Raw genomic sequence first — 101215 nt, forward strand, 5'->3', positions numbered from 1 at the left:
AACCGCTCCCAGCAAGGGTTTGGAATTATGAAATTGTCTCTGAAATACAGGCAATTCTGGTATATGTCCTTCTGCGCCGTATTTCATTTTGAACAATGCCGGAGGTAAACCATAACGCTTTTTAAAATTGCGGCTGAAGGTATGCGCATCCGGATAACCTGTCCGCTCTGCAACCTCCTGCAGCGTAAGTCCGCTTTGCAGCAGGTAGTCCGCAGCCTTCTCCATACGGATATGTGTTAGGACACGGATCGGGCTTGCCTTCATTCGGCTTTTGAACAGCTTGCTTAAATAACTTACGCTGCAATCAAACAGCTCCGCCAGCAGATCCAGTGTTACCGGCTCCCTATAATGCTCCTGCATATAACGCAGCACTTGAGCCAGCGGATCCGGCTGAACGGGTTCAAGTCCCTGCTGCTGCATCTGCAATAAGAGTTCATGCACAAATTGAAGAAACAGCGACCTCGCATGCAATTGACGGAGCGGATCTGAGGTCAGCCATTCCTGATGCATGTGTCCGAGCTTGGCCAGCAGCGGCACAGGATAGGACGGGCCGAAGGTGTATTGCTGCCTGAAAGGATTCTCCTGTTCGATCTGCGCCCTAAACCGGCTGGATGAGGGCAGCATCAGAACCGCCTTATATAGAACAAGGAAGTATTCAAAAGCCTCCTCTGCTGTAACCTGAAGAATGGCACCCCGTCCGCCGTGTATGATCTGATTTCGTCCCAAGCTAGTCTGCCTATGATCCAGCTGAACTTGTGCATGTCCCAGCGAAGCAAATATAAAGGCACTGGAAGGCAGCTGGTAGAATGGAATCTCTGAGCCTGCATTCAGCCTGCCGCTGCGGATATCCATTATTTTAATCGATGCATGGTTCCACCCTTTAATCTGATCGTCCAGATTCATCTCAACTCTCCATTTATATGAATTCTGCTTAGTCCTTTACCAGTTACAGTAATTATAATTGATATCCATTCTCATTCACAAGAGCAGGAATCCAGCAGCTGAATTGGTAAGTGAAAGGCTGAAAAGGTCTCCTCTAAGAGATATTACCGGACATAAGAGGACTTGTCCTTTCCCCGTTCTTCACTTACAATGAGTCCAATTGATAATCATTCTTAATGGATGGGGTGAAAAATGAAGATGCCAGCTGTGATCTCTCATACGTATGGAGACAGCCATTACATACAAACACCGGACGGGCGTCAGCTCCATTACATGGAGAACGGAGCCGGTCCGGTAACTGTGGTATTCGAATCGGGCATGGGCATGTCCCGCTCTGCTTGGGGGCTGGTGCAGCCGGTAGTCGCCAGGTACGCGCGGGCCGTCGTCTACGACCGGGCGGGCAGCGGGAAAAGCGACGCGGACCGGGCGCCCAGGACCCTGAGCAGAATGGCTGATGATCTCATGTGCTTATTGAGCCACTTGGGAGCAGGCCCCTTCATTCTCGTCGGACACAGCTGGGGCGGACCTGTCGTCCGCACAGTAGCTTCCCGGAACCCTGACATCATCCGGGGACTTGTCCTGGTCGATCCGACAGACGAGCATTGCGGGCTCTATTTCGAAGAAGCTTCCGTGAAGCATTTTGCGAAGATGAATCATCTTCTTCCGCTGCTTGCCGGAACCGGCTTATACAAGCTGATGGGAAGCAAGCCGGGCAAGGTGCTGCCAGCGGATGTCTACAAGGAACAGCGGCAGGAGGATTTCACTATGCGGGCAGCTCATACCATGGTTGCTGAGGGAGCAACCTTCCTGGAGGATTTAAAGGCACTTCTGGCGCGTCCGCTGAGGCTGGAGGGCATTGAGGTGTCCGTCCTCTCCGGAACGCTAATCACCAAGATGGAACGGAATTTCCGGCCGGCGCTTCATGCAGCGCACAAGCAGACAGCCGCAGGATTGGCACACGGCCGCCTGGTCGAAGCCCGGCAATCCGGTCATATGATCATGTACAGCGAGCCCGGACTGGTTGCAGATGAGATCAGACGGATGATCGATTAGTCCGGGTTTACCGCTCCCTGTTCACCACATAATTCATTAAATGCTTCAGGAAGGTAATATTACGCGGGATTCCGCGCAGTGCCTCATTGGCCTTGCAATAGTGATCCCACATCTCTTTACTGGCCCCTTCTTGACCAAGAATCGAGACGAAATTCGAATTATTGTTAACAACATCGTTGCCGACAGGCTTGCCAAGTACATGCATATCCCCTTCCACATCAAGCAAATCATCCTTAATCTGAAAAGCAATGCCCATATGGTAAGCGATTTTTTTGAGTGCAGCAATCTCCGCTTCGCTAACCTCATCCAGCATGGCCGGCATGACCAGACACGCCTCAAAGGCCACTCCTGTTTTGTAAAAGCACACATTATTCAGCTGCTCCAGCGTCAATGTTTTGCCTTTTGCATCCAAATCCATCGCCTGGCCCATACACATATCCTCTGCCTTCCGGGCCGAATAACGGATCAAGGCAAGCACAGTCTCCGCCTTAAAGCGGTCAAGCGAGGCCTGCTCTCCAATGGCCTTCTGGATCAGATACAGACCGGTTAACTCCGCAACTGCACTGCTGTGAATCTCATGCAGGGTCATGCGCCCTCTGCGGGTAGAGGCATTATCCTGGGAAGGCAGATCATCGAAGATCAGGGAGGCGGTATGCATGTATTCAAGCGAGCGGAGAAGCGGAACTATTGCTGCTGGCTCCAAGCCGTATTCCTTCACACCCATCACCCAGGTTAGAATCGGGCGCACACGCTTGCCGTCACCCTCCAGACTGTAATTGGCCGCATCGATCAGCCGCTCCTTCATGGCCGGAAGCTCCTGCGGCTTGGTAAAGAGCAGTTCGTCATTGATCAGACTGCGGACACGTTTAAACGTAGCAAAGAACTCCTTCTGCTCCCTGGCATCCTTCTTCAAGTGCTCAATCATCCGGTCCCGCAGCAGCTTATCAAAAAAGTCCACATCATCCGCTTTGTCTACCATGATCTGAATGAGCCTGTTAAACTCCGGGTTGCCTGCTGCAAAAATCCTCATCGTCTCATTATACTTATCTGATCCCACACGTTCTTTATAACGTTTGAGCCCGTTAATCGCCCGGTCCAGTATTACCTCACGGGCTTTGGCATCGGAGTGGTATACATTGTGGATCAGATTGGAGATCACCGCCCAGTATAATTCAAAGGGATTCATCAGATCCGGCCTTTGCTCATGATATTTCAAATAATAGGTGTACGGCGTTACGGCTCCATCACTCATATCCTCGGTCATATCCGCGAAATCATCGGCAAGCTGATTGTAGAGGCCAAAAAAGAAGGTCCGCTCTTCAAATCCCTCATCCGCAGGCGCACTAATCACTGAACGCGCAATGAGCCGGGACGACGATGACTTCAAGATAACGGGGATGTACAAATCTTCGTTAGTGTAATCCCCCCTGGTGAGCACCTTGACACGGTCCATATCCTGAGCCTGAAAAAAAACATAGGACTGGCCGAAAAAGATATGCTGCGTCTCCGGAAGCTGCTGCTGCTTAATATACTCGAATGCCTCAGAAAGCTCCGAATGAATGTATCCGATCAGCTTCATATTCTCACCGGACCAGCCGCCCAGCCCAGGCACAACTCCGGTAAGCAGTGCCGCACGGATCAGCTCGGAGTACTGTTCTTTCTCACGAGCCGTCAGTATCTGTGAATCCAGCAGATCGTCAACGAAAGGATACGTCAATCCATAGGAATAGCCAAGCCTGATCGCTTCATCCAATCTCCGGGACCGTTCCACAGGCGCAGTATCGTCGTCCATCTCTTCGATAACATGCAGAATAACGCCAACGATAATCTTGATCAGCTTGCGCTGGGCATGCTCCGCATTCATTCCCTCCGGAATGTGGGCAGCTACAGATCTTAATTTGGCAAACACCCAGATCACTGCAGCTTCTATCCCTTCCTTCTGGGCCCAGCGGTATACCCCGGCCAGATTCATGAAATCCGGCGCTTCTCCGTTGCCTGAGCGGGCAGACTTCAGCAGATGCTGGTTCAGATCAGCAATGGTCTTCCTGATCCGTTTCTGTGTATCTGGAGAATCCGGTGCCTTACCCAGATCCCTCATATAAATGTACGAGACGCTCCGGTCCAGATAATCATCCAGCTTCCCCGTGTAATTCAGCCATTGGATGTAGCGGTAATAATCTTGGGTATCCGGCTTTTTCTTCCCGGGTGACCACAAGGACAACACGGAGAAGCGCCGGATATGCTTCTTTTTCCACTCATGGATATCCGCCGTCAACGCCGTCACATAAGATTGGCTCTTCATCTGATCATGGAGTGAGCTTAAGTAGCGGGCGGCCTTCTGCTCAGCCAGTTGATAACCTGTATGGGGATGATCTCTGACAATTTCATTCATAGGATGCACAACCTTAGCTTCATATTGGTTTATCTTGCTGTATTTTTTCGGCCTTTGAACAAATGGGAATCCTGCTTTTTATTCTAATACGAACAACTGGCACCATGGTTACGAAATCAAGTTAAGGATTGACAAACGGCCTATAAACATTTAAAGTTTTAACAGTCATATCATTGATAATGATTATCAATTTCATAAAACATTATGGAAAGGGAGATTACCAGAAATGAAGAAATTATTGTTACCTTTACTCATCCTTACCCTCCTGCTTCTAAGTGCCTGCGGCAATAATGCAAGCAACAGTACAAGCAACAGCACGGCTGCTGCCACAACTACACCGGCACCCGAAGCCAGCGCAACTGCTAGTGCTGACAACAGCAGCGCGGATACCATTACTTATGAGTCCGAAACCGGACCTATCGAAGTTCCCGCTGATCCCCAGCGTGTTGTAGTTCTTGCCGGATACGCAGGCAACCTGCTCGCTCTGGATATCCCCCTCGCCGGAGTGGATTCCTACATCAAAGCAAATCCGAATTTCCAGGATCAGTTGAAGGACGTCGCCGAAGTCTCCGAGGAGAATGTGGAGAGTATTCTGAATCTCAAACCAGACTTAATCATTGCTTCGTCAGATACCAAAAACCTGGACAAAATGAAACAAATCGCACCGGTGGTTACCTATACATACAACAAAGTGGATTATCTGACCCAGATCCTGGAGATCGGCAAAGCGGTTAACCAGGAGCAGAAAGCCGCTGACTGGATTGCTGATTTCAAGGCACGTGCCTTGGCGGCCGGTGAAGAAATCAAAGCCAAAATCGGTGCTGATAGCACGATCTCCGTTATTGAAGGAGATTCCAAAAATCTGTACACCTTCGGCAGCGCCTGGGGACGCGGTACAGAAATAATCTATCAGGCTATGGGTCTGAAAATGCCGGATAAAGTGAAGGAAATGACAGCCAAAGAAGGATACTTCAATTTATCACTGGAAATCCTGCCGGATTATATGGGAGATTACGTGATCTACAGCAAAGATCCTGCAGGTGATGCTTCCTTCCAGGAGACTTCCACTTACAAGGATATCCCGGCCGTCAAAAATAATCATGTCTACGAAATAGATGCTACATCTTTCTATTTCAATGATGCTCTGTCACTTGACTATCAGCTTGATTTTATTTCCAAGTCATTGCTGGGAAATTAATTATTATTTAAGCATCCAGCCAGGTTGAAACCGAAAAAAGGAGCGCAAATCGCGTTCTTTTTTTTCGCAAATTGATAAGGAACGGATGGTCGAAATGGAGAAACAGTCTCCGCAAAAGCCGATAAACTCTACTTTTGTGCTTAAGCTGCTCGTCAGCATGATTTTATTTGTGGCCGTATTTGCCCTGGCGGTCAGGCTCGGTGCCAAAAATGTTTCACTGGCGGATATTTGGAGCGCCATCAGCAACCCGAAGGCTACGGGTGGTGATATCTCTATCATCCGTGAACTGCGGCTCCCCCGCGAAGTCGGCGGGATTCTGGTAGGCGCCGCCCTTGCTGTTGCCGGGGCAATCATGCAGGGACTAACCCGAAATCCGCTTGCCGACCCGGGGCTGCTTGGTTTGACGGCAGGTGCCAATGCTGCACTTGCGGTATCCTTTGCCTTCATCCCCTCCATCGGATACTACGGAATCATGATCGCCTGTTTCATCGGCGCAGCCTGTGGCGTGATGCTGGTGTTCGGCATCGCTGCACTCCGGAGGCAGAATATGTCGCCTCTGCGGATGGTGCTGGCCGGTTCTGCCGTATCCGCTCTGCTGACCGCTGTAGCCGAAGGAATCAGCCTTCAATTCAAGATCTCTAAAAATGTATCGATGTGGACATCCGGCGGGCTGATCGGCACCACCTGGGGCCAGATTACAGCAATTGCCCCTATTATTATCATTTGCCTCATCGTTTCCATTCTGTTGTCCCGTCAGCTGACAATCCTTAGTCTGAACGAAGGAACGGCTGTAAGTCTTGGGCTCAAGACGACTCAGGTTAAGATTGCATTGTACATATTAATCACACTGCTCGCAGGCGCTGCTGTTGCGCTTGTCGGCAACATCGCTTTCGTCGGCCTGATGATCCCCCATCTCGTGCGGGTGTTTGCCGGGACAGATTACCGCGCCATTCTGCCGCTGTCCGCCATTGCCGGCGCCACCTTTATGGTGTTCGCCGACACACTCGGCCGGATGATTGACGTCCCGTTCGAAACGCCTGTCGCCGCGATCGTGGCTGTGCTGGGCCTGCCGTTCTTCCTGTTCATTGTCCGTAAAGGAGTGCGATCCTTCTCATGAAACCAGCCCGGCTGTATCGTAATCAACCGCTTGTCGTATCGCTGCTCATGCTTCTCATCCTGGCCACCATCGTTATCGGAATAGGGATCGGATCTTCCCCGGTGTCATACGGGAGACTGATTCCGACAATCCTCGGGCACGGTTCTTTCGAGGATAATTTTGTACTGTTCTCCATCCGTCTCCCCCGGATACTGATTACGCTGCTCGCAGGTATGGCGCTTGCTTTATCCGGTGCTATTCTGCAGGGCATTACCCGCAATGAGCTGGCTGATCCGGGAATTATAGGCATTAATGCCGGGGCCGGGGTCGGGGTTACCGTCTTTTTCATCTTTGCATCCATTGACGCCGGGTCCTTCGTATACATGATTCCGCTTGCGGCATTCGCCGGAGCCCTGGTAACCGCTGTACTCATCTATGCCTTTTCCTACACCCGCACCGATGGCGTTCAGCCGATCAGGCTGGTCATCACCGGAGTCGGGTTCTCCATGGCGCTCTCCGGCGTGATGATCGTACTCATCTCTTCGGTGGACCGGACCAAGGTGGACTTCATCTCCAAATGGCTGGCCGGCAATGTGTGGGGTACAGACTGGCCTTTCGTTCTCGCCCTGTTGCCTTGGCTGATCATTCTGGTCCCTTATGTGCTGTACAAATCCAGAACACTGAATTTGCTTGCTTTGAACGAGCCTACTGCTATCGGGGCAGGTGTGGCGGTCTCCAGAGACCGGGCTCTCCTTATGCTGGCGGCGGTTGCACTGGCGGCGTCGGCTGTTTCGATGACCGGCGGCATCGCCTTTGTCGGCCTGATGGCTCCGCATATTGCCAGAGCCCTGGTAGGAGCGCGGCACCAGCAATTCGTGCCGGTATCCATATTAATCGGCGGCTGGCTGCTGCTGCTCGCGGATACGATTGGCCGTAACCTGACCCAGCCTGACGGTATCGCCGCCGGAATCATGGTTGCATTTATCGGTGCTCCTTATTTCCTGTATCTTCTATTGAAGAAAGAAGGGTAGTACTGACGCAAACTCTCCGCGTAAGCCCACTCCATAGACTAACGCCCTACATACTATATTGGGACCTGACTGCATACATGCAGTTAAATTGTTAGCTCAAAAGGAGCTGGAATCATTGAAATCAGGAACGAGACTTACCGGGCGGGTTATCTATAAAGGTGATCCGGGCTATGAAACGGCACGCAAAAATTGGGATCCGCATACTGACAGATTCCCGAAGGTATTTGTCTTTGCACAGAAAACGCAGGATGTAGCCAACGCCATCCGCTGGGCCAACGAGAATAACATCCCTATCCGGCCAAGAAGCGGCCGGCACTCGCTGGAGGTCAATCTGTCCCAGGTCAACGGAGGCATTGTCATCGATGTAAGTGAACTGAGAAGCATCAAGCTCAATAAAAAATCGGGAACTGCAGTAGTGGGGACCGGAAATACGGTGGGAAGAATTGCCCATACGCTTGCGCGGCAGGGATACATGGCCCCTTTTGGGGATAGCCCCACTGTCGGAATCGGGGGCATTACACTAGGCGGGGGAATTGGGCCGCTTCAGCGGACCGTAGGTCTGGTCAGTGATAATCTGATTGAACTCGAAATGGTGGATGCCAAAGGCAGAATTATTGTCGCCAATAAGAACAGCAACGCCGATCTTCTCTGGGCTTCCCGCGGGGGTGGCGGAGGTAATTTTGGAGTCTGCACCCGTTATAAGTTCAAAGTGCGTCCCGCGCCGGCCACGGCGACCGTATTTCGCATCACCTGGCCCTGGAACCAGTTCGAGAAGGTACTCAAAGCCTGGCAGCGCTGGGCTCCTTCCGTTAACAGCAGACTGGGCAGCGAGCTATCCATTGGTCCCAAAAAGGGCGGTAATGTCAGCATGCTGGGCTTGTTCCTCGGATCAAAAGCGGAAGCGGTCCGCCTCTTAAAGCCCATTACGGACGTAGGGACGCCCACGAATCAATTGATCCGCTCATTACCTTATCCCAAAGTAGTGAGTTTCCTGCTGGCTCCCGATCCGGTGCAGACCCAAAGATTCAGCAACCAGTTCTCCAGCGGTTTCGGAAGAAAACCTTTCCCGGACAGAGCGTTTAAGTCTATGCGTGAGTTCCTTGAGAACGTGGAGGGCGAGTTCGCAGGGTTCTATTTCCTCAACTGGGGCGGGGCTGTAAGCCGTAAATCACCTAGATCTACCGCCTTCTACTGGCGCAAAGCGAAATTCTATGTAGAGTGGAACAGTTCATGGGTCAAGAAATCGGATGCTGCCAAAAATATTGCCGTAGTGCGGAATACACGCCGGAAGCTGCAGCCATTCATCGTTGGAAGCTATATTAATGTTCCGGACCAGGGGATCAAACATTCCGGCCCGGTCTATTATGGAGCGAACTATCCCCGGTTACGGAGAGTCAAAGCCAAATATGACCCCGGAAATATATTCAACAATCCGCAGAGCATTCCCCCGGCCCGCAAGGTATAAGAATAAGATTACCCTGAACATAAGGAGGCCCGCATGTATCCACGCGGGCCTCCTTCTTATGGTTCCAGCCTTTTACTGCCCGGAATTAGCCAGGAATTCATCAATTTGCCGCTGAACCTCTGCGATGATGGTATCAATTCCAGCTTCCTTCACCTGTGCCTGAAGCTTGGCCAGCCCGCCGTCCACATCCTTCACTGAACCGTATTCCAGCGGAATGCCATATTGCAGCATCACATTACCGACATTAGCTACCTCCGTCTTCACTTTGCTGTTATCGAAGACAAAGGTCTCCAGTGGATAGTGGTAAACCTCACCTTCCCATTTGTCGGTCAGCGCATTGCCTTCGTCAGGGAAGGAGGCGTTGTCCCGGTTCAATGGGGAGTTAAAGCCCCAGTTGGAGAATCCGGTATAGTTAGCATTTTTCTCAGCATTCGTATATTTATCGTCGCCAACCGGATTATAATGCACAGCCGTAATGCCGTTCATCATCAGATCATGCAGTTCCTTGTCATTCTGCAGCAGATCAATCACCATCAGTGAACGTTCCGGGTTCTTGGTCGTAGCGTGAATGGAGACCCCGTTCTGGGTGGAGACAGCAACAGACTTCTTCTTGTCCGGTGTAATATCAGCCAGAGCCAGCTCATACGGTGAATTTTTCTCGCGCATATCCGTCATTAAAGCACCTAGTGTGCCAAGATTGTGTGTGATCGATGCTGTCTTTCCTGCACGGAACTCCTGCTGGTGATCCAGCTTGCTGTTGAGTGCGCTCTTCGACCAGGCGTTGTGATCCGCAAGATCTTTATAATAGTAGACAAGCTCTTTGAATTCCGGAGTTTCGTATACATTGAATACCTTACCGGCCGGATCTGTCAGCTTGAAGCCAATCGGCAGATCAAAGTCGAACATGTTCCATTCATTCTGCTGCTTCAGCAGGACCCGGTCCAGATTGTGCAGCTTCCAGTCCCCTGTCTCCGGTACGAACGGAGTGACACCCTGCTCCTTCTCGGAGACCGTCTTGAGATAATTAGCATAAGCCTCCGGGCTGTTGATCTCCGGCAGATTATATTTCTTGCGCAGGTCCTCCCGGTACAGGATCAGCTTCTCAATCGTTTCCCCGCGGTTCTGAGGCACCATATAGAGCTTGCCGTTCACCTTCGCCTGACCCCAGCCCACCTCCGGCATCGCTTCCCAGGTCATCGGCGCGTACTTCTGCAGCAAGTCGTCGGTCAGCTCAAGAAACCCGCCTTTGAGGGCCTGATCATTATAGCCTGCCCAGTTGGCAGAGTAGATGAGGTCAAAATTCTCATTCGCCGCCAGCTTGAGCGGATATTTCTGCGCCCAATCCGACCAGTCCAGGAACTCGGCTTCCAGCGTAGCGTTAACTTTCTCCTTCAGCTTCTTGTTGATCTCGCCAAATACCAGATCGTAATCGACTGGTTTAGGCCCTACAAAAATCATCTTAAGTGTTACGGGCTGAGACGTACCCACTGTGCCGGAATCTCCGGCTGGGCTGGCATTCGTCCCTGCAGCTTCTGTCGCGGCTGCCGAAGCCTGCGGCTCCGACGTGCTTCCTCCGGCATTACCGTTGTTATTGCCGCATGCAGCAAGCAGAGAGATCATCAGTATACCGGACAGCAGTGTTAATCTTTTTTTCTTGTTCAATTGAATTTCCCCCCAGCGTATGTGTAATCGCTTTCAATTACAGTATAATAAAAAATCCACGCCTGTCTAATGTAGGCAGTCAACGATTATACATACTTTTGCAACGACTTTTTGGGCGGAAGTACAATAAATGATGAATTTTGCCGCTCTGTTTATTTAAACAACCCAAAGAGACGGCATTATCTTTAACAGCCCTTGTAAGGCTGTTATGACAATGCCGTCTCAAACCATATGGTGCTATATCAGGTTCAGCTGCTTATTTCTCAAGAAATCCTGTAGAGGGATTCGTAATGAAGAAGCCTTCTTGGGGAACATAGAAATACTGAATCCAGACACCGTCGAGCAGCGGTTGACGTGTATCCAGCACAATCTCGATACCTTTATCCGTGGCAACCACTTCATCATGCTCAGTCGGTGTATCAAGAACAACATCATAGTGCCCGTGATTGCCGTGATCCTGAGTAATAATGACGCGGATCTTCTTGCCTTCCGCTTCAGGAGTGTTCAGCATATCCTTCAGAACCTTTGCAGCATTGCGGTTAACTTTAACTTTCATCCTCTAGCGACCTCTATTCTTTGTAATTTACAATAAGAAATCCATTATAACATAATATAAGGTGCTATATATAATTCAGCAATAAATTGCACCCGCTTTTGGTGCAGCAAAAAGAGAGCCGGCCTGGGCTCTCTCCTGTTTTCTTCCATTTGCTTATACTAGCTGGAATTAATCTTACTTCCCTGTGTACAGTTTGGTCTTCATCAGGGCTTCAAGGAAGGAGAACTTGCTGAATGCAGTTCCGCCTTGTGCCAGCGGATCAACCAGATTGACAAATACATTGCCGCCCTTCACAGCTTTCAGGCTCTTCCAGATGGCGTTCTTCTGCAGCTCTTCCAGTGCCTTAGGATTGTCTTTGTTCTCATCCGCCGAGAACTGTACAAAGATGTAATCCGGATTGATTGCCGCAAAGGATTCAAGGGAAATATTCTGCTGGGCTTTGACCTGCTGCACTTCCTTCGGCACGGTTGCACCCAGGTCGGCATACAGGGAGCGGTTAAAGAATACGTCCTGCGGATAGAGGAACAGGCTGCCTGAACGGATGCGCAGAGCAATGACCTTCTTGTCCTTGAGCTTCGGCGCAAGCTTCACTTTGGCTTCCTTCAGTTCCTTCTGGTATTTCAGAATCGCAGTGGTCGCTTCCTTCTGTTTGCCCGTAAGTGCTGCGAGCAGCTTGAGGTTGTCCATCCAATCGGTCGCGATATGCGATACTGGAATCGTAGTCGCGATCTTCGCCAGCTTCTCATTGGTCTCCGCCGGGAACTTCGTGCTGCTGAGGATAATATCCGGTTTGAGCTTCAGGATCGCTTCCAGGTCAGGTTCTGCCTTTTCCCCGATCGCTGTTACGCCGCTTGTTATTTTGGAAAAGATTGAAGGGAACTCACCGCCGACAGTCAATGCTCCCTTGGGTTTGAAATTGAGTACCAGTGCGTCTTCCAGCGCCTCTACTGCACCGGTAATGACAATATTATTGGTTTTGGCCGGAACGGTGTATACCTTGCCTTTATAGGTAATCTTTTGCGTTGCCTGTGCGGCTTCCGCAACGCCCACAGGTGCGACATTTACACCTGCGGCAGAAACGATACCCAGCGCCATAACACCAGCAAGTACCAAACCTGTTATTCTCTTAATCATAGCCTGCTACCACTCTCCATCATTTATTAATAATGATAATCATTATCACCATTACTAATATAATAGATTCATCTCCCCTTTTTGAACATGGATTATTGTCGTTAAAACCATGGACGATCTGCGTAAAGTTAATATTCCCATAACTATTCTTTACGAATGAGTCCGCCCCTTCAGATTAAACGATAAACCTAATCCGGCTATGGCTACTACGGTCAGGCTCCAAAAAGCGGCATGGAATCCCTGCATCATATTCACCGGGAATGTGAAAGAACTGTAATTCATCGTAATCGTCATTATGGCTATCAGCAGAACCCCTCCCATAGAGCTGGCTAACGAGCGGATCGATATCGTCATTGGAGAGGCATGTGCAATCATCCTGGGAGATACACTTGCCATCGCATAGGCGGTAACAGGGGTCATAATAAACCCGATTCCCACCATTAGAAATACATAGAGCACAGCGAGTATAAGTATGGACGAATCCTGGGATAACATAAGCGAGATTAGCAAAGATACCCCGGCAATGAGGGTAAACCCGCCGCGAAGCACTATCTTCACTCCATAGCGGTCATATATTTTTCCGGAGATTACACTGGTACACCCCAGCAGCAGCGCACCCGGCAGCAGCATCAGACCTGACTCCCTTGGCGTCAGCCCCCGGACATTCTGCACATATAACGGAATCAGCAGCTCAGCACCCACCATTACAATGAACATCAGCACTCCAATGATTGAGGCAAGGCTAAAGCTCCTGCTCTTGAACAGCCTGAAATCCAGCAATGGAACGGTAAGCTTCAGCTGACGCCTGATAAATAGAATTATGAACAATATCCCGCTTAGGATAACGGCCCCTGCCCATACCCGCGGGGCACTTTGATCCCCTGCCAGATTAACACCATATAACAGACCGGCAAATCCGGTTGTTGATAATAGAATAGATATGTAGTCCAGCTTCTCCCGGTGTCTCTCCCCCACATTCTGCAGACTGAACGCAGCGAGCAGCAGATTGGCTATCACAACAGGCAGCAATGCATAGAAGAGAATGCGCCAGGAGTGTTCCTGAACGACTAATCCTGACAGGGTCGGACCCAGCGCCGGAGCCAGGCCCATTACCAGTCCGATTAATCCCATAGCCGAGCCTATCTTCCCCTTCGGGAACACCCTAAGAATCGTTGTCTGGAACAGAGGCATCAGCAGTCCTGCGCCCAAGCCCTGAATAATACGCCCGCTCAGTATAAAGATAAAGTCCGGGGATATTCCCGCGATTAGTGTACCTGCCGCAAAGGCACTTGCCGAAGTGAAGAATAAACCTCTTGTCGTGAATCTTCCGATTAAAAATCCGGCAACAGGCACCGTTATGCCTGCAGTCAGATAGTATACAGTAATCAGCCATTGGGCCCTGCCCTCATCAATCCCCAAATCCAGCATCATTCTGGGCAATGCCGTATTCAGCATCGTCTGCATCAGCTGCCCGAGGAAATTCGCGATGACCAGCGAAGATACGATTAATCCGGGTCTGCTTTTCATTCCGTCTCCACCTGTCTCTCTTGTTATAAAATATATTAAAGATATATTAAGTCCTTAATAAAAACAAAAAACGCCCTCCCTTTAACTTCTGACAGACTATTCCGGTTAATTGGACAGGGCGTAAACCGCCGCAATCAAAGACTTAATGTATCTACAATATATTCAAAAGTACAGGTTGTCAATCTGTACTTACAGGAGTCAGCATGCTTTTACCACTGATTCTTTTACCACTGATTCTTTACCGCTGCATCTCATAATCTGCCTTCAGCAATTCAAACTGATTCCGTGTAAACCGGATCAGTCCATCCTGTGCCATCCGCTGCAATTCTCTCGATAAGGCACTCCGGTCCACAGTCAGGTAATCCGCCAGATCATTCCGGCTGAATGGAATTTCAAAGACGGGCGAATTATTTTTTTGGGCCTGCAGGCTCAAGTAGTGGATAATCCGTTCCCGCAGTGACTTGTGTGAGACCAGATCGAGCTTCTGATACATCGACCGGTTATTCTCCAGCAGCAAGGTCAGCATATTCTCAATAATCCGGCTTCTCAAATGGCAGGTCGCCTGGCCCGGACGTACAATTTTGTTAATCTTGATGAACAGCACGCGGCACGCCGAGCCTGCAACCGCTTCGTAGCCGCTGGGCTCCTGCTCCAGACGAAGTGCGGTCTCCCCGATAATCTCCCCGCTCTCAAGCTCCGAGAATATGAACCGCATGCCCGCACTATTCTCTTTGCACAGCAATACATTTCCCTGGAGAATAATGCCCGCCGAATCCAGATATTCCTCCTGCTTGAAGATGACATCCTTCTTGGCGAAATCCTTGATTGTACCCTGAAGACAGCCCAGTGCCTGCTGCACTTCGCCGATCATAAATCCTTTAAATAAGACCGTACTTTGGATTTTGTTCATATATTGCTGCACATTTATCCGCCTCCTGTTGCCATGGCAACAGAGTCATTGTACAAACTCTGCTACAATTCAATAAATGAGAACGATTCTCACCTTATCTCATTATAGCAAATGTTAAGAATCATTCAACATATACAGGAGGACGGCATGAGCGGAATGACTGCAGGCACAGTATTTTATTTCAATGACATGATTAGCATCCGGCCCTATCAGATATCAAGCAGAACACTGAATTTCGCAGAAGGTTCCGCAAAAGCCGCTGAAGCACCTGAATGGGTACTGTATGGCATGGATAAGGATGAAACCATCAGCTCGGAGACCTCGCCCAGATCCAAGCTCATTCACGTACTGGAGGGAGAGCTCGACATGCTCATAGCAGAGCAGCCCTGTCAATTAACCGCCGGGGCAGCGGTAATCGTCCAAGCCGGTACCTGGCATGAATTCGCTGCGCAGAGCAGCTGCAAATTTCTGCAAATCAGTATATAACCTGGAGGTAGATCGTATGGAGCAAGAACACTATATTAAAAGATTGCCGCAAGCTGAAGTTATGGATTTACGGAAGATCATTACAGTGGAGGAGCAGCAGGTATCCAGCCTGACTCTGGTCCAGCGCTCCAGTCTCGCCATGACACTGATCTCCCTGGATAAAGGCTCGTCGATTGGCGGCCATTCCTCCCCGGGCGATGCCATGGTGAATATTCTGTCGGGCGAGGCTCAAATCACCATTGCAGACAAGCCATACACTGTGCTGGCAGGGGAAACGATCATTTTGCCGGCTAATATTCCCCATGCGCTGTATGCTACCGAAGCCTTCCAAATGCTGCTGATTGTGGTCAAACCGGAGAAGAAGGAGCTGAGACACGTTGAAAAAGGAAGTCGGGCATAATTTCCTGGCCAAACTGGGCAAAAAGCGGCTGCGTCCCGGCGGTGTCGCTGCTACGAACTGGTTGATCCGGCATGCGAAGCTGAGCAAAGACAGCCGGGTGCTGGAAGTGGCCTGCAACATGTGTACCACCTCTATCCAGCTTGCGCGGGAGTATAAGTGCCAGATTACCGGGATTGATATGGACCCTAGAGCACTTGAGAAGGCTGAGAAGAATATTAGAGACGCCAATCTGGAGGGGTACATTCAGGTCAGACAGGCCAATGCGATGAAGCTGCCTTTTGAGGATAACAGCTTCGACGTCGTGATTAACGAAGCGATGCTGACCATGCTGAATCAGGCGGCGAAGCAGAAGGCTGTTGCTGAATATTTCCGTGTGCTGAAGCCCGGCGGGGTTCTGCTTACGCATGACATCACTTTTGCGAAGAATAACATGGCCGGGGAGCTGGCGGAGCTGCGCCGGACAATTCATATTAATGTAGAGCCGCTGCCTGTGGCAGAGTGGGAAGGACTCTTCAACTCCACCGGATTCAAGAGTGTCGAACACGCTACAGGCACCATGTCGCTGATGAGCGTTAAAGGCATGCTCCGTGATGAAGGTGTCCCCGGTACACTGCGTATTTTCAAGAATGCTCTCAAAAAAGAAAACCGCGCCCAGTTCAAGAAGATGTATACCTTCTTCAATACAACCGGCAAGGACCTGAATTATATCGCCGTATGCAGCAGCAAGGACTGATGAAATATATTCCCTCTGCCGCCCGGTCAGAAGAGCTCATACACAACAAAAAGGAGCTGTCCCAAAAGCCATGAACTGGCTGCTTGGGAGTCCGAACTGAATCACCGGAATAGCTGAAGGCAGCCCGATCAGGGCGATAATAATCGTATTGATGAAGAATGGGCCGAGTCCGATCCTTTATTTTGTGCAAGCATGCTCGTTACAAAAGCAAAGAGCAGCCAAGCAGTGCAGAAACACTGTTTGGCTGCTATGCTTATGAACTTATTGCTGATAGCCTGATTAATCCAGCTGTGTTCCGCTGCTGGCGATTACATTCTTGTACCAGTAAAAGCTGTCTTTGCGGGATCTGGCCAGTGTGCCGTTCCCTTCATTGTCCTTGTCGACGTAGATGAATCCGTAGCGCTTCTTCATTTCGCCTGTTCCTGCACTGACCAGATCAATGCAGCCCCACGGAGTGTAGCCGATCAACTCTACCCCGTCCTCCAGCGCTTCACCCATGGTCTTGACATGTTCCCGCAAATAATCGATCCGGTAACCGTCTTGGATTGAACCGTCCGCTTCAACGGTATCTACAGCGCCAAGTCCATTCTCCACTACCATCATAGGAATGCCATAACGGTTGTAAATATGGTTCAAGGACCATCTGAGCCCTTGCGGGTCTATCTGCCATTCCCATGCGCTTGCCTGCAGATATGGATTCTTCAGCCCCATCGACAGGTTGCCGCCGATAGCCTCCTGATCCGGCGCTGCGCTCACGCAGGTGGATGAATAATAGCTGAAGGTGTAGAAATCTACACAGCCTTCCCGCAGCGTCTGCTCGTCATCCTCCTCCTGCTGGAGCTTAATATTTTTCTCCTTGAAATATCTTGTGGCGAAGCCCGGATATGCGCCTCTGACCTGTACATCCGAGCAGAGGAAATTGCTCAGATTATCCTTTTGCTGCGCCAGCAGAACGTCTTCCGGATTACAGGTCAGCGGGTAAGAACACATGTAGGCAATCATGCAGCCGATCTGGAACTTCTCATTGATCTCATGCCCCAGCTTCACGGCTTTGGCACTTGCGAGGAACTGGTGATGCAACGCCTGATAACGCATTTGCTCATTGTCGCCGATTGCGGAAGTACCGAGCTCTGCATTGCCCTGCGGCATAATCGCTCCTGCCATGAATGTTCCGAACGGCATCGTCAGAATATTAATCTCATTGAAGGTCAGCCAGTATTTCACACTGTCCTTGTATCTGTTGAAGAGCACTTCACAGTAACGGACATAGAAGTCAACCGTTCTGCGGTCGGCCCACCCGTTATAGGCTTCAGCCAGATGAAACGGGGTTTCATAATGAGAGATCGTCACCAGCGGTTCGATCTGATGCTTTTTGAGTTCGGCAAAGACCTGATCGTAGAATTGAAGGCCCTCCTCATTCGGCTGCGCATCATCCCCATTCGGGAAAATCCGTGACCAGGCGATGGATAAGCGGAATACTTTGAAGCCCATTTCGGCAAACAAAGCGATATCCTCCTTGTAGCGGTGATAGAAATCCACTGCCTCATGGCTAGGATAGTTAGAACCGGCTTCAAGAACAGGTGTTATTCTTCTGGATACCGTATGCGTTCCCGCAGTAATCACATCGGCAGTGCTTAGTCCCTTGCCTCCAGCATCGAATCCGCCCTCCAGCTGATTGGCAGCGGTTGCGCCGCCCCACAGGAAATCCTCCGGAAAACTTTTGTACATTGTGCTCATTATAATTCCTCCTCGTTTGGGGTTTCATTGAACAGATCAGATCATGACAGTCAGCAGATTATCCCTGTAATCAATGCTCTTCAGGTCCGTCTCAATCACATCGAGATACTCCGCGGAATTCGAAATAATGACCGGGGTGGTCAGGGTATAGCCAGCCTCTTTGATCGCCGCTACATCAAACTCCATCAGCAGCTGGCCTTTTTTGACCAGATCACCTTGCTTGGCCTTAGGAGTGAAGTATTTGCCCTTCAATTTGACGGTATCCTTGCCCACATGAATCAGAATATCGACCCCGTTATCACTGGTGATCCCTATGGCATGCCCGGATGCGAACAATGTGGTCAGTACCCCGTCTACCGGTGAGTATACCTTGCCTTCCAGCGGCTCAATCGCAATTCCTTTGCCCATGGCTCCTGTAGAGAAGGCTTCGTCTGTCAGCTCGGACAGTGCTCTGACCTGGCCCTTCAGCGGACTTCCCACAGTCTCCTGCTTCACCAGCGTATTGCGCGGGGTGCCTGTGCTCTTGCTCTCTGCAGCCTCTTCATCCTTAAATCCGGAGAAGAATACCAGAATAAAACCTAGAATGAAGCTGATTACAATCGCCGCAATTGCACCGTAGAAGCCTTTATCCATACCGTCCGGACTGATATAACTTGGAATCCCGAAGATGCCCAGTCCTCCCAGAATGTAGCCCTTGGTCCCCATCAGACCGACAATACCGCCACCGACTGCTGCAGCGATACAGCTTAAGACAAACGGCTTCTTGCGCGGCAGCGTAATCCCGTAAATAGCGGGTTCGGTAACACCGAAGATCCCTGAAATGACGGCCGGTATAGACAATGACTTAAGCTTGACGTTCTTGGTCCGCAGCAGAATAGCCAGCACCGCACCGGTCTGAGCAAAGGAAGCCCCGAAGGAAGCCGCCAGAATCGGATCATATTTCAGCACAGCCATGTTGTTAAGCGCAATCGGCACCAGCCCCCAATGCAGGCCGAAGATGACGAATACCTGCCAGAACGCACCAACCAGCAAGCCTTCAATAACTGGACTGAGATTGTAGAGGAACAAGGTTCCCTCTCCCAGCAGTTGTCCTGCCCACGTGGAGATTGGACCAATCGCAATCAGTGCCAGCGGAACGATGATCAGCAGAGTGAAGAACGGAACCAGGAAGGTGCGCACCACACTTGGAATCACTTTCTTGAAGAAGCTTTCCAGCTTGGAGCCTACAAAGGTTGAGATGATGATCGGAATAACGCTGGAGGTATACGACATCAGGATGACCGGGATACCCATGAACGTAATGTACACCGGTGATTCAAACAGCGTTCCGCTAAAAAGGGTATACAGCGGCTCGCCGGCAGCTGTTATATTGCCGAAGGCCGGATACACCAGCGTTGCGCCAATTGCCATCCCGATAAAGATATTGGCGCCAAACTTCTTCGCCGACGTATACCCGAGGAAAATCGGGAAGAAATAGAACAGGCAATCCCCGAGCGCATTAAGAATCTGGTAGGTACCCGAAGTATTCGTAATCAGTCCCAGCGTCACAAACAGGGCAGTGAACCCCTTAATCATTCCTGTTGCGCACAGCACACCAAGCGTCGGAGAGAATACCCCCGAGATCATATCGATAAACCTGTTGAACAAGCTTGTTTTACCGGCCGTGGCTGCCTCTGACCCGCCTTCCTGGAATCCGCCAGCAGCCATAACCTGGGCATAGACCTCAGATACATGATTGCCGATGACAACCTGATATTGGCCGCCGCTCTGAATGACTGTAACGATTCCATCCATATTTTTCAGCACATCTGTGTTCGCCAGTGTTTCGTTCTTAAGTTTGAAGCGCAGACGGGTCACACAGTGGGTTAATCCGTTAACATTTTCTTTGCCGCCGACATTCCTGATAATTTCATTAGCGAGTGCATCATATTTCACACTAAACCCTCCCATTCCCTATTAAAAAACAAAAAACGAAACCACACGGCAATGTTCTGCCGATTTGGTTTCGCCTGCATGACCAGTAACAATCCAAAGGTTTTATTCAGTTTGTCTTTGTGTTACCCGCTGAATGTGAATCGTCAAGTACAGCCTTTCCTCATCCAGAAGCCGGGTGTCCAGATACTGCTCAATTTTGAGTACACAGCTATGCGCCTTTTTGTATTTGGTCCGTACCTGCTTGAGCAGAAAATCATCAACCGACTCCACCGCTTCCTTCTTACGTGACCGCTGGAAAAAATACCGCAGATGGGTAATGAACCGTTCATAGCTGACCGAACTCTCATCAATCTCGTTGTTATATGAATACTTGACAATATTGAGAATGTCATCGATCTGTTGCGTCTGTCTGGTGACATCAGCAATTCTATGACCGGAGCTGTTCATTTGCGCATTGATCAGATGCAGGGCAATATTGCCGGCTTCATCATCCGGCAGGCGGATGCGGGTATAATCCTCAATGATCTGTAAGGCTTGAAGTGCGATACCATATTCCTTGGGATAACAGCGCTGTATCTCCCAGATAAGCGGATTGGTATTACGGATCCCCTGGTCCCAGAGCCTTAGTGCATGGGTCAAATGATCCGTTAATGTAACATAGATATAATCGCTTAAGCGCACCTTCAGGGATTGCTTGGCATATTCGATAATATCGTGGCTTAAGGCTACATATTCGGCGGGCGCATCTGCCATTAATGCTTTGAATTTCTCCGAAGCATCATTCTGCTTCAGTACAAACGTCTTCTCAATCAGAGATACATCCACCGGATCGCCGGCGTTCTTCTTGAATCCGATACCGCGTCCCATGACCACCAATTCATCTTTGCCTGAATCCTTGGCAATAATGGCATTGTTATTGAAAATTTTTTCGATAATCAACCCTCTGCCCTCCTTTATCCCGAATTTCATTCATCAATACAGGATGTAGACGGATTAATCAAGGATTCCCGCGGCGTCCCGCAGGCCTTAACATAAAGAAAGGCAAAACCCAAAACACGTGACCATGTTTTGGGTTTTATGTAGACGGATTAATCAAGGATTCCCGCGGCGTCCCGCAGGCCTTAACATAAAGAAAGGCAAAACCCAAAACACGTGACCATGTTTTGGGTTTTGCCTTTTCAGTAACAATCCCAAATTCAGAATAGCACTCTATTTCACTTTTGGCAACAAAAATGTTTACGCTTTCAAAAAACGTTATTCCGCCCTGATGACCGGAACATTCTGCGTATGCAAATAAGCAGAGGATTGATTTCCGGGTACTACGGAAATTAATCCTCTGCTTCATGTTACTGTTGAGTAAGAACTTAAACGGATGATGAAGTGACCGACCGGGAATTTCTCCAACGCAGCTTATACAGCTCCGGAAGTACGACTCCGATCAGCACCAGAATCACTCCGGTCCACTGCAGGCCGCTCACATGCTCATGCAGTACGAACGAGGACAGTAGCACGGCAACCGGCAGTTCAGCGGCGCCTAGAATACCAGCCATACCTCCCCCGATATGCGGGACACCGATGGCGAACAGGACTGGCGGGATAAAGGCGCCGAACAATCCCAGCAGGAAGCCGAACAATAGCAGCTGACTCCACAGCAAACCGTTAAACAGGAAGTATGGCGGGAACAGGATGAACAGCAGCAGCAGGCCGCCGGTAACCATCCAGGCGCTCCGGTAGGCAGGATGCGCAGCCGGAACGGCTTTGCCGCTGAAGATAATAAACATGGAGTAGCTTACCGCAGATAACAGCCCGAGCATAAGCCCGAGTGCATTAAATTCGGCAGCTCCCTGATTCAGAATCCCGGCTGCCAGCAGCGTTCCCCCGAAGAGCAGGATCAAGGTCAGCACAGTGATTTTATCCGGGCGCTGACGTTTGCTTACGGCCTGGATCAGCACGCTGATCCAGGTGAACTGGAACAGGAGAATAATGGCGAGCGACGCCGGAATATACCGGAGGGACTCGTAGTACAGCAGACCGGTAACCACTGTGGGCGCGCCGGCGAGCATTAGCAGCATTCTGTGCTTCCAGGCCAGCTTCATGGCCGGTGCCTGGCTGACAGCAGCCGCGGCTGCAGTATTGGTACGGCTGCGCTGTTTGCGGTTCTCTCTAACCTTGGTATATAAGGCCAGCAGCCAGGCGAGAATGCAGCCGGTCAGCAGCTGCGTACCAACGACTTCACCCAGCTTATAGCCTTCTCCGTATGCTAATACGACGATTGTGGATAAAATGCCGTAGCTCATAGCGCCTATGAGCACGGAGATTAAGTATTTCATATCTTTCATTTCAATTATGCCTCCTGAATCTCTGTTGTGTCGGCCGCAACACGCAAATAATCCTAACTCCGGGATAGGGACCTGTGTAACAAAGTCCTTATCATCGTAGTTAGGAAGAGTAGGCTTCCTGTAGAAACCCTCGCCCTGATGTACCTGATGGCTGCGAGGTTATACGAGAACAATATGTAATTATCGGGTTGACGACTGTTCATATGTTACACGTCAAGTGAGCTGGCGTCAACCCTTAATTCTTAAAATTTGTGGAGTTACGGAACATAAACCTCTGTGACGGCATTAACCGTGTTATTGCTTACCGTAATCATACAAGGAGGGGCGAAGCCGGTAAACTGCTCATAATACGCAATAAACTCCGCTTTGCTGACGCTTTGAAGCGAGCCGGGATTCTCACGGTCTATCAGCTTATACTCCGTTTCCGCCGTGACTGCGTAGAGATCGTTAATCTTATATTTGTTGAGGATATAGAATCCTCCCGGCAGATCCTCCTCCGAGATACCCAGGGCGGCAAACCGGTCAGAGTCTTCAAGGGTAAGCCACTCCACCTGATCCAAATTCAATGTGTCGCTGTCCATGGCAAGACCTGTAACGTAACCAAGGAAGCTGCTCACAGGTGCAATTGCAAAATCTGCGGCAGTTGCCTCATAATCTACTACAAGATTGTCTCTGGATACCGGCTGTCCCAGTTCAGTTCTGATATATTGAACCGCCACCTGAAGCGGGTCAAGCCATGCCTGTTCCGTCCCCGCATCAGCTCCCGCCTGCAGGCCGGCATAGTATGCAGCCAGAGTCTCTTCCGTCTCCGGTGTTTCGTAATACTCATTGCCGCGCGTATCCATCCAGCGTTCGACGGTCCAGATTCCTTGCTCTCCCTGCTTCACCGGCTGGGATAATAACAGCTGGCTGGTCTCACCAGTGGTCAAAATAAATTTGACCAGGATATGATTGCCGCTGAACGTCTCATGCGGAAGCATGCCTTTCCCTTCGAAGAACTTGCGGAGAGCTATCTCCTGACCGGCTGGCCGGGACATGTCGTTCTCCCCGCTCCTGATCTCCCCCAGATACTCCGGTATAGAATCCTGATAGGAGAATACAAGTATCGGCTTGCCCATACTCCCGTCTTCGGTAAGCATGCCGTCTTCTATATTTATATTTCCCAGCTGCATTAATTTGTCTGCATTATCCGGCTTAAGCCTGTATTCCAAAGCCCAAAGCTGCACAGGCGTATCCAGCAGGTGGTCGAATTCACCGAGTTTCGCAAATTTAGTGAGGGTACTACCCACAAACCGAAGATCCGGCACCGCTCTTTGATAGGAGGCAATATTCGCTTCAATGTATTGTTGTGCGTAATCCCTTTCTGTCATTTCTGCCTGCTGTCTGGGGTTGCCAAGCAGCCCCACGCTGACAGCGGTGATTCCTACAATACAGAGCAGGGCCACCCAGAATGCAGGTTTGCGGTAATGTAAAATATTGCGGATACGCCCTTTCGTACCGCTCTCTCCAAAAGCAAGCGGCGATCCGTAGGTAAAACGTCTCCCGGTTGACAAAGCTAACAGCGAGAACGAATAATCCTGCTTGATTCCGCTGCCCAGCTGCCGGATTACACTCTCATCACAGGATTTCTCCATATCCTCGCTCATCAGGAAGAAGGCCAGCCAGACCAGCGGATTGAACCAGTGGATGCAGAGTACAGCATAAGCTACCGGCTTGATGATAGGGTCAAACCTGCGGATATGCACCTGCTCATGCTTGATGATGTAAGCCCGCTCCTGATCATGCAGACCGGGGGGGGAGATAAATCCGCGGCTAATCCTCCTTATGCTCCTTAATAAGCTTCACAAAAGCATCCACTTCACTCTCGCTGAGCTTACGGCTCCGGGTAAACGCAGCCAGAAATCTGGGTAAGGAGCCCTCGAAGGTCTCCTCCACAAACTGCTTGCTCTGTTCGGCGTAGAAATCATCTTTATTCACAATGGCCATGACTATGCCATTCCGGTTCGCAAATATGCCCTTGCTCTCCAGACGCTTAAGCATCGTGTACGTTGTTGATTTCTTCCAGTTCAGTTCAGTCTCGCACAGCTTCACCAGATCTCCTGAAGGAACCGGCTCATGGCTCCAGATCAGTTCTGCAAATTCGGACTCCATTTCGGTTAATGCAGTTTTCCTCAAGTTATTCAGCCCTTTCGGTCTACAAGTTGTAGACTCAATTGAGTTCAGTTTATAACTTGTAGACCGGAATGTCTAGAAGTTAAGCTTCCTTGTTCATGACTGATAGTTCATAAATGCATATCGTCCCCCATTATTAACAGACCCTGCACAGTATTTCTCTCCATTTACGAATCAAAAGGAGCAGTAGCTAAATATACTCTTGGAGGGGGTGTTAATCCTGAATAGTTCCGGACCTGTTAAGCTGCTGGGCGTAATTGCCGGAGTCGTCGCTCTGAACATTGCCGTATTATCGCCAGGACTGCTGGGAGTAGCCATAGGCGGGTCCAGCGCTCTTGAAACTGCAACAGGGGTAACCTTGCTGGTTGTCAGCCTGCTGATTGTGCTCTACGGGAGTTATACCCTGCTCTTCAAACGGGCAATTGTTCCCGCTGTCCCCTCTCTCGATACACGGGAAGACTATACAGCTGAACTTAACCGCTACCGTAATGTGAGGGTACTGAAAGAGGATGTCGCCTTGGCCCTGGATCAGCTAGAGCGGATGGATAAAAAGAAGATGACGCTGCTGAATATTCTTGCCGGGCGTTTCGAGCGGACAGAGCTCAGTTTCCGGAAGTTCCACACGGTGATTCAAGACGTTGAAAAGCTCCTATACCTGAATATCCGCAGTATCTTGAACAAGCTAAGCGTATTCGATGCCGCCGAGTTCTCGCAATTCACGGGCAAAATCAACTCCGGCAGATTCACAAGTACATTCATCCAGAAGAAGAACGCCTTGTTCAACGAATATTTCACCCATGTCAAGGGCTGTCTAGCAGCAAATGAAGAGATTCTGCTGAAGCTGGACCTGCTACTGCTGGAGATCTCCCAGCTCGGAAGTGCTGATTATGACGCCGCTCTGGAAATGCCCTGCATGCAGGAGCTGACCGCCCTGATCGGGCAGACGAAACTCTATCAATAGTGAATCAGTATTGAAAGGAAGATGATTATGGCCAGGAAAAGCAAAACATTCATCGTTCTGGGCCTCATTGCCCTGTCCGTCTTTGCGCTTGTCTACTTCGGAATCAGCCTGACCGCGAACTTGGGTAAATCCAAGACAGAGATCTCTGCAGAAGATGCTGATAAGAGGCTGAACAGGATCTATAAAGATATTAACGTGAGCAGTACCGCACCTGTAAAAGGGCAAATTGATCTTGATCCGGCAGCAGTCGGCGATTCATTGCCCGATATCTCCAAATTCCCGCTTTCTGTAAACAGCACAACGGACAGCTATGCCGAAATTTTCTCCTCGACCGAGAAATCCGGCACCGGCAATGACGGTTGGCTGAATGAAGTGGCCAATGACTTCAACGCTGCGGGTATCCTCGTGGACGGCAAGCCCGTCTCGGTCAGCATCCGTAATATTGCGTCAGGCACAGCCGCAGATTATATCCGCTCCGGCAAATATGTGCCTGACGCCTACACTCCGTCCAATGAGCTATGGGGTGAAATGGTCAAGGCAAGCGGCGTCTCTGCGGAACTTGTATCTGAGCGGCTGGCCGGCAATGTGGCCGGGGTGGTCATGAGCAAGCAGAAATATGATCAGCTGGTCGGCAAATACGGCTCGATTAATGTGAAGACGATCACCGATGCCATTGCAGCCAATGAGCTGGCGATGGGCTATACAGATCCTTTTGCCAGCTCAACGGGATTGAATTTTCTCGTGACTGCACTAGGCACGTTCGACAGTATGGATCTGCTGGGGGACAAGGCGGTTCAAGGGTTTGAGAAGTTCCAGGCGAATGTGCCTTTCATTGCCTCCACTACCCTGCAGATGCGGGACGCGGCGAAGTCGGGCATGCTGGATGCCTTTGTGCTGGAATATCAGACGTATGTCAATGCGGCGGATCTGACAAGCGGGTATGTGTTTACCCCCTTCGGGGTAAGGCATGACAGTCCGCTCTATGCACTGGGTGATTTGCCAAAAGAGAAGCTGGGGATCATCCGCAAGTTCGCCGAATTTGCCGTGCAGGACAAAAACCAGACAGCAGCCTCGGACAGAGGCTTTAACGGTCTGAATGATTACAAGTCCGAGCTGGCTCCGGTGGACGGCTCCCTCCTCTCCTCAGCCCAGAAGCTATGGAAGGAGAAAAAAGACGGCAGCAAACCGATTGCCGCAGTATTCGTAGCTGATGTATCGGGCAGCATGGCCGGCGAACCGCTGAACCGGCTCAAGGAATCGCTGCTGAAGGGCCAGAAGTTTCTGGGCAAGGACAACAGCATCGGGTTTGTCTCCTACTCCAGTGATGTAACGATTAATCTGCCGATCGGCAAATACGACACCAATCAGCAGTCCATGTTCGTTGGGGCGATCAATAGCCTGCAGGCTGCCGGGGGGACGGCTACTTTTGACGGAATGGTCGTGGCCATGAAGATGCTGAAGGAGGAGCTCGCGCTGCATCCGGAGATGAAACCGCTGATCTTCGTGCTTAGCGACGGGGAAACGAATGAAGGACATTCATTGGATGAGATCAGAGGATTGATTGAGAGCTACAAAATCCCCGTATATACAATTGGATATAACGCCAACATCAAGGCGCTGGAGAGCATTTCAAGCATCAACGAGGCGGCTAATATCAATGCAGATACTGAAGATGTGGTCTACAAAATCGGCAATCTACTCAATGTGCAAATGTAAGTCCCATATTCCCGAAGGAGGGTTCCCATGTCATTCTCAATGGAAATTCCCAGCCCTGAGAAGCTGAAAGAGGCCGTCGAAGAGCAGGTTCAGCCGGAGCCGGAGGAAGTTACGCAGCTGAAGGAACAGGCGGTCAATAATGTAACCAATATTCTTGCACTGGATTTCGATTCACTGGAGAAACGCAAATCAGTGCTGCATTCGATTGACAGCTTCGGGATGGGCACCATGCGCTCCTCTTCAGAGAAGAATTCGCTCCTGCAGGTATCTGTAGGTAATCTCTCCAAGACCGGTGATGAAGGCGGCCAGATCGCCAAGGGATTAACAGAGCTGCAGCTGCAGCTGAAGGATCTGGACCCAAGTGCAGTTGATTTCGCCAAAAACGGCTTCCTGGGCAAGTTCTTCCATCCCCTGCGTAATTACTTCGCCAAATACCAGAAGGCGGATAGTGTCATCTCCGATATCATTCTGTCTCTGGATAAAGGCAAAAGCGTGCTGAAAAATGACAATACCACCTTAGAGATTGAGCAGCAGACTCTGCGGGAGCTGACTAAACGGCTGAAAAAGGAAATTCAGCTCGGTATCCTGATGGATCAGGAGATCGAGACACAGATTGAGGCGGCTAAGCAGCGCAGTGAAGATGAGGGTAAAATCCGGTTCATCACCGAAGAAGTCCTGTTCCCACTCCGTCAGCGGGTAATGGATCTGCAGCAGATGCTGGTGGTCAATCAGCAGGGGATCATGGCCATTGAAGTCGTAATACGCAACAACAAAGAGCTGATCCGCGGTGTGGACAGAGCACGGAATGTTACGGTATCTGCGCTCAAAATCTCGGTTACGGTCGCAAGTGCCTTATACAATCAGAAGATCGTGCTCAAAAAGATCGAGCTGCTGAACCAGACCACCAACAACCTGATCAGCGGCACCTCCAAAATGTTGAAGGACCAAGGCGCGGCCATTCACAAGCAATCGCTCGAAACCAGTATTTCCGCTGACACCTTGAAGCAGGCGTTCACGGATGTCCTGTCTGCGCTTGATTCTATCAGCACCTACAAGCAGGAAGCCCTCCCCAAGATGCGGGAGACAATCAACCAGTTCCGGGAACTGGCGGATAACGGGGAACAGCAGATCCGGCGGCTGGAAAAAGGCAGTACGCTGGGGTTATAGCACTACTGTTGTCAGCTTAAAATAAAGGATTGGACTGAGCTACGAAATCAAAATAGCGACAGCTAAGGACAGAAAATAGCGTCCTTGACTGTCGCTGTTTCCATAGATAACGTTTAGCGAACTATATATAAATTCTAATCCTGTAAGCATTTGTCCCCCAAGATAGGACATGTCTATACCCCAAAACTGCATACTGTTGCACCCACAGCAAGAAATGGAAACCGCGCTTGAAATACCAGGAACCTGAGTAACTAAACGGTACCGGCGCTCTTCAGCGCTAGACTATAATCACTTCCTGCCCGAAACAGCTGGAGTAATAGGCAGGTGTTACCGCCACAACGGAATACCGTCAGTACGTGATACCTCAGAAGCCGGCTTCATTTAGTTTAACAGGGATGCCAAATTCCATTTCCCACTGTCCTGCCGTATGGTCAAGCGAGTTGGGGAAGAAAATTTCCAGGGCTGGTCTCGAGACATCCCATACATACGGGCTTAGAGGAAGCCACTCGGTGGAGACTAAGTGGAGCAGATCTCTCACCGTATCCGGTCTGTCTTTCAACTGCACAAGGGCGTACTTGCCTCCGGGAATCGTCCGGACGCCCAGATCGCCAGTCGGTGTCATCCGGTGCTCCGTTGTAATACAAGCATCGTACCTGTGTCTGCCGTCCGGCGTGATGTAAGGGTCGTCTAAGATGAGTCCGACAGTTAAGCTGTCTTTATTCAACGCTTCTCTCGCGACCAACCACGAGGCTACATGCTCAAAGAGCCCTGTAATATCCGAATTAATCCTTCCTTCATTGATAGTCCCCCTATATCGGGCATAGATCGTATTCATCGGAGCAAGGCTCCGAATCTCGATCGGGAGCTCTGCCAGCTTGCAGGACAGTTCGGTGGACTTTTCCAAGGTGACTTTAGCCCTAAACCGTTCTGCGATCGTCCGCAGACGAAATCTGTCCCGGTATTCAGAAGCGCTCAGCCCGGTATGCTTGCGGAATACTCTGCAAAAGTGGGCCTGAGTTTGCAGACCACAATCCAAGGCGATATCAGTTATGCTTCTACCTGGATGAAACAATAACAGCTTAATTGCCTTCTCAATGCGGATCCGCTGGATAAATCCGTGCACGTTCTCATCCATCACCGTTTTAAACACCCGATGAAAGTGATAGGGTGAGTAGGCACTCACGTCCGATACTTCTTCAAGGGTTAATGGCTCCGTAAGATGCTCTTCCATGTAGTTGACGACATGGTTGATCCGGTACCGGTATTCCAATTCCAAGGCTTTTTCTGCCACTATCCGTTTCCGTCCTTTCCTTTTTCCTATTCATAGATTCAGTCTTATTTTTTATTATAGCAAGAATTGTTAATTCGTTAGCAAGAAATTGGAAGACGATACGCGCCCATTACACTACCATAAGGGAGTTCGACTTATAAATTTAAGGGGTGTGTTACTCTATGAACAAATTATTCAGCTTTGCTAAGCTGGCCTTGGTGGCTGGGGCAGTTTGTCTGATCCTTGCCACTTCCGCTTGCTCTTCCGAAAAGTCCTCAACCTCTGTGCCATCCCTCAACAGCTCCAAGGTGATTAGCTTGCCTAATGGGGAGTGGCCGATCGGCACTCCAGAGCAGGTTGAGATGGATTCCAAGGAAATCGAGGCAGTGATGCAACTTGCTAAGGAATCGGCGGTTCTTTCCATGCTTGTTGTTAGAGACGGCACAATCGTCTCCGAGTATTACAAGGATGGCATGCCGGATTCTATGCTGGCTGTAAACTCCATCACTAAGAGCGTGACTTCGCTCTTAATCGGAATAGCTATCGATAAAGGCTATCTGAAAGGAATTAATGAGCCGATCGAGGCATTTTTTCCCGAATATAATGATTCGTTCGATTCATCAGCTAAGAAATCCATTACCATGGAGCATCTGCTCAGTATGACAAGTGGCTTGCATTTCCCGGAATGGACTGAGTGGAACTATATGCTCAAACCTATGACGGAGACCAAGGACTGGAACCAATTTATACTTAGTCAATCAATGAATGATGCTCCAGGTATTATTTGGAATTATAATACGGGCGGTTCCCAATTGCTGGCGGCGATTATCAGAAAAACGACTGGAAAATCCGAACTCGATTTTGCGAAGGAGCATCTGTTGGGGCCTCTCGACATTAATAGCGTAGAGTGGCCTAGTTCACCGGACGATTCGAATTCAGGTGGTTTCGGACTGAGGATGAAGCCAAGGGATCTGGCGAAGATTGGCCAATTGGTGCTTAACCATGGCATATGGAATGGTAAACGCATTGTATCGGAGGCATGGATCCAGGAATCGACCTCTCCGCATTCGGAGGGAAATGCGAATTTTGGTAATTATGGCTACCATTGGTGGATGAATCAGTACAGCGGACACAAGGCCATTTTCGGTATGGGTTATGCCGGCCAATATTTGACCCTCGTACCCGACCTTGATCTAGTAATTGTCGTAAACTCGGCTTTCTCCAAGAATCCCCGGGATACCCTCCTCCCCATTCAGTTTATCGAGCGCTTGGTCAAAGCCGTGAGAACAGATTGAGGAAATACTAAGAATCGCTCTACAACTTTCATTCGTTTGAAAATCATTAAGTCCTGCAATTAATGGAAAATCCCCAAGAAGTTTCATAATGAATGTGTTTTGTTGAAACTCGTCTCAAGCGTATCCAACAACTGTTTGGGGAGTTATTCACTTTTAAACAAACCTCTTCGCCGTCATACACCAAAACTGCTGGATTCTTGTGATTATTAACTTATGGAGCACCGGGATGGAACAGCCAACCAAGAGGCAAATAATCAAGAATGTTATCCAAGGTCATTTTTTCAAGTGATAGTCAATACTGTCATGAGTTATTTGTACAGACTGCTCTTCGATACATAATTATTCTATAAAACATTCCATTATCCTGCCGATTCCCCTCAGCGCTCCAGAGGTAATAAGAAGACAAAGGGGGCTGAGCTATGCGTTGCCATAACATGAAACCGCGGACTTCTGTACAACCTGCCATCTGGTTATTGTCTCTCTTCTTCCTGCTCTTAAGCTGCGTCACCTGGTCTCCCCGGTCCTCTGCAGCCGGCTTCTCAGCATCCTGGCCTTACAAAGCGGAATTTATGCATAGCCGTCAGATAGTTGTCGTCGAAGCCAGGTCTATTCATTCCCAGACCGGCCAGCTGTCGCTTCAGCAGAACATTGGCGGGCAATGGCAACCGGTCCTCTCTGGAATTCCCGTCACCTTGGGCAGCAAGGGCATCGGCAAAACCAAGGAAGGCGACGGGCGGACCCCCTCCGGCATCTACCGCCTTGGCTCTGGCTTCGGCTCAGCAGCGGATCCCGGCGGTCTGCAAATCTCCTATACAAGAACGACTGCCGGGGATTACTGGGTCGATGATCCGTTCTCCAGCCAGTACAATCAATGGGTCAATTATGCCGGCAATCCGGATCAGCGCTGGCGGTCTTACGAGCGGCTCCAGCAGCCCCTATATAAATACGCTATCATTCTGAAATACAACGATGATCCGGTTGTGTCCGGCAAAGGCAGCGCTATCTTCCTGCATATCTGGAGAGCCGCTGGCAAGCCTACTGCCGGCTGCATTGCCATGTCGGAGTCTAATCTGCTTCAGCTGATGAGGCTGCTTGACCCTGACCTATCTCCGGCCATTGCTATTGGCATATCCGGCTGATACAAAACCAGTAACTTTTTTAGCAAATATTGGTTTGTATATCCTTCCGCGCTATTGTATATTTATACAGTTACATACCTGTGCCAAGGAGGGATACCACAATGCATTTTCTGGATATAAGCCAGCTCACCGCTGAGCAGATCCTTGAAATATTTGAATTAACCGATCAGCTTCGTTACAGAAGTCCGGAGCCTTTACTTGCAGGCAAAACGATGATTCTGTTCTTCCCCGATACCAGTCTGCGGACCCGGATCAGCTTCGAGAAAGGCATCAGGGACCTCGGCGGAGCCTATATCACCTTTCCTCCGGAGGCACTGGACAAGAAGGAATCCCCCGGCGATATGATCCGCTATCTGGAGAACTGGGGTGACGGAATTATCGCCAGATATCCCGAGTTGTCCAAGCTCGAAGAGCTGTCGGCGCACGCCTCGATTCCAGTAATTAATGCCATGACAGCGCACAATCACCCTGTGAGATTCTGGCTGACCTGTACGCCCTGCGCTCTATCAGAGATAACTACCGGGAACTGACCTACACCTTTGTAGGTCCGGCAGGAAATATATCCAGAAGCTGGATGGAAGCCGCCAAGGCCCTGAACCTCTCTTTCAATCATGTATGCACGGCTGGAAAAGAGATGGGAACAGATACCCCTAACTATAAGTATCACACCAGTCTGGACAGCATTCTGCCGGAGAGCGACGTTATTCTTACCGATTCTTTGCCAGTGACATGCCTGACCCAGGAGTATCTTGGCGCCTATCAAATTACCCTTGAGCGGATGAGATGTGCCAAACCGGAGGCTCTCTTAAATCCTTGCCCTCCCTTCTTCCGCAATGAGGAAGTAAGTGAAGATGCGATTGCTTCACCTTATTTTGCCGGATTCGGATTCAAGAAAAGCCTGATCTATCTGCAGCAGGCCATTCTTATCTATTGTTTATCCCACTAACTGCAGGATCGGATTGAACCTGTTCATTTAATAAATTCCTTCAGGGCAGTCTTCAGATAGCTTTCAATTTGAGGTGTGAAGCGGTCATCCGAGGCATCAAGCATAGGCAGCAGCTTCTGGATTATTTGTAGAACACGGCTATCCCCTGGCTCCTCCAGCAGCACCTTCTCATAGGCTTTTTTAAGTGCAGGGTCAATAGCTTCGTCCTCATAATCATAAGCCGGAGTGTTGTCCGTCCCATAGAACGTTCTCGACACTGCGTATCCCAGCTCAGTTTGGACAACGCTGACTCGGTTGGACTTCGGATAGCTCTGGACAAAATCCTCCATAATTACCGCTCTGGCTATAATCTCATCCCACGTAATGACGATTCCGGCATCGTAGGTTGCCGGGCGGTTGCTCTCTGTAGCCATGAGATCAATATAGGCTGCAATATCTTTTGCAATATACGGTTTAAACGCTTTGAAGCCCTCATAATGCATAATAGGATAATACATTCCCTCACTGCTCTCGATTTTATAACCTGTGTCTCTAGATTCTATTAATAGTTTCCGGATGCTGCTGTCTTGAACCGCACCTGACAATCCGCTGTAGGTTAGCCCGCCCTTGACCGCAGCTGTATCAATCGCCTGCTGAACACGCTCCGGGTAGAGCTTCTCCGCGAAAGTGTCAAGCCGGGCAATCTGGGCATTCTCCAGCTGGAGCGTCATTACAGTAGCATACCAGGAGCCTGCTTCATCCATGTGATTGAGCAGATAGTTACGCGCCTGTATCAGACCCGAGGGATTCTTAATGATCTGCTGAAACTGGTTGTACACAGCCTGCTTCTCCGAAACTGCCGCTGCAGTGGCCTGAGGCGTTGAATTTCCTGTGAAAATGCTGCCAAAGATCAGAACTAGGCCTAGTAAAGCTCCTTTTGTACATAACGGTAGTGTAAATAGGTTTCGTTTCATCAGTTAACCTCCCCGAAAGAATGGATGTCTCTGTAATAGATGAACATTAGTACATCCATATTCTATTACCCAATCAGCCCCCTGGATGACCGGATACGAAATATTTGCACAAAAAGTGAGAAAGATCAGACCATCCGCGCGTCTTATAAGTAAATACGTCCATTTGGAGGCAATAGATGAAGGAACATGACAATGCCGAAATCATAATTGCCGAGGTACTGGCCGGAAATCGTGAGGCCTTTGCTATACTGGTAGACCAGTATAAATCCGGTTTATACCGTCTGCTGCTGGGCCTCGGAGCGAGCCATCAGGATGCGCAGGATCTGGCGCAGGAGACTTTCATTCAGGCCTATCAGAAGCTGCGCAGCCATAATGAACAGTCCAGCTTCGCCGCCTGGCTCTACGCCATTGCCATCAACCGGTTCAGATCACAGAAGCGGCGCAAGGCATTCTCTTTCTCGGGAGGCTCCATTCTGGAGGAGAGGGATCAGGCCCCGACACCTGAAGAGCGGTATATGATCAAGGAAAACAAGCTGGAGCTGCAAAAAAAGCTGGCCCGGCTTCCGGAACGCTACCGGATCGTGCTGCTGCTGCGTTATACCAATGAATTGACTTATGAGGAGATTTCCGCCATCACGGGAATGACCTTGCATCAGGTGAAGAACCGTCTGCACCGCGCCCGCTTGAAGCTCAAAAAACAATGGCAGAAACCGAAGGAGGATTCCAATGAAAAAATCGGATTACCGCACACACGATAATGTGGCAGATGAAGAAATGCTGATGTCTCTGTCCGGTTATGATGATCATCAGATGGATGAGGATTTCACGGGGCGTGTTATGGAGCAAATCCGCCAGACGGAGATTTTGCCTGCATCAAGCGGGTCCATGGCTGGCTTTACCGGAAATCCCAGCCGCAGAAGGTTCCGGCATACTGTACTATGGGCAGGCTTGGGTACAGCTGCCATTGCGCTGGCGGTCCTGCTGTTCCTGCTCCCGGACTTATCTGCTCTACAGCAGATACAATCCGCCAAATCCCAGCGGCTGCTCATACTGCCTTCCGAGTGGAGTGACCATCACCTGCTGGAAGCCAAGAAAGCCGGGGTAGTGAAGCTGCCTGATATTGAGGTCACGGATCAGGGCTATACGCTGACGCTTCAAGAGGTTGTTGCCGACCCGAACCGGATGATTCTAAATCTGAGAATCACCGATGCCAAAGGGCAGCCTGATGAAGAAATGATGAATATGTTTGATATCACCCAGCTGCAGATCCGTAACGAGGAAGGGCTAGAAATTGGAGACCTGCAGGGCATCAATCATATGAGTACTAAGCTCGGCCCCGATAAGTTCAGGATTGAATATCTGTTATTAACCTATTATTTCAAAGGAGAACAGCCCGGGGATACCGTATTCATTGAAGGGAAGATTCATGAGCTGATGCTGGACTACAAGACCAATGATAGGATTTCGGGGAATTGGAGCTTCAGTTATGTTGCAGACATGACAACCGCCAATGCTCTGACCGTGAACACTGATTTGAGTAAATACAGCTACACCACACCTGAAGGGCTGGAAATTCTGATGAAAGGCATCACGCATTCTCCTGCCGGTGCCAAAATTGAATTCAGTACCCTGCTGAAGGATGAGCTGGCCTCCCAAGTTCCGGAGAACCGCAGGGTTAATCTGGGTGTCAGGTATCATTTCGAGAATGCCAAAGGTCAAATTGTAGGATCGCTCATTAATACTAAATATGGCGGAATGTCTGAGATGTACAGCGTCGGTCATGATCTCCAATTGAACTGGAGTTATTACTTAACGGAACTTCCATATCTCAGCGAGCCTATTTATTTCGTACTCGACGGCTTCTCCATCCCTGTTGAATCGGATGATTCATTAACGTTCAATCCGGCGCTGTTGAAGACAAAGCCTGCTGTCTTTGCAGCAGAGGGCGATATCTTGAATGTGAATAATATAAAGATCACTGAGACTCAGACCTTGCCGGGTCTGTCGGCCTGGATGGCTGTCAGCGGCAAATTCAGCAATGAATTCGATATGGACAAATGGATGGCCCGGGACGGCACTGGCACCGAGTATGATGTAATCCGCTGGGGTTCCTACCGGGAGGGGGATCTCGTTACCTTTGGCCAGAGTAGTGGAAACTCCGATCTTGTGTATCTGATTGTTGACGGTATGAAATCCATTCCGAAGGAGCTGACGCTAATCCGTACAGTCACAGACAAACTCTTCAATGACGTCGACTGGAGCTTCGAGTTGCCTCGCTCGGCTGCAACTTCACAATGATTTCCGCGTCTATTCCTAATAATAGGGATTCATTATCCCAATAATAGGAAATGGATGTGAATCTATGAACCGCAGTATTAGGCTATTCTTGCTATTGCTTGTATCCATTGCCGCACTCGGCGGCTGCAGTTCAGAGCAGGCTGGTTCACCTAAGCCTTCTTCCTCATCCGCTGCTCCCGGATTCACGGGAACGGTGCCCACAAGCACACCTGAACCTGCCGTTTCCCCGTCTGCTCATGGAGTTACCGTAGCCCCTGCTGCGTCGGCTGTGCCGGATCCGGCAGATTCCTTCCGGGGTGTCCGGCTTGTCAGCAAACAGGGAGAGGTTATAAGAGAATGGGCTTCAGCAGCCATTAACTTGTTTCAACCGGTAAAGACCGGCCTGAACGAACAGCAGCAGCTGCTTATCTACCACATCGGCAGTGAGCAGCCTGAGCTTCTGGCGGAGGACGGAAGCATAACATCCTGGCCGGCGCCGCAATGGTCCGGCGAGGAACCCCCCTACGGCAATGACTACGGCAATGATGTGCTCTATGCTGACCGGCTGCTGAATGATGAGATTTTCGCCGTCAAAGGAAACCGCACTTTATACCTGGTGAATATTACAACCGGAGAAACCAAAAAGCTGTACTCTGCCAAGCGGCCGGTCTATGGACTCACCGCATCCCCTGATAACAGCCAAGCTGCCCTGCTTGTTGCCTCTGAGCCATATATAGGTCCTGACGCCGATTTGATTGTGCTGAACCGTAAGGGCGAAGAAGTATTCAGCAAACCGAAGGCCAGCGTCCAAAGCCACAGTGACGGATTTCTGTTTATTTATCCGATGGCCTGGAAAGATCCCGGTGTCCTCACAGTTCCGGTCAGCGGATATGAGCAATATGGCAACGGTGGAGTGAATCTGGTTCATACGGATACTGGGGTAACCGAGTTCTTGGAGAAGCCTTCCCTTCCCGCTGACCTGCTGCTGCTATTTGAGGAATCCGCCGGAAAGGTGAAATTCCCGGAGGAGCTGCACTTCCTCCCCGAGCCTGGAGACCAGCCCGTGTATTATGCGGTTCAAGGCATGAATTCGGATATCTGGCTGCTTAATCAGAAGACCCGGCAAGCCGTGAAGCTGGAGAGGGGACGTCTGCTGAAATGGACCAGTGACGGCAACCTGCTGATAGGCAAAACCTCAAGGGAACTGCTGGAGGCATATATAGGAACAGATCCTTTATAACATACAGTCTCTAGTATAATCTTCGATACCGTACCTACCACACGCAATAAAAGCGGGGATCAGCCTATGCGCCGGTCCCCGCTTTTCTGTATTAATTACCCATATATATGGCAGTCTTATATCTTTTCATCCCAGATTTTCTAAATCAAGCCTGAACCAAGGCCGTCAGGATATAGAGTAGTCTGAGAGATGTGTGCTGAATTAGCCCGGTTTAGGAGCGTTTCCCGTAAGCCTTGCCCTCTTTTACCGTCTGCACATGATACATATTTACTGTAGTGCTAATGATATAAGCAGGCTTCTCCTGCCCTCTGCTGTTCTTGTGGCCTTGAAGATGTGCATCACTCTTCTCCCAGTTCTTCCAGGCTTCCTCCGATTCCCAGCGGATCAGCAGGAGAACCTCTTCATGCTCCTTACTCTTCTTATTGACCATCACGCTGACATCGATCAGCCCGTCCATTTCCTCCAGTGCCCCCGGTTTGCTGAAGCGTTCTACTACGGCGCTACTGTTGCCTTTTTCTACAACGATGGATCTGGTTTGCACGTACATATTGATCTATTCCTCCTGAGAAAGCTGCTGCCCCGGGCTTAAATATTGATGCAGTCAGCTCAAAAATTTAATAATCTTATTCTAATTGATAATCGTTATCATTTCCAGCCAAGCTCCGCCACAATAGATAAAGTTTATTTTATAACAGAGATCTCACTAGAAAGAATAGAACTTCCGGTATAAAGTTTTAATAGTTGTTGTTACCCAATACGCTTAGAAAGCAGGCAGGATATGAACATTGAAGTAAAGCTTACCGGAGCGAATGAAGCCTATATCATCAAAAATATGTACCCGCTCTATCTGCATGATTTGTCGGGACATTACGGACTTGTGGAAGGACATACCCCTAACCGCCACGGTATATTTGAGGATGATGACGAATGCCGCACACTGGCAGACCAGTATGAAGTGCAGAATATCTGGTGGGAGAAACCCGGGATTCTCTACCCTTTTCTGATACGAGTGGATTCACTGCCGGCCGGGTTCGCACTGATTGCCACTCCGCCACACTGCGCGCAGGGGGTTAATTATTTCGTGAATGACTTTTTTCTGCTGCAGCCCTTCAGGGGGAATGGTATCGCGGAGCAAGCGGCTGTGGAGGTGTTTGAGCGGTTCCGGGGCGAATGGGAGCTGTTCACCAATCCGGCGGCGAGGAATATAACCGGACAGAAATTCTGGCGGAAGACGGTCTCCCGCTATACGCAGGGTCAATATACAGAGAGCACCGGAGAGACCTTCGACGGAAATATGCTTGCCTTCCGGTTTAATAACCGGATTGAATGAGTGTTAACTTAGACACTTCACAGTTCACACAGCACAAAGGCTGACGCGCTGAAAATACCGGCGGTCAGCCTTTTCTCATCATATTTTACGGCAGAATGGGCAGGTTTATTTCCTTGGCATTCTTACCTAAAAATCCCGGCGGTCAGCCTTTTCTCATCATATTTTACGGCAGAATGGGCAGGTTTATTTCCTTGGCATTCTTACCTGTGCCCGTCTTCAGAATCAAATTCAGGGACTCGGGCTGATCCAGCAGATTGCTGCCGTATCTCCGTTCAAACCCCTCATAAGTTCCGGACCCCACAGTCATTCCCAGATGGACAGTTCCATATTTAGTAACAGACTGAATTTCATTCCCGTATACAACTTCAAATATATTTTGCCTGTTCTGCCAGGTAATATCTGACTCATTCTTAATTCTAATCATCGTCCGGATCAGAAGTGGTGAGATTTCAACCTTCTCCAGTGTCACTTCGATCCCGTCCAGGAAGAAGTCTTCGTCCGGCTGAACAATGACAGTTTGCTGCTCTTTAAATTTCGGGTCCAGTTTGAAGTTGACCTTGAGTCTGGGAGAATAATGCATGTCGGCTACAATTGTCCCTGTCTTCGGCTGACCAAGCTTGCCGGTGTCCACAGAGGCGATCTGGAAATCCGCTTCCAGCTGTTCCGGGAACGGCTTGTTCCGGTCCAGATTAATAATGCTTCGGCCGTAGTAAATACGGTTATTGAGCAGGCCAGAAGCCGTCGCATTGCCCCCGATTCCGCCACCGTTCTCCAAATATTGTCCTGTTGATATATCCTTCATTCGTGCACTGCTGGTACCATAGACCTCCTGCCCTTCAGCCACTTCTGCGGTATACAAAAAGATAATCCGGTTCTCATCCGCTGTAACGGCATTCAATGTAATCTTATAATCTCCGCTAGCGGCACTTTGATTAATCATCTGGATATAATCATGCCGGATAGCTGAATCCAGAGTCGCCGCCTCCATATCAAAAGAATTGAGCCGTTTAAACTTTTCCAGCTCTCCCCAATTCACTACTCCAGGAGGTGCGGCAGTATGCGATGTAGAATCGTGGATTACTGGAATGAAAAATAGGATCATTGCGGCAACCGCAGCGGCAGCCAGGCCGAAAAAGGAACCTTTGGTGAATCTGCCCTGCCAGCTTCTCCTGCGTCCGCTCTCCATTCCCGCCTGAACTGCCATTCTGATCGCATTGCCTCCGGCGTCCGCTTCAGCTGCCTCGTGTATACGGACCGCATCAGACAACATCGCCTGTTCTTCCCTGCTACTGTTCATTCCATTCACCCCGGTTCTTCATAATCATCCTAAGCTGCTTCAGACCTTTGTGCTGCCAGGTTTTGACTGTTCCTTCCGGCTTCTTAAGCAGGACGGCGATTTCAGCCAAGGTCATATCATTGTAATATTTGAGCAGCAGCACATGACGGTATTTCAGCTTCACCTGCAAGAGCGCCCACTGCATCTCCATAGTATGAGTGCTGTTATGAATGACCGGCTCCATCATATTCTCCGCTGCGGTTGGGACTGCCCTCTTCCTTCTCCGCTGTTCGTCAATGCAGACATAGATTAATATCCGTATCAGCCAGGATTTGAAGGCCTGGGGATCTTTTAGGGTTCTTCGTTTCATCCAGGCCCGGCAGGTTGTTTCCTGCAAGGCTTCCAGTGCATCGTTGCGGTTGCCCAGATAACTGTATGCAATATGATACAGCTGATCGCTGTGCTCCATAACCGCCTTAACAAAATCCGTCTCTTCATGCGGCACAGCGGCAGCAACCCGTTTCATCTCTGCCCCGGACATCGTCATCTCTCCCTCTCCTCTCCATCACTTTTACATGAATTAGACGGAGAGGTATCACAAACAGTTTTATCCTGCGGCAATTATTATCACAAAAAAAGCCGCATTCCCCGCTGAGCGGGAAAAGTTGCGGCCTTTCTTGTGATGTGCAGCAGACGTGCTGCCGGTTATTCTACAGCTACAGTACCCAATTGCCTTGGCGGAACACAGGCTCGATGGTCCCATCGGCCAGTTCCCCGTCAATATCAAGCTCCGCCGAGCCAATCATGAAATCGACATGTGTAAGGCTGACATTGGCTCCCCTGGCAATCAGTTCTTCGCTTGTCATGGAAGTCCCGCCTTCAATGTTAACCGGATACGCACTGCCTAGGGCGAAATGACAAGATGCATTCTCATCGATCCCGGTATTATAGAACACTCTGTTCAGCCGGGAGATCGGAGAATCATGCGGCACCAGTGCCACCTCCCCAAGATAAGAGGCCCCTTCATCCGTGTCCAGCAGCGAGGTCAGATGCTCACGCCCAGATTCAGCATCATAGGCCGTAACCTTGCCGTCCGTAAAGGTAACCGTAATTCCATCCACCAGCCGTCCGTTCAGATTAAGCGGAAGGGTGCTTTTAACAGTACCATTTACTCCGGTGCGATGCGGCATCGTGTAGATCTCTTCCGTAGGCATATTCGCTACAAAATATACACCGCCGGCATTCTCGCCTCCGCCGCCGCGCCACAGATGGCCTTCAGGCAGTTCAACGCGCAGATCCGTGCCCGGTGCACGGTAATGCAGGCTTTTATACCGTTTGGCATTCATCCGCTCCTGGCTCTGCTTCAGGTCACCGATATGACTGCGCCAAGCAGCAACCGGGTCCTCGCTGCCCACACGGTTCATCTGGAACACCGCTTCCCACATTGCCTCAATCCGGCCCTCTTCCGGCAGATCAGCGAATACCTTGTCCGCCCAGGCACGTGTAGGTGCCTTGACCAGCGACCAGCTGATTCTGTTGTTGCGGGTATAGTTCTGATATTTCTTGCGGGCTACTGCAGCAGCCTTAACCGCTGTGGAGACTTTGGCGGAATCAATTCCGCGGAACAGCTCAGGGTCCGGTACCTTTATATGTAATATAGCCCCGCCTTCTTCAGCGAATCCCTCCAGCATGTCCGCATGCCACTGCGGGTAATATCCGAAGGAATCCTCAGACGCCTTCTCATAACGGATGCGCGTTACCGCTTCATCATCCCAGTCCACAAGCACATATTTAGCCCCTGCCTCATAAGCTTTGCCCACGATCAGCCGGGTAAGCTCCACGGTCTCCAGCGGTGCATGCACCATCAGCACTTGCCCTGGCTGCACGTTCACGCCAACCTTTACCACAAGCTCTGCATATTTCTCCAGCATCAGATCAAAATCCTTCATGTCTTCTCTTCCTCCGTATCTATTCCGTCTATGAATGATTCTTGCCTTACTTTGAACAAACCCACTTGTTATTTTAACGCAAAAAAGGGCATGTGGCGATCAGTTAATCCCCCACTGCCCATTTTCCTGTATAGACGCCGCTCTCATCACTCCGGATAATAAACCGGGCTTCGCTGAACACCGAGTTATGCCGGTAAGCAGACATTGTCAGCTCACTCTCTATAATCCTCTCCGGTGATTCTCCTGTTAGCGGAGTCCAATAGATCGTCTCACCCGGCGCTATAGTAATCTCCTTACCAACCTGATTCACCTTATAGTCTGGCGCATTCCAGCGTATGAAGCTGCCCGTACTTGCACTCAGCCTGATCTCATCCGCATCTTCAGCATTAACAATCAGCGTATATCCGGGTGCCTTGCTGTCGGTGACACGGTAGCTTCCATAAGAAGCCTCACGATCCGGCTGCGCCAGCTCCGGAGTTCCGTCTGCAGCATGAACCGTTAGACTAAATACCTTTTGCCATGCCTGAAGCTTCTCCCGTCCGGAAGAAATCTCCCTGTAAAAAAGGCAAGCAATCCTAGAGCGATAATGAGCAGCACTCCCGCAACGAGGCGAAACCGGGCCTTCTTCACTCCGGGCCTTGTCCTGTTCATTTCCATCCCCCTCCAATCATATTAATCTCCCGGCTGCAGCAGCTCAATATTATGTACTTTTAACTCCTGATCTCCCGGACCTGCTGCACCGGAAACGGAAAGTGCATTCCCCCTCCGTCTCCGGTAATGCAGAATCTACTGTTTATCCACCTGCAGCAGCGTAATTGTCTTCACATCATACGTATGTGAAATCTTCTCTTCGTCAATCACTTTCAATTTCGTGAGACTCGCTACTTTGGCCGGGTCTGCCTTAGAGAGCAGCCTCCACAGTTCCGGATCTGACAATGTCTGGTAAAGCTTATCATCATCATATTCCTTCCGGTTCTGCGTGACAAGCTTCACTTTGTAGCTGCCGATAACCGACTCCGCCTTGCCTTGTTCAGCAAAATAGGCCAGAATATCCTGCCTCAGCCCGGCCAGCTCCTTTTCCAGCTCCTTCTGCCTGGTCTTCAATTTATAATACTGCTGTACCTTCTTCTCCATCTTGTCTCACGCTCCTCTCCTCATATGTATGCAGGAAAGAACGGATAGAATGATTAATTCCATGGATTAAGCCCAGGTTTAATTCTATACTGAAGTCGGTTCAAGCAAGTTATAATAGGGGAAATAGTCTGCAACGTTAAGAACCGGGGTCTCATACATAATGTTTAGCATCCTATCGAGAAATCGTTCAGACAAAAACTAGGGCAGCAGGTGAACCATGTTTCAATCCTATCTTTTTCCGATCTCTTATGCATTTATGGCTTTTCCGTTAGCGGCGCTGCTCTTCACTTTGCCGTTCCTGATCGTTCAATACCGCCGGCACGGTTATATCAACAAGATTCGGGCGCTAATCCTCTATTTGCTGCTCCTATACTTGCTGAACGCCTTTTTCCTGGTGCTGCTGCCCATGCCGGACTCACGCCATAACGCTGCGCCTACCGGGCATATGCTCCAGCCTGTGCCGCTGCAGTTCATTCAGGACATCTTGCGCAATACACATCTCTCGCGTAATGACCCGTCAAGCTATCTAAACGTACTGCGTGAAACGGATTTCCTGCTGGCTGCCTTCAATGTTGTGCTGACCCTACCTTTCGGGCTGTTTCTGGGCTACTATTTCCGGACCCGCTGGGTCGTGTGCATCATGCTTTCCTTCGGGCTATCGCTATTGTTTGAGATTACACAGATTACCGGGATTTACGGTTTCTTCGACCATCCTTACCGGATCTTTGATGTCGATGACCTGATCACCAATACGTTCGGCGGAATTGCCGGATTCCGGATTGCCTTATGGATCTCCGGACTGCTGCCGCGGATTGAACAGCTGGACAGCCAGGAGGATTTATCCGCCAAAAAGGTTACCTACACACGCCGAGGCCTCGCTTGCCTGCTGGATGCTGGACTATGGATCTCGGCGGCACTTCTGCTCAATCAGCTATCTCTGAATATTTCATTCTGGGCAGTCAGTGTTGTGTATTTCCTGATCGTTCCTCCCTTAACCGGAGGGCGGACGCTCGGCAAATGGGTGGTGCGTATCCGGCTGGGCAGTGCGGATGGCGGTCCGCTCAAATTATGGATGGTGTGGGTGAGGTATGGACTACTCTATGGATTGCTTGGGGGGATAAACTTCCTGATCCTTGATTCTGCATTAATGCTTGATCTCGGCACAGCAGGGTCTACCGTTATACAAATTACAGCCGCGCTTGCCGATCTGATCTTCTTCATTCATCTGCTGCTGCGGATGTTTAAGCGTGACCGCCCGCTATTCTATGAAGAGTGGAGCCGGACACGCAATGTGATTACCTGGCCGGGCCCGCAGCCGGCAGCTGCCGCTGAGACGCTGGCCAACTAAAATTCTATGTATAGAGGGAAGAAAACAGCCATGAAAAATAATGATGCAGAGCTTAGCAGCAGCCCCCTCAGCAACATTCACCCCCCCGCCCGGGAGTGGCAGGAATGGATGATTGAAGCGGATATAACAGCCATGCAGCAGGAAATGGAGCAGGGCAATTTAACCTCCGAGCAGCTAACCCGGCTATACTTAGAGCGGATCAACCGGTATGATGGTCTGCTTCATGCTGTTCTGGAGATTAATCCGGATGCACAGGAGATTGCCCGGAGGCTCGATCAGGAACGCCGGGATAAGGGAATACGCAGTCCGCTGCACGGAATCCCCGTACTTGTTAAGGATAATATCGCTACTTCGGACAAGCTGCACACCAGTGCGGGAGCGCTGGCATTAGCAGATTACAGGGCTGCTGAAGATGCCGTAGTCATTAATAAGCTGCGGGCTGCAGGCGCAGTGATTCTGGGAAAAGCAAATATGACGGAGTGGGCCAACTTCATGTCGCCCACCATGTGGGCGGGATACAGCTCACGCGGCGGACTGGTGCTGAATCCTTATGGGCCAGGTGAGCTGTTCGTTGGCGGTTCCAGCTCGGGAAGTGCTGCGGCCGTTGCCGCTAACCTGGCAGCTGTCGCTCTCGGCACGGAAACTTCGGGGTCCATCATTTGTCCGGCTGCCCAGAACTCGCTTGCCGGCATCAAACCTACGTGGGGGCTGGTAAGCAATGCAGGGATTATACCGGGGATCGGCAGTCAGGATACCGCCGGTCCGATGGCCAGAACCGTATCGGATGCCGCACTCCTCCTCAGTATCATTGCCGGTACCGGAGAGCATCCCCACAGGGCTTCATCGGATGGGACAGCAGGCAGACAGGATTATACTGCCTCTCTGGATATTGAATACGTGAAATCCAAACGGATTGGTATCCCGAGATTCTATTATAAGGATTTGGATGAGGAGGCTCTGCTCCTGATGGAATCTGCCATAGCTGTTCTTAAAGAACTTGGAGCTGAAGTCATTGATCCCATTGAGCTTCCTTGCCAGAATGCCGAGTGGAATGCAGTTATTCTGCAATATGAATTCAAAAAAGGCTTAAACCGTTATTTAAGCGGCCTGCCTGCTTCTATCCCGGTGCATTCCCTGCAGGAGTTAATCGAATTCAACAACCTGCACAGCGCACAGGCGCTGAAATATGGTCAGGGAACGCTTGAATGGCTGGATACTTCCGGAGACGAGATTACGGAGCAGGAATATCTGGAGCAGCTGCAGTTCTCCCGGTCCATGGCTGGCAGACAAGGCATCGATTATGCACTGGAGCATTACGGTCTGGATGCCATCATGTTTGCCGGATTTCACGGCACTGACCTGGCAGCCAGAGCCGGCTATCCGCTCATTACAGTCCCGGCCGGATATACCACTACCGGGATAACTGCACCGGGAGGCTATATCACCAACGGTCCGCAGGGGGTCACCTTCTCCGCCTCAGCCTTCAGCGAAGCCGTGCTGATCGGCATTGCTTACAGCTTCGAGCAGGCCACGAAACACCGGCGTCCGCCGCTTCTTGACACGGCCGGAGAAGCTGATTGATGTTACAAATAGAGGCGGTACCCCGCAACCGGGGATACCGCCTCTGTTCTTTTATGTTCTTTTGTACAACGAATAAATCTACACTTCCGCCGCATCGGCAAGATGAAGGACTACGGGACAATGATCACTGCCGAGAATATTGCACTCTATCCCTGCATCCAGAAGGCGCGGGGCCAGCCGCGAGGAAGCGAGGAAATAGTCGATCCGCCAGCCTACATTCTTCTCTCTTACCTTCGGCATATAGGACCACCAGCTGTAGGCACCTTCAAGCTCAGGATAGAAATACCGGAAAGTATCAACGAACCCGGCCTCCAGCAGCTCTGTCATCTTTCCGCGTTCTTCATCGGTGAAGCCTGAATTCCCGCGGTTGGATTTGGCATTCTTGAGATCAATATCCTGATGGGCCACATTCAAATCCCCGCAGACGAGAACCGGCTTATGCGCATCCAGCTTCAGCAGATAATTGCGGAACTCATCCTCCCATTCCATCCGGTAATCCAGTCTCGACAGATCCCGTTTGGCATTCGGAGTGTATACATTCACCAGATAGAAGTCTGCAAATTCCAGGGTAATAATTCTCCCCTCGTCTTCGGTCTCCTTGTCCAGACCGTATCTGACAGACAGCGGTTTAATCCGGGTGAAGACGGCTGTACCTGAATATCCTTTTTTGAGGGCATAATTCCAGTACTGCGAATACTCCTCACCGTGGTCCAGAACAATCTGACCCTCCTGAAGCTTCGTTTCCTGCACACAGAAGATGTCTGCGGCGCTTTCCCGGAAATATTCGTTAAACCCTTTATTCACACAAGCTCTCAGACCATTTACATTCCAGGACACCAGCTTCATCGTTGTCATTCTCCTTACCATTCACTAGAATTACTTCCAGTGTACCATATTATCCGTCCCCGGAAAGACTTGACCATGATACAATAATTAGGCTTGCCTAAACATAATCTATGAAAAACGAGGTTTCACTAATGCTATGAACACCCCTAATTTACTGCGCAGCTTCAACTTTCTGTACTTCGCCCTGCTGGCGATGTTCATCCCCTTCCTTCCAGTCTATCTGGACAGCCAGGGCTTAAGTCCGGCGCAGATTGGCTTCGTCATCGGGACCGGCGGGTTCATCACCATCATTGCCCAGCCTCTGTGGGGCATGATCAGCGACAAAACACGGACGATCCGCAGAGTGCTGCTGCTCCTGCTGCTATGCTCAGCGGTCACAGGTTATCTGCTATATCATTCGGGCAGCTATATTCAGCTGATTCTGATCGCCATGCTGCTCTATTTCTTCCTGATGCCGATTGACCCGCTGACCGAGAGCCTGAATTTCCGGATTGCTGAATCCGCGGGAATCAGCTACGGTTCCATCCGCACCTATGGTGCGCTTGGCTATGGCGTGATGTCCCTGCTGACAGGCTATTGTCTGCTGTATTTCGGCGCTGGCGGTCTCGGGATCTTGTTCGCAGGAACAAGCCTGCTTGGCCTCATTCTCTGCTGGAGGATGCCGGATGCACCTGTAACAGGCAAACCGGTTACCCTAGGCAGCCTCAAACAGTTCCTGAATAACAAAGAAACCCTGTTGTTCCTGGTTCTCATCTTTATAAGCTCCGTTCCGGCACGGATGAACGACACCTTTATCGGGGTCTACATTCTGGAGCTGGGCGGCAAATCTGCACTGGTAGGCCAGTCCTTTTTCATAGCTGCTATCAGCGAGATTGTAGTCTTCGCGTTAAGCTTCTGGTGGCTGCGCAAGGGCAAGGAGCTGATTATCATCTCCTTCTCAAGCGCATTCTATTTCATTCGCTTCTTCCTCTCAGCCTGGATCAGTGACCCGCAGCTGCTGGCTTACCTGCAGGTTCTGCAATTGCTGACGTTCCCCGTCTTCTATTCGGCAGCCATCCAGTACCTGTACAGCATTGTGCCGGAGGAGTGGCGGGCTACTGGCCAGACTGTGCTGGCCTTGCTGTTCTTCGGAGTGTCCGGTATTCTGGCCTCCTATGCCGGAGGTGCAATCTATCAGGCTTACGGCGGCAGAGTGCTCTACTTGAGCATAGCAGCCATGTCTTTTGCCGGAATGCTCTTCGGGCTTATCCTATACCGCTTCTACGGCAAACGGTCCAAAGATAAGGCGTATATTACACCAGCTTCATAGGTCATAGACCTAATCCATAGAGTAATCGAACCGCAAAGAGCCTCCGCCCGCCATGGGTAGAGGCTCTTCTTCTATTAAATTCTAACTCCTACCCTATTAAAATGCGCTAATCTCCCAAGACATTCGTTACAGCAATCATAGTTTCGGCGAATATGATATCCTATCAAACGAAAAAGGAGGTCATTACCTTGGCAATCTTGTTACCGCAACAATTCTTCAACCTGGCTGCAGGCGTTGGTAAATCTTATTATGAGAATCTGGCTGGAGGCATCAACGCGGCTGTAACTGTAAATAACAACTCCGGTTTCCCTGTGGACCTTGTTCTTTACAGAGTCAATGCTCCAGTCGTCACTTATACTATTCCTGCGCTGAACAGTCTCACAGTTTCTGTAAACCTGCTGCTTGTTGCTGCTCTTCTCAGTACTGCTGCAGGCGCAGTCTTCGGCACCATCGAAGTTGCAACCTCTGATTTCTAATCTAATGTCAGAGTATCCCCCCTCATACTCTCTCATTAACATTCCCTTGCTCAACATCTCCGGCTGTTTGACGGCCGGGGATGTTTTTGTGCTGTTATGATACAACCTCCGATTCAGGCATCGGTCCGATATACGTAGATTGCGGACGGAAAATCCGGTTATTGGCCGCTTGCTCCAGAATATGGGCCGTCCAGCCGACAATTCTACCAGCCGTAAACGTTGGAGTAAATATCTCCGGTGAGAGCTGCAGCGCCTTCAGAATCGCTGCGGCATAAAACTCGACGTTAGTGAACAGTCTCCGGCCCGGTTTGTATTCCTCCAACAGTGCAATCGCCGTAGCTTCCACATGCAGCGCAAGGTCAAACGATGCATCCTTGCCGATCATCTCCAGCGTGGCAATCTGCAGCGCTTCTGCACGGGGGTCCTTAGTCTTATAGATGCGGTGTCCAAAGCCCATCAGCTTCGTCCCGTTATCCAGCGCATTGCGCAGCCAAGGCTCTGCCCGCTCTACCGTTCCGATATCCTCCAGCATTGAGATTACTTCATAAGGTGCACCGCCATGCAGCGGTCCTTTCATCGCCCCGATGGCTCCGCATACCGCCGCGCAGATATCTGATTCAGTCGAGAGCACCACCCGGCCGGCAAAAGTCGAAGCATTCATGCCATGCTCCATGCAGAGGATCAGATAGGCACTGAGCGCCTTGACATGGGCTTCCTCCGGCAGCTTTCCTGTCAGCAGATACAGATAATTCGCAGCATGGCCAAGCTCAGGAAGCGAATCCAGCGGTGCCAGGCCCTGCAGGCTGCGGGCTCTGTACGCGATGATCGCCGGTAGAACAGCCGTCAGCCGTACCGCTTGCTTCAGCGTTGGCGGCCAGGTTGTATTCTCTTTATCGCCTAGTGCGGCAACTGCACTCTGCAGCACCAGCATAAGCGGTACCGACGCAGGAAACAGATCCAGCATCTTGCAAAGATATTCTGGAATGACTCTCTCCTCTGCCATCTGTGCCTTCAGCAGCGCCAGCTCCTCTGCATCCGGCAGATGCCCGTTCCAGAGCAAATAAGCCACTTCCTCATAACTTTTGCTTACCGCAAGCTCTTTGGCCCAATAACCGCGGTATACCAAATGTCCTTTCTCCCCATCGACCAATCCGATTTCAGTTTCTCCGGCAACTACGCCTTCCAATCCGGTTACTTTAGCCATTGACCTTTGCCCCTTTTACGATCCCGCAGGAAATGATTCATCATATAAGGAGTATAAACGTCAAATTCGATATTGCATATTTATAGTTTTTTATGAATCCATAAAGAATATCTATCACCCTAAGATTCAGGCTCCATCAGCTGCTTCAGCTTGGATTCTGTATTGGAATCTCCTGCGGGGGTGTAGATGCTGCAGCGCAGATCCGTGCTGCCCTGCACCTGAAGCGAGGTTAAATGGAACAGCATTTTGCCGGCTTTGGCATGCCGGAACTCCAGTACTACGTCCGGAGCGGAGCTTACCCGGCTCTCCTCCCATAGCTGATTGAACTCCGGATGCTGATCCTTCATCTCAGCAATGAAATCATCATACCACCGGTCCTCCAGATATTGTCCGTAATAGGCGCGGAAAATCGACAGGTACCCCCGGACAAACTGCTCCCAGTTCACGGCCAGCCGTCTGAATTCCTTGCGTACAAATAACAGGGAGATCATATTGCGCTGCTCCAGCGGCAGCTTGGCGAAATCAAGAAACACATGTGCGGCCGCCTCATTCCAGCCGACAATGCCGCAGTGCCGGTCCGAGATGATTGTCGGACAGCTCTTCAGCTCCTGCAGGATCTTCTGCAGGGACGGATGAATCACTGAGCTCTCCTCTTGAGGATAAATCATACTTCCCGGCCCGTTGTCCAGGGCCAGGGCAAATAAGTAGCTCCGCTCATCCTTGGTCAGCCGCAGAGCTGCGGCAATACAATCCAGAACGGATGGAGATACTTTAATATCACGCCCCTGCTCAAGCCACGTATACCAGGTATTGCTGACTCCGGCCAGCTGTGCCACCTCTTCGCGTCTTAGTCCCGGCGTCCTTCTGCGCGATCCTTCCGGCAATCCTGCCGCTGCCGGCGAGATGGCCGCACGTCTGGATTTCAGGAAATCGGATAATGCTTGCAGCCTGTTCTGATTGGACATTGAATCTCCCTGCCTTCCGGTTGGTCTGCCTATTAGTGTAGTAGTAATTATACTAGTATAAACTACAACTTGTAATAGGATAAGTTAAGTGGAACAATAGGTCTAGAAAGCATCCGGTTATACTTACAAAACTTAAGTTTATGCTCACATAACTTTTAGGAGGATTATCGTATGGAACGCGTAGTGATCACAGGGATGGGCGTAATTTCGCCGCTTGGCAATACCGTAGAACAATTCTGGAACCGCTTGGCTGCTGGTGAATCGGGGATCACTCCGATTACCACTTTTGATACAGCACATTTTAAGACCAAAATTGCCGGCTCTGTACAGGAGTTCGATCCTGATGCCAGATTCGGCCGCAAGGAAGCGCGGCGCATGGACCGGTTCAGCCAGTTCGCGCTTGCCGCTGCCGAGGAGGCCTGGGCGCATTCGGGCCTGCAGCTTGACAGGATCGACCGCGAACGTCTGGGAGTCTACGTAGGCTCCGGAGTAGGCGGCATCCAGACCCTGATGGAGCAGGGTGATCTGCTGCGCTCGCGTGGCCCGGAGCGGGTAAGTCCAACCCTGATCCCGATGCTGATCTCTAATATGGCAGCAGCAATGATCAGCATTAAGCTTGGAGCCTTAGGGCCGACCCTCTCGCCGGTCACTGCCTGCTCGATTGGTAACACGGCCATCGGCGAAGCCTTCCGCCTGATCCGTTACGGCGGAGCCGATGCGATTCTCGCCGGGGGTGCCGAAGCGTCGGTGACCGAAATTGCCCTGGCCAGCTTCGGCAATGCAACCGCCCTATCCACCCGCAATGAGGAGCCGCAGAAGGCCAGCCGGCCTTTTGACCAGAGCCGGGACGGCTTTGTCATCGGGGAAGGCGGCGCAATTGTGATCCTGGAGTCGCTCTCCCATGCCTTGCAGCGGGATGCTGTAATCTATGGCGAAGTAACCGGTTATGGCGCCAGCTCTGATGCTTATCACATGGTAGCCACTCATCCTGAGGGCATAGGTGCCTACCAGGCGATGAAGATGGCGCTGAGAGAGGCTGGAATCGCTCCGACGGAGGTGGATGTAATTAGTGCCCACGCGACCAGTACGATCGTCGGAGACCGTTCTGAGACCATGGCAATCAAGAAGCTGTTCGGCGATGACGCCTACCGGATTCCAGTAACAGCGAACAAATCAATGACCGGACATGCGCTCGGAGCAGCCGGCGGCCTGGAAGCGATCGCCCTGCTCAAAAGCATGCAGGAAGGCCTGATTCCGCCGACAATCAATCTGGAGCAGCCTGACGAATTCTGCGACCTGGATTATGTTCCTAACCATGCCCGTCAGGCGGATCTGAAGATCGGGATCTCCAATTCCTTTGGCTTCGGCGGACATAATGCGGTCATCGTACTGCGCAGGTATGAGGAGTAAGTTAAGATGAAGTTGCGGCATTCAATGGCCTGAGAATAGAATGTTACCAATTTACAGCGGATCTCCGGGCGGAGATCCGCTGTTTGTCATACAAGTTAGCGCTCACACAACGGGACTGAAACACAGGCAACAATTCCTACCATTGGATTCGTTACCGGCAGAATGGAGACTTTTAGGAAGCACTCTAGACCTAAATGTTGTACTTTCTGCAACTCTGATTCATAGTTAACCGGGTGTTCGGAAGGATTGTTGTATAAAATACAAGAATATTCCGGCTAAGTCGCTTGTAAACGCTGAAATCCTGCATTTTATACAACAATCTTGAATTTCGGCTTCCAGGATCAGGGAAATGTTGTATTATGGGCATGATTCTATAAAAAGTTATCCTGTCTACATACAAATTAATTGAAATACCCGATAGTTTTCTCAATAAATGCCTTGGCCGATTTTGTCAAAAAACGGTCAGACCGGTGAATGATCTCAAAGTGACGGTATGGCGGATCATCTGTAATTCGGATGCAGCGCAGTGTCGGTTCATTCATCGCTTGGATCAGAGGATACGGCAGCAGGGTTCCTCCGACATTGGCTTTTACCAGGCTAATAATGGAAGTGGCCGAACTGATCTCCATGATCGTATTTAAGCTGAAGCCATATTTACGGCAATAGTTATCCACCAGTTCTCTGCCTGTAAATCCTTCGGGGAACATCACCGTTTGGATATCACGCAGCTCCCGGATAGCAATCGAGCTTCGCTTCGCCCAATCATGATTCTCGGAAACGACGAGCACATATTCTTCACTGCACAAAGAAATGCGTACAAGCCGGTCATCAGGAGCAGACGTGACGTCGATGCCGATGTCTACTTCATTCTCCAGCACTTGATTCATGACGAAGACCGAAGAGACAACCTTCAGCTGCACCTTGGGGAACCGGGTATGAAAATCAACCAGCAATGGGGTGATCCGGTAGTCCAGATCGGAAGGGAGAACACCGATTACCAGGCGGCCCCGCTGATCATCGCGGAATTCAGCTAATGCATCCCGGGTATTCTGTAAATGACGGATCATCTGTACACAGTGCTCCAGAAACAGATTTCCTGCCTGGGTCATCACAATCCTTTTGCCGACCCGGTCGAATAATGGAACGCCGAGTTCATCCTCCAGCGCACGTATTTGTTGACTCAGGGTAGGTTGCGATATGCCAAGCTTCTCAGCTGCCCGTGTGAAATGAAGCGCCTCGCACACCGCAATGAAGTTTTCCATCTGACGAATCTCCATATCAGCCACCTCCGATCATTGGTTTTAGTAATCATTTTAATAGAAACAATAGTATTGTTCAATCATCTTAATGCTTCTATACTTAACCGTGCATCCCCAATGCTCAGTATGAACTAATGCTAACGTGTGAATGCAACAATACGACTACCATGAGGTGTTCCATAATGAAACTTTTTTATATCGTCTTGGCGCTTATCCTGGCTTCACTGAATTTACGGCCACCCATTACCTCCATTTCTCCTCTAATGAGCACCATACAAAATGATCTGGGTATAAGCGGAATTACCGCCAGTCTGTTAACCACACTTCCGGTATTGTGCATGGGCCTATTTGCTCCGTTCTCTGTTAGATTAAGCAGAAGGTGGGGAAATGAAGGGGCCATTGTTCTGGCTCTAATCCTCATCGGGTTAGGTACGGGATTACGCTGGTTTGTGGGTACCACTACATTGATGATGTTCACTTCTTTTCTGTCGGGTGTAGGGATTGCGTTGGCAGGGCCGCTGCTGTCCAGCTTCATTAAACAGCATTTCCCTGACCGGGTGGCAGCCATGGTAGGGGTCTACTCTACAGCGATGGTGGCAGGGGCCAGTATTAGTGTGGGACTATCGGTTCCGCTTCAGCATCTGCTGGGGGGATCATGGAGGAGCTCACTGGCTGTATGGGCGTTCCCCGCAGCCATTGCATTGCCGGTCTGGTTGCGGTTAGCCTGGTCTGCGCACACAGACCGGCAATCCGGTATAACTAAGAGTGTACTTAATGCACCTCTTCCGGTGAAAAACAGGCGTGCCTGGGTGCTGACCCTATTCTTCGGGCTGATGGCAGCGATCTTCTATTCGTTAACCGCCTGGCTCGCGCCAGCCATCCAAAGCCAAGGGTACAGCCAGGAGACGGCCGGAAACATCCAAACCTTATTCACATTGATATCGCTGCCCTCTACGTTGTTCATTCCCATGCTTGTACACCGCTACCAAAGACGTGTATTCTGGCTTGTCGGGTGTGCGTTATTGGAGTTGACCGGTGTCCTGATGCTGAACCTATCCGTTAGCCCTTGGCTCGCGGCGGTCCCGCTCGGTATTGGTGCGGGCGGACTGTTCCCGATTGCATTAATGTTGCCAATTGATGAAACAAGCAACGCCCAGGAAGCCAGTAGCTGGTCTGCAATGACCCAATCCGGCGGTTATATTCTCGGAGCGCTTGGGCCGCTGGCCATGGGCTGGTACTACGATGCTACGGGCAGCTTCGTACAAGCATTCTATGGTTTGGCTGGCATCATCGTGCTTCAGATTATCGTTCAATTGGCAATAGGAAACAAAAAAAGTTCTCCAGAATAAAAAACAGCGGCAGCCAGGGACTCTAGTTCGTCCTTTGCTGCCGCTGTTTCATTTGGCCATAGCTACTGAGGAATATAACGTTACTTGTTCTGCGGTGATACATGACTTCCCCAGACTGAGATGCCTTCCGCCGACAATGCCGTGAATGTCATCACGTTGCTTCCTGTTGCTTCATTCCATTCACGCAGGAATACACCGCTATACTCCGTCCCGTCTATGGTCAGCTTTGCATTATGCTCATCACCCAGGCTCCATGTACCTGTTACTGCGCCGCTTATCGTCCCGTCTGTGTTCAGCTTAAGAAGCTGCGACTCTACAATCTCAGCGGAAATATCTTTGCCGTGATTGATATATTTGTACTCGCCGGCCACATCCTTACCGGAATACTTGCCGAGCTTCTCCCCGCTGTAGCGGTGGGGCGCCACTACCGGCCAGCCCGCTTCGTTCAGGAACATCTGGTGTACCCGCACTTCATGCTGCTCGCCAAGATACGGGAACCGGGTATGGAAGATCAGATAATACTGCCCGCTCTTCTCATCATAATATGCCGAGTTATGTCCGGGAGAGACATATCCTGCACCGCTGGCAGAAGGTTCCTGATCTGTATTCAGGAACTCATAATTCCCCATCAGCTTCACCCCGTAAGGGGCATATGCCGGATCATCAAACAGAACACCAGCCGTCCCCTGCGCGTCAATCATAGCTTTGCCTTCAGAATCCTCAAACGGTCCATCCGGGTTCTTGGAGCGGGCAACACGGATATTATAGCCGCCGTTCGCATCGAGCCCTCCGTAAGACAGGAACAAGTAGTAGTAATCCGTCTCCGGACTGTACAGCATGTACGGCCCTTCTATCCGGGCATGATTGGCCCCCAGCAGCTTCTTACCGTACCCTTGGTCTGCCAGCGGGAATCCCGTAGCCGGGTCCAGCTCCAGAATGAAGATACCTCCGGAATACGAACCGTAGACCATCCACAGCTTGCCGTCCTTATCAAAAAAAACATCAGGATCTACTACATTCGGCTTCTCTGTGGCATCATAGACCTCACCGTCATCCCCGGTGCCGGCCATACCAGACTTAAGGATAATTCCTTTATTCTTATAAGGACCTTCAACCTTGTCCGCAACTGCGATGCCGAGTGCCGACAGCGGTGAATCTCCCCGGCAGGCATCGTAATACATATAGAATTTCCCGTCCGCCAGCTGAATGACATCAGGCGCCCACAGGGTGTCCGATTGTGCCCAGCTGAGAGTCTCACTGAGTTCCTCCGTTACATTGGGGATAAGCACGTTGTCATCCGTTACCCCGGAGGAAATCTGAGTCCACGACATCAGATCCTTGGATTTGGCCGAAGCCAAATGCGAACCAAACACATAATAAGTATCGCCAGCCTTGATCACAGATGGATCGTGTACCGATACATTCTCAAACTCAGGTGTGCTTGCAGCATTCCCGCCGCTGCAGGCAGACAGCAAAGCTAAGGATATCAAAGCGGTTAGCGTTCTTGTTCTCAAGTTATAACCTCCCTATGTATACCCTTACATTTTGCTGTGAAAACACAAATTAGTCAACACTTTTATTTATACATATTAATATTGTTTTAGGTTTATTTAAACTATAATGTTCTGGCAGACCGGTCATTCGTGTTCTAGGGTGGGTCCTGAAAGGTCAAAAAAGCGCCAAGCCGCAATCGGCCTGACGCTAATCTTAATCGTATGTGCTGTAGCCCTTGCTCTTAATACTCGCTGCTGTTCTGCACGAGAACCGGCTCCGGATAGGCGTTGCTCAAGACGCGGCGCTGCTTCTTCACGACATCCGGCGGTTCTACCGCAGGTGCCATCGGATGCATCAGCCAGGACTTCACAAGATGCGTATCGGAAACCTTGTACATTGGCGGTTCTTTCTCCATGTCAATCGCCATGGCATATGTGCTCCGCAGTGCGAAGGCATCACCCTTAGGCGGCTTGATCAGATCGGGAGGTGTTCCCGGAATCGCTGTAAGCAGGGAACCCTTGCTCTCAAGACTAGGCATGGAAGCCAGCAAGCCCCAGGTATACGGATGTCTCGGATCATAGAAGATCTCTTCCGCTGTGCCCATTTCAACGATTTGACCGGCGTACATTACGGCTACACGGTCTGCCACTCTCGCCACAACCCCAAGGTCATGGGTGATGAAAATGATCGCTGTATCAATCTTCTTCTGCAGGTCCTTCATCAGATCCAGGATCTGTGCCTGAATGGTTACGTCAAGCGCGGTTGTCGGCTCATCGGCAATCAGGAGCTTAGGGTTAGCGGCAAGTGCCATAGCGATTACGACACGTTGGCGCATCCCGCCGCTGAACTCATGCGGGTACTGCTGGAAACGGCGTTCAGGTGAAGGGATTCCCACCAGATTAAGCAGTTCGATGCCGCGTTTGTAAGCAGCTTCTTTAGTAATTTTCTCGTGCTTGAACAGAACTTCGGTAATCTGTCTGCCGACTTTCATCATCGGATTCAGCGAGGTCATCGGATCCTGGAAAATCATACCGATCTCTTTACCGCGGATTTTTTGCATTTGCTTCTCATTCTTGCCGATCAGATCTTGTCCATCGAACAGAATCTGTCCACGCTTATATTCGCCCGCAGGCTGAGGAACCAGCTTCATGACTGCTTGCGAGGTTACGCTCTTACCGGAACCGGATTCGCCTACAATCGCCAGAGTCTCCCCTTTATTTACATGAAAGCTGACACCACGGATTGCTTGGACTTCTCCTCCGCGTGTTCTGAATGATATAGCTAGGTCTTTTACCTCTAAAAGGCGCTCCATCCTGTCACCCTCTCTGCTTCTTTTCAAATTATGATAATAATTCTCAGTAGCCAAAAAACACGCAATAATATTATTTTATCTATCATTAGGGGGTCACGTCAAGATTTTTCTGAAAACGTCACCGTAACAAATCATCATTATCAGCTGCGGTTATGTCTTGTCCTGTTCTTCATCATACCCCATGCAAGCAGTGGTGTCAGGATCAGCATGAGCAGCACCGACCACCCTATGTCAGCTTCGCTGACAACATTGTCATACAGCAGGCGGTAAAAAGCATATATAGAGTACGGCAATGCTACGAGCACGGCAGTCACTACACCCGGGGTATACAGCCTCAGAACAATACTTTGTGCCAAATGTGTGAAGACATGCAGCAGAAACACAGCGAGCACGGCTAAGTAGAGCCAGTAGAACTCTAAAAATACCGCAACGAAGGTTACCCCCACTATCAGAATATACACGAAGAGCACATCCATAGCAAAATTCCTGGTGGTCATGCCCATCATAGGCGCCAGGCGCTTCTGCAATGACGGGGAATGCGACGCTGTTATAGCTGGACCGTGTTTGTTCCCCCATGCCTCAACTGTAAGAATTTCCTCAAAATCATGAAACATGAAGAATACGGGCAGCAGCCAGAGCAAGCTTGTTACGTCCATATGTATTTGCAGCCAGTTCAACATCATAACATCCGTCTCCTTTCGCGGGAAAGTTGTCATCCGGTATGTTCTCTGCTGACCATCGTCCCTGTCTTACTTGCGGGAATAACATTCAATGAAGTAAATTAGATCAATATAGCAATCATACAGCCTGATCTGGGAGCTCAGATGTTTCTTCACTTCATTATAAGGATCCCCTGAGAGGTTCACCATGAGAAAATACTCACTCTGAATCAGGCAGATCCTCTCCATTCTACAATCCCTGCAACCATCGATGAAAGCGAGGTAAATATTATAATGATCATAAAACCCAGAACGCGCGGTTTCATCTGTACGACTGCCCACCCCGCAGGCTGTGCGCATCAGGTACAGCAGCAAGTGAACTATGTACAAAACCAGGGAAAATTCACCGGCCCCCGCAATGTACTCGTTATCGGGGCTTCAACCGGGTATGGACTTGCAGTCAGAATTGCAGCAGCCTTCGGTGCAGGAGCAGCGACTGTAGGTGTCTACAGACCCAGCACAGCCAGCGAGACGCGGACGGCCTCCGCAGGCTGGTATAATTCCGCAGCTTTTGAGGAAATGGCCTATACGGCCAGCCTGCGCTCCTACAGCGTATGCGGGGACGCTTTTACCGCTGAAACAAAAGAACGGACCATAGAGTTGATCCGCAGCGAGCTTGGACAGGTTGATCTTGTCATCTACAGCGTAGCCTCGGCACGCAGAACAGACCCGCAGACCGGAGAAGTTCATCAGTCTGTATTGAAGCCGATCGGCAGCACTTATACCAATACAACGGTCAATTTCCATACCGGAGAACTAAGCACGGTACAGATTGAACCGGCCACCGAAGCTGAAATCGATGACACGGTTCATGTGATGGGCGGAGAAGACTGGCAGCTCTGGATTGAAGCGCTCCGGAATTCCTGTGTTCTGGCGGCAGATGCGGTCACCCTCGCCTTCTCCTATATAGGTTCGGAGCTAACACAGGCCGTCTACCGGGACGGCACCATCGGCCGGGCTAAAGATCATCTGGAAGCCACAGCCTTACAGCTGAATGCCCAATTATCACCAACCGGAGGCCGCGCCTATGTAGCAGTCAGCAAGGGCCTGGTCACCCAGTCCAGCTCGGCGATCCCTGTAGTTCCGCTCTACATCTCCGTCCTCTACAAGGTCATGAAAGAACAGGGACTGCACGAAGGCTGCATCGAACAAGCATACCGGCTGTATACCGGTTTCCTGTACAACCCGGAAGGGACTCCGGTAGACGGACAAGGGCGTATCCGGATTGATGATCATGAGATGAGCCCCGCTGTGCAGACAGAAGTGGACCGCATCTGGCCCAAGCTACGCACGGAGAATGTCTATCAATATTCCGATCTGGACGGCTACAGACGTGAGTTCTTCCAGCTGTTCGGCTTCGAGACTGACGGCGTTGACTACGAAGCAGACATGAATCCCGTTATCGCCATCCGGAACAGGTACTGAGAACTGGCCGGGCTGGCTGAGTCCCCATTAGTCCTTGAGCATATAACAACAAGGAGGCCGGGTTCTCCGAAGAGAACCGGCCTCCTGTGTGTATTACTCAGCCGCCGCTGAGAAAAACCTCCAGGTCTCCGCCAAATTATCGCGGACCCAGCGCAAATAATTCTCATCCTTGTATTGGCGCGGATAACATTCAATAACCATGATAAGATCCAGATAAAGGTCGTATAGCTTTATCCTTATCAATTCGTCCGGACTGCTGAAGCTGGTTCCATACCCTTCGTAGAACGCCTGTGAGTTCTCGAAGTGACGGAAATAATTCTCCATCAGCACATCGCCCCACATGGCCCGTTCCCAGTCAATGATGGATACAATTACTCCATCCTGTACAAACAGGTTGCCGTTCCACAAATCCCAGTGTACAAGACTCGGCTCAATCACGTTATCCAGAGCAGGCAGATAAGGCTGAAGCGCCAGCTCAATTTCCTGCAGTGAAACCGGTAACTGAGCACCCAGTCTCTCTGCATCCACGAGCACATTCTGCAGCATCCGCCAGAAGGTAGCTCTCCAGGACTTTCCGCCTTCAACAGAATCTCCTGCAAACAAGCCAAAGACCGGCCCCTTAATCTCATTGATCAGACGCTGATAACGTCCAAGCTCAAATTCGATGGAATACTGCTGTTCAGCCGAGAGGCTGTCCTTCACATCACTGTAAGGCTGCCCTTCAACCTTCTCCATGAAAAAGTACGGGCAAGGAATCAGCTCCAGGCTCTCATCATAACTGTATACCTCAGGTACAGGAACCCCGCCCGCAGCATGTACAAGGCGGAGCGCCTCCACTTCAGCACGCATAATATCCTGCTCATAGCTCAAGATTTCGGTCTCAGGGGCAGGTGCCACCTTAAGAATGACCGACCGGCCGTCGCTAAGTTCCAGATCATATGCGGTATTGTAAAAGCCTCCGGTCAGCTCTCTGCTGCTGACAACCGCGGAATCCGCACCAAAGGCACGGGCTGCCACAAGACGCAGCTGCAGATCATCCAGCCTGACCTTGGTGAAGCTCTCCATCTTATACCCACCACATCTCGGAAAGAGGCTCTTCGATAAGGACCTGGCGGAGATTGTCTACAGCCTTGGAGAACCCTTCCTCAATGGACATCAGGCCGTCTTCGTGTTCAATGCTGACCACATAGTCGTATCCTACAAGGCGGAGCGCACTCATCATGTCCGCCCACACTTTGACATCATGTCCGTAGCCTACGGAACGGAACTGCCACGCGCGGTCAAGCATATTCGTATAGGACTGCATATCGGTCAGACCATGCTTGTTGACATTGACCGGATCGATCACTGTATCCTTCGCATGGAAGTGATGAATTGCGCCTTCACGGCCCAGAATATGAATCGCCTGCACCGGATCAATACCCTGCCACCACATATGGCTTGGGTCAAGGTTCGCGCCGATGGCTTCCCCTGCGGCTTCTCTTAGTCTGAGCAGTGTAGCTGGTGTATGCACAGAGAAGCCTCCATGCAGTTCAAGTCCGATCTTCACATCATGCTCCGTAGCGAAAGCAGCCTGCTCACTCCAGTAAGGAATGACTTTGTTCTCCCATTGCCAGGTCAGGATCTCCTGGTAATCATTCGGCCAAGGTGCAACCGGCCAGTTCGGGTATTTCGCGCCTTCATGATCGCCGGGACAGCCGGAGAAGGTATTCACAACCTTAACACCCAGCTTCTGTGCCAGCTTAACCGTGTTTACGAAATCCTCATGATCCTTGGCTGCCAGCTCCTTCTGCGGATGCAGCGGGTTGCCGTGGCAGCTAAGCGCACTGATGATCAGACCGCGGGATTCTACCGCGTGCTTGAATTCCTTAAGTGCCGCTTCATTCTCAAGCAGCAGCTTCGGATCACAATGGCTGTTGCCGGGATAACCTCCGGTGCCGATCTCAACTGCCTTCAGCCCTTTGGATGCTACGTAATCCAGCGCTTCCTCCAGCTTGCGGCCTCCGAACAATACCATAAATACTCCAAGTTTCATTGATGTTGCCACCTCTCCCTGATCAGTTCTCGTATCTTATTAGGCTCCGTAGATATCGAAATTCTTGATGGTCTCATTCTTCTCTGCCGCTTCAAAGATAGCTTCAATCAGAATAAGCACACGCAGCACTTCAGCGTTCTTGATGATCGGTTCTGCTGTACCTTCGATTACTGCAGCCAGATTATCATAGAAGCTGGAGGACAGCTCAGACGCCGCCGGCAGGTCTCCGGTAATTGTCGAGCCTTCCGATGGCGGTGCCATCGTCTTGGTTAACCCTACACCTGCACGGATCGGTGTCGGTTCTATTTTCTCGGATGCGTTATTGCGGGTGACTATTCTTCCTCTCAGAGACCAGTCCTCAATAATAGCCGTTCCCTCAAGCCCCTTCACATACCATCTTGGCAGCGTGATAAAGTTGGTGGTTCCGACTTCAACGATGGCTTTGATCCCATTCTCAAACTGCAGGCTGGCCTCGAAACCGTCATCCACATCATTGCCGAGAATATAGCTCAGGCTGCTGCTTACGCTTGTGACTTTGCTGTCAATCATGAACAGCAGCTGATCCAGCAGATGAACGCCCCAGTCGAGCAGCATCCCACCGCCCTGGGCCTTCACATGACGCCAGTCGCCGGGAATCCCGTTAGCCCCATGCACCCGGGACTCAATCTGGAAGAGTGATCCAATCGTCTCTTTCTCATACATCTCCTTGATTACGCGGAAATCCTCATCCCAGCGTCTATTCTGGTGCACCATCAGCACACGCCCGGCTGCATCCGCCGCTGCCTGCATCTCGGTAAATTCGGCCGAAGACATGGCCACCGGCTTCTCACAGACCACATGCTTGCCGGCCTGAAATGCACGAACAGCAATATCCTTGTGCACATCATTCGGTGTAGCGATCAGAATAATGTCCACTTCCGGATCTGCCAGTACTTCCTCATAGCTGGAATAAGCGGTGTAACCTGCTTCGGCAGCCAGGGCGCGCCGGTCTTCCAGCAGATCGAAGGCTCCGCTCACTATCACGCGGTCACTTTCTTTAATTAATTGCGTGTGATAGCTGCCCATTCCGCCGTAACCAACGATAACTACAGTATGTTTGATTGAACTCATGGATTCCACTCCTGTTTTCTCTAATTAGTCGCGTGAACCGGAGATGCTCTTAGTTGTCAGAACTTCCGTCAAAATAAACGGCACGTCCGGTACGTGCTGATTCATACACTGCTTCAAGGATCTGGGTAACAACAAAAGCCTGCTCCGGCAATACAACCGGATCTTTATCTTCTCTTACCGCTTCCAGCCACAGACGGGCTTCACGGTCAGCCTCAGTCTCAGCAGCACCGGAGTAGAAGGCTACTCCGCCTGATCCAAGATCAACCTTGGTTTCGTACAGGCGTCCGGCACGTTCGCCGTTCAATCGCAGGCCGTCCTTCATGTCTGCTCCGCCCTCAGTACCGGCGAGCATTGTCTTGGCTTCACCAAATTCAGACACATTCAGCGCCCAGCTGGCTTCAAGCACAATTGTAGCACCGTTCTCCATTGTAATGAAGCCGAATGCGGAATCTTCCACCTTGAATTGTTCCGGATCCCATGGACCGAAGGCATTCGCCGCATTCTTCTTCTGGCCCAGCTTGTGGAAGGTGGAGCCAACAACCATACGCGGTTTGTAGTTATCCATCAGCCAGAGCGTCAGATCCAGTGCATGTGTACCGATATCGATCAGCGGTCCGCCGCCCTGCTTCTCTTCATCCAGGAATACGCCCCAAGTCGGAACGGCACGGCGGCGAAGCGCAATAGCCTTACCGTAATAGATATCGCCGAGTTCTCCGCTCTCGCACAGCCCCTTCAGATAATCACTGTCTGCGCGGAAACGGTTCTGATAGGCAATGGACAATTTCTTGCCTGTACGCTTGGCGGCATCCAGCATTTCCTTCGCCTGGGCAGTGGTCTTCGCCATCGGCTTCTCGCACAGCACGTGATTGCCGGCTTCCAGGGCAGCCACAGTGATCTCGGAGTGGCTGTCGTTAGGTGTGCATACATGCACGATGTCGAATCCGCCAGCGGCCAGCAGCTCACGGAAATCGGTGAATACAGCAGCACCTTCAGCGCCGTAAGTCTTGGCAGCCTCTTGAGCACGTTCTTCTACGATGTCACAGAATGCCACCATTTCGGCATCCGCCTGACGGGAGAGACTTGGCATATGTTTGCCGTTTGCGATACCACCGCAACCGATAATAGCAATTTTGAGTTTGTTAGACATGAATATTTCCTCCCTGATTACCGTATGTTTTGATCCAATTCAAGCTGTCAGCTACACTGGCAAGCGGTGAACGGCTGCAATAATCCTGTTCAACCACTGCCCATTCCACACCAGCCGCCGCAGCTGCTTCAATGATAGCAGCCAGATCGACTTCACCTTCACCCAGTACGACAGTCTCCGGAGAACCGTCTTCACGTTTCTTCAGGTCCTTGAGGTGGATGATCGGCAGGCGTCCTGCGTATTTATTGATGTATTCGACCGGATCATATCCGCCATAATACACCCAGCATGTATCCATTTCCACTTGAAGCTGCTCAGCAGGCACCTCTTCGAACAGGTAGTCAAAAGCTGTGCGGCCGCCCACCTTCTCCGTGAATTCGAAATCATGATTATGATAAGAAAGAACAGCACCGCCTGCCCGGCATTTGTCGCCGATCAGCCGCAGGTTCTTAGCCACTTCAGGCCAATTCCGCTGTTCCTCAGTCAGAAAAGGCACAATCAGATTGCGGTTGCCAATCTCCAGATTGAAGCTGATTTCCTGTTCCGTATCGTTCAGCATAACATCATACGGGCGATGTGCTCCGAGAGCAACGAGTCCTGTTTCCTCAAGCAGTGCCTTCACCTGCCCGGCCGTACGGCCGAAATAGTGGAAGAATTCCACGCCGCTGTAACCCAGTTCGGCAACCTTGCGTATTGTCCCTTCGAAATCCTGTTCCAGTTCGTCTCTCAGCGTATACAGCTGAAGTCCTACCTTCAACATTATTGCTCTCACTCCTAAGTTTGATCCGAGAGTCAGACTGATCTTGCCGCCACCGCCCTTTGCCCGCACCTATGGCAGGCATTCCACCTGAACAAACGGGCTGTAAACATAGGATGTAATATAGCTGTCTATCTGTCATCCGCTGTGTCCAGTGTTTGCCTATGTAGCGATCAGAGCCGCAATACAGCCTCCCCCACATCATTTGTATGTTTTTTGCTTAGGTACATGGTAATATGAAAGCGTATATAATAAAATGAATAATATGATTAAAACATGAACAATCTGCTTATCATTTAATAACCAGGAGGACTCATGACACCTAACGCAGCCTGCCACATCCTATCCGCCGGATTCTCCTTCCACCGCAAGCCGTTTCATATGTCCCGCAGCGAAGGCGTCCAGTATTATCTGCTGCGCCTCCAGACCGAAGGACGCAGCCGGACAATGGAAGGCGGAGTCATCACTACTGTCGAGAGCGGCAATCTGATGCTGTTCGCACCGACCGATCCCTATTACTTAAGTATCGACAAGGAAGTCTACCCTGTCGGCAAGCCGCGGATTGAGAGCGGCGACTATCATATTTTCTGCAGCGGTCCCTGGATTGAAGAATGGTGGGGACGCAAGCATCGCCCGGCCGTACTCCGGCTGCCGCTCAGCGATCATATTCTTGGCCTGTTCCGCCAGCTTGTACTGGAGCAGCGCCGTTTATCGGATTCTTCACCGGATATCTCCGCGTGTTATCTGCAGATTCTATGTATGGAGATTGACAGGCTGATGTCCGAGCAGCCGGCAATTTCCCCTAAGGCCTATCTTGCATACCGGATGAAGCAGTATGTCGAGGAGCATGCCGCGTACGCCTTCCGTCTGGAGGATGTGGCCGGCCATGTCGATATTTCCGTCTCCCGCGCGGTTCATCTGTTCAAAGAGGCGTTCGGCACTACGATTGTGAAATATGTAAATGACGTCAGGCTGGATATGGCCAGGGAGAAGATCACCTTCAGCCCGATGCCGCTGGAGCATGTATCTGAAACTTGCGGGTTTGCCAACTATACGTACTTCCACCGTGTCTTCCGCAGCCGGTTCGGAATGTCACCCAAGCAGTACCGTATCCATAGCAGGGCGCAGGCGTAAGATTACGAGACCAGGAGGCATGCAAAAGGAGCGCCATCACCATAGACCCGCTCCTTGTGTTTGACTTTATTCAATTGCTGGCGTTTGCCGGGTGTCATCCTTACATGCTGGGAGATGGCACCGTAATCCTGATTCATCCTGCGGTTTCTTTCGGCACACCAGGTGCCGGAGCGTTCTGCCTTCAGCAGAGCTTTTTGCGTGCGTGTACGTGCCATATGCGGCAACACTCCTTGTCATAAGCCAATTCAGTACATGCGGTACTGTTATCTTAATTTTAACATAATCACCACATTACTGCCCGGTATAATTAACTATAATAGTCTATTCCTTTGTGGTCAGTTACACTGCCTTGTCCTCAGCTTGCAGCGGTACAGCTTGTTACAGTATTCTTGATGGACAAGGTACATGCGTCTGGCAGAAGAAAGTCATCAGTTATACTTAGAATGGAATAGGCAGAATCAGGAGGAGATATTAATGAAATACGATGTGCTGTATGACGGCGCTTTTGCCATGCTGAAGGTAGTCCTGGAGTCAGGAGAAAGTGTGAAGGCGGAGATGGGGGCGATGGTCGCCATGTCGCCGAATGTGGAGCTGAGAGGAACGGTAGACGGCGGTCTCATGCGCGGACTCGGCCGGATGCTGAGCGGGGAGAAATTCTTCTTCCAGGAGCTGACCGCCACCCGCGGACAGAGTGAAGTGCTGCTCTCACCAGGGGCAATCGGGGATATTCAAGCCATTGAGCTGGACGGCTCGTACAAGCTGATGGTGCAGAAGGATGGTTTCCTGGCTGGAACCCACGGCATTCAAGTGAACACCAAAATGCAGAATCTGACCCGTGGCTTATTCTCCGGCGAAGGCTTCTTCATTGTAGAAATCAGCGGTAAAGGTACGGTCTTCCTCTCTTCCTTCGGAGCCATTCACGCCATTAACCTCGGCCCTGGCGAGGAAATGATCATTGATAACGGTCACCTCGTGGCCTGGCCGGATTATATGGATTATAAGGTGGAAAAGGCAGCCTCCGGCTGGCTGAACAGCTTAACCAGCGGGGAAGCCCTGGTCTGCCGGTTCCGCGGCGAAGGGGTTGTTCTGGTCCAGACCCGCAATCCCGGAAGCTTCGGGACATGGATCAAATCCTTCGTGCCGAACCGGCCGTAGCAGCGGCGGGGCTGCCGATTCCGAACATAAAAATAGATTGAACTTGTATAGAAGAATCACAGGTTCAATCTTTTTGGAAATTCATCCGCGTTTGACCGGGTACTTAGGCCATCAGCTTGTCGAAATGACTGGAAATGAGCTGAATCATATCTTCCGGTGTTACCATTTCGGGATAGATTACACTATGGACGACCAATCCGTCTACTAATGCATGCAGCGTCTTGATTTCCCGGTCCAGATCCAGGTCCTGTCTTAACAGATTCACGGCATCCAGGTACTCCATCATCTGGCAGAAGCCGCTATACAGCCCGTTATGTACTTCCTGTTTCAGCGCCTGTATGGCGGGGTCCGCTGCTGCCCTTCCGACAAAAGCCAGCCAGACCTCCGCTTCCGCCCTCCTCTCTTCATCAATGGGCATTAATTCATGAATCAGCCTCTCCACATCCTCACGGGGATTCCCCGAGTATTGAAAGACCTCAACTCTCTGGTAACTTCGTTCACTCACCAGTCTCATGGAGAAGGCAAGCAGCTCGGATTGGCTGGCAAAATAATGCCGCAGCGATCCCAGCGACATGCCCGCCTCCTTGGCAACATTCCGCACGGATACAGCTTCCAGACCATCACGCCGGATGATCCGCCAAGCCGCCTCCGCCAGATGATTACGGCGTTCGTCATGGTCCACTTTTTTTGGCATAACGTCATTATAGCATGTGCACCAGCCTCATATCCCTGCTCCATAAGTCGCAAATGCGCTGATTCTCCGCTGAAATCAAATAAAAAGACGCCGGCTGTTAAATCAGCCATGCGTCTTTGAATGTGCCCCAGCTGCGGCTCAGGAAACAGCCCGGCATTCTTTATCGCCCTTGCAGCCGTTTCCCTTGCAGGTATTATAAGTGCCTTTGAAATCAAGCCGGTGATCGGTCACACTGAAGCCGTACTCACTGGCCAGCCGCGCTTCAAGGTCCAGCAGCCAGTCATCCTTGATCTCCTCCAGCTTGCCGCATACACTGCAGATCAGGTGGTGGTGCATATGAACATGATCGTCACCGCGCAGGTCATAGCGGGCAACGCCATCACCGAAATTCATCTTTTCTACAATATGAAGTTCACACAGCAGCTCCAAAGTACGGTATACGGTCGCAAGTCCCAAATGCGGATAACTGCGCTTGACCAGCATATAGACCTCTTCCACGCTTAAGTGATCCTTCTCGTTGTCCAGCAATACTCTTACTATAGCCTCGCGCTGAGGCGTAAGCTTATAATTCTGCGCCGCAAACTGCTGGCTGATATTTGCTACTCGGTTCACCCGGGTTCCCACCTTTCCGGAAGTTGAACAATTCCCGACAATAATTAGTAATCTTTACGATATAAGCATAACAAACTTGTCCGTCAAAGAAAAGGCCTGACACCAGTATAACATCACTTTTCCCCAAAAACGTATAAATAGGTTCTGCGGATTATGATTATATTATCGCCGGCTAGTCTTACGCCCAATCCGAAGTGCGCCCTCCCTCCATACCTTATATAGACTAAATCTCTTATAAGTGAGGATGATCCGGATGGTGAAAATAAAACCCAGGCAGACCCAGCGGCTTGTGACAGCCCGTGTACTGCGCAGAGTCGCCACGGCCATGCTGCCGTTCTACCGGAAAATTGCCGGAAACAGCAGTTATGCCGCTGATTGGACAACCGCCGTTGTCTCCGCAGATCTTGATCTGATGGGCAGACTGCTGGCCAGAATTCCTACCCTTGCCAGGGTTGAGAATTATGGGACGAACGGCATCGGCTATTTCATCTCGTTTCCTTTTCCGCTGCCGGTTGCGTTCTACACGAATGGAACAACGATTCCGCCGGGCACGGTCCAGTTCACCTCCAGTACAGCAGCCCACCGCAGCATCGCACGGGCCGTTATTCCGCTTTACCGGGAGCTCTCTGTAAATAACTGCTTTGCGGAGAGTCTGGCAGCAGCCATCCGGCGCCGGGACCGCGGTGCGGTAACAGCGATGGTACGCAGTCTCGTCACAGCAGATTCGCTTAAATCCGTAACCATTGAAGAGAGCGGGATCGCGCTGCTGTTCAGAACCCGGTTCAGTAAATACCCTTACCGCAACCTGCTGTTTCAGGAAATGATGTAAATCGTCTGCAACCTTTTCTATTGTCATTGCGTCATTAGAGTCAAGTTGAAACGGTTACGCCGTCCTGTAACGGACAATCACCGGATCAGCGTGAAATCTAGTGGTACAACCTACAATAGAGGTGGAATTCAGATGAGTATCAAAAAAAACACAATCGCAGCTTTTACAGCCGTAACGCTTCTTACCTTCTCTTTCGGTGGACAGATTTTTGCAGCCGGCAGCAGCTTTAAGGATATTGACAGTGTAACCGGTAAGGACAAAATCAACTCTCTGAAGCAGCAGGGCCTGATCAAAGGGATATCGGATACCCAGTTTCTGCCCGCATCCACTGTAACTACAGCACAAGGCGTTCAGTTTATCTCGGGCGGACTCCAGCTTAGCCTGGCCGCAATTGATTTCAACAAGGCTCCAGTAGCCAGTGCGATCTTCTCCAAAGTAAAAGACAACGCCTGGTACGCAGAAGCATTCATCAATGCGCACTATAATGATGTGGATATTCCCGCTGATATAGATCCATCCAAACCGATTACCAAAGAGCTGTTCACCAGCCTGCTGATTCAAGGCGTTGAGAAGGCAGGCAACCTGCCGATGATCAATATCGTTCCGGTGGACATCGCCGATGCAGATGCGCTTGAGCCATCCTACCAGGGCACTATCCAGCGGTCCCTGAAATACAACATCAATACACTGGATGCTCACGGCAAGTTCAACCCGAAGAGCCAGCTCACCCGCGCCGAAGCGGCAATTATGCTCTACAATGCACTGGACTATTTGAATTCACGCAGTGATGCAGCAACACAGAACTAACTAATGGCTGAGTAATCTTTCATGCACTCCCCCGCGCATGATGAATTCACAAGCAGAAAAGGGCAGCAACACAGAACTAACTAATGGCTGAGTAATCTTTCATGCACTCCCCCGCGCATGATGAATTCACAAGCAGAAAAGGCAGTCCGGGATTCCCCTCCCGGACTGCCTTTTTGCATTAATGCCCACATTCGTTTAGTCTTCTCCGCTGAGCCGGTTCAGGAACTGCAGGGCGCGCGGATTCTTCGTCTGCTCCAGCACCTGCTGCGGAGTTCCCTGCTCCAGAATGACTCCGTTATCCATTAAGATGATCCGGTCGGCCACATCGGCCGCGAATTTCATCTCATGGGTAACAATAACCATCGTCATTCCTTCCCGGGCCAGCTGCTTGATGACCTTCAGCACCTCACCGACCAGCTCCGGATCGAGCGCCGAGGTTGGCTCATCGAACAGCAGCACCTCCGGCTCGACCGCCATCGCCCGGGCAATCGCCACGCGCTGCTGCTGGCCGCCGGACAGTTGATGTGGATAGGTATCCGCCTTGTCACCCAGTCCTACCTTGTCCAGCAGGGCAAGCGCCTTCGTTCTGGCTTCCTCCCTGGAACGCTTCTGAACGGTCACCTGACCCTCCATTACATTGCCGAGTGCCGTCATATGCGGGAACAGATTGTAGGACTGGAAGACCATTCCCGTCTGCTGGCGAAGAGACAGCACGGTACGCTGAGGAATTTTGCCGCCGGGAGTGAAATCCAGCTTAATATTATTCAGAGCCAGGCTGCCTTTGTCGGGAGTCTCCAGCAGGTTGAAGCAGCGCAGCAGGGTGGTTTTGCCGGAGCCGGAAGGTCCGATAATGACCATCACCTGGCCATGCTCAACTGTAAGATCAACACCCTTCAAGACCTGCAGCGGACCGAAGGATTTATGTAAATCACGTATTTCAATCATGGGTATGCCTCCTTAACTGGCCGAATACCGGTCCAGCCGCTTCTCCAGGTATTTCTGCAGCACCGATAATACTGAGCAAAATAACAGATAAAATAATCCCGCTTCGCAATACAACAGCAGCGGTTCATAGGTAGTGGCTGTAATTTGCTGAGCTTTTCTGAACATTTCTACATATGTGATGCTTGCTGCAAGTGATGTATCCTTCACCAGACTAATGAATGAATTTGATAATGGCGGAACCGATACCCGGGCAGCTTGAGGCAGAATCACCCGCCGCAAAGCCTGTCCACGGCTCATACCGACGGAGAAGGCAGCCTCCCATTGGCCTTTATGTATGGAGAGAATAGCCGCCCGGACAATTTCCGAGGAATATGCCCCGACACTAAGGGTGAAGCCGATCACAGCTGCGATGAACGGATCAAGCACAATGCCTACCGTAGGCAACCCGTAGAAAATAATAAACAGCTGAAGCAGCAGCGGTGTTCCGCGGATGACCCAGACGTAGAAGCCGGCAATCAGCTTCGGAATTCTCCAGGAAGAGAGCCGCACAAGTGCAGTAATTATAGCAAGTGTAAGCCCAAGTGCAAAGGAGACCAGGGTCAGCGGAATGGTAAAAGCCACCCCGGCTTTGAACAGAGGCAGCAGTGAGTCGAGAAATATTTGTATTTTGCGGTCATCCATCGTTCTGACATCCTTCTTGGAACGGCAAGGCGGAAGCATCCGGCTCCGCCTTGAGTCCATAAGTTATTTGAGACTGCCGTCAAGCAGGCAAGCTTATTTCGATACATCAGCTCCGAAGTATTTCTCGGAAATCTTCAGATATGTCCCATCATCATGCATGGCAGTCAGCGCTTCATTCACTGCCTGTACAAGCTCATCGTTACCCTTCAGGAAGACCGCTGCACTATACGAGCCTTCTGCAATCTCATCAACCTGCTTGATCTTGATATCCGGCTTCTGCTTCTTCAGATCAAGGAAGGACAAGCCATCATTGACGGTTGCATCAATCCGGCCGGAGGTCAGCAGATCAATTGCCTGATTGAAGCCTTCTGTGGATACAATCTCTGCACCGTTATCCGTTGCAATCTGTCCGAGGTTACTTGTCAGGGACTGGCCGGCTTTCTTGCCCTTGAGGTCCGCGAATGATTTGATATCTTCATTATCTTCACTGACGATCAGCACAGCCTTGGATACGATATACGGGTCGGAGAAATCATATTTCACTTTGCGCTCATCCGTAATGGAAACTTCGTTGAAGATCGTATCGAACCGCTTGGCATCCATACCGGCAAAAATACCGTCCCACTGAGTCTCAATAAACTCGGCTTCCACGCCCAGACGTTTAGATACCTCTTCAGCAATTTCCACATCGAAACCGGTCAGCTTGCCATCGGCATCATGATACGTGAACGGGGCATAGGTACCTTCTGTTCCGATACGCAGCTTGCCGCTGGCTTTGACAGCTTCCAGACTATTCTGCTCAGCAGGTGCTGCACTATCAGTAGCCGCCGCAGTGGGTTCAGCCGCCGCATTGCCGCCTGTTGCTGAATTATTGTTATTGTTGTTGCCGCATGCCGCAACCACGGCCATGGTCAGGAGCAGCATAATTGTCAGACTAAGTTTTTTCATAAGATTAATCCCCTCTCATCTCTCTTTATGTTCCGGACTTGCCGGCAAAATGAATCGTAACACTGAGCTGTTACATCCGTCAATAACTTTTTCCGATAATAAACATCGGATTTATGTTATATCGGTTTTTGATAGTTTAGCTTGCCCCGAAATTGCATTTCTCCATCAGTGGAAGGCAAACTAAATCATCAAAAACGCAAAGCAGCGATCCTCCAGTAACGGAGAATCGCCGCCTTACTTCTTATGAATGTTAATGCACCCATTAACCGTGCATGATTTCAGGCACCGCTTTCTCCTTGGAGCCTCCGCTTTCTGATTTGCGGCCCCGGCGCAGCAGCAGCCCAAGGACGGCGCCGCCTAAAGCTACAAAAATCATAATGTGGAAGGTGTCCGCAAAGCCCTGGGCCAATACAGTCTGCTTGGCCAGCTGCAGGGCCTCCTTCGAGGCTCCGTCCACTGTCTGCCCGGCAGCGGCTGCCGCTTCCTGCATTTCAAGACCACGCGCAGAAGTTCTGGCCGTCAGAATCGTAACCAGTGTCGACACTGCAAGCGAGTTAATGACCTGCTGCATGGAGTTGGTGAGGGAGGTTACCCGGTTGACCAGATTGCCTGGCGCCTTGTTCAGCAGATGCGTATTCATCGGCATCATCATCATCCCCATCCCTGCACCGCACATGATTAGCGGAAGAATGAGATCACGGCTCTGGGTGGTCAGATCGACATGGGAATACTGGAATAACGCTCCAGAGACCAGACTGAGTCCGCAGACCACCAGCCAGCGCACCCCGATCCGGTCGAACAGAATGCCGGCAATTGGCATCATCAGCCCGGAAGCAATGGCCTGCGGCAGCAGGGTCAGTCCGGTATCAAATGCGCCGAAGCCTCGGGCCTGCTGCAGAAACTGCGGCAGCAGAAATAAAGCACCATATAAGCCGAACTGGGCGATCCACTGCACGATAATTCCGGTGGTGAAATCCACAGATTTCAGAATCCGCAGCTCCAGTAAAGGGGTCTTCGAACGCAGCTCGGCAATGACAAAGGCAATCAGTGCAACAGCTCCCAGAGATAACCCGATTAGCGTTTTGTCCGAGGTCCAGCTCTGCGCCCCCTGACTTACACCGTAAGTGAGTGAAGCAAACGCCAGCGGTCCGAGCACCATTCCGAATTTATCCATGCCGGGAACGGTGTTCTTCGCCGCATTCGGCAGCTTTCGCAGCCCGATCAGCACACAGATAATACCGATGGGGATATTAATCAGGAAGATCCAGCGCCAGGAGTGGTATTCCACCAGCCAGCCGGACAATACAGGACCAATCGCCGGTGCGAACAGCACGGGAATCCCCATAATCCCCATAACAACGCCAACTTTACTCTTCGGAGCCAGTCTATATACATACGCCATCCCGACCGGGAGCACACAGCCCCCTCCAAGACCCTGCAATACCCGGAAAACGACCAGCCATTCTGCACTGCTTGGCGTTGCACACAGAATGGAGCCGATCGTAAACACAATAACAGCTGTCAAAAAGACGTTCTTAGCCCCGAACCGGTCAGACAGCCAGCCTGACAGCGGAATGACCGAAGCCTGCGCCAGCATATACCCGGTTACGACCCACTGCAGCGTATGCAGATCTGTATTGAAATCCACTACCAGTCTGGACAATGCCACATTCATTGCCGTACTGTCCAGCACGACCATAAATACGCCGGCAATAATGGCCAGCAGCGGAACTAGAATGCCGGATAACCGGAAATCGGCATCCTGCTTCAAGGTCTGATCCATACTCCTTCTCCTCCTGAACTGTCCGCTGTCATCTACGTTGACCTGCGGGCAGGTTTGTCTATATAATTAGTGAACGGACAATTGTCCGTTATCGCATTTCATAGTCTACGGACAATTGTCCGATGTGTCAAATGTTTTATATGATTTTCTGCAAACAACACACAAGTTACCAGTGAATCACTGCGAGGCTAGAAGATACGTCAATTCGTCACAATTGATTCGTTTGCTTGAACAAGCTGAAATAATGCATTTTATACAACAATTTGGGATTTAGGCCGATCGAATGAGGGAATTGTTGTATTATGGGCAGGATTCACTTTATATGAAAGGGGACATCATGAAAAAAACAGAAACAGAAGTTGAACCTGTAACATCAGCAGTTCCCGAGAACACAGACAACACAGACAACACAGATAACACAGTGAACGCAGACAACGCTGCAAAAGAACCCGCCGATCCTTATATGCAGCGGATTCTCGAAGCCGCCCGCCAGTTGTTCACCGAGAGCGGACTCGAAGCTGTGAGTATGTACGGCATCGCCAAACGGGCCGGCATAGGACAGGGATCGCTCTACCGCCGCTTCACCGATAAGGGCGAAATCTGTTCGGCTCTGCTGCTGGACAGCACCGAGCAGTTTCTGTCGGGGATGGAACAGCAGCTTGCTGCCAGCGCCGGTGAAACGGCTGCCCTCGCGCATCTGCAGAGCAGCATTGAGCAGGTCGTTGGTTTCATTGAGCAATATGCGGAGCTCTTGAATATGATCAAATCCGAATTCACCGGCAAGAAGCAGCTTACCCAGTTCGAACATCCTTTTTTCCTGCGGCTCGGGAGGATTATGAGTGAACTTCTGCACCGCGCATCCGCGAATGGAGAGATTATCGGGATCGATCCCCGCTTCGCTGCCACAGCGCTGATCTCTGTACTTAGTCCTGATCTTTACCTGTATGAACAGAAACGGAACGGCTCCTCCAAAGAGGAAATCTCGCGGGGAATTGTTGCATTGTTCATAACCGGCCTCTCCAAGCGCTGAACACAGGCTCTTTACAAGCGGGGGAATTATGGTATATTAAGTACCAATTACGAATTCAATAGCACCTGTTATTTCACTAGGGGAGTCGGCCGACTGAGACGGAGCTTAAGCTCCGGACCCTTGGAACCTGATCTGGATCATACCAGCGGAGGGAAGTGGAGCAGAATGTATCAGCGGTTCCGCGTCTTTGCAAACTGACTGTACCTTCAGGCCCATTCATTTCCTCCGGAAATGGATGGGTCTTTCTTGTTTTCGTAGCGTAATCACTTTTCCCTAAGGAGGCTTGCTTCCCCATCCTATGATCAACATCGCTAACCTGTCCTATTCTTTCGGCGCAGCTTCAAGGGCTCCGGTCTTCTCCGGAATCTCCATGAAGGTCCGCCGCGGGGAGTTCATCTCCGTCGTGGGTGCCAGCGGCTGCGGCAAAAGCACGCTGTTCAAAATTATCGCCGGCCTGCTGGAACCCGGCAGCGGCGAGGTTGCCCTGCACGGGCAACCGCCTAATAACGCCTCGGAGCGGCTCGGCCAGGTCGGCTATATGCCGCAGCGGGATCTCCTGCTGCCCTGGAGAACCGTACTGGACAATTGCCTGTTGCCCTGGGAACTGAAGCGGAGCGGCTCCAAAGAGGAAGCCGTTATTCAGATCCGCAGCATGCTGCAGCAGTTCGGCCTTGGTGAGACCGGGGCTGCATATCCGCATGAGCTGTCGGGCGGCATGCGCCAGCGGGTTGCGGTACTCCGCACCATTGCCGCCGGGAATGAGCTGCTCCTGCTGGACGAGCCGTTCGGGGCACTGGACGCCATAACCAAACGGGAGCTTCACCGCTGGCTGCTGGAATTATGGTCGGGACTGGACAAGACTGTGCTGTTCATTACCCATGACCTTGAAGAAGCGCTTCTGCTTAGTGACCGTATCTATCTGATGACCGGCGGTGCCGGGGGCGGTATGCAGGAGTTCATCACCGGTCTGCCCCGCCCCAGACATCATAGTCTGAATTACGAACCGCAGTTTGTTGCCCTGCGGCAGGATTTGGAGCTGAAGCTGTATGACAACCGTCTTCTATAGAAGATTGTTGCGGGAGTACAGCCCGGCTATTCTGCTTGTGCTGCTGATTCTTGCGGTCTGGGAAACGGTGTCCCGGCTGGGGTTGATTCCTCCGTTCATCCTGCCGGCTCCCACGGCCATCTGGAACGCTCTGATGGAGGAGCGGCATTTGCTCTTCGGTGTGCACCTGCCCGCAACGCTGCTTGAGGTACTAACAGGCTTCGCTCTGTCCGTCTTCTGCGGCAGTCTGCTGGGAACGGGCATGCATCTGTTCAGGCCACTGGCCAAAGCGCTGTATCCGCTGCTGATTATCAGCCAGACGATTCCGCTGGTTGCCCTCTCTCCCCTGTTTATCATGTGGTTCGGCTACACCTTGTGGAGTAAGGTTGCCGTAGTGTTCCTGACCGCCTTCTTCCCGGTGGTTGTCGGCACCTACGACGGGCTGGGCAAGAATACGGAGCAGTACCGTGAGCTATTGTTGACGCTTGGCGCGAACCGCTGGCAGATTCTCCGCAAGGCTGCTGTTCCGCTGGCCCTGCCGTCCTTTTTCTCCGGACTGAAGCTGTCGGTGGTGTACTGCGTCATTGGCGCTACCATCGGCGAATGGCTTGGAGGCAGCCGGGGGCTCGGTTATTTCAGCCGGAGAATGGCCGGCAATCTGCAGAGTGCCGAGATGTTTGCCGCTGTTGTGCTGCTGTCCGCCCTTGGGATCACTTTGTTTCTGTGTATTGCTACGCTCGAGAAGTTATTTCTGAAGAAAAGAGGACGTTATTCATGACTCCAATCCGCTATAACCGTTATCACTACACCCGTAGTACTCAACCTTATAAGTTGCTGCCTTATGTATTGCTCCTGTCTGTTCTTTTGGTGCTGCCGGGCTGCGCCGGCAATAACGGACCGGCTGGCTCCGGCTCATCATCGGCATCATCCGCTCCGACGGCAACCGCAGACGGTACAGCCCATAAGCTGACGATCATGCTCGACTGGTATCCGAACGCCGTTCATTCCTTTTTGTACGCGGCACAGAGTGAGGGGTATTTTGCCGAAGAGGGGCTTGATGTTGAGATACAGATGCCTGCCGACAGCAACGACGCGCTGAAGCTGGTAGCTGCCGGACAAGTCGATCTGGCACTCAGCTACCAGCCGCAGGTGCTGATGGCCCGGGGAGAGCAGATTCCGGTCAAATCCGTCGCCGCTCTGGTACGGCATCCCCTGAACCATCTCATGGTTTCCGCAGACAGCGGAATAACCCGCCCCGGGGAGCTCTCAGGCAAGCAAGCCGGTTACTCCTCCATTCCGCTGTATGAAGCCATGCTGCACACTATGATCCAAACCGATGGCGGTGATCCCGCCTCCCTGAAGCTGATTGACGTTGGCTTTGAGCTTATCCCTGCCCTCTCCACCGGGCGTGTGGATGGAATTATGGGCGGCTTCATCAACCATGAGCAGCTGATATTAGAACAGGAAGGCCATCCAGTGCGTTCGTTCAATCCGGTAGACTACGGGGTTCCTGATTATTATGAGCTGGTGCTGGTCGCAAGTGACCAGGGTCTGCAGGATTCCTCGGAATATTTCCAGAAGTTCATGAATGCTGCGCGCAAGGGTCAGCAATTCGTCACTAAGCAGCCGGAGCAGGCGCTGAAGCTTCTGCTGGAGCATCAGGATGCCACCGCACCGCTTAATGAAGCCATCGAGAAGCGCAGCCTGGAGATTCTGCTGCCGCTGATGGATGCCGGCGCACAGCCCTTCGGTTACCAGGATACCGCTTCCTGGGAGAATGTCCGTAAATGGCTGAGCGAGGGCGGTCTGCTGGCAGAGGAAGTTGACAGTGCGGATGCTTTTATTAATTTATAGAACATGCTTACGAAGTTAGTTTTGCGAAATGATCTCAAGGATGCGTATGCTATCAAAACTTTCAGGAGGAATAATCATGTCTTTTCTATCCAAGGTACGGCTGGCAAATCCGCTCGTACATAACATTACTAATATTGTTGTGGCTAATTTCACCGCTAACGGACTGCTGGCGCTGGGGGCTTCCCCGTTCATGGCCGACGCACTGGAAGAGGTGGCGGATGTTGCCGCGATGTCCGGGGCGGTCGTGCTGAACATCGGTACACTGAATGAAGCCGCCATCGCTTCAATGGTGAAGGCCGGACAAGCCGCGAACCGGCATGGTGTCCCGCTCGTGCTTGATCCCGTTGGAGCAGGCGCTACACCGTACCGCACTGACGTTACCGCGAAGCTGCTGGGTGAGCTGCAGCTGACCGCTCTGCGCGGTAATGTGGCCGAAGTAGCCAATGTCGCCGGAGAGCGCTGGGCCAGCAAAGGCGTCGATGCCGGAGCAGGTGAAGGCGATGTGATCGCCTTGGCGAACAAGGCTGCGCGGAAGCTGAACTGCGTGGTGATCATCACCGGCAAGGAGGATATCATTACCGACGGCACACGCACCTACATCGCCAGCAACGGCCATTCCATCCTGACCCAAGTCACGGGAACCGGCTGTCTGCTCAGTGCCGTAGTTGGCGCATTTCTTGCAGTAAGCGGAGGGAATGTGCTTGAGGCAGCAGCCGAAGCACTCTCGTTCTACGGCGTGGCGGCCGAGATTGCCGCTGAAGCCGCTGAAGGACAAGGACCCGGCAGCTTCCAGATGGAGTTCCTGAATCAATTGTCCCTGGTGACACCAGATATCTACAGCAGCCGGGCACGCCTGCAACTGCTCGAACAATAACCGCACCTTAAAGGAGAATAACCGATGACCCGTATACGTAAAGCGTTAACGATTGCCGGCTCTGACAGCGGCGGCGGTGCCGGTATCCAGGCTGATCTGAAGACCTTTCAGGAGCTTGGAGTCTACGGAATGTCCGCGCTCACTGCGGTCACGGCACAGAATACCTTAGGCGTTCAAGGGGTATATCCGCTGGAACAGGAAGCCGTTGCTGCGCAGCTGGATTCTATTGGCAGTGACTTGACACCTGATGCCATTAAGACCGGTATGCTGTTCAGCAGTGAGATTATCGGTGTTGTCGCGGATAAGGTGACAGCGTACGGCTGGCAGCAGCGGCTTGTGATCGACCCGGTAATGATTGCCAAGGGCGGATCCGCTCTGCTGCTGCAGGAAGCCGTGCAGGCATTGATTACCGGACTGCTGCCTCTGGCTCTTGTGGTTACCCCCAATCTTCCCGAAGCAGAGATGCTCACGGGGATGAAGATTAATGGAATGGCAGACAGAGAACAGGCTGCAAGACTCCTCCATCAGATGGGGCCGCAGTACATTGTTCTTAAGGGCGGACATGATCCGGAAGGCGATCAGCTGGTGGACCTGCTCTATGACGGCCGGGAATTCCAATATCTGACCAGTCCCCGGATTGAGACCAGGCATACGCATGGGACCGGCTGTACTTTCTCGGCGGCGGTGGCGGCAGGACTTGCGCTCGGCCACTCTATCAATGAAGCCGTCCATACAGCCAAAGCCTTCATTCAGGCAGCCATTGAGGACAGTCTGAACATCGGGGCAGGACAAGGGCCGACCAATCATTTTGCTTACGGGAACCGTATCAGATCAGGGGGGCAGCAGCTATGAAACGGATTGACAGTGAGGAAATGCGCAAGCTCCTTAAGGTATATTTCATTATGGGCAGCGTGAACTGCCGCCTCTCTCCAGCCGAGACTTTATCTGCCGCAGCAGACGGGGGAATCACCTTATTCCAGTTCCGTGAAAAGGGTCCCGGTGCTCTGACCGGCGCCGCTCTGCTTGAGCTTGGACAGCAGCTCCGGGCAATCTGCCGGGACCGGCGGATTCCGTTCATCGTCAATGACGACCTGGAGCTGGCGGTCGCACTTGATGCAGACGGGGTCCATGCCGGCCAGGATGATCTGCCGGCCCGGACGATCCGCCAGCGGCTCGGCGAGCACAAGATCATCGGCGTTTCCGCCCATAATCTCGCGGAAGCGCAGCAGGCAATTGCGGACGGAGCCGATTATCTCGGGATCGGTCCGGTCTACCCCACCTCCTCCAAAGACGATGCCGAAGCCGTTCAAGGGACGGCTGTCATTGAAACGCTTCGCCGCAGCGGACTTAATATTCCCCTGGTAGGGATCGGCGGTATAACCCTGGATAACGCCCTGCCGGTGATCCGGGCCGGTGCAGACGGAATCTCCGTAATCTCGGCCATAGCCGGAGCAGAGAATATCCGGGAGACCGCCAGGGCGTTCGGGCGGATTATACAATGCGGAATGCTTCCTGAATGAGCTTAAATAAATGACTGTATTTCAATTACAAAAACACCCGCAGCTGCCTTAACACAGGCGCTGCGGGTGTTTCTTGTGCATTCCGGCATAACCTGTTTACCGCTATTTCAGCGTAACATTTACTTTTGGAATATTCAGGCGTATAATCAGTTTACATTGTTAACTGTTAACAAAAGAAACTATTATCAGGTCAGAGGAGGTTGCCCCATGACAGATCCGGCGCAAACGATAGAGGTGTATCATTCCTTGCTCGCCGTTGCCCGCCAGCTCCGTAAGCTGGCCCATCAGAGCGCTGCGGATCTCGGATTAACCGTGCATCAGATCGGTATACTGAATTCTCTCCTCAAGCATCCCGGTCAATCGCAGAAGGAAATAACGGAGCGTCTGGTATTTGCCAAGAGCCGCGTAAGCCTGCATATTGATGCATTGGCCGAGAAGGAACTGGTGACCCGGACCGCCTCCGAGGCAGACCGCAGGGAAACGAGGCTGAATCTCACACCGGCAGGTGAAGCGCTGTGCAGGCAATATAACGAAGACGCCTACTCATACCAAATGCTGGGAGCGGCACTGGATCATTTCTCCGGAGAAGAAGTCCAGTCGCTCATTCAAATGCACTCACAGCTGCTTGAACAGCTGACCCGGAATCAGGATAACTTAAATAACACACAAAGCTGGTGATGAATAATGTCCAGAGGTTTCGGTCCAATGGGATTCGGCGGACCCGGGCATGGCAAATTAAAGTTCGATGATGATGAGGCGAAGCCGGATATATCCAAGACGCTGCTGCTCCGCATCGTGAAATATTTCCTGCCTTACTGGAAGCAGACCCTGCTAGTGATGATTGTGCTGTGCATTTCTGCAGTGCTGGGGCTGCTTCCTCCAATCCTGATTCAGCATATTATCGACCGTGCGCTCCCGGATAAAAACCTGAGGCTGCTGGTTCTGCTCGTCCTTGCCTCACTCGGGACAACTATAGTGTCCGGTCTGCTGGGCGTGCTGCAGAATTACCTGAACTCTTTTATCTCGCAAAATATTGTCCATGATATGAAAAATCAGATGTACCGCCATCTGCAGGGCATGCCGCTGCAGTTCTTCTCAGGGGTCAAGCAAGGGGAAGTCATCACCCGGATGACCAGTGATATTGCCGGGATACAGGGCGTGTTCAACAGCACCATCGTTAATTTTGCCAGCAATCTGTTCATTCTGACTACGACAGCGGCAACTCTGTTTATTATGAACTGGAAGCTGGCGCTGCTGGGCATACTGGTCGTCCCCCTGTTCATTATGCCAACCCGCAAAATGGGCAATGTGCGCTGGAAGCTGGCCAAAGAAACCCAGGAGAAGATCTCCGAGCAAAACCAGATCATACAGGAAACGCTCAGTCTCAGCGGATATATGCTCATGAAGCTGTTCACCAAGGAAGACACCGAGCTGGCGAGCTTCAGAACCGTTAATGCCCAGGCGACACGCCTGCAAATCAGAGAATCGATGGCCGGCCGCTGGTTTATGCTGGTCCTCACCACCTTCACCAGTATCGGGCCCATGCTGATTTATCTGTACGGGGGTTATTTATTTATCCAGGGAGAGCTGACGGTTGGTGCGATTATCACCTTTGTGGCGCTGCTGGGCAGATTATACGGGCCGGTCATGCAAATGACCAATCTGTATGTGGATGTGAACCGGTCGGTGGCGCTGTTTGAACGGATTTTTGACTATTTCGATATGGACCCGCTGATTGTGGATTCGCCGCTGGCCCTGCCAAGCAGTGCTGACGGCCAGGATATTGTCTTCGAAAAGGTGAATTTCGCCTATCAGCCGGGCAAACCGGCCCTGCGGGAAATTTCCTTCACGGCTGCCGCCGGATCACTGACTGCGCTGGTCGGCCCCAGCGGAGCGGGTAAAACAACCATTACCAACCTCATCCCCAGACTCTATGAACTGGATTCGGGTGTGATCCGCATCGGCGGCAAAGATATCCGTGAGTTCACGCTGCACTCCCTTCGTTCTCAGATCGGGCTGGTTACGCAGGATACGTATCTGTTCAACGGGACCATCCAAGAGAATCTGCTCTATGCAAGCGCCAGTGCCACTGAAGCTGAGATGATTGCCGCCTGTGAAGCCGCTTATATTCATGATTTCATTATGAAGCTGCCTGAAGGCTACAATACGGTAGTCGGTAACCGGGGAATCAAGCTGTCCGGCGGAGAGAAGCAGCGGATCTCGATCGCCCGAGTGCTGCTTAAGAATCCGCCCATTATCATCATGGATGAAGCCACCTCGTCACTGGATACAGTGTCGGAGTTCTATATCCAACAGGCGATGCATCAGCTGCTGCTGGGCAAGACCAGCATCGTTATCGCCCACAGGCTTTCCACCATTATGGCTGCCGATACGATTCTCGTCGTTCAGGACGGCGCTATTGTGGAGTCTGGACAACATGCTTCTCTGCTGGCGGACAACGGGGTCTACAGAGATTTGTATAACAAGCAGTTTCAGGCGACAGAGTCCGCCACTTGATGTTGTACGGAATTGAAAAAAGGGATTCCCGGAGGCCATTTACCGCTGCCTCCGGAATCCCTTTTTATAATTGAACAGACAAGTCCAGGTCTATCTCTCTATACGCAATGGCTCCAGCTTGTCCATCCATCCGCTGAAGTATTCCGGCGTCTCGTTCTTCTTCAAGCGGCCATAATATTCGTCCACAAAACCGCCGTCTCCGGCACGCTGTCCTGCCCACTCATAGAATTCTTCAAACCGCGTCAACGCAAAATTACGCTGCTCCAGAATCAGATAGGCACCGAGCAAGCTGTCCAATGTCAGGTCTGTGGGGTTATTTTTGTACTCCTGCTCACTTAGCCGCAGCTGATCTTCCGCATATTGCTTGGTGAGGGTCTTATCCGGTACATACTGCGTTCCCTGAAGCTCATACACGCCTACCAGCGCTGGACCAAGCGGCGATTGCCCGGAAAAGGAACTTGCCAGCAAATCCTCATCTCCGTCCTGATCCGTATCCTCATAGTTCACCGATACATTATCGTTAACGGTCACCTGCATGACTCCGTCGATTTCCTCCACGACAATATAGGATGATTCAGGACGGTTATCCATCAGACTGAACAAAAAGGTGGCATGGTTATTCTGCACAAGCGCTTCCGCCCAGAGATCATCTTCCTCACTCCAGATATTGCCGCCTTCAATCTTAATTCCGGCCTGCTTGCTGTCAAAGACAATCTTCCCGTCCTTCACAATCGCAAACTGCGTATACGTAAACTCCCCTTTGTTCCAGTAATACACCTCGTAGATCTGCCCGTTCAGCTGAACGGCATCCATATGTAAGAAGCCTGAATATTTATCCGAAATCTCCGGGGAGATTTCCGGTACTTCCCCCGTAAAATCAGCGGTTGCATCCGCCGGAGAGGCTTGTGGTGCAGTTGACTGTGCTGCTTCTGAAGATACAGATGCTTCCGGCGGCTCTGCAGATTCATTACTGCCGGTTCCCGAGCAACCGGCTATAACCATTAGCGCTAATAGCAAACTTATTATTCTCATTTGATCCTCCTGATGGTTTGTCAGTGTGTCAGCAAACGCTTAAATGCTGTGAATCCCTATTTCTCTGCGTCCAATCTGGAGTGGAGTTCAGCCAGCTCTTCTGCGGTCAGATGCCTCCACTGCCCCCGCTCAATGCCGCTGAGCGTAATGTGCATGATCCGGATGCGCTCCAGGCGGAGCACCCGGTATCCCAGCTCCTTGCACATCCGGCGGATCTGCAGATTCAGTCCCTGGGTTAAAATAATCGCGAATTCGTTGTCCGTGATCCTGCGGGTGAGGCAAGGCTTGGTCCGGGTCCCGAGAATATCCACACCGGCTGACATCTCCTGAAGGAATGCTTCAGTCACCGGCTTGTCCACCGTAACGTTGTATTCCTTCTCATGCCCATGCTCGGAGCGCATCATCCGGTTAACCACTGCTCCGTCATTGGTCATGAGTATCAGCCCTTCGGACTGTTTATCCAGCCTGCCGACAGCAAAGATCCGGGAAGGATAACCGACATAATCAATGATATTCCCTTCCACCTGCCGGGCAGCTGTACAGGTAATCCCTACTGGCTTATTAAGAGCCAGATAGACCCGTTCTTCCCGGTCCGGGCTCAGCGTAACGCCGTCAACGGCCACCGTATCTCCAGGCTCAACACTGGCCCCCGCTGCACAGGCTATACCGTTAATGGTTATCCGTCCCGCCGCAATCAGCCGGTCCGTCTCTCTGCGCGGATATACGCCTGTCTCACTTATATATTTATTAATTCTCACTCCAGTACCCGCTTTCCTGCCCTACATATTAAAGAACACCTGATTCACTTACAAATCAGATGCTGCCAAGTGGAAACGGTTATACCGTCCTTGAACAAGGACGGTTCCGTTTCAGCGTGAAATAATATTTTGAAACCATTTATGGGCACATGGCCGCCTTATTTACTGCCTCCGGTTTTGTTGCCGCCGCTGCTGCCCTTGGCAGTGCCTGCTCCCTTGGTTCCCGGTTTGGTACCCGGGCTTCCGGGAGGTCCGCTTTTTGCCGGCTTCACGGGTTTCGCCGTCTTATTCCAGCGGGTCCAGCCCTTGCTCCCTGTCCCTCTGCCTGTGCCGCCGCCTTTACTTTTTGCCACAATATCACTCCGTCAGTATTCAGTTTTCGTCATGCATTCCTCTATCTTACCATTATTCCGGGGGTAATGTCAGGTAAAACCGCAAACAACCTGCGCGGAGAAGCTCCGGCAGGCTGCATTACGAACTGAAATGAAGTTGTTCCTGCTGCTTATTTCGGCTGAATATAACCTTCGGCCTTCAGCAGCTCAGCGATCAGGACAGCACCGCCGGCAGCACCTCTTACAGTGTTGTGGGACAGGCTGACAAATTTGTAGTCATAGAGTGAATCTTCACGGAGTCTGCCGGCCGAAATTCCCATTCCGTTCTCAATATCACGGTCCAGACGGGTCTGCGGACGGTTCTCTTCTTCGAAATAGGTAATGAACTGTTTAGGTGCGCTTGGCAGTCCCAGCTGCTGCGGACGTCCCTGGAAGCTGTTCCAGTGTTCCAGAATCTCTTCCCTGCTAGGCTTCTGCTCAAAGGAAGCGAATACCGCAGCCATATGGCCATCAGCAACCGGCACACGAATACACTGTGTGGTGATCACCGGCTGTTCGCTTTTGACAATCCCCTCTTCAGTTACCTTCCCCCAGATCCGCAAAGGCTCCTGCTCACTCTTCTCTTCTTCGCCGCCGATGAATGGAATCACGTTGTCCACCATGTCCGGCCAGTCGGTAAAGGTTTTACCGGCTCCGGATATCGCCTGATACGTCGTCACAACAACCTTCGAAGGCTTGAAATCATGAAGCGCATGCAGTGTAGGCATGTAGCTCTGAATGGAACAGTTAGGCTTGACAGCGATAAATCCGGTTTCGGTACCCAGACGTTTGCGCTGCTGGGCAATCACCTCAAGATGCTCAGGGTTGATCTCAGGAATCACCATCGGAACATCCGGCGTCCAGCGGTGCGCGGAATTGTTGGAAATAACCGGAGTGCCGGTGCGTGCGTAGGCTTCTTCCAGTGCCTTGATTTCTTCTTTCTTCATATCTACAGCGCAGAAGATCAGATCCACATCCGCAGACACTTCCTCCACCTTGGAGGCGTCCTGAACCATAATGCTCTTAACGGCCTCCGGCATGGGTGTGGACAGCTTCCATCTGCCTTTGACGGACTCTTCGTACGTCTTGCCGGCCGAATTCGCGCTCGCGGCAATAGCCGTTACCTGAAACCAGGGATGATTCTCAAGAAGTGCAATGAAACGCTGGCCGACCATACCGGTACCGCCAACAATACCCGCTCTCAACTTACTTGACATAAGAAATTCATTTCCTTTCAAGCAGCGCCTAGCGATAGGTGCTTTTTAATAACCGATTATAAATCATATATGCATGTTACACAATATGTGATTATAAAGTAAGTGTTTCCTGTTCCTAAAAATTATCGCGCCATCCCCAGACGCTTGGACAATTCACCGAGATCCTGGCCCTTGAGCGCTCCCTCCACCAAAACAGGCAGTAACGCCGGAGTACAGGCAAAGCAAGGGGTTCCGTCACGGGTGAGCTGGGCGGCCAGGCGCTCGTCGTAGGAAGGCTTCCCTTCATCCGACAGGGCCAGCAGTGTCATCGTCCGCACACCGGATTCGCGCAGCTCACGCATCCGCCGGACCAGTCCGGCCTGGTTGCCGTTCTCATACAGATCGGAAACAATGATGAACAGAGTCTTCTTCGGCTCCTCAATGAACTGCTCACAATACTTCACGGATTTATGGATATCTGTGCCGCCACCAAGCTGAATGCCGAAGAGCATGTCTACAGGATCATTGGCACATTGCTCAGTCAAATCTACGACCTCAGTGTCAAAAGCAACCACACGCGTGTTAAGCGCCGGAATGCTGGCGAAGATCGAGCCGATCACCGAAGCCCAGATGACAGAGCTGGCCATCGATCCGCTCTGGTCAATGTCCACGATCACGGTCCATTCCTTGCTGCGGCGGGCCCGGTCGAAATAAAAGAACCGCTCGGGGATAATCATCCGCCGCTCTGCATCATAATGCTTCAGATTGCGCTCAATCGTCCGCTTCCAGTCCAGCCCGCTCAGGGACGGCAGCGGAGAATGCTGCCGCTTGTTCAGCGCACCGGTGACGGCACGGCGGATATCCGTCTCCAGCAGCTTGACCAACTCGTCAACCAGTGCCTGGACTAGCATTCTTGCGGTATCCTTTGTTTTCTCGGGAATTTTGCCTTTGAGCGCCAGAAGCGTACCCACCAGCTGGATATCCGGCTTCACTGCCGCCAGCAGCTCCGGCTCGAACAGCAGCTGCTTCCAGCCTTTGCGCTCCATGGCATCACTCTGGATAATCGAGACAACATCCTCCGGGAAGAAGGTGCGCACGTCCCCAAGCCATTTGGACAGGTTAATGGCGGCATGCCCTGCTCCCGCCCCTCTGCCCTTCGAACCCGCTTGAGAGGTCCCGTCAGCTCCGCCAGCACCTGCCTCATTATAGATGGCAGCCAGCGCCGCATCCATAATCCGCTCTTCCTCGGTCAGTGTAGGCCCGCCGCCTGCCCCGTAACCGGATAAAGCTTCCTCTGCTTCCTGGCCCAATATCAGCCTCCAGCGCGACACAGCCCCGTTCCGCGCGTTATCCTTAATATCCTCCGCCATCTATAGGTCACCGAAGTCAAAATCATTCAGCTCATCCAGCATTTTGGCTTCCTCCTCCTTCAGCTCGCCTGTAAGAATCTCAGCAGCCTGTTCTGTGTTAACCCCCCACAGCTCACCCAGAAGCTCGGAGATCATCGTCTTCTCCCGGGGAGAGAAGGTGCTGAATGCCCGGCGCAGAAAGACCAGGGCACGTTTGAATTCCTCATCGTCCAAGGCATTAATATAATCATTCAGCTGTTCCCACAGGCTCATCCGCGACAACAGGCCGTAGCGGTTACGCATCGACAGCCCTTCGAACCAGCCCGCCCCCAGATCAGCGGGGATACCCGGAGACAGCCGGCGCGACACCTCTGCGGCCACATCTTCCGCAGAGACCGCAGCCCGCTCCATCAGGATCGCGCAGGCGAAGCCGGACAGCCGGGGGTTACGGTCATCCCGCTGTGACAGCTGCTGCAGCTCCTGCAGCCATAGGGCAGTATCCAGAGTCCCGCTATGTTCCAGCGAGATGCCGTTCAGCTCATTCATGGCGCTGATCATTAGCGCCGCAGCTTCGTCGTTGCAGCCGCTCGCATCCAGCAGGAACAGGCAGCCGCGCCGGAACAGCTCCTCCAGCAGCGGCACGAGCGGAGCGGTATCCACCTTGCGGATATCGCCGAAGCCGATAATTGTCGCCAGCTCCCGGGCAGCGGCGGCAATAGCAACTACATCGCGGCTGTCCACCGCCAGGCTCTGCAGCACCCGGCTGCTCTCCTCCATCTGCGAGGTCATCGCGCACTGGCAGGCGATGCGGATCAGCGCAGACGCATCAGTAATGGAGCGGCACTCCAGCAGCTTCTCCCTCAGCACATAAGCTGCAGCGACTTCAATGGTCTCGCCCAGGAGAGTAGATTCAACCACCTGAATCTCCACCTCCGGTGACCACTGGATAATCCAGTGCTCTGCCCAGGTTGCCCCGGACTGTCCGCTCGGCATATTCCGCACGAAGGAAATGCCCAGCAGCTCCAGCCTGTGAAACAGCACGGAACGGTGCAGATCCAGGTAGGCCGCTTCGGCGCTGGACACCCGGCGGTTCTCCCGCAGATCGAGCGCCAGGTCACTGGCTACAGTGGACTTATATTTCTCCAGCTTATACCGCTTCAACAGCCGGTTCAGGTCATCCTGAATCGGTGTCTGGCTGACACCTTCGGCCAGGCTGCCGATCGCCGTACCGACATCCACGCGGGCCAGTGATTCGGCAACAACCGAGAGGTCTCCATGGCCGAGCAGCGTCTGGGCGGCATCGCGCAGATCACGCAGTGTAGGCGCGCTCCCGCCGTGCAGAGCTGCCAGCGACTCTGCCAGCCGGACCGCTTCAATGACTTCAGCCGTGGAGCGGTGCGTCCCGGAACCGCGTACCTGCCTAGCCACGGAGGACAGGTAGAGATGCGGCAGCTCCTCAGCCCTGCCGGACTCCATCAGCTCCCACATCAGCTCGAAGTAATGCGGAGCCCCGTTGCCTGCACCATAGCCGGACATCGTAGAGAGCTTGTAATACGAATACGGCATCAGCGTCAGCTTCGTGCTGCGTGTAGGCAGTGACGCCAGCTCGCTGTCGGTCATCCCGTTTGCAAGATCTGCCAGTGCAGCAGCATGGTAAGCGCCGCAGATCACTACAATCTTCTCCGGCTGATGGCCGGCTTCAATCTTCTTCCGGATCTGACGCCGCATATAAGCTTCGCGCAGCGCGTTATAGGCATATTCGCGGGGCTGCTCTATCAGCTCCCGGGACTCTGACAGCTCACGCATCCGGGCAGAGAACGCCAGTATCGCCGCACGGTACGCTCCGCTGCTGGCGTTATGCTCGTAATTGCGTTCCCAATACATATCATAATCAGATTCACCGGCGAGCCGGGCAATCCGGCTGTACACCGATTCCTGCTCCTGCAGCTCATCATCCGTAGGCTCACCTTGTTCATCCGCCGCAGGCTTAAGCACCGGCCTGCTCCCGGATTCAAGCCGCAGGGCATCCTGAAGACCCAGGGTTACGGAAGAGGGAAGATCGATGAATTCCGCTTCTGCCCCATGCTCCTTCGCCCATCGCATCCCCTGGTATTCCGGGGAGTAGACAGCGAACGGCCACAGCACCGTCCGCACAGGCAAATCCTCAGTAAAGGCCAGAATTGCAACCGGAGGTTTCGTGACGGTGTGAGTCAAATGACGGATCTCATCAGTTGCATCGCCGGGTCCTTCGATCAGGACAGCGGTCGGCTGAAGCTCATCCAAGTATTCCAGCAGATGTTTCGCACCGCCCGGAGACAGATGGCGCACCCCGAAAATATTCACACCGGCAGCAACAGCCGCCCCACTCACTCGTTCATCTCCTTGCAGGCTTGATACAATCCGCGCCAGTCCGCTCCTTTTTTCTTCATTACATTATCGAGGTATTCCTTCCAGACCAGCTTATCCTTGTCGTCATCCTTGACGATAGCCCCCTGCAGGCCGGCAGCCAGATCCCCGTCGGTCAATTCTCCGCTGCCGAAGCTGGCTGCCAGGGCCATGCTGTTCGTCAGCAGGGAGATGGCTTCCGCCGTGGAGATTACACCGGCCGGTGTCTTCACCTTCTCCTTCTTGTCGAGTGTCATGCCGCTGCGCAGCTCGCGGAAGATCGTCACTACCTTGAGCAGTGCTTCATCCGCCGGAACAGAAGCCTGAAGCTCATACGAAGAAGCAATCTCTGCAACCCGCTTCTTCACGATCGACAGCTCGGTCTCCAGATCAGACGGTGCCGGCAGCACGATGATGTTGAACCGGCGCTTGAGCGCCGCTGACATTTCGTTCACGCCGCGGTCACGCGTGTTGGCGGTGGCAATAATGGAGAAGCCTTTGCGGGCACTGGTCTCCTTGCCCAGCTCCGGCACGGAGATCGTTTTCTCCGAGAGGATGGAGATCAGCGCATCCTGCACCTCGGAAGCGCACCGGGAGATCTCCTCAAACCGGGCTATCCCGCCGTCCTCCATTGCCCGCATGATCGGACTCTTGACCAGCGCCTCCGGCGTTGGCCCGTTCGCCAGGAGCATGGCATAGTTCCAGGAATAACGTACATGCTCCTCACTGGTTCCGGCAGTCCCTTGCACGACCAGGCCCGAGTTGCCGTAGATCGCAGCCGCCAGATTCTCGGACAGCCAGGACTTCGCCGTTCCCGGCTCACCGATCAGGAGCAGTGCCCTGTCTGTTACCAGCGTGGCCACCGCCATCTCGATCAGCCGCGTGTTACCGATATATTTCGGGGTAATCACGGTCTTGCCCGCCTTGCCTCCGGCAATGAAGGTTAACACTGAACGCGGCGACATCTGCCACCCGGCAGGGATACGGCCTGTATCTTCCCTGCGTAAGGCCTCCAGTTCCTCACGGTATAGAACCTCGGCTGGCAGACGCATGTAATCCTGAAGCTGACTTTGTTCCGTCGACATGAACACCTCTCCTTTATAAGAACTCTTCAATTAGATTTCTCAAGCTACATCCGCCCTGGATTATTGCGCACTTTTCAAGCTGTTCAGCACATACTCCAGCTGCTGCTTGCATTCATATCTATATTTAGGGACAATCGCTTCCAGACGTCCTGCATAGCTGGCCGGGAAGCGCTCGATCAGTTTAAATAAGTAGAGCTCAAATGTGTAAGCTGTATGAACATTTTTATTCTCCAGGGCTGTCATCAGCAGCTCAAGACGCTCCGGCTCCGGCACCCCGGCCCTCTCCAGACCCTTGAAAATATTAGAAAGGAGATCATAAGTCGTGCGTTTAAATGGCTCCTGCAGCTTGCCAAGCAGGTAGTCCCGCACGCCCTTATGACCCGGCCGGGCAAAAGCGCTTGCCAGGTTAACCGCATCATGCTGAATGAACCAGTCCAGCCAGCGGGAATCCCAGGCTGCCGCAATTTCCTCGGCTGACAGCATCTCCCTGCTGTAAGGCTGCCTGATTCCTGCAGCATCCCACTCTACCTCATACGACCTCCGGCGGATATCCACGATCTGCTCCTCTATCGTATTTATCAGCAGCTGGGCGCGCTGAGCCGCATCTTTGGCATCCTTGCCCACCAGCGCTTTCAATTTATCCATAAAGGTTCCGCCGAACCGGCTGTACAGCTCCTTGGGCGTCATCACCCGCTGGGCAGCATGGAAGTAATTCGGCAGGAAACGCACACTCCGCTTATCCAGTGCCTCCAGCTCTGCCAGTGCAGCTCCGCCCGGAGTATTCTCTTTATACCAGGCTGCCTGGTCAATGAGCGGAATCCAGCCGAGCGGGGAGAACCGGGCGTACTCCTGAAGGATATAGCTGTAGATTTCATCCAGCTGCGGGCTCCGCTCATGGCGAAGAGCGGTCAAGAATGGAAGAAGGCTATTCCATGCGGTCTCTGTCAGCTTCTTGTCCGCATTATTCTGCGGCGCCTTCTGCAGTTCTTCCATGAACAATGCCGCCAGCTTATCAGACACCTCTGCGGAAGCTCTGCCCGCCAGTACACCGGCAACCATCTCACGGTCCTTTTTCTCCGTGAAAGCCTCCACAAGCCGTTCACCGCCCTGCTGCGAACCGCCTGCTGCCAGCGCCGAGAAGGCAGCTTCACGGATGGCCTTCTTCTTATCTGTTGTCCACTCCAAGAGTGCGTCCACATACGGCTCATGACCGGCGAGCCATTTCATAGCGGCTACCCGGATGTCTTCACTGCCGCTTCCGGCGATGCGGAACATCTCTTCCAGATACCGGTCTCCTCCCACCTTGCCGATCACCTCAAGCTTGCGGACCTCGCTCCTGCCGCCGGCAGGATCCAAGCTTTCGAACAGGAATCCGGCAATGTCCGGTCCATAGGACGGAAGAATATCGGTCATCGCAAAGTCTGCAAGTTCCGAATAAGGATCGTTCAGCGCCGAGACTGCCGGCGGCAGCAGCCGCAAATCCTGAAAAACACCTTCCTTAAAAGCATCAATTACAATTTCATATCTTCCGCTTCCTGTTGTGCTGAGCGCCTGCTGAACGGCACCAATCTTGCGGTAGGGCTGATTCGTCTTAAGTTCAAAGCTCAAGGCCGGCAAAGGTCCGGGGGTTCCTTCAACTGCTGTTGTCCCCTGGGTATACAGCACCGACTCCAGCAGCAGCGTAAGCTCCTGCAGTTGAACACCGGGAGCGGCCTCTTCAGCACCGTCAGGCTCCAGTAATGAAGCCACGCCCTCGCCCAGCTTCTTAAAGACCGGTGCGCGTTCCCCCAGCTGCTGAAATTGCGGAAGCAGGCGTTTCAGGCGGAAGTCTCCAGCCGCCAGCCCGCTTCCGGCAATATACAGTCTTCTAATCTCCTGATGCAGCTCCTGTAATAACGCTGTGCTCATGGACTGTCCTCCTATATGAATGAACTTGAGTTTACTTAGAATTCAGATGCTCGCCGCTGTCCTTCCTTGAACTTCTAATACAGCAACCGGATGATTTCTTCACCCTTAATGACTGTCAGCGGCTGGGCAGTCAGCCTTCCCTTGTCCAGGTTATGCTCGAACATCACCAGCAGGTAGCAATCCGTATGCGCGGCAGCCGGCACAAACGGCAGCATATGCACGGTTCCCTGCGGCAGGGACGGAATATCCTCCAGAGCCAGCCTGCTGCCGGATTCATCCGTTATGACATATTGGCCGCTCTCCGTAATGCCCAGACTGGCGGCATGCAGCAGCATCACCGGCAGCTTGTCGCTGAGCGGATTCTTGATCTGATTCTTCACTATCTTGACAGCTTCAACATAGGAGCGGTGAGCCTGGGCGGTAGCCCGTTCTATATCCGGGCCTTGCACTGTCCTTGGAGACATTGCTTCAAAACGGACCCGTGCATTCATATCCCCCGGATAAGTATATAGCTGAGGGACCACGGCAATCTCGAAGAAGCTGTCTTCCTCCCGCATCAGCTTAGCTGCCTTGTACGGCCGGTAATTGACCGTCCGGTGGATCTTCCCGCCTTCCGCGGTGAGGTCCACCCAATACCCGAGATCCACATATTCCAGCCGGGCCATATCATTGAAGCTGTAGAAGGCCAGCTGCAGCAGCTCGGCCCCTTCCTTCACCAGCCCGTATTCCTTCAGTTCGCTCAGCTGCCAGGCATGCCCCAGCCACTCATCGATGGTCGATTCATGGTCGAGTGCAAGCTCCGGGTCCTCGCTCCGGGCCAACAGGTACGCCCGCCCCTTCTTAATAAATGCATGAAGCCGTGACAGCTGCTCCATCGCATATGTATAGTTCTGTTCCTGATCCTTGCCGCCGAACATTAGAATCGTGAACCGGCGCAGCTCAATCTGTGCTCCTGACAGATAATAGTTGCCAAGCTGCTTCACCTGCTCCTGAATCGTCTTCATGCTCGAACGGTCAATGGTGGACAGTCCGCCGCGGACGAACCCCAGCACCAGCTTCTCGAGCATATCGAGCCCTTCAAGCTGGGCCGTAATTTTTTTCTTAAGCGCGGATTTGTTAACCTTCTTTGGCTTAGGGTCTGCCCCTTCGGCCGCCTGCTTCACCTTATTCTCTTCCCGCTTCTCGGCCTTCTCACGCTTGGAAGCTATGTCTTCAGGGACGGGGGCGGGGCTGAACGTCTGGCCTTCGGCCTTGGCATAGAGCAGCCCTAACGCATGCTTACAGGGAAACTGGCGGCTGGGGCAGCTGCAGCGGAATACCGGATTGTCCGGCACGATGAAATCCACAGAACACTCATAGAGAGTCTTGCCGCTCCCTGCACATTTTCCAAACAGCAGCTCTCCGTTCTCCGACTGATGGAGCTCTATGAAGCTCTTTTTGCGGACCAGACCTTGACCGTTCTTGATGGCTGCAGCATTGGGTGCAAGTGAATCAACGTATGATGAAGTAAGTTCAGGCAAATCAGATTCCTCCCGGCTGAAATAGGATATACGCGGCATAAATAGGAGTGCGGTTATGACACATGCAAGTTATTACCCAACTTCAACGGATAAGATCACATGTTTGCATTTATCTTAGCAAAAATATTCCACCGATCCAATCCAGAAGACTGTCACAGGGTTAAAATAGTTATTATGACCTAGCTATATAAGACGCACTTAAGACTTGAACTTGAAGCTTAGTCGTCACTGCGGTGAACATTTGGACTTCCGGCCGCTGTTCGCGGTGGGAATCCGGTGACTGCTGGTGCTCCTATGACCTAGCTATATAAGACGCACTTAAGACTTGAACTTGAAGCTTAGTCGTCACTGCGGTGAACATTTGGACTTCCGGCCGCTGTTCGCGGTGGGAATCCGGTGACTGCTGGTGCTCCCGAAGCTAGCTTTTCTGCGCAAAGCTTTCTGGCGATCGCTACCCTCTCCTACAGTTCAGATCCGAATATCCCCTCCGCTTCTTTCGCTTATCTAGAGAGTGTATGCAGGGAATAAGTGTATTTCGTACAGTTAAAAGCAGGCTTTCCCGCGGATTTGTTCCGTTAATTGTATTCTGTACAACTAAAAATTACGAAAAGTGATCATTCAACGAAAGGCAGTCTATATAAGTGTATAAAATGCAGTTATCCTGATTAACTCGCGCCGTCTGGCGATTTTAGTTGCACTAAATACAGTTAGCGCCTGGCTGGGTTCTCTTCTTCAAGTAAAGTCCGCTTCTGATCCGCTCCTTACGCCTGCCCGTCTGCCCGTCCCTAAGAATAAGCCTTTTCTCTGCAAAAAAAAAAAAAACGGCCCACTGTCTCAGAAGACAGCTGCCGTTCCTATCGTTAATTATTTAAACCAGCCCTTTTCCTTAAAGCGCGTGATCGCTTCAAAAAAAAAAAAAAAAAACGGCCCACTGTCTCAGAAGACAGCTGCCGTTCCTATCGTTAATTATTTAAACCAGCCCTTTTCCTTAAAGCGCGTGATCGCTTCAATCCGGTTACCGACATCCAGCTTGTCCAGGATGACAGAGATATAGTTGCGGACCGTTCCGGTCGTAATGTACAGCTGGCTGGCGATCTCCTTCGTGTTCTTGCCGTCCGCGATCAGCCCCAGCACTTCCTTCTCACGCTGCGTCAGCGGATTAGATTCGCTGCTGTAAGCCTCATCCATGAGCTCCGGCGCATATATCCGTCTGCCGTCCATCACATTGCGGATCGACAAGGCCAACTCTTCGCTTGGACTGTCTTTGAGCAGATAGGCATCAACTCCGGCCTTAACCGCACGTTCGAAATAACCGGTCCGGGCAAACGTGGTCAGAATCATGATTTTGCAGCCCGATCCTTTCAGTGCTTCCGCCGCTTCGAGACCCGTCATGGCCGGCATTTCTATATCCATGATGCAGATATCCGGCTGATACTGCTTCACCAGCTTCACGGCCTCTTCCCCGTTGCCTGCCCGGCCCACAACCTTCATATCCTCCTCCAGATCCAGGAGAGCAGCGAGCGCCCCCAGCAGCATGCGCTGATCTTCGGCAATCACTATCGTAATCATTACACGTTTACCTCCATTTCCGGCCGCTGTGCTACATTGGGCACCTTAATGACAATCGTTGTTCCTTCGTCACGCACCACTTCCATACTACCGTTGACGAATTCAAGCCTTTCCCTCATCCCCTGCAGCCCATGACCTTTATGATAGTGATTAGTCCCTTCAATTCCCGCGCCGTTATCCTTCACCTTGATGACCAGATCGGTCCGGGAAGGTTCAATCTGAATCAGGCACAGCGAGGCACAGCTATGTTTGACCACATTGTTCACGGCCTCCTTCATACACATGCTCAGCACATTCTCGGTAATCAGTGAAGTGTTGGTCAGGTTAGGGTCACCCTCCAGCATGTAGCCAATCTCTGCCGCCTGGAGTAATTGCCGGATACGGATCAGCTCATCTTCAAGCCGGATGCCCCGCATCTGGGTAATCATTTCCCGGACTTCCTTGAGGGCGCTGCGGGCCGTCATCCGGACATCATTAATTTCGATCTGGGCCTGCGCCGGATTCTTGGTGATCAGCTTGCCGGCCAGGTCACTCTTCAGTCCGATCAGCGACAGCCGCTGCCCCAGCGTATCATGCAGATCACGGGAGATCCGCTGGCGCTCCTCCATAATGACCAGCTCGGAGATCCGTTTGTTGGCATCCTCCAGCTGTCCCTGCAGCTTATCCTGATTGTTGCGGTTATAGGTCGTGACCGGAAGCAGCACCACGGCAATAATACTGACGAGCACGAACGGAAGCTGTGAGAGGAACACGGGATTACGCGTAATCAGCTCATAGTTGATGGCCACGATCGTTGTCAGCAGATGAATCGAATACAGGGTGAAGAAAGCGGCCCTTTTCTGGATATTTCCGATGAAAAAAGCCAGGAACAGCGCAAAGTACATATACCCGAAGAGCAACGTCATCGTTATCGAGACAACAATCTGCACACTGGTCCAGAAATAGACTACCCATCCTTTCGACTTAAACGCCAGCACATAGCAGGCGAAGAAGACGATAATCATCAGAATTCCGTATACCCAGCGGCCTGCCGAGGCCGAGCGAAAGATCGAATAGAACGGAAGAATGTAAAAAACGACCCATACATAAGGGCTCAGTCCCGTGCTTTTATGAAAAATATGATGCCACTTCTGCATGTTAGCCATCCTTTTTGCCAGCAAGATTATACCCCCATTTTAGCATAAACGAACCTGCAACCGGCAATTCCGCAGCAATGTTTCGGACAAAAAGAAAGAACAGGCCCGGCAACTGCGCTCCCGGTCCTGCCTTCCTCTTCTGTGGCGGCTACTATTTACTCTGGAATCCCGGTTTGATTACCTTCAGCACCTCGGCTGCCGCAGGCTTCTTCTGCTGCAGCCGCTGCTTCATTTCCTTGAAGCTGACGAACGTTTTGTGCTCCTCATCCCACAGACGGTATTTCAAGGCCTGCAGACTGGTGCTGAGCGTGATGGTTGTCGCTTTTTGCAGCGGCGGGGTGGCATTATGGGCCAGCTCCAGATTATAATTGGGCACCTTCGGGCTCAAATGATGCACATGGTGAAAACCGATGTTACCGGTAATCCATTGCAGCAGCTTCGGCAGCTTATAATAGGAGCTTCCTTCTACTGCGGCGTTGACATAGCTCCATTCCTCATCATGCTCGAAGTAGGTATCTTCAAACTGATGCTGCACATAGAACAGCCAAATGCCGAGAAAACCGGAGACGAACACAACCGGCAGCTGCACCAGCAGGAATGCCTGCCAACCGACAAGCATAATCATCGTACCGTACAGAGCCACTATCGAGACATTCGTCAAATACGTATTCATGCGTTCCTTGCGTCTGGCACCTTTGGCGTTGAAACGGTACTGGATCACGAAGACGGCAATGGGTCCGAGTACAAACAAAACCAGAGGGTTACGATAGATCCGGTAGTATAGTCGCTGCAGCGGTTTCGCGGCTGCATATTCATCCACGGTCATAATCCAGATGTCGCCGATGCCTCTTTTGTCGAGGTTGCTGCTTCCGGCATGATGTATCGAATGGCTGTGCTTCCACTGGCGGTAAGGGACCAGAGTGAGCACACCGGTTATTGTTCCGAAAATATCGTTCGCTTTGCGGTTCTTGAAGAATGAGCCGTGACAGCAGTCATGACAAATAATAAAGGTGCGGATGACAAAACCTGCAGCCGGAACGGCGAACAGCAGCGTCAGCCAGTAGGAAACAGATAAGCTGAAATAAGCAGCAGTCCATAGGAGCACTAGTGGCCCAAGTGTATTAATGAGCTGGTAGATGCTCGCTTTACGGTCTGTTTTTTCGTAAGGGGCTACGCTTTTCTTCAAGCTGGAGAGCTGGGATGTCTGGTTTGTAGTCATCGGGATCGTTTCCTCCTCGGATGCATCCATTCAAGGATACTTATCTCTCTACATTATAGAAAAAATAGTGTACCCCCTGTAAGTCACAAATATCAACCCCGGTGTATGACATATGTCATAGTCACCCCTGAAGAGATTGCCGCCCAGACTCCTTCGCCCTGACCATCGGCAGCAGAATCAGCATCGCGATGAGGAACAGTATGCCGCTTCCGGTGAATACCGTGAACAGCGAGAAGGCTCCCTTCAAATAGCCGGCGGCAGACATCCCGATCACCATGAAGCCCATGAACATCGGCCCCATAATACCGCCAACCCTGCCCATATAGCCGGCCTCGGTATTCCGCAGAATCAGTGTGTTGATGCCGATATGGATACACGGGTAAAAGAATCCGGTCAGCGTCTGCAGTGTGATCGTCAATGCTGTATGATGCGACCACCCCACGCCGACCGTGCCAGCTGCACTGACCAGCAGACCGAATGCCAGCATCGTCTGTGGCTTCACAGCTTTGCCTTTGCTCATAATGAGCATTCCGCCGAGCAGCATTGCCGCCCCGTTCGCCATCATGATCCACTGCAGGAACCCTCTGTCCCTGCCCAGATTCTCAATGATTACGAATACCCCCAGCGGCTGGATCAGCCCTGCGGCAAGCCCCGCAAACGCAAAAGCCGCGCCCAGATTCCTCAGCACCCGGCTCGAACGCACATAATCCAGTCCGGATTTCATTTCAGCCATGATCCCGTTCCGGAGCTTTCCGGCCTGCTGCGGCGCGTCTTTGGGCAGCAGGCCCAGAATAAGCGCAGAGCCAATGAACATACCGCCCATAACAGCCAGCGATACCTCAATCCCGTAATGATTATAGATGAAAGCGCCGATTACCGGACCAATCACCATAAAGAAAGCAGACAGCGACTGGAACATGGCCATCACACTCTGAAGCTGATCTTCAGGCACATGCTGTTTGAACAGCTTCATCGCAGAAGGCTGCGAGAACTGTGACAATATAGCTGATACCAGGGTGGCCAGCAGCAGTGCTCTCCACGATCCGGACATGACAACTACCAGCACCACAAAGACGGAACATGCCGATAACGCATCACTTATCATCATCGTCCGCTTGGGCAGCCACCTGTCCGCGAAGGTACCGCCTATAATGGCAAACAGAAAAATTGGAGCATATTCGGCCACCGAAATGAGCGAGACATAGAATGGATCATTATGCGTAATATCCGTCACGTACAGCAGAATCGCAAAGTTCCTCACCCATACTCCGAGCTGCAGCAATACCCTTGACATAATAATCGTTCTTACATATTTGTTCCTTAACACGATCTTATCCCCCATACATTAATATAGACTAAATAGATATATATCTAATCTGTTTATTAATATATAGATATTAAGTTATTTTGTCTAGTCAAAATATAGATTATTATTTCTCCTATCTATTTTATAACGTGGATGCAACTCAATCCCCTTCACACCATGGATGGATGCTGTTCCATAAAAAAAGTAACCGCTCAAGTGAATGATGCTGGAGCTTGTGGAGCTTGTGGAGCTTGTGCGGCTTGTTCAGCTTATAAGATATTAAGAAGACCACCGCACATTACTTCATTTAGATTACTTTTGGGCCGCCTCCAGCAAACAAACGCCCTTATCCTCCTCATTTTTCCGTGGTAGCACATTGTGTTCGATTTTTCGCATACATTTGGCCGGATTACCTTCGCGGAGGCACATTGTATTCGGTTTTTCGTATACATTTGGCCCGTCTACCTTCGCGGAAGCTCATTGTATTCGGTTTTTCGCATACATTTGGCCCGATTACCTTCGCGGAGGCGCATTGTATTCGGTTTTTCGCATACATTTGGCTTGATTACCCTCGCGGTAGCACATTGTATTCGGTTTTTCGCATACATTCGGCCTGATTACCTTCGCGGAGGCACATTGTATTCGGTTTTTCGCATACATTGGCTCTCCTTTGCCTCGTGCCGGTGAAATCAGAGGGGTTACTGCGATTATCTTCATCTCTATAACTAGAGTAAACGGCTGGTATGACCCAGCCCCTCCTCATCAAACCGTACGTGAGGTTTTCCC

Annotated in this window: 92 protein-coding genes and 2 riboswitches; of the genes, 39 read left to right on the forward strand and 53 right to left on the reverse strand. The window is 51.5% G+C overall.

Annotated elements, in window-relative coordinates:
* The coding region (locus tag QW71_RS21450) for an AraC family transcriptional regulator (RefSeq protein WP_047013903.1) at positions 1–903 on the reverse strand (903 nt) is incomplete at its 3' end.
* A 231-nt stretch (positions 904–1134) separates the two neighbouring features.
* Here QW71_RS21450 and QW71_RS21455 point away from each other — a divergent pair.
* Positions 1135–1995: an alpha/beta fold hydrolase gene (locus QW71_RS21455; RefSeq protein ID WP_235441518.1), complete on the forward strand. Its 861-nt coding sequence runs from the start codon at positions 1135–1137 to the stop codon at positions 1993–1995.
* Between the two features lie 7 nt (positions 1996–2002).
* Here the strand turns inward: QW71_RS21455 and QW71_RS21460 are convergent, their stop codons facing one another.
* Complete coding sequence (locus tag QW71_RS21460; protein ID WP_039303465.1) at positions 2003–4396, reverse strand: polyprenyl synthetase family protein; 2394 nt, start codon at positions 4394–4396, stop codon at positions 2003–2005.
* 217 nt (positions 4397–4613) lie between these two features.
* On the opposite strand from QW71_RS21460, the gene QW71_RS21465 reads away from it, so the two are divergent.
* The 4 genes from QW71_RS21465 (at position 4614) to QW71_RS21480 (ending at position 9177) form a co-directional block, all read left to right on the forward strand.
* On the forward strand, positions 4614–5585 hold the full coding sequence (locus tag QW71_RS21465; protein WP_039303468.1) for an iron-hydroxamate ABC transporter substrate-binding protein: 972 nt from the start codon (positions 4614–4616) through the stop codon (positions 5583–5585).
* Positions 5586–5679: 94 nt separating this feature from the next.
* Complete coding sequence (locus tag QW71_RS21470) at positions 5680–6702, forward strand: iron ABC transporter permease (protein ID WP_039303471.1); 1023 nt, start codon at positions 5680–5682, stop codon at positions 6700–6702.
* Positions 6699–7712, forward strand: a complete 1014-nt coding sequence (locus tag QW71_RS21475) for an iron ABC transporter permease (protein WP_039303474.1) — start codon at positions 6699–6701, stop codon at positions 7710–7712. The genes QW71_RS21470 and QW71_RS21475 overlap by 4 nt, the downstream gene beginning before the upstream one ends.
* A gap of 115 nt (positions 7713–7827) precedes the next feature.
* Entirely contained in the window at positions 7828–9177 is a 1350-nt protein-coding gene (locus tag QW71_RS21480; protein WP_039303476.1) for an FAD-binding oxidoreductase, read from the forward strand.
* Between the two features lie 72 nt (positions 9178–9249).
* On the opposite strand, the gene QW71_RS21485 is transcribed toward QW71_RS21480, so the two are convergent.
* From QW71_RS21485 to QW71_RS21505, 5 genes are all read right to left on the reverse strand, one after another.
* On the reverse strand, positions 9250–10839 hold the full coding sequence (locus QW71_RS21485; protein WP_306766055.1) for an ABC transporter substrate-binding protein: 1590 nt from the start codon (positions 10837–10839) through the stop codon (positions 9250–9252).
* A gap of 256 nt (positions 10840–11095) precedes the next feature.
* A complete protein-coding gene (locus QW71_RS21490; RefSeq protein WP_039303481.1) occupies positions 11096–11395 on the reverse strand; it encodes a heme biosynthesis protein HemY in 300 nt (99 codons plus the stop codon).
* Positions 11396–11569: 174 nt separating this feature from the next.
* Positions 11570–12529 carry an ABC transporter substrate-binding protein gene (locus QW71_RS21495; RefSeq protein ID WP_039303485.1) on the reverse strand — a complete coding sequence of 320 codons (960 nt, stop codon included), beginning with the start codon at positions 12527–12529 and terminating at the stop codon, positions 11570–11572.
* Positions 12530–12679: 150 nt separating this feature from the next.
* A complete protein-coding gene (locus QW71_RS21500) occupies positions 12680–14056 on the reverse strand; it encodes a DHA2 family efflux MFS transporter permease subunit (RefSeq protein WP_039303488.1) in 1377 nt (458 codons plus the stop codon).
* A gap of 238 nt (positions 14057–14294) precedes the next feature.
* A complete protein-coding gene (locus QW71_RS21505) occupies positions 14295–14978 on the reverse strand; it encodes a Crp/Fnr family transcriptional regulator (protein WP_039303491.1) in 684 nt (227 codons plus the stop codon).
* A gap of 135 nt (positions 14979–15113) precedes the next feature.
* Between QW71_RS21505 and QW71_RS37225 the strand changes: the two genes are divergently transcribed.
* Genes QW71_RS37225 through QW71_RS21520 form a run of 3 tightly spaced genes read left to right on the forward strand, consistent with a single transcriptional unit; the run spans position 15114 to position 16585 of the window.
* Complete coding sequence (locus QW71_RS37225) at positions 15114–15452, forward strand: cupin domain-containing protein (protein ID WP_047013904.1); 339 nt, start codon at positions 15114–15116, stop codon at positions 15450–15452.
* Between the two features lie 16 nt (positions 15453–15468).
* Positions 15469–15852 carry a cupin domain-containing protein gene (locus tag QW71_RS21515; RefSeq protein WP_042136830.1) on the forward strand — a complete coding sequence of 128 codons (384 nt, stop codon included), beginning with the start codon at positions 15469–15471 and terminating at the stop codon, positions 15850–15852.
* Positions 15830–16585: a class I SAM-dependent methyltransferase gene (locus QW71_RS21520; protein WP_039303493.1), complete on the forward strand. Its 756-nt coding sequence runs from the start codon at positions 15830–15832 to the stop codon at positions 16583–16585. Before QW71_RS21515 ends, QW71_RS21520 begins: the two co-directional genes overlap by 23 nt.
* A gap of 279 nt (positions 16586–16864) precedes the next feature.
* On the opposite strand, the gene QW71_RS21525 is transcribed toward QW71_RS21520, so the two are convergent.
* From QW71_RS21525 to QW71_RS21550, 6 genes are all read right to left on the reverse strand, one after another.
* The gene (locus QW71_RS21525) at positions 16865–18313 is read right to left on the reverse strand and encodes a 6-phospho-beta-glucosidase (RefSeq protein ID WP_373604787.1); all 1449 of its coding nucleotides are present in this window, start codon (positions 18311–18313) and stop codon (positions 16865–16867) included.
* A 45-nt stretch (positions 18314–18358) separates the two neighbouring features.
* Positions 18359–20257, reverse strand: a complete 1899-nt coding sequence (locus QW71_RS21530; RefSeq protein ID WP_039303499.1) for a beta-glucoside-specific PTS transporter subunit IIABC — start codon at positions 20255–20257, stop codon at positions 18359–18361.
* 102 nt (positions 20258–20359) lie between these two features.
* On the reverse strand, positions 20360–21196 hold the full coding sequence (gene licT / locus QW71_RS21535; RefSeq protein ID WP_039303502.1) for a BglG family transcription antiterminator LicT: 837 nt from the start codon (positions 21194–21196) through the stop codon (positions 20360–20362).
* A gap of 425 nt (positions 21197–21621) precedes the next feature.
* Complete coding sequence (locus tag QW71_RS21540; protein WP_039303674.1) at positions 21622–22587, reverse strand: EamA family transporter; 966 nt, start codon at positions 22585–22587, stop codon at positions 21622–21624.
* A gap of 86 nt (positions 22588–22673) precedes the next feature.
* Positions 22674–22783: riboswitch (purine riboswitch) on the reverse strand.
* Positions 22784–22853: 70 nt separating this feature from the next.
* A complete protein-coding gene (locus QW71_RS38150) occupies positions 22854–24422 on the reverse strand; it encodes a M56 family metallopeptidase (protein WP_083442659.1) in 1569 nt (522 codons plus the stop codon).
* A complete protein-coding gene (locus QW71_RS21550; protein WP_039303505.1) occupies positions 24409–24771 on the reverse strand; it encodes a BlaI/MecI/CopY family transcriptional regulator in 363 nt (120 codons plus the stop codon). Before QW71_RS21550 ends, QW71_RS38150 begins: the two co-directional genes overlap by 14 nt.
* 208 nt (positions 24772–24979) lie before the next feature.
* Between QW71_RS21550 and QW71_RS21555 the strand changes: the two genes are divergently transcribed.
* The 3 genes from QW71_RS21555 to QW71_RS21565 are packed head-to-tail and all read left to right on the forward strand — an operon-like array spanning position 24980 to position 28612.
* Positions 24980–25729: a hypothetical protein gene (locus tag QW71_RS21555; protein WP_235441519.1), complete on the forward strand. Its 750-nt coding sequence runs from the start codon at positions 24980–24982 to the stop codon at positions 25727–25729.
* Between the two features lie 27 nt (positions 25730–25756).
* Entirely contained in the window at positions 25757–27445 is a 1689-nt protein-coding gene (locus QW71_RS21560; protein WP_039303508.1) for a VWA domain-containing protein, read from the forward strand.
* Positions 27446–27472: 27 nt separating this feature from the next.
* The gene (locus QW71_RS21565) at positions 27473–28612 is read left to right on the forward strand and encodes a toxic anion resistance protein (protein WP_039303511.1); all 1140 of its coding nucleotides are present in this window, start codon (positions 27473–27475) and stop codon (positions 28610–28612) included.
* A 364-nt stretch (positions 28613–28976) separates the two neighbouring features.
* Here QW71_RS21565 and QW71_RS21570 read toward each other — a convergent pair whose 3' ends face one another.
* Positions 28977–29903, reverse strand: a complete 927-nt coding sequence (locus QW71_RS21570) for a GyrI-like domain-containing protein (RefSeq protein ID WP_052770124.1) — start codon at positions 29901–29903, stop codon at positions 28977–28979.
* Positions 29904–30064: 161 nt separating this feature from the next.
* Between QW71_RS21570 and QW71_RS21575 the strand changes: the two genes are divergently transcribed.
* The 4 genes from QW71_RS21575 to QW71_RS41010 all read left to right on the forward strand — a co-directional run bounded on the left by QW71_RS21575 (position 30065) and on the right by QW71_RS41010 (position 33262).
* On the forward strand, positions 30065–31177 hold the full coding sequence (locus QW71_RS21575; protein ID WP_052770125.1) for a serine hydrolase: 1113 nt from the start codon (positions 30065–30067) through the stop codon (positions 31175–31177).
* Positions 31178–31596: 419 nt separating this feature from the next.
* Positions 31597–32316 (forward strand): L,D-transpeptidase, encoded by a 720-nt coding sequence (locus tag QW71_RS21580; protein WP_235441520.1) that lies wholly within the window; start codon positions 31597–31599, stop codon positions 32314–32316.
* Positions 32317–32417: 101 nt separating this feature from the next.
* Complete coding sequence (locus QW71_RS41005) at positions 32418–32846, forward strand: hypothetical protein (RefSeq protein ID WP_200905956.1); 429 nt, start codon at positions 32418–32420, stop codon at positions 32844–32846.
* 44 nt (positions 32847–32890) lie between these two features.
* Positions 32891–33262, forward strand: a complete 372-nt coding sequence (locus QW71_RS41010; RefSeq protein ID WP_235441521.1) for a hypothetical protein — start codon at positions 32891–32893, stop codon at positions 33260–33262.
* A gap of 23 nt (positions 33263–33285) precedes the next feature.
* On the opposite strand, the gene QW71_RS21590 is transcribed toward QW71_RS41010, so the two are convergent.
* Positions 33286–34215, reverse strand: coding sequence for a hypothetical protein (locus tag QW71_RS21590; protein WP_152679824.1), 930 nt, complete (start codon positions 34213–34215; stop codon positions 33286–33288).
* 176 nt (positions 34216–34391) lie between these two features.
* Between QW71_RS21590 and QW71_RS21595 the strand changes: the two genes are divergently transcribed.
* From QW71_RS21595 to QW71_RS21605, 3 genes are all read left to right on the forward strand, one after another.
* On the forward strand, positions 34392–34973 hold the full coding sequence (locus QW71_RS21595) for an RNA polymerase sigma factor (protein ID WP_047013905.1): 582 nt from the start codon (positions 34392–34394) through the stop codon (positions 34971–34973).
* On the forward strand, positions 34942–36513 hold the full coding sequence (locus tag QW71_RS21600; protein ID WP_039303520.1) for a DUF4179 domain-containing protein: 1572 nt from the start codon (positions 34942–34944) through the stop codon (positions 36511–36513). The genes QW71_RS21595 and QW71_RS21600 overlap by 32 nt, the downstream gene beginning before the upstream one ends.
* Positions 36514–36577: 64 nt before the next feature.
* Entirely contained in the window at positions 36578–37732 is a 1155-nt protein-coding gene (locus QW71_RS21605; protein ID WP_039303523.1) for a hypothetical protein, read from the forward strand.
* Positions 37733–37943: 211 nt separating this feature from the next.
* Here QW71_RS21605 and QW71_RS21610 read toward each other — a convergent pair whose 3' ends face one another.
* Positions 37944–38279 carry an antibiotic biosynthesis monooxygenase gene (locus QW71_RS21610; protein ID WP_039303525.1) on the reverse strand — a complete coding sequence of 112 codons (336 nt, stop codon included), beginning with the start codon at positions 38277–38279 and terminating at the stop codon, positions 37944–37946.
* A gap of 231 nt (positions 38280–38510) precedes the next feature.
* On the opposite strand from QW71_RS21610, the gene QW71_RS21615 reads away from it, so the two are divergent.
* Positions 38511–39062 (forward strand): hypothetical protein, encoded by a 552-nt coding sequence (locus tag QW71_RS21615; protein WP_039303528.1) that lies wholly within the window; start codon positions 38511–38513, stop codon positions 39060–39062.
* A gap of 163 nt (positions 39063–39225) precedes the next feature.
* Here the strand turns inward: QW71_RS21615 and QW71_RS21620 are convergent, their stop codons facing one another.
* From QW71_RS21620 to QW71_RS21640, 5 genes are all read right to left on the reverse strand, one after another.
* A complete protein-coding gene (locus QW71_RS21620) occupies positions 39226–40359 on the reverse strand; it encodes a DUF4179 domain-containing protein (RefSeq protein ID WP_083442660.1) in 1134 nt (377 codons plus the stop codon).
* On the reverse strand, positions 40349–40885 hold the full coding sequence (locus tag QW71_RS21625) for a sigma-70 family RNA polymerase sigma factor (RefSeq protein WP_047013906.1): 537 nt from the start codon (positions 40883–40885) through the stop codon (positions 40349–40351). The genes QW71_RS21620 and QW71_RS21625 overlap by 11 nt, the downstream gene beginning before the upstream one ends.
* A 169-nt stretch (positions 40886–41054) precedes the next feature.
* On the reverse strand, positions 41055–42287 hold the full coding sequence (locus QW71_RS21630; protein ID WP_039303534.1) for an aminopeptidase: 1233 nt from the start codon (positions 42285–42287) through the stop codon (positions 41055–41057).
* Positions 42288–42390: 103 nt separating this feature from the next.
* The gene (locus QW71_RS21635; RefSeq protein ID WP_039303537.1) at positions 42391–42954 is read right to left on the reverse strand and encodes a hypothetical protein; all 564 of its coding nucleotides are present in this window, start codon (positions 42952–42954) and stop codon (positions 42391–42393) included.
* A gap of 119 nt (positions 42955–43073) precedes the next feature.
* Complete coding sequence (locus QW71_RS21640) at positions 43074–43421, reverse strand: hypothetical protein (protein ID WP_039303540.1); 348 nt, start codon at positions 43419–43421, stop codon at positions 43074–43076.
* Between the two features lie 217 nt (positions 43422–43638).
* Between QW71_RS21640 and QW71_RS21645 the strand changes: the two genes are divergently transcribed.
* Together QW71_RS21645 and QW71_RS21650 are read left to right on the forward strand one after the other, a co-directional pair.
* Positions 43639–44769, forward strand: a complete 1131-nt coding sequence (locus QW71_RS21645; RefSeq protein ID WP_039303543.1) for a VanZ family protein — start codon at positions 43639–43641, stop codon at positions 44767–44769.
* 108 nt (positions 44770–44877) lie between these two features.
* The gene (locus tag QW71_RS21650) at positions 44878–46350 is read left to right on the forward strand and encodes an amidase family protein (RefSeq protein WP_039303692.1); all 1473 of its coding nucleotides are present in this window, start codon (positions 44878–44880) and stop codon (positions 46348–46350) included.
* Between the two features lie 78 nt (positions 46351–46428).
* Here the strand turns inward: QW71_RS21650 and QW71_RS21655 are convergent, their stop codons facing one another.
* On the reverse strand, positions 46429–47196 hold the full coding sequence (locus QW71_RS21655) for an exodeoxyribonuclease III (RefSeq protein WP_039303545.1): 768 nt from the start codon (positions 47194–47196) through the stop codon (positions 46429–46431).
* A 136-nt stretch (positions 47197–47332) separates the two neighbouring features.
* Here QW71_RS21655 and QW71_RS21660 point away from each other — a divergent pair, with 136 nt between their 5' ends.
* Together QW71_RS21660 and QW71_RS21665 are read left to right on the forward strand one after the other, a co-directional pair.
* On the forward strand, positions 47333–48505 hold the full coding sequence (locus QW71_RS21660; RefSeq protein ID WP_039303547.1) for an MFS transporter: 1173 nt from the start codon (positions 47333–47335) through the stop codon (positions 48503–48505).
* 188 nt (positions 48506–48693) lie between these two features.
* A complete protein-coding gene (locus QW71_RS21665) occupies positions 48694–48981 on the forward strand; it encodes a hypothetical protein (protein ID WP_039303550.1) in 288 nt (95 codons plus the stop codon).
* A gap of 94 nt (positions 48982–49075) precedes the next feature.
* Here QW71_RS21665 and QW71_RS21670 read toward each other — a convergent pair whose 3' ends face one another.
* A complete protein-coding gene (locus QW71_RS21670; protein WP_039303553.1) occupies positions 49076–50185 on the reverse strand; it encodes a citrate synthase/methylcitrate synthase in 1110 nt (369 codons plus the stop codon).
* A gap of 119 nt (positions 50186–50304) precedes the next feature.
* Positions 50305–51150, reverse strand: a complete 846-nt coding sequence (locus QW71_RS21675) for a helix-turn-helix transcriptional regulator (protein WP_039303556.1) — start codon at positions 51148–51150, stop codon at positions 50305–50307.
* 171 nt (positions 51151–51321) lie between these two features.
* Between QW71_RS21675 and fabF the strand changes: the two genes are divergently transcribed.
* Positions 51322–52560: a beta-ketoacyl-ACP synthase II gene (gene fabF / locus QW71_RS21680; protein ID WP_039303559.1), complete on the forward strand. Its 1239-nt coding sequence runs from the start codon at positions 51322–51324 to the stop codon at positions 52558–52560.
* Positions 52561–52961: 401 nt separating this feature from the next.
* Here the strand turns inward: fabF and QW71_RS21685 are convergent, their stop codons facing one another.
* A complete protein-coding gene (locus tag QW71_RS21685; RefSeq protein ID WP_039303561.1) occupies positions 52962–53837 on the reverse strand; it encodes a LysR family transcriptional regulator in 876 nt (291 codons plus the stop codon).
* A 164-nt stretch (positions 53838–54001) separates the two neighbouring features.
* Here QW71_RS21685 and QW71_RS21690 point away from each other — a divergent pair, with 164 nt between their 5' ends.
* Positions 54002–55168, forward strand: coding sequence for a CynX/NimT family MFS transporter (locus QW71_RS21690; RefSeq protein WP_039303564.1), 1167 nt, complete (start codon positions 54002–54004; stop codon positions 55166–55168).
* 80 nt (positions 55169–55248) lie between these two features.
* Here QW71_RS21690 and QW71_RS21695 read toward each other — a convergent pair whose 3' ends face one another.
* The 3 genes from QW71_RS21695 to QW71_RS21705 all read right to left on the reverse strand — a co-directional run bounded on the left by QW71_RS21695 (position 55249) and on the right by QW71_RS21705 (position 58657).
* Complete coding sequence (locus tag QW71_RS21695) at positions 55249–56682, reverse strand: glycoside hydrolase family 43 protein (RefSeq protein ID WP_052770126.1); 1434 nt, start codon at positions 56680–56682, stop codon at positions 55249–55251.
* Positions 56683–56903: 221 nt separating this feature from the next.
* Positions 56904–57974 (reverse strand): ABC transporter ATP-binding protein, encoded by a 1071-nt coding sequence (locus tag QW71_RS21700; protein ID WP_039303567.1) that lies wholly within the window; start codon positions 57972–57974, stop codon positions 56904–56906.
* Positions 57975–58114: 140 nt separating this feature from the next.
* Positions 58115–58657 carry an HXXEE domain-containing protein gene (locus tag QW71_RS21705; RefSeq protein WP_052770127.1) on the reverse strand — a complete coding sequence of 181 codons (543 nt, stop codon included), beginning with the start codon at positions 58655–58657 and terminating at the stop codon, positions 58115–58117.
* 270 nt (positions 58658–58927) lie between these two features.
* On the opposite strand from QW71_RS21705, the gene fabV reads away from it, so the two are divergent.
* A complete protein-coding gene (gene fabV / locus QW71_RS21710) occupies positions 58928–60118 on the forward strand; it encodes an enoyl-ACP reductase FabV (RefSeq protein ID WP_039303569.1) in 1191 nt (396 codons plus the stop codon).
* Between the two features lie 93 nt (positions 60119–60211).
* On the opposite strand, the gene QW71_RS21715 is transcribed toward fabV, so the two are convergent.
* Genes QW71_RS21715 through QW71_RS21735 form a run of 5 tightly spaced genes read right to left on the reverse strand, consistent with a single transcriptional unit; the run spans position 60212 to position 65170 of the window.
* Positions 60212–61183 carry a phosphotransferase family protein gene (locus QW71_RS21715; protein WP_047013907.1) on the reverse strand — a complete coding sequence of 324 codons (972 nt, stop codon included), beginning with the start codon at positions 61181–61183 and terminating at the stop codon, positions 60212–60214.
* Between the two features lies 1 nt (position 61184).
* A complete protein-coding gene (locus QW71_RS21720) occupies positions 61185–62153 on the reverse strand; it encodes a sugar phosphate isomerase/epimerase (protein ID WP_039303571.1) in 969 nt (322 codons plus the stop codon).
* A gap of 39 nt (positions 62154–62192) precedes the next feature.
* Positions 62193–63263, reverse strand: a complete 1071-nt coding sequence (locus QW71_RS21725) for a Gfo/Idh/MocA family protein (RefSeq protein ID WP_039303574.1) — start codon at positions 63261–63263, stop codon at positions 62193–62195.
* A 49-nt stretch (positions 63264–63312) separates the two neighbouring features.
* Positions 63313–64410, reverse strand: a complete 1098-nt coding sequence (locus QW71_RS21730) for a Gfo/Idh/MocA family protein (RefSeq protein WP_039303577.1) — start codon at positions 64408–64410, stop codon at positions 63313–63315.
* The gene (locus QW71_RS21735) at positions 64403–65170 is read right to left on the reverse strand and encodes a sugar phosphate isomerase/epimerase (RefSeq protein WP_039303580.1); all 768 of its coding nucleotides are present in this window, start codon (positions 65168–65170) and stop codon (positions 64403–64405) included. Before QW71_RS21735 ends, QW71_RS21730 begins: the two co-directional genes overlap by 8 nt.
* Before the next feature lie 312 nt (positions 65171–65482).
* Between QW71_RS21735 and QW71_RS21740 the strand changes: the two genes are divergently transcribed.
* Positions 65483–66301, forward strand: coding sequence for a helix-turn-helix domain-containing protein (locus tag QW71_RS21740; protein ID WP_039303582.1), 819 nt, complete (start codon positions 65483–65485; stop codon positions 66299–66301).
* A gap of 2 nt (positions 66302–66303) precedes the next feature.
* On the opposite strand, the gene QW71_RS21745 is transcribed toward QW71_RS21740, so the two are convergent.
* Positions 66304–66516: a hypothetical protein gene (locus QW71_RS21745; protein WP_039303585.1), complete on the reverse strand. Its 213-nt coding sequence runs from the start codon at positions 66514–66516 to the stop codon at positions 66304–66306.
* Between the two features lie 259 nt (positions 66517–66775).
* On the opposite strand from QW71_RS21745, the gene QW71_RS21750 reads away from it, so the two are divergent.
* Entirely contained in the window at positions 66776–67456 is a 681-nt protein-coding gene (locus QW71_RS21750; RefSeq protein ID WP_039303588.1) for a TIGR00266 family protein, read from the forward strand.
* 103 nt (positions 67457–67559) lie between these two features.
* Here QW71_RS21750 and QW71_RS21755 read toward each other — a convergent pair whose 3' ends face one another.
* Entirely contained in the window at positions 67560–68150 is a 591-nt protein-coding gene (locus tag QW71_RS21755) for a TetR/AcrR family transcriptional regulator (protein ID WP_039303591.1), read from the reverse strand.
* A gap of 138 nt (positions 68151–68288) precedes the next feature.
* Positions 68289–68762, reverse strand: coding sequence for a Fur family transcriptional regulator (locus QW71_RS21760; RefSeq protein ID WP_039303594.1), 474 nt, complete (start codon positions 68760–68762; stop codon positions 68289–68291).
* A gap of 253 nt (positions 68763–69015) precedes the next feature.
* On the opposite strand from QW71_RS21760, the gene QW71_RS21765 reads away from it, so the two are divergent.
* On the forward strand, positions 69016–69591 hold the full coding sequence (locus tag QW71_RS21765; protein WP_039303597.1) for a hypothetical protein: 576 nt from the start codon (positions 69016–69018) through the stop codon (positions 69589–69591).
* 132 nt (positions 69592–69723) lie between these two features.
* Positions 69724–70398: an S-layer homology domain-containing protein gene (locus QW71_RS21770; RefSeq protein ID WP_039303600.1), complete on the forward strand. Its 675-nt coding sequence runs from the start codon at positions 69724–69726 to the stop codon at positions 70396–70398.
* Positions 70399–70593: 195 nt separating this feature from the next.
* Here QW71_RS21770 and QW71_RS21775 read toward each other — a convergent pair whose 3' ends face one another.
* From QW71_RS21775 to QW71_RS21790, 4 genes are all read right to left on the reverse strand, one after another.
* A complete protein-coding gene (locus QW71_RS21775) occupies positions 70594–71343 on the reverse strand; it encodes an amino acid ABC transporter ATP-binding protein (protein WP_039303603.1) in 750 nt (249 codons plus the stop codon).
* 12 nt (positions 71344–71355) lie between these two features.
* Entirely contained in the window at positions 71356–72024 is a 669-nt protein-coding gene (locus QW71_RS21780) for an amino acid ABC transporter permease (RefSeq protein ID WP_039303704.1), read from the reverse strand.
* A gap of 93 nt (positions 72025–72117) precedes the next feature.
* The gene (locus tag QW71_RS21785) at positions 72118–72972 is read right to left on the reverse strand and encodes an amino acid ABC transporter substrate-binding protein (RefSeq protein WP_039303606.1); all 855 of its coding nucleotides are present in this window, start codon (positions 72970–72972) and stop codon (positions 72118–72120) included.
* 262 nt (positions 72973–73234) lie between these two features.
* The gene (locus QW71_RS21790; RefSeq protein WP_039303610.1) at positions 73235–74755 is read right to left on the reverse strand and encodes a DHA2 family efflux MFS transporter permease subunit; all 1521 of its coding nucleotides are present in this window, start codon (positions 74753–74755) and stop codon (positions 73235–73237) included.
* 337 nt (positions 74756–75092) lie between these two features.
* On the opposite strand from QW71_RS21790, the gene QW71_RS21795 reads away from it, so the two are divergent.
* From QW71_RS21795 to QW71_RS21835, 9 genes are all read left to right on the forward strand, one after another.
* Positions 75093–75785 carry a TetR/AcrR family transcriptional regulator gene (locus tag QW71_RS21795; RefSeq protein ID WP_160311831.1) on the forward strand — a complete coding sequence of 231 codons (693 nt, stop codon included), beginning with the start codon at positions 75093–75095 and terminating at the stop codon, positions 75783–75785.
* Between the two features lie 68 nt (positions 75786–75853).
* Positions 75854–75956, forward strand: a riboswitch (TPP riboswitch).
* Between the two features lie 112 nt (positions 75957–76068).
* The gene (locus tag QW71_RS21800) at positions 76069–76851 is read left to right on the forward strand and encodes an ABC transporter ATP-binding protein (RefSeq protein ID WP_306766056.1); all 783 of its coding nucleotides are present in this window, start codon (positions 76069–76071) and stop codon (positions 76849–76851) included.
* Complete coding sequence (locus QW71_RS21805) at positions 76832–77608, forward strand: ABC transporter permease (RefSeq protein ID WP_039303618.1); 777 nt, start codon at positions 76832–76834, stop codon at positions 77606–77608. Before QW71_RS21800 ends, QW71_RS21805 begins: the two co-directional genes overlap by 20 nt.
* Positions 77605–78684 (forward strand): ABC transporter substrate-binding protein, encoded by a 1080-nt coding sequence (locus QW71_RS21810; protein WP_047013908.1) that lies wholly within the window; start codon positions 77605–77607, stop codon positions 78682–78684. Before QW71_RS21805 ends, QW71_RS21810 begins: the two co-directional genes overlap by 4 nt.
* A gap of 76 nt (positions 78685–78760) precedes the next feature.
* Complete coding sequence (gene thiM / locus QW71_RS21815) at positions 78761–79558, forward strand: hydroxyethylthiazole kinase (RefSeq protein WP_039303621.1); 798 nt, start codon at positions 78761–78763, stop codon at positions 79556–79558.
* Between the two features lie 24 nt (positions 79559–79582).
* Positions 79583–80410, forward strand: coding sequence for a bifunctional hydroxymethylpyrimidine kinase/phosphomethylpyrimidine kinase (gene thiD, locus QW71_RS21820; protein WP_039303624.1), 828 nt, complete (start codon positions 79583–79585; stop codon positions 80408–80410).
* Positions 80407–81078, forward strand: coding sequence for a thiamine phosphate synthase (thiE, locus tag QW71_RS21825; RefSeq protein ID WP_039303627.1), 672 nt, complete (start codon positions 80407–80409; stop codon positions 81076–81078). The genes thiD and thiE overlap by 4 nt, the downstream gene beginning before the upstream one ends.
* A 207-nt stretch (positions 81079–81285) precedes the next feature.
* Positions 81286–81756, forward strand: a complete 471-nt coding sequence (locus QW71_RS21830; protein ID WP_047013909.1) for a MarR family winged helix-turn-helix transcriptional regulator — start codon at positions 81286–81288, stop codon at positions 81754–81756.
* 6 nt (positions 81757–81762) lie between these two features.
* Positions 81763–83595, forward strand: a complete 1833-nt coding sequence (locus tag QW71_RS21835; RefSeq protein WP_235441522.1) for an ABC transporter ATP-binding protein — start codon at positions 81763–81765, stop codon at positions 83593–83595.
* A 90-nt stretch (positions 83596–83685) separates the two neighbouring features.
* Here QW71_RS21835 and QW71_RS21840 read toward each other — a convergent pair whose 3' ends face one another.
* The 13 genes from QW71_RS21840 to QW71_RS21900 all read right to left on the reverse strand — a co-directional run bounded on the left by QW71_RS21840 (position 83686) and on the right by QW71_RS21900 (position 100450).
* Positions 83686–84627 carry a hypothetical protein gene (locus QW71_RS21840; protein WP_039303633.1) on the reverse strand — a complete coding sequence of 314 codons (942 nt, stop codon included), beginning with the start codon at positions 84625–84627 and terminating at the stop codon, positions 83686–83688.
* A 56-nt stretch (positions 84628–84683) separates the two neighbouring features.
* Positions 84684–85385: a pseudouridine synthase gene (locus QW71_RS21845; protein WP_039303635.1), complete on the reverse strand. Its 702-nt coding sequence runs from the start codon at positions 85383–85385 to the stop codon at positions 84684–84686.
* A 158-nt stretch (positions 85386–85543) separates the two neighbouring features.
* Positions 85544–85741: a DUF3934 family protein gene (locus tag QW71_RS21850; RefSeq protein WP_039303638.1), complete on the reverse strand. Its 198-nt coding sequence runs from the start codon at positions 85739–85741 to the stop codon at positions 85544–85546.
* Between the two features lie 146 nt (positions 85742–85887).
* The gene (gene asd, locus QW71_RS21855; RefSeq protein WP_039303641.1) at positions 85888–86973 is read right to left on the reverse strand and encodes an aspartate-semialdehyde dehydrogenase; all 1086 of its coding nucleotides are present in this window, start codon (positions 86971–86973) and stop codon (positions 85888–85890) included.
* Between the two features lie 122 nt (positions 86974–87095).
* Positions 87096–88322, reverse strand: coding sequence for a VWA domain-containing protein (locus tag QW71_RS21860; RefSeq protein WP_047013910.1), 1227 nt, complete (start codon positions 88320–88322; stop codon positions 87096–87098).
* Positions 88323–90671 carry a DUF5682 family protein gene (locus tag QW71_RS21865; protein WP_039303643.1) on the reverse strand — a complete coding sequence of 783 codons (2349 nt, stop codon included), beginning with the start codon at positions 90669–90671 and terminating at the stop codon, positions 88323–88325. It abuts the gene before it with no gap.
* Positions 90668–91771: an AAA family ATPase gene (locus QW71_RS21870; protein ID WP_039303646.1), complete on the reverse strand. Its 1104-nt coding sequence runs from the start codon at positions 91769–91771 to the stop codon at positions 90668–90670. The genes QW71_RS21865 and QW71_RS21870 overlap by 4 nt, the downstream gene beginning before the upstream one ends.
* A gap of 60 nt (positions 91772–91831) precedes the next feature.
* A complete protein-coding gene (locus QW71_RS21875; RefSeq protein WP_039303649.1) occupies positions 91832–93679 on the reverse strand; it encodes a HEAT repeat domain-containing protein in 1848 nt (615 codons plus the stop codon).
* A 74-nt stretch (positions 93680–93753) separates the two neighbouring features.
* On the reverse strand, positions 93754–95199 hold the full coding sequence (locus QW71_RS21880) for an SWIM zinc finger domain-containing protein (RefSeq protein WP_039303651.1): 1446 nt from the start codon (positions 95197–95199) through the stop codon (positions 93754–93756).
* A 966-nt stretch (positions 95200–96165) separates the two neighbouring features.
* Complete coding sequence (locus QW71_RS21885) at positions 96166–96768, reverse strand: response regulator transcription factor (RefSeq protein WP_039303653.1); 603 nt, start codon at positions 96766–96768, stop codon at positions 96166–96168.
* Entirely contained in the window at positions 96768–97904 is a 1137-nt protein-coding gene (locus QW71_RS21890; RefSeq protein WP_039303657.1) for a sensor histidine kinase, read from the reverse strand. Before QW71_RS21890 ends, QW71_RS21885 begins: the two co-directional genes overlap by 1 nt.
* A 151-nt stretch (positions 97905–98055) precedes the next feature.
* Positions 98056–99123 (reverse strand): fatty acid desaturase, encoded by a 1068-nt coding sequence (locus tag QW71_RS21895; protein WP_039303661.1) that lies wholly within the window; start codon positions 99121–99123, stop codon positions 98056–98058.
* 121 nt (positions 99124–99244) lie between these two features.
* Complete coding sequence (locus tag QW71_RS21900; protein WP_200905957.1) at positions 99245–100450, reverse strand: MFS transporter; 1206 nt, start codon at positions 100448–100450, stop codon at positions 99245–99247.
* Positions 100451–101215: the final 765 nt, after the last annotated feature.

It is taken from the genome of Paenibacillus sp. IHB B 3415 (assembly GCF_000802655.2).
GTDB lineage: Bacteria > Bacillota > Bacilli > Paenibacillales > Paenibacillaceae > Paenibacillus_AQ > Paenibacillus_AQ phytohabitans.

Bases quoted from the DNA above. Each gene is read 5' to 3' on its own strand.
- QW71_RS21455 (WP_235441518.1), top strand. From the start codon at position 1,135: ATGAAGATGCCAGCTGTGATCTCTCATACGTATGGAGACAGCCATTAC.
- QW71_RS21465 (WP_039303468.1), top strand. From the start codon at position 4,614: ATGAAGAAATTATTGTTACCTTTACTCATCCTTACCCTCCTGCTTCTA.
- QW71_RS21470 (WP_039303471.1), top strand. From the start codon at position 5,680: ATGGAGAAACAGTCTCCGCAAAAGCCGATAAACTCTACTTTTGTGCTT.
- QW71_RS21475 (WP_039303474.1), top strand. From the start codon at position 6,699: ATGAAACCAGCCCGGCTGTATCGTAATCAACCGCTTGTCGTATCGCTG.
- QW71_RS21490 (WP_039303481.1), bottom strand. From the start codon at position 11,395: ATGAAAGTTAAAGTTAACCGCAATGCTGCAAAGGTTCTGAAGGATATG.
- QW71_RS21495 (WP_039303485.1), bottom strand. From the start codon at position 12,529: ATGATTAAGAGAATAACAGGTTTGGTACTTGCTGGTGTTATGGCGCTG.
- QW71_RS21500 (WP_039303488.1), bottom strand. From the start codon at position 14,056: ATGAAAAGCAGACCCGGATTAATCGTATCTTCGCTGGTCATCGCGAAT.
- QW71_RS37225 (WP_047013904.1), top strand. From the start codon at position 15,114: ATGAGCGGAATGACTGCAGGCACAGTATTTTATTTCAATGACATGATT.
- QW71_RS21515 (WP_042136830.1), top strand. From the start codon at position 15,469: ATGGAGCAAGAACACTATATTAAAAGATTGCCGCAAGCTGAAGTTATG.
- QW71_RS21525 (WP_373604787.1), bottom strand. From the start codon at position 18,313: ATGTACAAAAGTTTTCCGGAGGATTTCCTGTGGGGCGGCGCAACCGCT.
- QW71_RS21540 (WP_039303674.1), bottom strand. From the start codon at position 22,587: ATGAAATACTTAATCTCCGTGCTCATAGGCGCTATGAGCTACGGCATT.
- QW71_RS21560 (WP_039303508.1), top strand. From the start codon at position 25,757: ATGGCCAGGAAAAGCAAAACATTCATCGTTCTGGGCCTCATTGCCCTG.
- QW71_RS21565 (WP_039303511.1), top strand. From the start codon at position 27,473: ATGTCATTCTCAATGGAAATTCCCAGCCCTGAGAAGCTGAAAGAGGCC.
- QW71_RS21575 (WP_052770125.1), top strand. From the start codon at position 30,065: ATGAACAAATTATTCAGCTTTGCTAAGCTGGCCTTGGTGGCTGGGGCA.
- QW71_RS21580 (WP_235441520.1), top strand. From the start codon at position 31,597: ATGCGTTGCCATAACATGAAACCGCGGACTTCTGTACAACCTGCCATC.
- QW71_RS41005 (WP_200905956.1), top strand. From the start codon at position 32,418: ATGCATTTTCTGGATATAAGCCAGCTCACCGCTGAGCAGATCCTTGAA.
- QW71_RS41010 (WP_235441521.1), top strand. From the start codon at position 32,891: ATGGAAGCCGCCAAGGCCCTGAACCTCTCTTTCAATCATGTATGCACG.
- QW71_RS21590 (WP_152679824.1), bottom strand. From the start codon at position 34,215: ATGAAACGAAACCTATTTACACTACCGTTATGTACAAAAGGAGCTTTA.
- QW71_RS21595 (WP_047013905.1), top strand. From the start codon at position 34,392: ATGAAGGAACATGACAATGCCGAAATCATAATTGCCGAGGTACTGGCC.
- QW71_RS21600 (WP_039303520.1), top strand. From the start codon at position 34,942: ATGAAAAAATCGGATTACCGCACACACGATAATGTGGCAGATGAAGAA.
- QW71_RS21605 (WP_039303523.1), top strand. From the start codon at position 36,578: ATGAACCGCAGTATTAGGCTATTCTTGCTATTGCTTGTATCCATTGCC.
- QW71_RS21610 (WP_039303525.1), bottom strand. From the start codon at position 38,279: ATGTACGTGCAAACCAGATCCATCGTTGTAGAAAAAGGCAACAGTAGC.
- QW71_RS21615 (WP_039303528.1), top strand. From the start codon at position 38,511: ATGAACATTGAAGTAAAGCTTACCGGAGCGAATGAAGCCTATATCATC.
- QW71_RS21620 (WP_083442660.1), bottom strand. From the start codon at position 40,359: ATGAACAGTAGCAGGGAAGAACAGGCGATGTTGTCTGATGCGGTCCGT.
- QW71_RS21625 (WP_047013906.1), bottom strand. From the start codon at position 40,885: ATGACGATGTCCGGGGCAGAGATGAAACGGGTTGCTGCCGCTGTGCCG.
- QW71_RS21630 (WP_039303534.1), bottom strand. From the start codon at position 42,287: ATGAAGGATTTTGATCTGATGCTGGAGAAATATGCAGAGCTTGTGGTA.
- QW71_RS21640 (WP_039303540.1), bottom strand. From the start codon at position 43,421: ATGGAGAAGAAGGTACAGCAGTATTATAAATTGAAGACCAGGCAGAAG.
- QW71_RS21645 (WP_039303543.1), top strand. From the start codon at position 43,639: ATGTTTCAATCCTATCTTTTTCCGATCTCTTATGCATTTATGGCTTTT.
- QW71_RS21650 (WP_039303692.1), top strand. From the start codon at position 44,878: ATGATTGAAGCGGATATAACAGCCATGCAGCAGGAAATGGAGCAGGGC.
- QW71_RS21655 (WP_039303545.1), bottom strand. From the start codon at position 47,196: ATGAAGCTGGTGTCCTGGAATGTAAATGGTCTGAGAGCTTGTGTGAAT.
- QW71_RS21660 (WP_039303547.1), top strand. From the start codon at position 47,333: ATGAACACCCCTAATTTACTGCGCAGCTTCAACTTTCTGTACTTCGCC.
- QW71_RS21670 (WP_039303553.1), bottom strand. From the start codon at position 50,185: ATGGCTAAAGTAACCGGATTGGAAGGCGTAGTTGCCGGAGAAACTGAA.
- QW71_RS21675 (WP_039303556.1), bottom strand. From the start codon at position 51,150: ATGTCCAATCAGAACAGGCTGCAAGCATTATCCGATTTCCTGAAATCC.
- fabF (WP_039303559.1), top strand. From the start codon at position 51,322: ATGGAACGCGTAGTGATCACAGGGATGGGCGTAATTTCGCCGCTTGGC.
- QW71_RS21685 (WP_039303561.1), bottom strand. From the start codon at position 53,837: ATGGAGATTCGTCAGATGGAAAACTTCATTGCGGTGTGCGAGGCGCTT.
- QW71_RS21690 (WP_039303564.1), top strand. From the start codon at position 54,002: ATGAAACTTTTTTATATCGTCTTGGCGCTTATCCTGGCTTCACTGAAT.
- QW71_RS21700 (WP_039303567.1), bottom strand. From the start codon at position 57,974: ATGGAGCGCCTTTTAGAGGTAAAAGACCTAGCTATATCATTCAGAACA.
- QW71_RS21705 (WP_052770127.1), bottom strand. From the start codon at position 58,657: ATGATGTTGAACTGGCTGCAAATACATATGGACGTAACAAGCTTGCTC.
- fabV (WP_039303569.1), top strand. From the start codon at position 58,928: ATGATCATAAAACCCAGAACGCGCGGTTTCATCTGTACGACTGCCCAC.
- QW71_RS21715 (WP_047013907.1), bottom strand. From the start codon at position 61,183: ATGGAGAGCTTCACCAAGGTCAGGCTGGATGATCTGCAGCTGCGTCTT.
- QW71_RS21720 (WP_039303571.1), bottom strand. From the start codon at position 62,153: ATGAAACTTGGAGTATTTATGGTATTGTTCGGAGGCCGCAAGCTGGAG.
- QW71_RS21725 (WP_039303574.1), bottom strand. From the start codon at position 63,263: ATGAGTTCAATCAAACATACTGTAGTTATCGTTGGTTACGGCGGAATG.
- QW71_RS21730 (WP_039303577.1), bottom strand. From the start codon at position 64,410: ATGTCTAACAAACTCAAAATTGCTATTATCGGTTGCGGTGGTATCGCA.
- QW71_RS21735 (WP_039303580.1), bottom strand. From the start codon at position 65,170: ATGTTGAAGGTAGGACTTCAGCTGTATACGCTGAGAGACGAACTGGAA.
- QW71_RS21740 (WP_039303582.1), top strand. From the start codon at position 65,483: ATGACACCTAACGCAGCCTGCCACATCCTATCCGCCGGATTCTCCTTC.
- QW71_RS21745 (WP_039303585.1), bottom strand. From the start codon at position 66,516: ATGGCACGTACACGCACGCAAAAAGCTCTGCTGAAGGCAGAACGCTCC.
- QW71_RS21750 (WP_039303588.1), top strand. From the start codon at position 66,776: ATGAAATACGATGTGCTGTATGACGGCGCTTTTGCCATGCTGAAGGTA.
- QW71_RS21755 (WP_039303591.1), bottom strand. From the start codon at position 68,150: ATGCCAAAAAAAGTGGACCATGACGAACGCCGTAATCATCTGGCGGAG.
- QW71_RS21765 (WP_039303597.1), top strand. From the start codon at position 69,016: ATGGTGAAAATAAAACCCAGGCAGACCCAGCGGCTTGTGACAGCCCGT.
- QW71_RS21770 (WP_039303600.1), top strand. From the start codon at position 69,724: ATGAGTATCAAAAAAAACACAATCGCAGCTTTTACAGCCGTAACGCTT.
- QW71_RS21775 (WP_039303603.1), bottom strand. From the start codon at position 71,343: ATGATTGAAATACGTGATTTACATAAATCCTTCGGTCCGCTGCAGGTC.
- QW71_RS21780 (WP_039303704.1), bottom strand. From the start codon at position 72,024: ATGGATGACCGCAAAATACAAATATTTCTCGACTCACTGCTGCCTCTG.
- QW71_RS21785 (WP_039303606.1), bottom strand. From the start codon at position 72,972: ATGAAAAAACTTAGTCTGACAATTATGCTGCTCCTGACCATGGCCGTG.
- QW71_RS21790 (WP_039303610.1), bottom strand. From the start codon at position 74,755: ATGGATCAGACCTTGAAGCAGGATGCCGATTTCCGGTTATCCGGCATT.
- QW71_RS21795 (WP_160311831.1), top strand. From the start codon at position 75,093: ATGAAAAAAACAGAAACAGAAGTTGAACCTGTAACATCAGCAGTTCCC.
- QW71_RS21805 (WP_039303618.1), top strand. From the start codon at position 76,832: ATGACAACCGTCTTCTATAGAAGATTGTTGCGGGAGTACAGCCCGGCT.
- QW71_RS21810 (WP_047013908.1), top strand. From the start codon at position 77,605: ATGACTCCAATCCGCTATAACCGTTATCACTACACCCGTAGTACTCAA.
- thiM (WP_039303621.1), top strand. From the start codon at position 78,761: ATGTCTTTTCTATCCAAGGTACGGCTGGCAAATCCGCTCGTACATAAC.
- thiD (WP_039303624.1), top strand. From the start codon at position 79,583: ATGACCCGTATACGTAAAGCGTTAACGATTGCCGGCTCTGACAGCGGC.
- thiE (WP_039303627.1), top strand. From the start codon at position 80,407: ATGAAACGGATTGACAGTGAGGAAATGCGCAAGCTCCTTAAGGTATAT.
- QW71_RS21830 (WP_047013909.1), top strand. From the start codon at position 81,286: ATGACAGATCCGGCGCAAACGATAGAGGTGTATCATTCCTTGCTCGCC.
- QW71_RS21835 (WP_235441522.1), top strand. From the start codon at position 81,763: ATGTCCAGAGGTTTCGGTCCAATGGGATTCGGCGGACCCGGGCATGGC.
- QW71_RS21840 (WP_039303633.1), bottom strand. From the start codon at position 84,627: ATGAGAATAATAAGTTTGCTATTAGCGCTAATGGTTATAGCCGGTTGC.
- asd (WP_039303641.1), bottom strand. From the start codon at position 86,973: ATGTCAAGTAAGTTGAGAGCGGGTATTGTTGGCGGTACCGGTATGGTC.
- QW71_RS21860 (WP_047013910.1), bottom strand. From the start codon at position 88,322: ATGGCGGAGGATATTAAGGATAACGCGCGGAACGGGGCTGTGTCGCGC.
- QW71_RS21870 (WP_039303646.1), bottom strand. From the start codon at position 91,771: ATGTCGACGGAACAAAGTCAGCTTCAGGATTACATGCGTCTGCCAGCC.
- QW71_RS21875 (WP_039303649.1), bottom strand. From the start codon at position 93,679: ATGAGCACAGCGTTATTACAGGAGCTGCATCAGGAGATTAGAAGACTG.
- QW71_RS21885 (WP_039303653.1), bottom strand. From the start codon at position 96,768: ATGATTACGATAGTGATTGCCGAAGATCAGCGCATGCTGCTGGGGGCG.
- QW71_RS21890 (WP_039303657.1), bottom strand. From the start codon at position 97,904: ATGCAGAAGTGGCATCATATTTTTCATAAAAGCACGGGACTGAGCCCT.
- QW71_RS21895 (WP_039303661.1), bottom strand. From the start codon at position 99,123: ATGACTACAAACCAGACATCCCAGCTCTCCAGCTTGAAGAAAAGCGTA.